Here is a 113,103-nt window from a genome sequence, read left to right as displayed (position 1 = left end):
GATCTCGCGGATGGCCGTGCGCGGGTGCACGCCGAGCTGCCGTGTCATCCAGTCGCCCTCTCCGCTGCGGCCCGGGAGGGTGTACACCAACTCCGCTCCGAGGACGCCGACGAGGAAGGTCTCGGCCTCGTCGAGATCGGGCACGGTGACGCCGATGTGGTCGCTGCCGCGCAGTCCGGGAAGTCCCATGCCGTTCTCCTCCATTGGATCCAGTCGGACGTCTCTAGCGCCCATACTGCCGCACTTCTTCGGTCTCGCGCCTTGTATTGGAGACAATCGCATCGTACAGTGACGGTGAACATTCTGTATAGACAGACGCAACGACGCGTGAGGAGCGACATGGCCAAGCGGAAGAGGCTGACCACCGGTGTCGAGTGGGTGCAGCTCGAGACGACGCCCGCCGACTGGAAGGCGGCCGACCCGGCCCTGCTGGGCACGATGCTCGGTCAGCTCCACCTCATCCGGGCGTTCGAGGAGGCGGTCCTCGACCTCGCCGGCGCCGGCCTCGTGCACGGCCCCGCGCACTCCAGCATCGGCCAGGAGGGCGGAGCAGTCGGCTCGATCGTCGGCATGCGGTCGACGGATGCCGTGAACGGCTCGCACCGCGGACACCACCAGTTCCTCGCCAAGACCCTGACCCACGTGTCGAACGGAGTGCTCGATCCGAGCGCCCTCGTCACCCCCGACGTGCAGACCCTGCTGGACCGCACGCTGTCCGAGATCCTCGGCTTGGCGTCGGGCTTCTCGGGCGGTCGCGGCGGCTCGATGCACCTGCAGTGGCTCGAGGCGGGGGCCCTCGGCACGAACGCCATCGTGGGCGGAGGTGCGCCGCTCGCCACCGGTCACGCGTGGGCGCAGAAGCACGCCGGCACCACCGACGTCTCGGTCAACTACTTCGGCGACGGCTCGAGCCAGATCGGGTCGGTGCTCGAGTCGATGAACCTCGCCTCGACCTGGAAGCTCCCGGTCGCCTTCTTCATCGAGAACAACCTCTACGCCGTCTCGACGCGCGCCGACGAGGCCAGCGCCGACACCCGCTTCTCGGTGCGCGGGCAGGGCTTCTCGATCCCCGCCTGGCGCGTCGACGGAATGGATCCCCTCGCCGTGCACCTGGCCATGGGCGAGGCGTTCGAGCGCATGCGCTCCGGTGAGGGTCCCGCGGTCGTCGAGGCCGAGGTGTACCGCTTCTTCCACCAGAACGGCCCGTACCCGGGGAGCGCCTTCGGCTACCGCACCAAAGACGAGGAGGGGCAGTGGCGCGCGCGCGATCCGCTGGAGCGGGTCGCGAGCGAGATGCGACGCCTCGGGCAGCTCGACGAGGCCGAGGCGGCCGCCGTCCGCGAGCAGGCGGTCACCGCCGTCGCGCAGTCGGTCGCCGCGATCGTCGAGGCCGACCCCGATCGCCCCGGTCGCCGCCGCATCCGCCCCGAACTCTGGCCCGATCCCGCCGTGGTCGACACGGGCATCCGCGGCGACGCCTCCGAACTGGCCGACCTCACGGCGACCGAGCCGAGCGAGTGGTCGGGGCCGTGGCGCGAGGCCAAGTTCGTCGAGGCCGTCGCCCAGACGATGGACCGGCGGATGCAGACCGACCCGCGCATCATCGTGCTCGGCGAAGACGTGCACCGCCTCGGCGGCGGCACCAACGGGGCGACGAAGGGACTCGCCGAGAAGTACGGCCCCGATCGCGTGATCGGAACGCCCATCAGCGAGAACGGGTTCTTCGGCGCCGCCGGCGGCATCGCGATGGACGGCCGCTTCCGGCCGGTCGTGGAGTTCATGTACCCCGACTTCATGTGGGTGGCAGCCGATCAGGTGTTCAACCAGGTCGGCAAGGCGCGCCACATGTTCGGTGACAACAACACCATGCCTCTCGTTCTGCGCACCAAGGTCGCGATGGGGTCGGGCTACGGCTCGCAGCACCTCATGGACCCCGCGGGCATCTTCGCCACGCAGGCCGGGTGGCGCATCGTCGCGGCCTCGACCGCCGCGGACTACGTGGGACTCATGAACGCCGCGCTCGCCCTCGAAGATCCGGTGCTCGTCATCGAGCACGTCGACCTGTACGGCACGCCCGACCGCGTGCCCGACACCGACCTCGACTACATCATTCCGCCCGGAAGCGCGGCCGTCCGCCGCGAGGGAGAAGACGTGACGGTGCTGACCTACCTGTCGATGGTGGGACACACCCTCGAGGCGGTCGAGCAGACGGGCGTGGATGCCGAGGTGATCGACCTGCGCTGGCTCGACCGCGCGTCGCTGGACTGGGAGACGATCGGCGAGAGCATCCGCAAGACCAATGCCGTCCTCATCGTCGAGCAGGGCTCGCGCGGTCCGTCGTACGGCGGGTGGCTCTCGGACGAGATCCAACGGCGCTTCTTCGACTGGTTGGACCAGCCCGTCGAACGCGTGACCGGAGGCGAGGCGAGTCCCAGCATCTCGCGGGTGCTCGAGAGGGCGGCCATCGCCCGCACCGAAGAGGTCGCCGCGGGTCTGGAACGCGTGCGCGCGGCAGGGGGGATGAACTGATGGCCATCGTCGTCCGCATGCCCGAGATCGCCACGGGGGCCGCCGAGGCCGCCATCCAGAGCTGGCTCGTCGAGGTCGGGAACCCCGTCCGCGCGGGTCAGGCGCTCGTCGAGATCGAGACCGAGAAGGCCGTCGTCGACTACGAGGCCGAGCGCTCCGGCGTGCTCGCCGGCATCCTGCTCGCGGCGGGGGAGGCCGCGGCCGTCGGCGTGCCGATCGCCGTGCTCGCCGAGGAGGGCGAGAGCGTCGATGTCGCGCTCGCCGCCGTCGGCGGCTCCTCCGCGACGGATGCTGTTCCCGCCGACGACCAGAGCGAGGAGACGGATGCCGCCGCCGCGGCCCCCCGCGTGCCCGCCGTGCCCGCCCGCGGTGCCGACGAGGTCATCGCCGCCGCGCCCGAGGAAGCGGCATCCGCCCCCTCCGCTCCCGCGACGCCCCCGACCGCTCCCGCCCCCCACGCGGCTCCGATCGCAGCCCCCGCGGGGGAGGAGCAGCGACTCTTCGCCTCGCCTCTCGTGCGGCGTCTCGCCGGCGAACGGGGCATCGACCTGCGCGACGTGCCCGGCTCCGGCCCGCGCGGCCGCATCGTGCGCCGTGACCTCGACGCGTACGTCCCTCCCGCCGCCGCGGGGGTCGACGAAGCGGCCCCGAGCGCGTCCGTTCCCGTCGCCGCGCCCGCCGGAAACCCCGCGGAGAGCGCAGACCCCGCCGGCGCCGCCTACGAGGACGTGCCCCACACCGGCATGCGCCGCGCGATCGCCCGACGTCTCACGGAGTCGAAAGCGACGGTCCCGCATTTCTACCTGCAGGCCGACTGCCGGGTGGACGAGTTGCTCGCCCTCCGCGCCCGCATCAACGACGGACGCAGCTCGCGCATCTCGGTGAACGATCTCGTGGTGAAGGCCGTCGCGGGAGCCCTCCGCGACGTGCCGGAGGCGAACGCGATCTGGACCGACGACGCCACGCGCCGCTTCACCTCGGCCGACATCGCCGTCGCGGTGTCGGTGCCGGGCGGGCTGTCGACGCCGGTGGTCCGGGGCGCCGATCGCCTCTCGGTGTCGGAACTCGCCGCCACCGTGCGCGACCTCGCCGAGCGGGCGCGCGCCGGCACGCTCAAGCAGCGCGAGATCGAGGGCGGGTCGTTCTCGGTGTCGAACCTCGGGATGTACGGCACCACCGCGTTCTCGGCGATCATCAACCCGCCGCACGCGGGGATCCTGGCCGTCGGCGCGGCGACGAAGCGTCCCGTCGTCGACGACGACGGCGAGCTGGCGGTGGCGACGGTCATGTCGGTCACCCTGTCGGCGGACCACCGCGTTCTCGACGGGGAGCTCGCCGCCCGCTGGCTCGCGGCGTTCGTCGCCCGCATCGAGAACCCGCTGCAGATCCTGCTCTGAGGCCCCGCGCCGAGGATTCTCCTCCGAAAGCGCGCCGAACACCCCGGGTCGCGTTGCCCGCACGGTGAGATCACGGCACGCTGGGTCGAGGACGAGGTCTCGTCCCTTGGACTCACGAAAGGAACGCCCATGCCCCGCATCGCCGTCATCGGAGGCACCGGCTACGCCGGCAGCAACATCGTGACCGAGGCCGTGCGCCGTGGTCACACGGTCGTCTCGGTCGCGCGCACGGTTCCCGCTGAGCGCGTCGAGGGCGCCACCTACATCGAGGGCACCGTGCTCGACGTCCCCGGCCTGGTGGCGGAGCTCGAGGGCGTCGACGTGGTCGTCTCGGCCGTCGCCCCGCGCGGCGACATGGAGGGCAAACTGCGTCCCGCGGTCGCCGAGCTCGTCGCGGCCCTGCCGGAGAACGTGCGCATCGGGGTCGTCGGAGGGGCGGGCGGATCGCTCGTCGCCGAGGGCGGGCCGCGCCTGATCGACACCGACGGCTTCGCTGAGGAGTACAAGCCCGAGGCGCGCGAGGCCATCGGCATCCTCGAAGACCTCGAGGCCGACGACACCGGACGCGACTGGTTCTACGTGCACCCCGCGGGCGGCTTCGGCGCCTGGGCCCCGGGCGAGCGCACCGGCTCGTACCGTGACGGCGGCGCCGTGCTCGTCACCGACGACGAGGGCAACTCCTTCATCGGCGGCGCGGACTTCGCCGTCGCCGTCGTCGACGAGATCGAGAACCCGAAGCACTCGCGCGAGCGTTTCACCGTCGGGTACTGACCCGCGGAACATCGAGGCCGCGGCATCCGGATCAGCTTCCGGATGCCGCGGCCTCGGTCGTTCTGCGGTGCGTGGTCCGTCAGACCAGGTCTCGCCAATCGACCAGGTCGGTGTCGGTGGTCGGCACCTCGCCCGTCGACGGGGCGTCGGCGTCCGACACCGTCGGGATCGACAGCGTGTCGGTGGGAGGCCCCATCACGGTGGCCTCGTCGCGGCGGTGACGCAGCACGTCGTCGATGTACGAGCTGACCACCTCGGCCAGCGGCACCGACCGGCCCCGCGCCTGCGACATGTACCAGCGGTGCTCGAGTACCTGGTGGAACACCTCGGCGGGCTCCAGCTTGGCGCGCAGGTCCCAGGGGATGGCCATGACGATCGGCTCGAACACGCGGGTGAGCCACTCGTGCGCGACCATCTCCTCGTCGGCGCCGAGACGCGAGACGCGGGCGCGGAACTCGTCGAGGTCGTTCAGCAGACGACGAGCCTGGTTCTCTTCGACGTCGAGTCCGGTGAGCCGCAGCAGACGACGCTGGTGGTGACCGGCATCCACCACCTTCGGCTGGATCGACACCCGGGTGCCATCGCTCGCGGTGCGGATCGACATCTCGCCGATGTCGAAGCCGAGGGCGTTCAGACGGTGCACGCGCTCGGTGATGCGCCACGACTCGTCGACGCCGAAGGACTCCTTGTCGGTGAGCGCGCCCCACAGCGAGTGGTACGACGACACGAGGCCGTCGGCGACCGCGACCGCGTCGACCCCGCCCTCGAGGCGTCCGCCGGCTTCGAGGTCCATGATCTCGCCCGCGATGTTGATGCGCGCGATGTCGAGGTCGTGGGCGCGCTGGCCGGGGGTCAGTCGGTTGCCGTGCAGCTCGCCCGTCTCGGCGTCGACGAGGTAGGCCGCGAACTCGCCCGCGTCACGGCGGAAGAGCGTGTTCGACAGCGAGACGTCGCCCCAGTAGAAGCCGACGTTGTGCAGACGCACGAGCAGCACCGCGAGGGCGTCGACGAGACGCGTGGCGGTGTGGGGGCGCAGCACCTGGGTGAACAGGGCGCGGTAGGGGAGCGAGAAGCGCAGGTGCGCCGTCACGAGCGCCGCGGGAAGCGGGCGACCCGAGGCGTCGGTGCGCCCGGCGATGACGGCGACGCGGTCGACGCACGGGGCGGCGAGGCGATCGAGGTTGCCGAGCATGTCGTACTCGCGACGGGCCATCTCCTCGGTCGTCTCCTTGATCGCGACGACCCGCCCCGAGAGGTTGGCGAAGCGCACGAGGTGACGCGAGATGCCCTTCGGCAGGGCGACGATGTGGCTGCTGGGCCAGTCGGCGAGACCGGTCGACCAGGGGAGTTGCAGAAGCCCCGGGTCGACGGTGCTGGCGGTGATGCTGAGCGATTCGGACACGGATGCCTCCGGGAAATGAGGCGGCGCGCCCCCGCCCGAGAAGATCGGGATCGGGGACGCGCCGCGTCGGTGCGTGGGTCAGGCCGAAGCGATGGCCCGGTCGGTCAGGCGCTCGCCCGACTCGAGGTCGAACACGTGGATGTGTCCGGGGACCGGGGCCAGCACGACCGTCTCGCCCGCGTTGGGGTGACGGCGACCGTCGACGCGCGCGACCAGGTCGGTGCGCTTGCCGTTGATCTCGGTGTGGCCGTAGAGGTAGCCGTCGGCGCCCAGCTCCTCGACGAGGTCGACGACGACCGTGAGGCCGCGGCCGTCGGCCGGGGCGACCTGGATGTCTTCGGGGCGCACGCCGATGGTGACCTCGGAGCCGTTGGCCTTGCCGATGGTGTCGGCCTCGATGGGAACGACCAGGTTGCCGAACTGCACGCCGCCCTCGGCCAGGTCGGCCGTGAACAGGTTCATCGCGGGCGAGCCGATGAAGCCGGCCACGAAGACGTTCTTGGGGGTCTCGTACAGGTCGCGCGGGGTGCCGACCTGCTGGAGCAGGCCGTCCTTGAGCACGGCGATGCGGTCGCCCATGGTGAGCGCCTCGGTCTGGTCGTGGGTGACGTAGACCGTGGTGACGCCGAGGCGACGCTGCAGCGACGCGATTTGGGTGCGCGTCTGCACGCGGAGCTTGGCGTCGAGGTTCGACAGCGGCTCGTCCATGAGGAAGACCTGGGGCTGACGGACGATGGCGCGGCCCATGGCGACGCGCTGACGCTGACCACCCGAGAGGGCCTTGGGCTTGCGGGTCAGGTACTGCTCGAGGTCGAGCAGCTTGGCGGCCTCGAGCACGCGGGCGGCGCGCTCTTCCTTGCCGACGCCGGCGATCTTGAGCGCGAAGCCCATGTTCTCGGCCACGGTCATGTGCGGGTACAGCGCGTAGTTCTGGAAGACCATCGCGATGTCGCGGTCCTTGGGCGGGACGTCGGTGACGTCGCGGTCGCCGATGAGGATGCGGCCGGAGTTGACCTCTTCGAGGCCGGCGAGCATGCGCAGCGACGTGGACTTGCCGCAGCCGGAGGGGCCGACGAGGACGAGGAACTCGCCGTCTGCGACGTCGAGGTTGAGCTTGTCGACCGCGGGGCGGGTTCCGCCCGGGTACAGACGGGTTGCGTTGTCGAAGGTGACGGACGCCATGTTTTCTTCTCCTTCACCGGCAGGTACGTGCCGGACGATCCGTAGTGAATGGAATGAACGGGGGCGACCCCGTGCGCCCGACGTTGGACGCAGGGTCAGTATCGCACGTGTCTGGTCATTTCTCAGCCAGCCTGGCTACCATCGATGGGCGGTCGCCCCACCCGCGCGGCCCCCCTGATTTCGTGCGGCGTCGTCCGCGCCCGGAAGGTTTCATGTCCCACGACCAGTCCCCGAACGTGCCCGCCGAACGCGATCGTCGCGAGGCGGTGCGCGAGAAGGCGCAGCAGGTCAAGGCGAAGCAGACGCGGTGGCGCATCGCCCGTCGCTCGCTGATCGGCATCGGCGCCGTCGCGGTCATCGCCGTCGGCGCGGTCGGAGTCTCGCTGGCCCTCAACTCGCGCGAGGCGCGGTCGCAGGCCCTCCCCGATGCGGCGAACGAAGACGGCTTCGTCGTCACGAGCGCCTCGGCGGTCGAAGACCCCCTCGCCGACCAGACCGTCGACGGCAGCGCCGCGAGCATGTCGGCGCAGGCCGCGCCCACCGCCGAGCCCTCCGCGGCGGCGACCCCCGAGCCCACCGGCACCGCCGCCCCCGTCGACATCCGCGTGTACGTCGACTACATGTCGACCGAGGCGCGCGAGTTCCAGACGGCCAACGCCGGGCAGCTGTCGAAGTGGGTCACCGACAAGGCCGCGACGCTGACGTACTACCCGGTCGCGATGCTCACCTCGAAGTCGAACGGCACCAAGTACAGCCTGCGCGCCGCCGGCGCCGCCGCGTGCGTGGCCACGCACTCGTCGGACCGCTTCTTCGCCTTCAACCACGAGCTGCTCACCAATCAGCCCGCGGTCGACTCCGACGGCTACAGCGACCAGCAGCTGGCCGACATGGCGCAGGGCGCGGGCGTGAGCGACATCGCCACGGTGCGCGAGTGCATCGAAGACGAGACCTACACCGCGTGGGCCAAGGCGGCGACCGACCGTGCCATCAAGGGTCTGCCGGGCACCGACGGACAGGCACTCACCGCCACGCCCACGGTTCTGGTGAACGGCACCGAGTACGTCGGCAACATGGACGACCCCAAGGAGTTCGCGCAGTTCGTGCTCACGGTCGACAGCAACGCGTACTACTCGACGGCGACGCCGACTCCGTCGGCGACTCCCTCGGCGACGCCGTCTGCGACCCCGGCGGGCTGAACGATCCGCTCCGAAGACGGTTTCATGTGGGATTCTGGTCACATGAACGATGAGCTCGAGGACTCCCCGCCGCGGCGGTCCCGTGATCAGCTGAATGCGTGGGTGGCGGAGTTCCGCGAGCAGGGTCATTTGTTCGCGGGTCAGCTCAAGGTCGTCGAGCAAGAAGACGCCGACAGCCAGGACACCGGCCTCGTGGTGATGAACCTGATGAACGCCAAGGCGTCGATCTACATGCAGCCGACGGGCTACGACGAGCCCCTCTGGGAGGCGACGCTCACCTCGCGTCCCGACGATCTGACGCTGACCCCGCACGAGATGGCGAGCCTCGCCGCCGAACTCGTGGTCGCGGGCAACCTGTGCTCGTTCCTGCAGTGGAAGTCGCTCGAGTGGGACCGCGAGAGTGGGACGCACCGCTCCTGACCCGTCAGGGACGGCGCGTCCGCCGTTCTAGACTCGTCGATCGAGATGCTCTGCGTCTCACGCCGGCTTGGCGCAATTGGTAGCGCACCGTACTTGTAATACGGGGGTTGCAGGTTCAAGTCCTGTAGCCGGCACCTCTCTCCAGACGTCCGTCCCGGATGCCGCGGGCTCAGGCGCGTCCGCGCCCGCCTACGACGCGTGCCGAGCCGTCCACTCCCGGAACGGCGCCGTCGCGTCGTCGACCGCGACCTGCTCGCTCTCGAGTGCGCGCTCCGACACGGGCTTCGCATACTCGTCGTAGAAGGTGGCGAGCGTCATCAGACGGTTGCCGTCCTCGTAGTGCTCGCCCTCTTCTTCGCGGGTGACGGCGAAGAAGAGCCGGTCCGGCTGCGCGTAGTAGACGGCCCCCAGGCACATGGGGCAGGGGTAGGCCGTGACGTACATGTCGTGGCCCGAGAGGTCGCTGATCCCCTTCTCGGCGGCGGCGCGGATGGCGCGGATCTCGGCGTGCGCCGTCGGGTCGCCCTCCTGGGCGACGTGGTTGACGGCTTCGACGACGATCTCGCCGTCCTTGACGATGAGGCACGCGAACGGCTTGCCGCCGGCGTCGACGTTCTCCTTCGCGCGCGAGATGGTCAGTGCCGAGAGTTGCTGGTGGTTCATGGCTCGACGCTAGGCGAGCGCCTCCGGTGCGGACCGGGGTGTGCCGTCGGGCCGGTTCGTGCTACCGCGTCACGAGAACGTCCGTGCGAGCGCGACGAGGAAGAGGAACCCCGACGACACCGTCACGAGGCCGGCCAGAAGGGCGCCCGCGATGCCCGCCCAGCGCAGCGGACCCGGCCGCGTACCCGCCTCCCAGGCGAACATCAACGCCGCGACGCCGACCACCAGCATCACCAGGGCGCCGAGCAGGCCGGCGGGGGCCCACACGGCGGTCGAGAGCGCGACGACACCGGCCACGAACGCGAGCACGTGCCGCGGGTGGTTGCCCGGAGGGGGTTCGTCGGATCCCACGTGAATCCGTCAGCGCAGGCGCACGCGCAGCCATCGCACGCCGTGCGGGGCGAGCGTGAGACCCGCACCGAGCCACACGGGGTGCACCGCGACCAGATCGAGCGCCTCGGGCGCGAGCCCCGACAGCGTGACGGCGTCGATCTCGGCGGGGGAGTCGGCGACGTTCGCCAGCACGAGCACCGCGAAGCCGACGTCGCCCGGGCGCAGGAAGGCGACGACGGATGCCACGTGCGTGTCGAACGCGACGAGCTCGTTGCCCGCGAATTCCGGCGTCGACCGGCGCACCTCGGTCAACCGCGTGAGGCGCGCGTACACGCGACCGGCGACGGTGTCGGCATCCGTTCGCTCCGCGTACCTCTCGGCGGGGCGGTGCGGTCGGTGCACCCAGCGGCTGTCGCCGGCCTCTTCCGCGCGCTCGGCGTAGGAGTAGTCGTTGAGCTGTGCGACCTCGTCGCCGAGGTAGAGCAGCGGGATTCCGCCCGTCGACAGGGCGAGCGCGTGCGCGAGGATCACGCGGTCCTCGCCTCCCGCGTCGCCGGCCTCGATGCCCGCGAGCGAGGCCGTGGTGCCGGTCACCCGGGCGTCGCCGGTGCGCGGGTTCTCCTGGAACGGCACGCCGCGGGCGAAGGAGCCCTCGGCCCGGCCCACGTAGAAGTCGTTGAGGAAGCGGCGATGCGGGTACCCGTCGATGCCGAGCTCGGCGGCATCCTCGTCGGCGAAGGTCCAGCCGATGTCGTCGTGACTGCGCACGTAGTTCACCCACGCGGTGCCCGCCGGCAGGGCGTGGCGGCGTTCGAGCCCCTGCTGCAGCAGACGGCCGTCACGGGTGGCGAGCGCCTCCCAGGTCAGCGCCATCTGCAGCGGGTTGTACGAGATCTGGCATTCGTCGGGCGAGATGTACGACACCACCTCGTCGGGGTGCACGATCGCCTCGGATTTGAACAACATGCCCGGGGCGGCCATGCGCAGCACCGCGTTGAACGCCTGCAGCAGCAGGTGCGCCTCGGGGAGAGACTCGCAGGGGGTGCCGAGCTGCTTCCAGATGAAGGCCACGGCATCCATGCGCAGGATCTCCACGCCCTGGTTGGCGAGGAAGAGCATCTCGCCCGCCATCGCCTCGAAGACGGCGGGGTTGGCGTAGTTGAGATCCCACTGGAAGTGGTAGAACGTCGCCCAGATCCAGCGGCCGTCGTCGAGCTGTACGAACGAGCCGGGGTGGTCGTCGGGGAAGATCTCGCGGGTCGTCCGCTCGTAGGCGTCGGGCATCTCGCGGTCGGGGAAGATCAGGTAGAAGTCCTCGTACCCCGCCTCGCCCGCGATGGCCTTCTGCGCCCACTCGTGCTCGTTGCTGGTGTGGTTGAAGATGAAGTCGACGACGAGCGAGATGCCCGCGCGGCGCAGGTCGGCCGCCAGTTCGGCGAGCTCCTCCATGGTGCCGAGCTTCGGGTTCACGCGGCGGTAGCTCGACACGGCGTAGCCGCCGTCGCTATTGCCCTCGGGGCTGTCGAACAGCGGCATGAGGTGCAGGTACGTGAGGCCGAGTTCACGGAAGTACGGAATGGAATCCCGGATGCCGCTGAGCCCGCCCGCGTAGCGGTCGACGTAGCAGACTCCTCCGAGCATGCGCTCGCTCTCGAACCAGTCGGGGTCGCTCGCGCGTTCGCGATCGAGCGCCTTGAGCGCGCGGGGCCGCGAGACCCACGAGCGTCGCGCCAGATCGACGATTGACGCGAGGCGCTCGAGCCCGTCGGGGCGGTCGCCGTACAGGCGCACGAAGAGTTCGTGCAGGCGCGGGAGGTGCAGTTCGGCGCCCGCGAGGAACTCGCGTTCGGCCTGCGCGTCGGTGAGGGAGGAGAGGATCCGCGCGACGTCGTGGGATCCGGAGTGCAGCTGTGTCACGAGCAAAGCCTGACGCATGATCGGCCCTGCGGGCGACACCGCCGCGGATCGATGGGCGCCGAGGCGGCTCTGCGGGGCCCGCCCCGGCCCGTACGATCGACGATGGCTCCCGAGCGGGAGCGCGGAGGGAGAGCGGTGTCGGAGCGCGGATCGGTCGGCATCGCCGTCGCCGGAGCGGTGCTCATCGGCGCCCTCACGGCCCTGCAGGCGCGCATCAACGGTTCGCTCGGCGCCGAGGTCGGCGACGGCATCGTCGCGGCGGCGATCTCGTTCAGCTCGGGCCTGGTCATCCTCATCGCCCTGTCGCTGATCGTGCCGGAAGGGCGCCGCGGTTTCGGGCGACTGGTCGCCGGCATCCGGTCGCGTTCCGTGCCGCCGTGGATGCTGCTCGGCGGGCTCGCGGGGGCGTTCACCGTCGCCAGCCAGGGCCTCACGGTCGCCACCATCGGCGTCGCCCTGTTCACGGTCGGCTTCGTCGCCGGTCAGACCACGGGCGGTCTCGTGCTCGATCGCGTCGGCTTCGGCCCGGCCGGTGTCGTGCCGGTGACCGTGCGCCGCGTGGTCGGCGCCGTCCTCGCGATCGCCGGCGTCGTGGTGTGCCTGTCGGGAGACGCCCTCGGCGGCGTGCCGCTGTGGATGCTGATCGTCCCCGCGGTCGCCGGTGCCGGCGTCGCCTGGCAGCAGGGGACGAACGGCCGCCTGCGCGTGCGCGTGGAGAGCCCGCTGACGGCGACCCTGGTGAACTTCATCGGCGGAACGGTCGTGCTGGTGATCGCCGCCCTCGTCCACGTCGGCGTCGTCGGGGCGCCGCGCGCGATCCCCACCGCGCCGTGGCTCTACGTGGGAGGGGCGGTCGGGGTCGTCTACATCTTCTTGTCGGCGGTGGTCGTGCGCCGCACCGGCGTGCTGCTGCTCGGACTCGGATCCGTCGTCGGCCTGCTGTCGACCTCGGTGCTGCTCGACGCCCTCTGGCCCGCGCCCGCCGCCCCCTCGACCCCGGTCGCCCTGCTCGCGGCGGTCGTCGCGATCGCGGGTGTCGTGGTGGCGGCCGTGCCGTGGCGGCGGCGGCGTCGCACCTGATCGGTCCCGGCGCACACGACGACGCCGCCGGCCGGAGCCGACGGCGTCGTGGGGATCACCTCAGAGGCGGGTCTCGTCGAGCGTTCGACGCTTCTTGCCTCCGGGCATGCGCGAGAGGTGCTTCGCGGCATCCACCGTCTTGCGGCGCACGGGGCGCGAGCGCTGCGGCTTGCCCCCGACGTAGAGCCACCCCAGCAGCACCTCGCCCTTGGCGAGACCATGCGCTTTGGCGAGCACCTTGCTGCGGGTGTTGTCGTCGGTGCGCCAGAACACGCCGAAGCCCGCCTCGTCGAGCACGAGGCTCAGCATGTGGGCGACTCCGGATGCCACGGCCTCCTGCTCCCACGCGGGGATCTTCTTGGAGCTGAGATCGGCGACGACCGCGATGATCAACGGGGCGCGGCGGGGCTTCGACGAGAGCCCCTTCTTGCCGTCGGCCTGGTTGAGCGCGCGCGCGAGCACGTCGCGGTCGGTTCCCCGGATCTCGATGAGGCGCCAGGGCCGCAGGGTCTTGTGGTCGGCGACGCGACCTGCCGCGGCGACGAACGCCTCGAGCTCGGGTCCGGTCGGGGCGAGGTCGGTGACTTTCGACCACGACCGGCGGTCGCGCATGGCTTCGAGCGCGCTCATGCTCCGTCAGCGGGGGTGTCGGCGGGGGTGAAGTTCAGCGAGAGCGAGTTCATGCAGTAGCGGTCGCCGGTGGGCGTGCCGAACCCGTCGGGGAAGACGTGGCCCAGGTGCGAGCCGCAGTTCGCGCAGCGGACCTCGGTGCGCTGCATGCCATGGCTGTTGTCGTCGATGAGCTCGACGGCCTCGGGGCGCACCGACTCGTAGAAGCTCGGCCATCCGCAGTGCGAGTCGAACTTGGTGCCGCTCTGGAACAGCTCGTTGCCGCACGCGGCACAGGTGTAGAAACCAGCGCGGCTCTCGTCGAGCAGCTCACCGGTCCAGGCGCGCTCGGTGCCCGCCTGGCGCAGCACGGCGTACTGCTCGGGGCTGAGCTCGGCGCGCCACTGGTCGTCGGACTTGTCGACGGCGTAGGTCATGGGGTTCTCTCCTTCGTCTCCTCCATTCTCCCCTGGGCGCGGGCGATCGGGTCGAGCTGGGATGATCGGGGAGTGGATCCGGATGCCGTGACGACGACCGTCGCCCGCTACGGGCGCTTCGCGCGAGACGAGGCCCCCGGCCGCTCGGCGGTCTACGAGGCGTGGGCGCAGCGGGTCGTCGACGACCCCGCGGTCGCGTCCGGACTGGCGCGGATCCCCGAGACGCGCCGGCAACCGCCGCTCGTCTTCGCGGTACTCCGTCTTCTCGGAGCGCCCCTCGACGACGTCGACGCGTGGGCGCGGTGGGTCGTCGCGAATGCCGACGAGGTGGCGGCCGAATGCGCGCGCCGCAGCGTGCAGACGAACGAGCCGCTACGGTGCGCTGCTCTGCTCCCCGCGCTCTCGCTCATCGACGGCCCCATCGCGTTGCTGGAGGTGGGGGCGAGCGCGGGTCTGTGCCTCTACCCCGACCGCTACGCGTACCGCTACCGCCGGGGTTCCGAGACGATCGCGCTGGATCCGACCGATGGTGCGGGCGCCGTCACGCTCGAGAGCGAGCTGACGGGCTCGCCCGAGCTCCGGATGCCGCAGATCGTGTGGCGCGCGGGCATCGACCTGAACCCCCTCGACGCGCGCGACGACGGCGACCGCGCCTGGCTGACCGGCCTCGTGTGGCCGGGGGAGGAGGGGCGTCGAGAGCGCATCGTGGGAGCGCTGGACGTCGCCGCGGCCGACCCGCCCCTGCTCGTCGCCGGCGACGGGGCCGCGGCGCTGCCCGCGCTCGCCGCTCGGGCTCCGCGCGATGCCACGCTCGTCGTAACGACGCCCGGGGTGCTCGCCCACGTTCCGCGAGCCCATCGCGGGGAGGTGATCGCCGCGGCCCGCGCGGCCGGGCGGTGGATCACCCTCGACGCCCCCGGGCTTCACGATGCGTGGTCGCAGCCCCCGCGTGTCACCCGCGGCGGCTTCGCCCTCGCCCTCGACGGCGACGTCGTCGCGGAGGTCGATCCGCTCGGGGCGTGGGTGGCGTGGCATCCGGGATCGCAGGGCGCCCCGCAGTAACGTCGAGGTGTGCCTCTGACCGACCGTGATCTCGCGTTCCTCGCCTTCGAGGGTGAGTGGAGACGCCACGCGGGTGCGAAGGAGGAGGCGATCCGCGCGGAGTTCGACCTGACGCCCGCGCGGTACTACCAACTGCTCGGTCGTCTCATCGACACCCCCGAGGCTCTCGCCCACGACCCGATGCTGGTGCGTCGTCTGCGCCGCCGTCGCGATGAGGCCGCGGACCGCCACCGGGCACGCCTCGGGCGTACCGCGTCTCGCTGAGAAGACCCGAAAACTCCGACCGGTAGCATCGTCGAATGGCCAGATCGACCTTCCCGCGGGATCGCTTCGACGACCTGCCGGACGCCTCCGGCCGCGTCGGGGCGCACCGCGCCGAGAGTCCGCGTTCGCGCGGCTGGATCGTGTTCCTGTGGGCGGCCATCGCCACCCTCGTGCTGATCATCGCGGGCGTCTTCGCCACGCTCGTCCTGTCGGGACGCCTGTCGTTCGGCGACGCCGACGCCCCCGCCCCCGTCATCTCCGCCGAGCCCACCACGCCGTCGGTGATCGACACCTCGTACACGGTCGTCGTGCTCAACGGCACCCCGCAAGACGGTCTGGCCGCGTCGCTGCGCGAGCAGATCGTCGCCGCCGGATGGTCGGGCGACGACGTCGAGACGGGCAACTCCGACACCACCGACTTCGCCACCACCACCGTGTACTACAAGGGCGAGGCCGACGCCGCCGCGGCGGAGGGGCTCGCCCAGACCATCGGCGGGGCGCAGACCGCCCAGAGCGACTTCCTGCAGCCGGCCGACGACCCCGGCACCCCCGACGACGAGAGCGCGGCCAAGCGTCTCATCGTCGTGATCGGCCTCGACCGGGCCGGCGGAGCCACGCCCGCACCCACGGGCTGATCGCTGCGAGCGAGCCCCCGCGAGCCGCGTGTTTCCGCGGCGTAACAACTTGGGGGCACGCGCGTCAACAATGCCCGCGAACCCCCTCGCGGCGACATCCGGCGTGCTTACGATGACCTCGTCGTACAGCAACAGGAGATTCGCATGACCCAGGGCACTGTCAAATGGTTCAACGCCGAGAAGGGCTTCGGCTTCATCACCGTCGCTGACGGGCAGGACGTCTTCGTCCATTACTCGAGCATCGAGATGTCGGGCTTCCGCGTCCTCGAGGAGGGACAGGCCGTCGAATTCACCGTCGGCAACGGGCAGAAGGGCCCGCAGGCGGAGTCCGTGCGCCTGGCCTGACCGCTGCATCGAACGCCGTGGCATCCGCACTCCGGATGCCACGGCGTTCGTCGTTCCACGGGGGTCCGGTGGCTTGCACTCCCCAGGGGCGAGTGCCAGAATGGATTAGCACTCGCATTCGTCGAGTGCCAAATCTGGAAGTCACCCGTCCGGGAGGGACGACACACTTATGGCAAAGATCATCGCTTTCGACGAAGAGGCCCGACGCGGTCTCGAGCGCGGCCTCAACACGCTGGCCGACGCCGTCAAGGTGACCCTGGGCCCCCGCGGTCGCAACGTCGTGCTCGAGAAGAAGTGGGGCGCCCCCACGATCACGAACGACGGCGTCTCGATCGCCAAGGAGATCGAGCTCGACGACCCGTACGAGAAGATCGGCGCCGAGCTGGTCAAGGAGGTCGCCAAGAAGACCGACGACGTCGCGGGTGACGGCACCACCACCGCCACCGTTCTCGCCCAGGCGCTCGTGCGCGAGGGCCTGCGCAACGTCGCGGCCGGCGCCGACCCCATCTCGCTCAAGAAGGGCATCGAGAAGGCCGTCAAGGCCGTCACCGACGAGCTGCTCGCCTCCGCCAAGGAGGTCGAGTCCAAGGAGCAGATCGCCGCCACCGCGTCGATCTCCGCCGCCGACCCCGCGATCGGCGAGCTCATCGCCGAGGCCATCGACAAGGTGGGCAAGGAAGGCGTCGTCACCGTCGAGGAGTCGAACACCTTCGGCACCGAGCTCGAGCTCACCGAGGGCATGCGCTTCGACAAGGGGTACATCAACCCCTACTTCGTCACCGACCCCGAGCGTCAGGAAGCGGTCTTCGAAGACCCGTACATCCTGATCGCGAACCAGAAGATCTCCAACATCAAGGACCTTCTGCCGATCGTCGACAAGGTGATCCAGGAGGGCAAGGAGCTCCTCATCATCGCCGAGGACGTCGAGGGCGAAGCTCTCGCGACGCTCGTGCTCAACAAGATCCGCGGCATCTTCAAGTCGGTCGCCGTCAAGGCTCCCGGCTTCGGCGACCGTCGCAAGGCGCAGCTGCAGGACATCGCGATCCTCACCGGCGGCCAGGTCATCACCGAAGAGGTGGGCCTCAAGCTCGAGAACGCGACCGTCGACCTGCTCGGCCGTGCCCGCAAGGTCATCATCACCAAGGACGAGACCACGATCGTCGAGGGTGCCGGTGAGTCGGAGCTGATCGAGGGTCGCGTGACCCAGATCCGCCGCGAGATCGAGAACACCGACAGCGACTACGACCGCGAGAAGCTCCAGGAGCGCCTCGCGAAGCTCGCCGGTGGCGTCGCCGTCATCAAGGCCGGAGCCGCGACCGAGGTCGAGCTCAAGGAGCGCAAGCACCGCATCGAAGACGCCGTGCGCAACGCCAAGGCCGCTGTGGAAGAGGGTGTCGTCGCCGGTGGTGGCGTCGCGCTCATCCAGGCTGGCAAGAACGCCCTCGGCAACCTCAACCTCGTCGGTGACGAGGCCACGGGTGCCAACATCGTTCGCGTCGCCATCGAGGCTCCGCTCAAGCAGATCGCGCTCAACGCCGGTCTCGAGCCCGGTGTCGTGGCGAACAAGGTCGCCGAGCTCCCCGTGGGCCACGGCCTCAATGCCGCGACCGGCGAGTACGGTGACCTGTTCGCACAGGGCATCATCGACCCGGCCAAGGTGACCCGCTCGGCTCTGCAGAACGCCGCGTCGATCGCAGGTCTGTTCCTCACGACCGAGGTCGTCGTCGCCGACAAGCCCGAGAAGGCCGCCGCTCCCGCGGGCGACCCGACCGGTGGCATGGACTTCTGATCCACGCTGACGCCTGAGAACGCCCCCTCCTTCGGGAGGGGGCGTTCTTCGTTGTCGGGCCGGATCCGCCGGGAGTCGACCGGGCATGGAGGCCACCGACCTCGTGCCGTGGGCCGACGGAGAAGTCCGCTCCCTGGCTGCGGTTCACCCGGAGCTCGGCTCGCCAGGTATCGGGGCGCTGCGCGATCTGCTCAGCCGGACCTGGCGCTGAGAGCGCGTCGGGAGTCAGGCGTCGGGATCGGGCCGGTAGTCCTCGGGGAGACGCTCGAGGGGCTGCGTCTCGATCAGCGCGTGCTCCTCGACGTCGCGTCGGTCGGCGAGGGGGAGCGAGACGCGGAAGGTCGCACCCCCGCCGGGGGTGTCGACGACCTCGACCGTGCCGTGCAGCAGGTCGACGATCGACGCGACGATCGACAGGCCGAGCCCCGAGCCTCCGGTCTCGCGCGTGCGCGAGGTGTCGGCGCGCCAGAAGCGCTGGAAGATCTGCTCGCGGATCTGCTCGGGAACGCCCTCGCCGTGATCGATGATCTCGATCCACCCCATGTCGCTCTCGGCATCCACCCCCACACGCAGGCCGATGGGGGAGTCGTCGGCGGTGAACCGGCGGGCATTGCCGAGGAGGTTCGCGACCACCTGGCGCACCTTGTTCTCGTCGCCCAGCACGATGGGGGCCAGACGCGGGGTCGCGCGCAGCAGACCCGCACCGGGCGCGGCCGCGGGGGTCTCTCCCGTGTTCGTCGCCGGGTCGGACGCGTCCTTGGACCGGCGGCGGAGGCGCGAGAGCGTCGCGCCCGCGATCGCCATCGCCGAGGTCGGGGGCGCCGCGCGGCGACGGCTGGCCGCGGTCGAGGGGCGACCGCCGGCATCGAGCAGCGGATCGAGGGTGATGGTCGGCAGCACCAACTCGCCTCGAGAGGTCGTGTCGTCGACCGTCACCTCGCGCTGCGGAGAGGTGACGCGCAGGTCGAGGGCGGCGTCGCGCGCGATGGGGCGCAGGTCGAGCTCGGTGATGGAGACGTCGCGACGCTCGTCGAGGCGGGCGAGGGCCAGCAGGTCTTCCACGAGGGCGCCCATGCGGATCGCCTCCTTCTCGATGCGCTCCATCGACTGGGCCACGTCTTTGTCGGAGCGGATCGCCCCCATGCGGTACAGCTCGGCGTAGCCGCGCATGGTGACCAGCGGCGTGCGCAGTTCGTGACTGGCGTCGCCGATGAACCGGCGCATCTGGCGGACCGTCGCGTCGCGCTGGCCGATGGCGCCGTCGATGCGGGCGAGCATCGCGTTGATCGCGGTCTTGAGTCGACCCACCTCGGTGTCGGGCACGATGTCGGTGAGGCGCTGGCTGAAGTCACCGGCGGCGATGTCCATCGCGGTCGTCTCGACCTGGCGCAGGTTGCGGAACGCGAGGGTGACCAGCAGACGCGTCAGCAACGCGGTCGCGATGAGGATGAGCAGGGCGACGAACGCGTAGATGCCCAGGTAGGCCGCCACGATCCGATCGGTCGGCGCGAGGGGTTGGATGACCATCTGCGTGTAGACGCCGGGATTGCCCTGCGGCTGCAGCACCCCGACGCGCGCGAGGAAGTGCTGCCCCGAGGTGGGGTCTTCGAGCTCGATCCGTTTGTCGATCTGCAGGTAGGTCTGCTCGAGCGTGAAGGTCTGCGGGATGTCGGGCAGCGACGTCGATGCGGTCCCGTTGTAGAAGGCCTCGCGCTGGCCGTCGGGGCCGTAGACGACGACCATCGAACCGATCTGCGGGGCGTTGTCGACCTGCGAGAACACCGTCTGCCCGTCGACCGACGCCGTGGTGAAGATGCTGTTGGCGATGCTTCCCGCCGCCTGTTGCGCGAGCTGCTCGTCGAGGTTGTTCACCAGGGTCGTGCGCAGGAACACCATCGTGCCGATGCCCGCGGTGAACAGGCCGATGGCGAGGAGCGCGACGGTGACGCCGGTGACCTTGGTGCGCAGACTCAGGCCGCGCCACCAGCGCGTGAGGGAATCGTCGGAGTGCGACAGGGGGCGATGCCTTCCGCTCAGGCGGTCTTGCCCGACTTCAGCATGTAGCCGAAGCCGCGCTTGGTCTGGATGAGCGGCTCCGAGGAATGCGGATCGATCTTGCGACGCAGATACGAGATGTAGCTCTCGACGATGCCCGCGTCGCCGTTGAAGTCGTACTCCCACACGTGGTCGAGGATCTGGGCCTTCGACAGCACGCGGTTGGGGTTCAGCATGAGGTAGCGCAGCAGCTTGAACTCGGTGGGGCTCAGGTCGATCGAGACGTCGCCGACGCTGACGTCGTGCGTGTCCTGGTCCATCGTCAGCTCACCCGTGCGGATGATCGACTCCTCGTCGGCCTGCATCGTGCGGCGCAGGATCGCCTGGATGCGGGCGACGATCTCGTCGAGGCTGAACGGCTTGGTGACGTAGTCGTCGCCTCCCGCGTTCAGGCCCATGATCTTGTCTTCCGTTTCGTCCTTGGCGGTGAGGAAGAGGATCGGCGCGGTGTAGCCGGCGCCCCGGAGCCGCTTGGTGACGCTGAAGCCGTTCATGTCGGGCAGCATCACGTCGAGCACGATGAGGTCGGGTTCTTCTTCGAGCACGGCCGAGATCGTCTGCGCGCCGTTGGCCACGGCTCGCACCTGGAAACCGGCGAAGCGCAGGCTCGTGATGAGCAGGTCGCGGATGTTCGGTTCGTCGTCGACGACGAGGATGCGAGGAGCTGTCATGCCCTCATTATCGTGATCCCACCCAGCAAAGTGCTGGATATGGCTCGGAAAGCCGCACCCTGGTATGTCTCAGGCGGCTGCGGCGTCGATTCCGTCGGCGTCGAGGATCGTGTACGCGTATCCCTGCTCGGCGAGGAAGCGCTGGCGGTTCTGCGCGAAATCCTGGTCGACCGTGTCGCGGGCGATGAGCGTGTAGAAGCTCGCGGTGTGGTTCGACTGCTTGGGGCGCAGCAGTCGACCGAGGCGCTGCGCCTCTTCTTGACGCGAGCCGAACGACCCCGACACCTGGATGGCGACGGAGGCCTCGGGCAGGTCGACCGAGAAGTTCGCGACCTTCGAGACCACCAGCAGCGGGATGCTGCCGTCGCGGAAGCCCTGGAACAGCTCCTCGCGCTCGGGGATCGGGGTCGCGCCGGTGATCTGCGGAGCACCGAGGGCCTGCGCCAGCTCGTCGATCTGATCGAGGTACTGACCGATCACGAGCACACGCTCACCCGGATGCCGCTGCACGAGCCGACGCGCGACCTCGATCTTCGCGGGTGCCGTGGCGGCGAGGCGATAGCGGTCCTCGTCGGCGGCGGCGGCGTATTCGAGCCGTTCGTCGGCGGGGAGGTCGATGCGCACCTCGTAGCAGGCGGCGGGGGAGATGAAGCCCTGGGCCTCGATCTCCTTCCACGGCGCGTCGAACCGCTTGGGGCCGATGAGGCTGAACACGTCGCCTTCGCGACCGTCTTCGCGCACGAGCGTCGCGGTGAGGCCGAGCCGTCGGCGCGCCTGCAGGTCGGCGGTGAGCTTGAACACCGGTGCGGGCAGCAGGTGCACCTCGTCGTACAGGACGAGGCCCCAGTCGAGCGCATCGAGCAGCGCGAGGTGGGCGTACTTTCCGCCGCGCTTGGCGGTGAGGATCTGGTAGGTCGCGATGGTGACCGGCTTGATCTCCTTGACCTGGCCGGAGTACTCGCCGATCTCCTCGGGCGTCAGACTGGTGCGCCGCAGCAACTCGTCGCGCCACTGGCGCGCGCTGACGGTGTTGGTCACCAGGATCAGCGTGGTCGTGCGCGTGTCGGCCATGGCCCCGGCGCCCACGAGCGTCTTGCCCGCGCCGCAGGGGAGCACGACGACGCCGGACCCGCCCTCGGAGAACGACTCGACCGCCTGGCGTTGGTAGGGGCGCAGGCTCCAGCCGTCTTCGGCGAGATCGATCGGGTGGGGCGTGCCAGGGGTGTAGCCCGCGAGGTCTTCGGCGGGCCAGCCGATCTTGAGCAGTTCCTGCTTGATGTGACCGCGCGCCCAGGCGTCGACGAGGAAGGTGTCGGGGCTGGGGTGCCCGATCAGCAGAGGAGCGATGCGCTTGTTGCGCGAGACCTCGCTGAGCACCGCGGCATCCGTCGACCGGAGCACGAGCGCACCCTCGTCGTTGCGTTCGATCACGAGGCGGCCGTACCTGTTGACGGTCTCGCGGATGTCGGTGCTGACCGAGGCGGGCACCGGGAAGCGCGACCAGGTGTCGAGGGTCGCGAGCATCGCGTCGGCGTCGTGGCCGGCGGCGCGGGCGTTCCACAGCCCCAGGCGCGTGATGCGGTAGGTGTGGATGTGCTCGGGCGCGCGTTCGAGTTCGGCGAACACCGCCAGCTCGTGCCGCGCCGTTTCCGCCTGAGGGTGAGCCACCTCGAGGAGCACGGTGCGGTCGCTTTGCACGATGAGGGGACCGTCAGCCATAACGTTCGATCCTACCGGGGTCGGGCGACACCGGGCCGACCGCGCACGCCGCGCGGCGTCACGCGACGGGAGCGACGCCGTCGATGTGCGACAGCGGCAGGGTGCGTTCGACGTCGGCGCCGCGGTCGCGTCCGCGGAGGCGTCCGCCGCCCAGGCCCGTCGCCTCGAGGCGGAACACGCGCGCGGTGCCGTCGGGCAGGCGCACGGTCACGTCGATCACCGCGCGAGCGCGCACGGCCTGATCCAGCTCGCGTTCGAGCCACGCGGCATCCGAGTCCTCGGCCCCGGCGCGCAGACGGGCGATCAGCGGAGCGTAGGTCTCATCGGCATCCGCGCCGGGAGTCTGCTCGGTGGCGAGCTTCGCGCGCTCGAGGGCCCGCGGTCGGCCCTGCTCGTCGACTGCGACGGCGGGGTAGTGCGCGTCGGTCAGGGCCCAGAACACCACGTCGGCCGACACGTGCGACTCGAGGGCGTCGTCGGTGCGGGTGAGTGCGATCGAGCGGAGCGACTGGTCGATCTCCATCGAGCGCAGCAGCGTCTCGTCGTCGGTGACGACCCGCGTGAGCGACGAGGCCGCCTCGCTCATCACGCGCACGCGGCCGTGCTCCGCCGCGGTGCGCTCGATGACGTACGCGAGCGGCTGGGGGAGGCCCGTCAACGAGATGCCCGAGAGGAACTCGCGCAACGAGTCAGCGGTCTCGCCCGCGGTGATCGCGGCACCGATCGTCGCGGCGCTGAAGCGGTAGCTCGAGGCCTGGGCGCGCGACTCGCGCGTGGCCATCGACCGCAGGCGCACGTCGAGGTGGGGAGCGAGGGGGCCCGGGGCGATGGCGGTGAGGTCGTTCTGCAGGTACACGCGGTCGACCTCGGGCGGGAGCAGTTCGCGCAGCGCGGAGGTGTCGACGTCGCCGCCCTCGGCGAGGGGCTGAGCCCACGGGGTGATGCGGCCCGCGGCATCCGTGAGTCCCCACCGGGTCAGGCGTTCGGTCCACAGCGCCGCGCGCTCGGGTGCCTCGGGGTCGAAGGGGGTCGCGCCGGCCCAGAGGTGCAGGGGGATCCACCCGCCGTTCTCGGAGCGGTAGGCACGGGGGAGGGCGTCGCGCAGAGCGACGGCGGTCTGCTGCCACCGCTCGAGCGTCGGCAGCTTGAGCCACTCGCGACCGGCGGGCGAGACGAGCCAGGCACGGTCGTTCGCTCCGAGCAGCCCGACCGAGGCGGCGAGTCCGACCAGCAGATCGGCGTCGGCGGGGGTCTCCACGGCTCCCGCATCAACCAGGCGGCGGCGTTCGGTCGCGCCCAGCGAACCCGATCCGATGCGCCCGAGCGGGGACCCGAGGGTCTGCAGGAGCACGTCGGCGACCGAGGCGGCGTTGGTGAAGGCGGCCTCGGAGGCAGCGGCGACGGATGCCGCGGACTCGGCCGCGCCCGGTTCGCGCGCGGCGGTGCGCGGCCCGGCGAGACCGTCGGGACGGGCCTCGCGCACGGCATCGGCGACCGTGGGGAAGGGGGTGCCCGCGTCGTCGACGAGGGCCCGGGATGCGAGGTCGGCACGCACGCGGCCGGTCGCGGCCTCGCCGTCGACGGCGGCCACGAGCGCCTCGGCCTCGTCGCGGGAGAGGGCGGGAAGGCCGCGGGCGACCGAGGCCGGCTCGAGTAGGGCTTCCGCAGCGTCGAACATGTCGCGCCAGGTGCTCGAGGGCGAGATCTGCCGCTCGTCGAAGAGACGGCCGAGCTCGGTGTCGGTGAGCGCGCTCAACGAGACCGCCAGTGCGCGTTGTGCGGAGGTCTCGGCCACGTCATCGGGCCCTGTTGGCCCGGCCCTTTCGGACGAAATTCATGATGAGCAGAGCGATGATGAGCGCGAAGCCGACGGGAAGGGCGAACAGCGGGAGGACGACGATCAGGGGCCATGCGCCCTGGGTGAAGTCGCTGACTCCGAGCGGCTGCGCGAGGATCACGATGAAGAAGCACACGATGGACACGACGACCAGGCCGAGTGACATGAAAGTCAGGATGCGGTCGATGCGGCGGACGGGGATGTCGTCGCCCGGCGTGCTGCCACCGGAGGTGCGGGTGCTCATCGGGCTCAGCCTACTGCCTGGCGGCGGTGCCGTAGGCTGGAAGACCGGGATCCGATCGGCTCCCGTGTTCCGCCGCGCGATCCGCGCACTCATCCAGCGAGGTGTCCATGCCCACCGGCAAGGTCAGGTTCTACGACGACGAGAAGGGCTTCGGCTTCATCAGCACCGATGACGGCCAGGACGTGTTCCTGCACGCCACGGCTCTGCCCGCCGGAACCCCGGGCCCGAAGGCCGGGACCCGCCTCGAGTTCGGCGTGGCCGACGGCAAGCGCGGTCTGCAGGCGCTCTCGGTGCGCGTGCTCGACGCCCCCGTCAGCCTGTCGAAGCGCTCGCGCAAGCCCGCCGACGACATGGCGATCATCGTCGAAGACCTCGTGAAGCTGCTCGACGGCATCGGCGGCGATCTGCGTCGCGGTCGCTACCCCAACGGCCCGCACGCCCAGAAGATCGCCGCGGTCCTGCGCAAGGTCGCCGATGACTTCGAAGCCTGAGTCGGCCGCGGACGAGCGCCTGACCGGCGCCCACGATCTCGCGCTGTCCGCGTTGCGCGAGATCACCCCCGCCGACACCATCGGCCCCGCCGCCGACTACGCGCTCGAAGACGACGGTGTCGTCTCGCTGCGCTTCCACACGCGCCTCTCGGGGTACCCCGGATGGTTCTGGACCGTCAGCGTGGCGGTCGTCGAGGATTCCGAGCCGACCGCGCTCGAAGTCGAACTGCTGCCCGGCGACGGAGCGCTGCTCGCTCCCGACTGGGTGCCGTGGGCCACGCGACTCGCCGAGTACCAGGCGGCGCAGGTCGCGGCCGCCGCGACCGACGACGACCACGGTGACGACGACGATCACGACGGCGACGATCCCGACGAGGACGAAGAAGACGACGACGAGGACGACGAGGAGCCGAAGGCGCGCTTCCACGCCGGCGACCTCGACGGCGTCGACATCGACGAGCTCGACGCTCCGGCCGCTGAGGCGGACGACGAGGGCGATGACGACGATGACGATGACGATGACACCCTCGATGTCGACGACGCGGACGACGACGACCGCGACGAGGGCGACCGCAGCTACTGACCTCTGAACGACGAAGGCCGTCCCGCGCGATGCGGGACGGCCTTCGTCGTTCGTCGTTCGTGGCGTCAGGCGCCGGGCAGATTCTCGATCGTGTAGTCGATGGCCCCGATCAGGCGGCGCACGTCGTCGGGCTCGATCGAGACGAACGTCGCCACGCGCAGCTGGTTGCGGCCCAGCTTGCGGTACGGCTCGGTGTCGACGATGCCGTTCGCGCGCAGGCTCTTCGCGATCGCGCTCGCATCGATGCTGTCGTCGAAGTCGATCGTGACGACGACGGGCGAGCGGTCGGCGGCGTCGGCGACGAAGGGGGTCGCCACCGCACTGGCATCCGCCCACTCGTACAACGCGGAGGACGACTCCGCCGTGCGCGCGGCCGCCCACTCAAGGCCGCCGTTGTCGAGGATCCAGCCGAGCTGCTCGTCGAGCAGCAGCAGGGTCGCCAGGGCGGGGGTGTTGAGCGTCTGCTGCAGGCGGGAGTTGTCGACCGCGTTCTTCAGGCTGAGGAACTCGGGGATGTAGCGGTCGGATGCCGCGATCTTCTCGATGCGCTCGATCGCCGCGGGCGAGACGGCGGCGTACCAGATGCCTCCGTCGGAGCCGAGGTTCTTCTGCGGGGCGAAGTAGTAGACGTCGGCCTGGGTGACGTCGAAGTCGATGCCGCCCGCGGCGCTGGTCGCATCGATGACGGTGAGCGCACCGGCATCCGCGTTCACGCGCTGGACGGGGGCCGAGACGCCCGTCGAGGTCTCGTTGTGGGGCCAGGCGTAGACGTCGACGCCCTCGACGGCCTCGGCGACCGTGCGGGTGCCCGGCTCGGCGCGGCGCACGTCGGGCGCCTGCAGCCACGGCGCCGCGGCGGCCGAAGCGAACTTGCCGCCGAACTCGCCGAACACGAGGTTCTGGCTGCGGTTCTCGATCAGGCCGAACGCCGCGGCGTCCCAGAACGCCGTCGACCCGCCGTTGCCGAGGATGATCTCGTAGCCCTCGGGCAGGCGGAACAGCTGTGCAAGACGCGCGCGCGTGCTGGCGACGAGGTTCTTCACGGGCGCCTGACGGTGCGAGGTTCCGAGGATCGACGCCCCGCGGGTGACGAGCGCCTCGAGCTGCGCACCGCGCACCTTCGAGGGGCCGCACCCGAAGCGGCCGTCGGCGGGCAGGAGATCGGTGGGGAGTTCCACGTGCGGCATGGCACTGATTCTAGGGCGAGCCTCCGGGCCCGCCCGCGCTCATGTCGGAGGGGGTCGGTAGGCTGGGAGGACTTGCCGCGCGACATCGAGGACACCTGAATGACCGATCTGATCGACACCACCGAGATGTACCTGCGCACGATCCTCGAGCTCGAGGAGGAGAAGATCGTGCCCCTGCGGGCGCGCATCTCCGAGCGCCTGGGGCACTCCGGGCCGACGGTCTCGCAGACGGTCGGGCGCATGGAGCGCGACGGTCTGGTCGTCGTGTCGGAGGACCGCCGGCTCGAGCTCACCGACGCCGGCCGCCAGAAGGCCGTCGACGTCATGCGCAAGCACCGTCTCGCCGAGCGTCTGCTCAGCGACGTGATCGGCCTCGACTGGGCCTACGTGCACGACGAGGCCTGCCGCTGGGAGCACGTCATGAGCGAGCAGGTCGAGCGTCGCCTCGTCGAGCTGCTCGGGCACCCCACCGAGTCGCCGTACGGCAACCCCATCCCCGGACTCGACCAGCTCGGTGACGCCAGCAGCGTCACCTTCGACGACGGCGTGGTCGGCCTGGTCCGCAAACTCACCGACGCGGGCGGACCCATCTCGGGCACGGTCCGCCGGCTCGCCGAACCCGCGCAGGTCGACCCCGAGCTGCTGCAGCAGTTGAAGGCCGCGGGCGTGCTGCCCGGAGCCCACGGCGACTACCGCTTCAACGAGGGCTACGTGCTCGTGCAGATGGACGGCGTCGACGAAGGCCTCGAGCTGCCCGTCGAGGTGGCCTCGCACATCTTCCTCGTCGCCGAGGCGTGATCGGGGGCGCCCTTACCCGAGCATCCGCCGTGCACGCCTTCGGAAGCGTGACATGTTCGTTATCTTCGGGTAGCCTTCGAAGGTCCACAGGCGAGAAGCCCGCCGTCGGACCCCTCGCGGTTTTGCCTCATCGGCTCGTCGTCTGCAGAGGGTGAAGCCCGCACATCGTGCCCCATATTCGAGTGCTGACGAGCCAGCGTGACCGCCCCCGGGTGATCGCGCAGAGGCGCCGGAGGAACTTTGGCTGAAAACACCGATCCCGCTGCGGACCTACCCGAGGTCCCCGCGACCGGACCCACACGCAAGAGCACCCGTGCCGCTGCCGTCGTGCCGTCAGCGAAGCGTCCCGTGGTCACCTCGATCACCGCGGCCGCACCCGCCGCCCGCACCGCACCCGCGCGCAGCGCGTCGTCGCAGCGCCGGTTCGGCAAGCCCGTGCGCAGTGCCGTGATCCTGTCGATGGTCGCCGGCCTCGTCGCGACGGTCGCGATCCCCGCGTACGCCGCGACCATGCCGGCCGCCGAGACCGTGACGCTCCAGCAGATGTCGGCTCCCGACAACCAGTCGCTGGTCGTCGCGTCCGACTCCACCGCCGCGACGCTCGACCGCAGCAGCTACTCGGCAACCACCGCCGAAGAGATCCAGAAGAAGAAGGATCAAGAGGCCGCCGCGGCCGCCGCCGCCGAGCGCGCCCGTCAGCTGGCCGCCAACGCGTCGAAGGCGTCGAGCAGCAGCTCGTCGAGCTCCGTGTCGGTCGACCTCAACATGACCGCACCGGGCTCCGGCGAGGTGCGCTGGCCCCTCACCAGCTACAAGCTGGGCCGTGGCCTGTGGGACTCCGGCTACCACCAGGGCGTCGATCTGCTCGCGCCGCAGGGGCAGCCGATCTTCGCCGCCGCCGCCGGCGTCGTCAAGGTCTCGCAGGAGAGCTACGGCGGCTACGGCGTCGCGATCGTCATCGAGCACGTCATCAACGGCCAGAAGGTCTCGACCACCTACGGGCACATGACCTACGGCACCCGTCAGGTGCAGGCGGGTCAGACGGTCGCCGCAGGCCAGGTCATCGGCCTCGTCGGCTCGACCGGCAGCTCGACCGCCAACCACCTGCACTTCGAGGTGCACATCAACGGCTCGGTCGTCGACCCCTACGCCTGGTTGCAGCAGAACGCGGGCTGAGCCCCTCCATCACGCGAGACGGCGTGTCGGAGACGATGTTCTCCGACACGCCGTCTTCTGTTTCCCCGAGTGGCCGACCCCGGGCGTGTCGTGGTGGGTTAGCCTGTCAGCGACGTCGGAAGAACCGAAGGGAAGACCGATGAACACCAGCCCGCGCATCCGCACCATGGATGCGCTCGGGCTGCTCGTTCTTCGGCATCGTGTGTTCGGATGCCGCGGCCTCGCCGCGACTTCGAAGGCGCTGTCTGCCTAGACAGCGCCTTTTTTCATACCCCTGAGTGCCCTCCTCGTCACGAGTCGAACATCCGAGAAGCCGTCTCGGCCATTCGAGAGGAAACGGAATGCGCACACTGGTGCTGAACGCGGGCTACGAGCCCCTCGCGGTCGTGTCGTTCAAGCGAGCCCTCGTGCTCGTGATGAACGAGAAGGCCACCGTCGTCGAACGCATCGAGGAGGACCCCGTCTGGGCGGCCGCCGGCGAGTACGACCGCCCGGCCGTGATCATCCTCACCCGCTACGTGCGGGTTCCGGGAGCCCGTCGCGTCCCCGTCACACGCCGCGGCGTGCTGCGGCGCGACGCGCACCGGTGCGGATACTGCGGCAAGGCGGCATCGACCATCGACCACGTCATGCCCCGCTCGCGCGGCGGCAAGGACACGTGGGAGAACCTCGTGGCGTGCTGCCTGGCCTGCAACAACATCAAGGGCGACCGCACCCCGCAAGAGATGCGGTGGGAGCTCCGGCTCGTTCCGGCGCCCCCGCACGGCTCTTCGTGGACCGTTCGCGGCGTCGACAAGAGCGACCCGCGGTGGGAGCCGTACCTGGCGTTGGCGGCCTGACCACGGCATCCGGGATCATCCCCTCCCCGAACGCTCAGGCGTGCAGGGGAGCGAGGTCTTGCAGACCGGTCACGCGCAGGAGATCGAGGCGGTCGGCATCCGGAGTGCCCGGGGCCACCGTGTAGACCACGACGCGCAGGTCGCTGCCCGGCACGCTGAGCACGTCGCAGTCGACCTCGATCTCGCCGACCGCCGTGCGCACGCGTTTGCGGCTGCTGCGGTGCTCGGCGATGTGGGCGGAATCCCACCGGCGCTCGAACTCCGGGGAGTCGCGGCGCAGGCGCGCGACGAGGTCGACGAGCGATCGGTCGGCGGGATATCGACCGAGCGCCGAGCGCAGATCGGCCACGAGGTCGCGGGCGAACTCCTCGTCGTGCACGGCATCCCACGCGATCCCCTCGTGGCCCTGGGTGAAGTGACGCCAGACGACGTTGCGCTCGAGCCCGGTGCGCCGGAGGGGATCGCCGTCGAACGCGGCCCAGAGGGCGTTCCACAGCAGGAGGTCGTGCGCGGCGGTGAAGACCGCGAGGGGCACGTCGGTGAGGCGGTCGACCAGCCGCTGGACGCCCGGGGTGATGTGCCGGGGCACGAGGCCGCGCGGGGGAGGGGCGCTGCCGGCGACCCGGAACAGGTGGTCGCGTTCGGCTGCTGTGAGCCGCAGCGCCGTCGCGAGGGCGCCGAGCATCTGCCCCGACGGATGGGTCGCCCGCCCCTGCTCGAGCCGCACGACGTAGTCCACGCTCACCCCGGCGAGGGCCGCGAGCTCCTCGCGGCGCAGGCCCTGCGTGCGGCGCCCGGGTCCGGCGGGGAGGCCGACCTCCTCGGGCCGGACGCGCTCGCGCCACGACCGCAGCACGCTGGCGAACTCGCTCATCCCTCCATCATGGTCCCGTGCGCGCCGGGGATCCTGGTACCGGTGGACCCCCCGTCGTCCCGTACCTGGGGCGGCCGCGACGGTGGGCGCAGGATGAGGTCATGACGACGACACTCATCACCGGAGCAAACCGCAGCCTGGGCCTGGAGACCGCCCGGCGCCTCATCGACGCCGGCCACACGGTCTACGCCGGCATGCGCGACCTCGCCACGGGCGACGACGTCCGGGCGCTCGGCGCTCACGCCGTGCAGCTCGACGTGACCGACCAGGCGAGCGTGGATGCCGCGTTCGCCACCCTTCCCGCCCTCGACGTGCTCGTGAACAACGCGGGCGTGCTCGGCACCTCCCACGGCGTCGACGACCTCGACGTCGCGGCGATGACCGAGGTGTTCGACACGAACGTGATGGCCGTGGTGCGCCTGACCCAGGCGGCCCTGCCGTTGCTGCGCCGCTCGGCGAACCCGGTCATCGTCAACGTGGCGTCCGGAGTCGGGTTCACCCGGTGGCTGACGACGCCGGGGCACGACGAGTTCGGCGTCCCGTCGATTCCCTACGCGGCGTCGAAGGCCGCCGTGATCGCCCTGACGGTGCAGTACGCCAAGAACCTGCCCGAGATGCGGGTGAACGCCTCCGACCCGGGCTATACGGCGACGGCGTTCAACGGATTCGGCGGTCACCAGACGATCACCGAAGGGACGGATGCCACCGTCGCCCTGGCCCTGATCGATCGCGACGGTCCGAGCGGGGAGTTCCACGACCGCACCGGGCGGATCGCGTACTGAGGGCACGCGGGGTGCCGGGCGGGTGCGACCCCCGCTCGGGGCCGATGTCGGAGGTCGATCGTATCTTCGAGCCACAGGGATTGAGGCGATAGAACAGATGTTCTAACCTGTGGGAGTGAGGGCGATCATGCGAGACCAGGTACAGGCCGTACCCGACATCCATGCGCTGCGCGATCGCCTCGAGCGCATGCAGGGGCGGCGCATGGACGCCCCGGTACTGCCGACCCATCCCGCGTTCACCTCGCTGCTGCCCGGCGGAGGGCTCCGGTCGGGGTCGGCGTACTCCCTCGCCCGCTCGGCGTCGCTGCTCTTGGCGCTCATGGCGCGCCCCTCGCAGGACGGCGCCTGGTGCGGGGTCATCGGCATGCCCGAGCTCGGCGCCGAGGCGGCGGAGAAGTACGGGCTCGACCTCGATCGGCTCGTGTTCATCCCCGACCCCGGGCCGCGCTGGCTCGCGGTGACGGCGACGATCACCGAGGTGCTGCCGGTCGTCGCCGTCCGGCCCCCGGCCGGCTCCTCCGCCGCACGCGGGGGCGCTGAGACCACGCGCCTGGCCGCGCGTCTGCGCGATCGCGGGTCGGTGCTGCTCGTGCAGGGGGAGTGGCCCCAGGCCGAGGCGGTCATCGACGTCGCCGACCCCCGGTGGTCGGGTCTCGGGCAGGGCCACGGATACCTGGCGGGTCGTGAGCTGACGGTGTCGGTGAGCAGCCGCCGTTCGCCGAACGCGCGGCGGGCCCGCATGCTGCTCCCCGCCGCCGACGGATCGATCGAACTGCTGGGCGCCCCCGCCGAGCGGCTCGTCTCGCGCGAACGCGACGCCTTCCGTGCGCGGGCGGTCGGCTGATGCAGGCGCCCACGCGCAGCCTGGTGCTGTGGTTCCCCGACTGGCCCATCACGGCGTTCGCGCACGAGGCCACCACCCCGCCGAAACCGGATGCCGCGGTGGCGGTGTTCGCCAACAACCTCGTCGTCGCCTGCTCGTGGGCCGCCCGCGCACAGGGCGTGCGCCGCGGGCAGAAGCGTCGCGACGCCCAGGCGCTGTGCCCGACGTTGCAGGTGGTGGCGGCCGATCCCGTCCGCGATGCGCGGGCGTTCGCCCCCGTCGTCGCGCGGATCGAAGAGCGGGCGCCCGGCGTGCAGATCGTGCGGCCCGGTCTGTGCGCGCTGCGGTCCCGAGGGCCGGCGCGGTACTATGGCGGCGAGGCCGAGGCGGCGCGCATGTTCATCCGCCTGCTCGACGACGAGGGGTTCTCCGGGGTGCGGGCGAGCGTGGCCGACGGCGTGTTCACGGCCGAGCACGCGGCCCGGTCCGCCGCCGCGGACGACCCGGTGCGCATCGTCGCGCCCGGAGATGCGGGGGTGTTCCTCGCGCCCCTGTCGATCGCCACGCTCGACGACGACGAATTCGGCAGCCTCCTCTCGCGTCTGGGCGTGCACACGCTGGGCGCTCTCGCGGCCCTGCCCGTCGAGCGGGTGCGTGAGCGCTTCGGTGAACGCGGCGTGCGGTTGCACGCCCTGGCCGCGGGGCTCGACTCCCAACCGGTGCAGCCGCGCACGCCCCCGCCCGAGCTGCACCGCGAGGTGGCGTTCGAACCCCCGCTCGAGCTCGCCGACCAGATCGCGTTCGGCATGCGCGTCGCGGCCGAAGAGTTCATCGCGCAGTTGGGAGCGCACGATCTGGTCTGCACCGAACTGCGGGTCGTGCTCACGGGCGAGCGAGGCGAGCGCAGCGAACGCGTATGGCTGCACCCCGGGTCGTTCGACGCCGCCGGTGTCGTCGATCGCGTGCGCTGGCAGTTGGCCGAAGACGCCCAGGGCATCTTCGGCAGCGGGGTGGCCGGGGTGCACATCGAGCCCGAAGCCGTCGACGCCGCCGCCCATCACGCCAAGGGGCTGTTCGGCGCCGGCCCCGACGAGCGCGTGCACCACGCCCTCTCGCGTGTACAGGCCATGCTCGGCCACCGCGGGGTGGTGACCCCCGTCATCGGCGGCGGGCGCTGGCTCGCCGAGCGTCAGGTGCTCGTGCCGTGGGGCGACAGGGCGATCACCGCGAAAGACCGCGCCCGGCCGTGGCCCGGCAGCCTCCCCGACCCCCTGCCGGCCGTCGTCTACCCCGAACCCCGACCGGTCGGCGTCACCGACATCGCCGGCGCCTCCGTCACGGTGGGCGAGCGCGACGTGCTCAGCGCTCCGCCGGCGGTGCTCGAGACCGCCGGGCAACGCCGCCGCATCAGCGAGTGGGCAGGTCCGTGGCCCATCAGCGAACGCGGGTGGGACCCCCTGCGCGCGCGGCGCGCCCACCGCTTCCAGGTGGTCGACGCCGATGGCGGCGCGTGGCTGCTGGTCGTCGAAGAGGGCGAGTGGCGAGCGGAGGGGCGTTATGACTGAGGGTCGATCCGTCCCGGCCGTCACGCCTGTCGCGCCCGGGTGCACGCGCGGGGCAGGGGTGCGCTGATGGGCTGGAACAACCCCCCGGTGAAGTGGTCGGAGCTCGAGCGCATGCTCAGCGACGCCCGACGCCCGACCGGCACGCCGACCAACGGCGACGGCGGAGACAGCCCGGCCTGGTCGCACAAGCGCGGCGCCTACGTGCCGCCGTCGATCGAGCGCCCCGCCGACGCCGTTCCGTACGCCGAGTTGCACGCGCACTCGTCGTACTCGTTCCTCGACGGCGCCTCCTCGCCCGAAGAACTCGTCGAAGAGGCCGAGCGCCTCGGCCTGCACGCGCTCGCCCTCACTGATCACGACGGCTTCTACGGGATCGTCCGCTTCGCCGAGGCGGCCGAGGCCCGAGCGGTCAAGACGGTGTTCGGGGCGGAACTCTCCCTCGGGCTCACCGGCCCGCAGAACGGCGAGGCCGACCCCGAAGGATCCCACCTGCTCGTGCTCGCCCGTCGAGAAGAGGGGTATCACCGCCTGGCCGCCGCGATCACCCACGCGCAACTCACCGGTGCCGAGAAGGGGCGTCCCGTCTACGACCTCGAAGACCTCGCCGCGCGCGCCGGCGGGCCGGAGGATTCGCAGTGGGCGGTGCTCACCGGATGCCGCAAGGGCGCGGTGCGCCTGGCGCTGGCATCCGAGGGCCCCACCGGTGCCGCCCGCGAGCTCGACACCCTGGTGCGGTTGTTCGGCCCCGGGTCGGTCTACGTCGAGCTCATGGACCAGGGCGACCCGCTCGATTCGCGTCGCAACGACGTGCTGGCCGCGCTCGCCGCAGAGAGAGGGCTCCCGACGCTCGCGACGAACAATGTGCACTACGCGGCCCCGCAGAAGCAGCTGCTCGCCGCAGCGGTGGCCGCGGTACGGGCGAATCGGGGCCTCGATGAACTCGACGGGTGGCTTCCCTCGCACGCGGGCGCGCATCTGCGCTCGGGGGTCGAGATGGCGGCGCGCTTCGCCCGGTATCCGGGGGCGGTGGCGCGGACGGTGACGCTCGCCGACGAGATCGCCTTCCCGCTGCGTCGGGCCAAGCCCGCACTGCCGAAGCAGAAGGTGCCCGAGGGGCACACGCCCATGTCGTGGCTGCGTCATCTGGTGTGGGAGGCCGTGCCCCGCAAGTACCCGAACCTGTCCGACGACGATCGACGGCGCATCGAGCGCGAGCTCGAGGTCATCGAGATGAAGGACTTCCCGGGCTACTTCCTCATCGTCTACGGCATCGTGGCCGAAGCGCGACGGCGCGGCATCCTGTGCCAGGGCCGCGGCTCGGCGGCCAACAGCGCCGTCTGCTACCTGCTCGACATCACCGCCGTCGACTCGATCTTCTACAAGCTGCCGTTCGAACGGTTCCTGTCGAGCCTGCGCGACGAGGAGCCCGACATCGACGTCGACTTCGACTCCGACCGTCGCGAAGAGATCATCCAGTGGGTCTACGGCGAGTACGGACGCGAGCGGGCGGCACAGGTCGCGAACGTCATCCAGTACCGCCCCAAGAACGCGGTGCGCGACATGGCGCGCGCGCTCGGGCACTCCCCGGGCCAGCAAGACGCCTGGTCGAAGCAGGTCGAGCGCTGGGGCGCGACGCTCGAGTCGGGAGCCGACCACGACATCCCCGACCAGGTCATCGAGTTCGCCTCCGAACTGCTCAAGGCCCCCCGACATCTCGGCATCCATTCCGGGGGCATGGTGCTGACCGATCGTCCGGTGGGCGAGGTCGTGCCCATCGAGCACGCCCGCATGGAGAACCGCACGGTGATCCAGTGGGACAAAGACGACGCCGCGTGGATGGGGCTGGTGAAGTTCGACCTGCTGGGGTTGGGCATGCTCGCGGCGCTGCAGTACTGCTTCGACCTGATCCGCGACGCCACGGGCGAGTCCTGGGAGCTGTCGACACTGCCGAAGGAAGAGAAGGCGGTGTACGACATGCTCTGCCGGGCGGACTCGATCGGGGTGTTCCAGGTGGAGTCCCGCGCCCAGATGGGGTTGCTGCCGCGCCTGCAGCCGCGAAAGTTCTACGACCTGGTCGTGCAGATCGCGCTCATCCGCCCCGGGCCCATCCAGGGTGGGGCCGTGCACCCGTTCGTGCGGCGCAAGCTCGGACAAGAACCCATCACCTACGTGCACCCCAAGCTCGAACCGGTGCTCGCGCGCACGATGGGCGTGCCGGTGTTCCAGGAGCAGCTCATGCAGATGGCCGTCGCCATCGGCAACTGCTCGGCCGAAGACGCCGACCTGCTGCGGCGGGCGATGGGGTCCAAGCGCGGGCTCGAGCGCATCGACTCCCTGCGCGAGACGCTCTACGCCGGCATGGCCGAGAACGGCCTGGTCGGGCAGGTCGCCGACGAGCTGTACGCCAAGATCCAGGCGTTCGCGAACTTCGGTTTCGCGGAGTCGCACTCGCTGTCGTTCGCTCTGCTCGTGTACGCCAGTTCGTGGATCAAGCTGCACTATCCAGCGGCCTTCCTCGCGGGACTCCTGCGCGCCCAGCCCATGGGCTTCTACTCGCCGGCGACGCTCACCGCCGACGCACGTCGACACGGCGTGGTCGTGCGCCGCCCCGACCTGCTGCGTTCGGGGGTCGAGGCGACGCTCGAGGCCGTCGACGGGGTGGAGGCGAGCGCGGGGGCGAACGCTCGCACGGGGGTGCGGTTCGAGGCGGAACCGGATGCCGCGACGAGAGCGGCGTCGGAGGGGATCAGCGGTACCGCCGCCCGCAGCCGGCCCGCACCGACCGGGCTCGACGCGTGCGCGCACGCGGAGCAGCCACCCACCGGGGAGTTCGATCCGTCGGAACCCGATGAGACGCTCGCGCACCGGCGGGACGGCGGATTCACCGTGCGCCTCGGACTCGCGGGGGTCACCGGCATCGGCGCCAAGGTGGCCCAGCGCATCGTCGCCGAGCGCGAGCGAAACGGCGCGTACCGCGACCTGCGCGACCTCGTGCGGCGCACGGGGCTGGTCACCGCCCAACTCGAGGCCCTCGCCACGGCGGGCGCTTTCGAGAGCCTCGGGCACACGCGTCGCGAGGCGATCTGGCTGTCGGGTTCGGCGGCGCTGGACCGCCCCGAGTTCTTGCCCGACTCCCTCGTGGCCGTGCAGCCTCCGCTGTTCACCGACCCGTCGAGCTACGAGATCCTCGCGTCCGACCTCTGGGCGACAGGGCTCTCCGCCGACGACCATCCGATGACGCATTTCCGTTCGGCCCTCGATGCGCGCGGAGTGCTCACCTCCCGCGAACTGCGCACCTTCGAGACCGATCGTCGCATCGAGGTGGCCGGGCTCGTCACTCATCGTCAGCGGCCGGCCACGGCATCCGGGATCACCTTCCTCAACCTCGAAGACGAGCACGGGCTCATGAACATCATCTGCTCGGTCGGGGTGTGGAACAGGTACCGCCGCGTGGCGCGCGAGTCGCCCGCCCTGATCGTGCGGGGAATGCTCGAGCGCTCGGTCGAGGGGGTGACGAACGTGGTGGCCGACGGATTCACCGATCTGCGCGTCGGTGTCGCCCACGCCTCGCGCGACTTCCGGTGACGTCGGAGGGCGTCACTAGACTCGGGCCCACCGTGGTTCGTTCCGACCAGACAGGGGAAACGACATGACCGACACTTCCACTCCGCCCGACGGCTGGTACCCCGACCCCGCCGGCGGCGGCGGGCTGCGCCGCTGGAACGGCACCTCCTGGACCGACGAGGTGCGCTCCGCCGACGGCGCGTCGAGCGCCTCGACGGAGGGGGCGGATGCCGCCGCGCACGACGACCGCGCGGATGCGGCCGTCGCCGGCGATGTTGCCGGGCACGATGCTGTCGGGCGCGATGCAGCCGGTTACGACGCCGCCGGTCACGATGCAGCCGGCGATGTCGCCGGGCACGATGCTGTCGGTCACGATGCAGCCGGCTATGTCGCCGAGCACGACGCAGCCGGGCATGACGCCGCCGGTCACGACGCAGCCGGCGATGTCGCCGAGCGCGGTCCTGTCGAACACGATGCTGTCGGCGACGACGCCCTCGGTCACGACGACGCGGGCGGCCACGATGCCGCTGGACACGACGCGGTCGGCGCTGCTGCCGGTCTCGACGCCGCCGCATACGGCGCTGGCGGTCACGACGACCACTCCGTGGCGGCGGACTCCCACGACTCGGATGCCGACAGGGTGAACCCGGATCCGCTCGGCTCGGTCGACCGTCAGGCGTCCGTCGAGGCGCCGGGCGAGACGGGTGCGCACGAGTCGGCTCAGACGCACGGCTCGAGCGGTTCTGCTGCGGCGGCCGCCGCCGCAGGCGCGGTGGGCGGAGTTGCCGCAGCGGGAGTCGCTTCGGCCCACGGCTCCTCCACGGACTCCGGCGCAGCGTCCGGCTCGGGCGCCGCACCCGGATACGGCGCGGCTGCCGGCTCGGGGGCGACTCCGGGGTACGGCGCGACGCCGACCTCCGCCCCCGCCTACGGCTCGACCCCCGCATACCGCTCCGCACCCGGATACCCGAACGCCCCTGCCTACCCCGCCTCGACGCCCGCCGGGTACGACGCCGCCCCGCGCCGCGACATCAAGACCAACACCGTCTGGATCTGGCTGATCGTCGCGCTCCCCTTGGTGAGCGTCCTCAGCCTGTTCCTCTTCGACTGGGGGTCGTACATCCGCGACTCGGTCTACGCCGACCTGGCCTCCGGAGGCATGGGTGGTCCGTCGATGGCGGGCTCGCTCGTGACGATCGTGGCGAGTGTCGTGAGCCTCGTCCTCGCCGCCTTGACCGTGCTGTTCGCCTTCCTCGACTGGCGTCAGCTGCGCGCGCGGGGCGTGGACCGTCCGTTCCACTGGGCCTGGAGCTTCACGGTCCTCGCCATCGGCACCGGGCTCGTCTACATCATCGGTCGAGGCGTCGTGCTGCGTCGTCGCACCGGATCGGGGCTCGCGCCCGTGTGGGCGGCCATCGCGGTCACCGTCGTCACGCTCATCATCGGCAGCGTGTGGCTCGTCATGATCCTGGGCCAGGTGTTCGCGGTCATTCAGGAGCTGCAATACATGTACGGCTACTGACCCGCCACGCACCCGGGGCCGGACTCGTCGAAAGGCGGGCCCGGCCTCGCTTGCGTCTGAACCCGGTCTCGGTGCCGTGCGGCCCCACGCGCGCCACTTCGCCGCACGGCGGACCGGCCCCGGTCGCGTACCGGGCGGGCTCAGCCCGACAGCCCCGTCTGCCCCGCCCGCGCTGCCAGCACCGCATCGAGCAGAGCGTGCGCCGTGTCGTCCTTCGACCCGGCCACCTCGGCGGCCACGGTTCCGTCACGGTCGACGATCACCAGGGCGTTCTGCGTCGATTCGAAACCCTGCGTCCACCCGACCGCGTTCGCGGCCAACAGGTCGACGCCCTTGCGTGCGGCCTTCGCCCGGGCACGATCGAGCAGTTCGCCATCACTGCCGACGGTCTCCGCGGCGAACGCGACGATCGTCTGCCCCGCGCGGCGGTTCGCGACCAGCCCTGCCACGACGTCGCGGTTCTCGCGCAGCTCGAGGGTCAGAGCGCCGGGGGAGTCCTGCTTGCGCAACTTGGTGTCCGACACCGACGCGACGGAGTAGTCCGCGACCGCGGCCGCCATGACGATGACGTCGGCGTCGGGGGCAGCGGCATCCATCGCCCGTCCGAGCTCGTCGGCCGTACCGACACCGACGACCTCGATGCCCGGTCCGGGCCGCACGACGCCATCGAGATGAGCGGCGACGAGGGTCACGCGCGCCCCGCGCTCGGCGGCGGCGTGGGCGATCGCCACGCCCTGGCGACCACTCGACCGATTGCCGAGGAAACGCACGGGATCGATGGGCTCGCGAGTGCCGCCCGCGCTCACGACGACCGCCAGACCCTCGAGGTCGCCCGACCGCGCGACGAGGGCGAGGGCGGCCGAGGCGATCTCTTCGGGCTCCGACATGCGACCCGGACCCGAGTCGCCTCCCGTGAGCACGCCGTCGGCGGGCCCCACGACGTGGACGCCCCGCGCACGCAGCACCTCCATGTTGTGCACGGTCGCCGGATGCCGCCACATCTCGGTGTGCATCGCCGGCGCCACCACGACGGGAGCGGTCGTCGCCAGCAGCGTCGTGCCGAGAAGGTCGGATGCCAATCCCGCCGCCATCGACGCCAGGGTGTTCGCGGTCGCGGGGGCGACGATGACGAGGTCGGCCGATTGGCCGAGCGACACGTGCCGCACCTTCGCGACGTCGTCGTGCACCGAGGTGGTCACGGGATTGCGGCTCAGCGCCTCCCACGTCGGCAGCCCGACGAAGCGCAGCGCATCGGAGGTGGGGACCACGTGCACATCGTGCCCGGCCTTCACCAACAGCCGCACGAGGCTCACGGTCTTGTAGGCGGCGATTCCCCCGGTGACTCCGACGACGACGAACATCGCCCCAGTCTCCCAGGTCGTGCACGCGGCCGGTGGCGCGTCACCAGAACAGGAGATGTCACGGAAACAGGCTGATAGAGCCGATCGTCCTGTTCCGGTGACTCCTCCTGTTCTCGTGACGTTGCGGGTGGCGTGAGCGGCGACGCACGAGGGGCGGCGCTCACGTCTGAGGCTCAAGCGCGAACGGCCCCGCCCCTCCGCCCGCGAGTAGCGTTGACGGAATGTGCACGGTCGTGATCGACGTCCCCGACCGCGCGGGTGAGCCCGTGCGTCTCCTCGCCGTCCGCGACGAGGACCGCGACCGTCCGTGGCGCGGCCTCGGCGCCTGGTGGCCCGAGCGTCCCGGCGTGCTCGGCGTGCGCGACGACCGCGCCGGCGGCGCCTGGCTGGCCGTCGACCCCGACGCCGGGCGACTCGCGGTGCTCCTGAACCGCGAAGACCTCTCGGCCCGCCGCGACGACGAGGTGATGAGCCGGGGGAGCATCCCCCTCGATGCGGTCGGCGCCGGCATCCCGGACGCTCCTCGCACGCGCGGCTTCAACCTCGTCGAGGTCGACGCTGACGGTGCGCACCTCGTCGAGTGGGACGGCCTTATCGCGCGACGAACGACCCTCGCCCCCGGGACCCACATGATCGCCCACCACGCGGTCGACGACCCTGGCACCCCGCGCATCGCGCGCTGGCTCGAGGCGTTCCGCGATGCGGGCCTCGCCGAGGGATCGGAATGGTGGATGCCGTGGCTCGACGTCGTCGAGGCCTCCACCGTCGATCCGTCGGCATCGGTGCTGCGCCGCGACGAGCACGACGGGCACGTGCTCGAGTCGCTGTTGGTGTGCGCGGCGACGATCGGTCCGGCCGGCGTCGAGCTGAGCCAGGCGACCCCCGCCGAGCCGGGGACCTGGGACGACGGTCTCATCGAGGGCCTGCGGCACGGCATCCGCCCGCTCTCTTCCGACGACGCGGGCGCCGGATCGCGTGCGACGGCCTCGCCCCGCACCGCGCAGTAGGCTGGAAAAGCCCCGCCTCCGTAGCTCAGGGGATAGAGCGCCGCACTCCTAACGCGGGCGTCGCAGGTTCGAATCCTGTCGGGGGCACCGTTTTTCCTCGCCGCGCGCGGGTGCTCGTCGCCGGCGTCGTCTGCGCGGTCGCGCCGCGGGAGGAGATCCGATCGGCGGAGGATCTCGCGGGACGGGTAGGTCCTCCTGTGCCCGGTCATCCTCCGCCGCCCGAACTGCCCCCACGGGCCGCCGCGCGGGCGCCGGGGACGTGCCGCGGTCGGATGAGCGCGCGTGTCGATCACGACGGCCGCCCCCGCGTCATCTCTCGGACCCGCCCGTTGCCTCCTCCCGCTCCGTCGTGGCATGATTACTGAACGATCGGTCGGAAAACCTCGCAGGTGAGGTGGACGGGCCCCGCCAGAGTCGGCGGGGGAGAGGAAGACGATGGCGGACGCGTTTCTCATCGGCGGTGCGCGCACCCCGGTCGGGCGGTACGGCGGGGCTCTGGCCTCCGTTCGTCCCGACGATCTCGCGGCCCTCGTCGTCGCCGAGGCGGTGGTCCGCGCGGGCGTTCCCGGCGAGGCGATCGACGAAGTGATCCTCGGTGCCGCCAACCAGGCCGGGGAGGACAACCGCAACGTCGCCCGCATGGCCGTGCTGCTCGCGGGGCTGCCCGACAGCATTCCCGGTCTCACCGTCAACCGCCTCTGCGCCTCGGGCATGAGCGCGATCGCGCTCGCCGCGCAGGCCGTGCGCGCGGGGGACGCCGACCTCGTCGTGGCCGGCGGCGTCGAGTCGATGACCCGCGCGCCCTGGGTGCAGGCGAAGCCCGAGAAGGCGTGGGCGAAGCCCGGGGCGTCCTTCGACACATCGATCGGCTGGCGTTTCACCAACCCGCGTCTCGTCGCGCGCGAGAAGGCCACGTTCTCGATGCCCGAGACGGCCGAAGAGGTCGCTCGCCTCGAGGGGATCTCGCGGGCGGATGCCGACGCCTTCGCCCTGCGCAGCCACGAGCGCGCGATCGCCGCCCAGGATGCCGGTCGTTTCGCCGACGAGATCGTCGCCGTCGACACCGGTCGAGGCATCGTCGACACCGATGAAGGGCCGCGCCGCGACACCTCGATCGAGGCGCTCGCGCGGCTCAAGCCGGTCGTGAAAGACGGCGAGGTCGTCACCGCGGGCAACTCCAGCTCGCTCAACGACGGGGCCTCGGCCCTCGTGGTCGCAAGCGCCGCCGCCGTCGAGCGGTACGGACTCCGGCCGCGCGCGCGGATCGTTGCGCACGCCGCCGCGGCTCTCGCTCCCGAGGTCATGGGGCTCGGCCCCGTGCCGGCGACCGAGAAGGCTCTCGCGAAGGCCGGGCTGTCGGCATCCGACCTCGACGCCGTCGAACTCAATGAGGCGTTCGCCTCGCAGTCACTCGCGTGCGTGCGGCGCCTCGGACTCGACCCCGAGATCGTCAACGCCGACGGCGGGGCGATCGCGCTCGGGCATCCGCTGGGCTCGAGCGGCTCGCGGCTCATCGTGACGCTGCTCGGGCGCCTCGAACGCGAGAGCGCGCGGTACGGCCTCGCGACGATGTGCGTCGGCGTCGGCCAGGGCACCGCGATGATCGTGGAGCGGATCGATGGCTGAGCCGCGCACGTCGGCCCAGGTCCCTGAGCCCACCCAGGTCCCTGAGCCTGTCGAAGGGACCGGTACCCGCGAAGCCCGGGGGCCGGGGGCTTCGACAGGCTCAGCCACCGGCGCGCCGGGTTCAGCCACCTCCGTCACGCCGGCCCCTGAGCCCACCCAGGTCCCTGAGCCCACCCAGGTCCCTGAGCCTGTCGAAGGGACCGGTACCCGCGAAGCCCGGGGGCCGGGGGCTTCGACAGGCTCAGCCACCGGCGCACGCGGCTCAGCCACCGGCGCGCCGGGGTCAGCGCGCCTCCGCATCGAGACCGCCGACGACCGCGTCGTCGCGACCCTCGACCGCCCCGAGGTGCGCAACGCGATCGACCAGGCCATGGTCGACGAGCTGCACGCCCTGTGCGCCGAGCTCGAGGCGAACCCGCGCACCCTGATCGTCACCGGCGCGGACGGGATCTTCGCCGCGGGTGCCGACATCGCCCAGCTGCGCGAGCGCACGGGAGACGACGCGCGACGCGGCATCAATGCGACCGTGTTCGATCGCATCCGGCACCTCCCGATGCCCGTGATCGCCGCGGTCGACGGCTTCGCTCTCGGCGGGGGAGCCGAACTCGCGTACGCGGCCGACATCCGCCTCGGCACCCCTCGCGTGCGCTTCGGCAACCCCGAGCCGGGCCTCGGCATCATCGCCGCCGCCGGTGCGTCGTGGCGTCTGCCCGAGATCGTCGGCCACGCCCGCGCGAGCGAGCTGCTGCTCACCGCGCGCGTCATCGACGCCGACGAGGCCCTCTCCTGGGGGCTGCTGTCGAGCGTCCACGAGCCCGACGAGCTGCTGCCCGCCGCGCACGCAGTCGCCGACCGCATCGCGGCGAACGCCGTACGCGCGACGATCCTCACCAAGCGCGCGCTGCTCGCGCCCCGCGCCGACCACCCCGCGATCGACGGCGAGCTGCAGGCCGAGCTCTTCGACAGCGCCGACAAGCGCGCCCGCATGACCGCGTTCCTCGAGAGGAAGAAGAAGTGACCCTTCCCGAGACCACGTCTCGCACCCGTGCCGCCGCCGCGCCCGCCGGAGCCACGGCATCCGTCCCCGCCGTCGTCGGCGTGCTCGGCGGAGGCCGCATGGGTGCCGGCATCGCGCACGCGTTCCTGCTCGCCGGAGCCCGCGTGCACGTCGTCGAGCGCGACGAGGCCGCCGCCGCCCAGGCCCGTGAGCGCGTCGAGACCGCCCTGACCCGCTCGGCCGAGCGCGGAACGCAGATCCCGGATGCCGACACCCTCACCACCGGCCTCGATACCGCCGCGTTCGCCGAGGCGGGCCTCGTGATCGAGGCCGTGCCCGAGGATCGCGCCCTCAAACTTGACGCCCTCGCGCGGATCGAGGGGGCTGTGCAGGACGACGCGGTCGTGGCATCCAACACCTCCTCCATCTCGATCGACGCGCTCGCCGCTTCGCTCGCCCGGCCCGACCGGTTCCTCGGGCTGCACTTCTTCAACCCCGTACCCGCCTCGGCCCTCGTCGAGGTGGTGACCGGCGAGCGCACCGCCGCCGCGGTGGTCACGCGGGCGACGCAGTGGGTCGAGGCGATCGGCAAGACCGCCGTCGTCGTGCGCGATGCGCCGGGCTTCGCGTCGAGCCGTCTGGGGGTCGCGCTCGGGCTCGAGGCGATCCGCATGCTCGAGGAGGGCGTCGCCACCGCCCACGACATCGACACGGCGATGGAGCTGGGCTACCGGCATCCGATGGGGCCCCTGCGCACCACCGACATCGTCGGGCTCGACGTGCGTCTGGGCATCGCCGAAGAACTCGAGCGCGCGTTCGGCGCACGCTTCACCCCGCCCGCTTTGCTGCGCGACCTCGTCGCCCGGGGGCACCTGGGCCGCAAAACCGGTCGTGGATTCTACGAATGGAGCGCCTGATGACCTTCCTCCCCAGCTACGTGAACGGCGCCTGGTGGGCCCCCGACGGCGACCCCGACGCGGCGATCGTGCGCGACGCCTCGACGGGCGATGAGATCGTGCGCGTCAGCACGCACGGGCTCGATCTCGCGGGAGCCGTCGCCTTCGCACGCGAGACGGGGCAGAAGAGCCTCGGCGCGCTGACCTTCCACCAGCGCGCGATGGTGCTGAAGGACCTCGCGATCGCGCTGAACGAGCGCCGCGAAGAGCTGTACACGCTCTCGGAGCGCTCCGGCTCGACCCGCCGAGACTCGCTCAGCGACATCGACGGCGGCATCGGCGTGCTGTTCACCTTCTCGTCGAAGGCGCGGCGCGAGCTGCCCGCCGGGAAGGTCGTGCTCGACGGACCGATCGAGTCCCTGTCGAAGGACGGCTCTTTCCTCGGCCGGCACGTCTACACGCGCCTGCCGGGCGTCGCGGTGCAGATCAACGCCTTCAACTTCCCGATGTGGGGTGCTCTCGAGAAGTTCGCGCCGGCGTTCCTCGCCGGGCTCCCCACGATCGTCAAGCCCGCGACCCCGACGGCGTACGTCGCCGAGGCGTGGGTGCGCATGGTCGTCGAGACCGGTCTGCTGCCCGAGGGCTCGCTGCAGCTGGTGAGCGGGAGCGTCCCGGGCCTGTTCGACCTGCTCGATCTCGGCGACACGGTCGGATTCACCGGCAGCGCCTCGACCGCCGAGCGCCTGCGCGCCCAGGCGAAGCCCGGCGTGCGGTTCACGAGCGAGACCGACTCGATCAACGCCTCGATCCTCGGCCCCGACGCCACCCCCGGCACCCCCGAGTTCGACGCGTACGTCAAGCAACTGCTCGTCGAGCTCACGACCAAGGCGGGTCAGAAGTGCACTGCGATCCGCCGCGCGATCGTGCCGACGGGCATGACGGATGCCGTGGCCCAGGCCCTGCGCGACAAGATCGCCGAGCGCGTGGTCATCGGCGACCCGCGCGCCGAGGGCGTGACGATGGGACCGGTCGTGTCCCTCGAGCAGCGCGACGAGGTGCTGCGCCAGGTTCGCGCCCTGACCGATGCCGGTGGGCGCTTCGTGGTGGGAGCCACGGAGGCGCCCGAGGGAGCTCCCGCCGACGGCGCGTTCCTGCAGCCGATGCTGCTCGCCTTCGCGGATGCCGCGACCCCGGCCGTCAACGACATCGAGGCGTTCGGCCCGGTTGCGAGCATCGTCGAGTACGCCGACGTCGCCGAAGCCGCGACCATCGTGGGCCGCGGTGGGGGCTCGCTCGTCACGAGCGTCGCCACCCACGACCCCGACGTCGCGACCGAGCTGCTCACCCGCATGGGCGCGATGAACGGCCGCGTGCTCTTCCTCGACCGCGACGACGCCCGCACCTCGACCGGACACGGCGCCCCCGTGCCGCACCTCGTGCACGGCGGACCCGGTCGTGCCGGCGGCGGCGAGGAGCTCGGCGGCATCCGCTCGGTGCTCCACTCCATGCAGCGCACCGCGATCCAGGGCTCTCCCCGCATGCTCACCGCGTTGACCGGGGTATGGCATCCGGGAGCCGAGACCGACTCCGCCGGGACGCATCCGTTTCGCAAGCCCCTCTCGGACCTTCGAATCGGGGATGCCGTCGAATCGGCCGAACGCGAAGTCACCCTCGACGACATCGAGGTGTTCGCGAACTTCACCGGCGACACGTTCTACGCCCACATGGACGAGGAGTCGGCCGCGGCGAACCCCTTCTTCCCGGGGCGCGTCGCGCACGGCTACCTGCTCGTGTCGTGGGCGGCAGGGCTCTTCGTCGACCCGGCACCCGGCCCGGTGCTCGCCAACTCGGGGCTCGAGAACCTGCGTTTCGTCACCCCGGTCTCACCCGGGGATCGCATCCGCGTCGCCCTGACGGCGAAGCAGATCACCCCGCGCGAGACCGACGAGTACGGCGAGGTGCGGTGGGATGCCGTGATCCGCAACCAGAACGACGAGATCGTCGCGCAGTACGACGTGCTCACGCTCGTGGCCAAGACGTGGGCTCCCGTGGCGGTGCCGGCATGACCCTGCGGCCGATGATGCGCAACGACAACGCCTCCCGCATGCTCGGCATGGTCGTCGAGCACGACGCGCCAGGGGAGTCCCGCGTGTCGATGACCGTGCGCGACGACATGCTCAACGGTTTCGCCATCACCCACGGCGGGCTCGTCTTCACCCTCGCCGACACCGCGTTCGCGATCGCGTGCAACGAAGACGAGCGGGTCACGGTCGCCGGTGGCGCTGACATTACGTTCTTGAAGTCGACCACCGCGGGGCAGACGCTCACCGCGACCGCCGCCCGCCGCGCGCGCAGCGGGCGCACGGGCCTGTACGACATCCGCGTGACCGATGAGACGGGCGACCTCGTCGCCGAGGTGCGCGGCCGCAGCATCACGACGGATCGCCGGCCGCCGGCGCCGATGGCTGAGCCTGTCGACGCCGCGGGCGTTCAGCGTGGCCCGGTCCCTTCGACAGGCTCAGGGACCTCGGTTTCGCGCGGGAGCGAGGCGGCGCCGATGGCTGAGCCTGTCGAAGCCGCGGGCGTTCAGCGTGGCCCGGTCCCTTCGACAGGCTCAGGGACCTCGGTTTCGCGCGGGAGCGAGGCGGCGCCGGTGGCTGAGCCTGTCGAAGCCCCCGGCCCCCGCGCACTGCACGACCCCGCCCCCGAGCGCGACGAGGCGCTCACGACCACGGAGGTGTCCCGATGACCCTGACCGCCGCATCGCGCCCCGACTTCCTGGCATCCGTCGATCCGACCGCGATCCCGCTCGAGAGCCTGCGCGCTCTGCAGCTCGAGCGGCTGCAGTGGACCGTGCGCCACGCCTACGAGAACGTCGCGCTCTATCGACGGAAGTTCGACGAGGCCGGGGTCGGCCCCGACGACATCCGCAGCCTCGACGACATCCGCCTGCTGCCCTTCACGACCAAGGCCGATCTGCGCGAGACCTACCCCTTCGGCATGTTCGCGGTGCCGATGGCCGACGTCCGCCGCATCCACGCCTCGTCGGGCACGACCGGGCGCCCCACCGTCGTCGGCTACACCGCGGGTGACCTCGACCGGTGGGCCGATCTCGTCGCGCGTTCGCTGAGCGCCGCCGGCATCCGTGCCGGGGATCGCGTGCACAACGCCTACGGCTACGGCCTGTTCACCGGCGGCCTCGGAGCCCACGCGGGCATCGAGCGCCTCGGCGCGACCGTGATCCCGATGTCGGGCGGGCAGACCGCGCGACAGGCGCAGCTCATCCAGGACTTCGAGCCGGATGCCATCCTGTGCACGCCCAGCTACCTCCTGACGATCGCCGACGCCCTCGAGGCGTCCGGCGTCGACCCGCGCTCGACCTCGCTGAAGGTCGCGGTGCTCGGCGCGGAGCCGTGGACGAACGAGATGCGCCACGAGATCGAGCGTCGCCTCGACCTCGTCGCGGTCGACATCTACGGCCTGAGCGAGGTGATGGGCCCGGGCGTGGCATCCGAGAGCGCCCTCACCAAGGACGGTCCGCACATCTGGGAAGACCACTTCCTCCCCGAGACGATCGACGGCGAGAGCGGAGAGCCCGTCGGCGACGGCGAGCTGGGCGAGCTGGTGTTCACCTCGCTCACGAAAGAGGCGTTCCCGGTCATCCGCTACCGCACCCGCGACCTCACCCGGCTGCAGCCCGGCTCGGCGTTCCCGGCGATGCGGCGCATCGAGAAGATCACCGGCCGCAACGACGACATGATCATCCTGCGCGGTGTGAACCTCTTCCCGACGCAGATCGAGGAGATCGTGCTGGGCATCGAGAAGCTCACTCCGCACTTCGTGCTCGAGCTGCGTCGAGAAGGACGAATGGATGCCATGACCGTGCGCATCGAGCGGCATCCGGCCCTCGACCGCGAGGTGTGCGAGGCCGCCGGCGTCGTGCTGCAGCAGCGCATCAAGGTGCTGATCGGCACGACCGTCGGCGTGCGCGTCGAGGAACCGGGCGTGCTGCCCCGCAGCGAGGGCAAGTACAAGCGGGTGTACGACCTGCGCTGAGGGCCGGGGCGCGCCGGCCGGGCGGGTCGGGCGGGATGCGCCGCGCCTCTCGCGCACAACGCAGGAAATCGGGGAGGCCCCGCCCGAGTCGCCCGCCGGATTGAGGGGATCGGGTTCGCCGCGCCGCCGGTTCTCCTGCGTTGCGGCCCGGCCCGCGGTGTGGCCCGGCCCGCGGTGTGGCCCGGCCCGCGGTGTGGCCCGGCCCGCGGTGTGGCCCGGCCCGCGATGCGGCCTCGCCCGCGGTGTGGCCCGGCCCGCGGTGTGGCCCGGCCCGCGGTGTGGCCCGGCCCGCGATGCGGCCTCCCCGACGCGGCTCGACGAAGGGGCCTCGCGCCCGCGCGTCGAGGACGCACCGCTTCGTCGAGGACGCACCCGTCGGGCTTCAATCGGGTGCGTCCTCGACGACCGCGTGCGGTTTCGCCGATGCGGCGGGGGCCGCGTGGCGCCTCAGGCCCCCGCGCGCGCGAGGGGCGTGTCGTCGAGACCGGCGATCAGGTCGCGGAGGCTGTCGAAGACGCTCTCGGCCCCGGCATCCGTCAGCTCTTCCCGCGAGAAGCCGCCGGTTCGTACCGCGATCGTGGGGACGGATGCCTTCGAGGCGGCGATCGCATCCCAGGGGGAGTCGCCGATCATGACGCCGTGGGCGCCCGAGACGCGCGCGAGCGCGGTCTGCACCAGATCCGGCGCGGGCTTGCTGGCCTCCACGTCGTCGGACGTCGTCCACGCGTCCGCGAGCTCGCGCGCGTCGAGCAGATCGAGGAAGTGCTCGACGTGGTCCTTCTTGCCCGAGCTCGCCAGCACGACGCGGAAGCCCCGCTCTTTGACGGCCAGCAGCAGGTCGTGCGCGCCGTCGAACGGGCGGACCTCGTCGATCATGGGGGAGATCTCCTGGCTCCAGGCATCGCGCAGGGCATCGCCGTGCTCGCGCTCGACGGCGTCGCCCACGAGTGCGGGGACGAGCTGGTCGCCGCCCTTGCCGATCGAGCGGTGAATCCGCCAGACCGGCAGGACGAGGTCGAAGCGCCGGAACGCGCGGTACCACGCGAGTGCGTGCTGGTAGTTGGTGTCGACGAGGGTGCCGTCGACGTCGAAGATCGCAGTGTCGGCCATGACCCCACTCCATCCGGTCGGAGATCGAGGGTCACGGCCGTTGCGGCTTATGCGCACCCCGGCTACACTTTTACTGAACGATCGGTCTGTAAAAGGAGTCGACGATGACGATGACCGCCCCCACGACGGAGGCCCTCGACGGCGAGGCGATGTTCGACGCCCTGATCGAGGCCGACGGACGCATCGAGCCGCGCGACTGGATGCCCGACGGCTACCGGCGCACGCTCATCCGCCAGATCTCGCAGCACGCGCACTCCGAGATCATCGGCATGCAGCCCGAGGGGGCGTGGATCACCCGGGCCCCGAGCCTCAAGCGCAAGTCGATCCTGCTCGCGAAGGTGCAGGACGAGGCCGGGCACGGTCTGTACCTGTACTCCGCCGCGCAGACGCTCGGCATCACGCGCGACGAGATGACGCAGCAGCTGGTCGACGGCACGGCGCGGTACTCGTCGATCTTCAACTACCCGACCCCGACGTGGGCCGACATGGGCGCGATCGGCTGGCTCGTCGACGGCGCCGCGATCTGCAACCAGGTGCCTCTGTGCCGTGCGTCCTACGGACCCTACGGCCGCGCGATGGTGCGCATCTGCAAGGAGGAGTCGTTCCACCAGCGCCAGGGGTTCGAGATCCTGCTGACGCTCATGCAGGGCACCGACGAGCAGCGGAAGATGGCTCAGGATGCCGTGGACCGGTGGTACTGGCCGAGCCTGATGATGTTCGGACCCCCCGATGACGACTCGCCCAACTCGGCGCAGTCGATGGCGTGGAACATCAAGCGCTTCAGCAACGACGACCTGCGCCAGCGCTTCGTCTCGATGCTCGTGCCGCAGGCCGCGGTGCTGGGCGTGACCCTGCCCGACCCCGAGCTGCGCTTCAACGACGAGACGGGCCAGTACGACATGGGCGAGATCGACTGGACCGAGTTCCAGGAGGTTCTCGCGGGTCGGGGACCGCTCAACCGCCAGCGCCTGCAGAACCGTCGCGCCGCGCACGAAGAGGGTGCGTGGGTGCGAGAGGCCGCGGCGGCGTATGCCGCCAAGAAGAGCGCCGCCCGCACCGAGACGGCGGCCGCCTGATGGCCACCCCCGGCGGCAGCCCCGCCGAGACCTGGCCCCTGTGGGAGGTCTTCGTGCGCGCGAACCGCGGTCTGAGCCATGTGCACGTCGGCTCCCTCCACGCGCCCGACGCCGAGCTCGCGGTGCGCAACGCCCGCGACCTCTACACCCGTCGCGGCGAGGGCGTCTCGGTGTGGGTCGTGCCCTCGGATGCCGTGACCACGAGCGACCCGGGAGCCAAGGGCGCGTTCTTCGAGTCGCCCGCGGGCAAGAACTACCGGCACGCGGTGTACTACACCGCGTCAGAGGGGGTGCCGCACCTGTGAGCACCTCGACCGATCACGGCGCAGCGCCGGCGGCGGAGGCGATCGCGGGAGACCGGTCCCTTCGACAGGCTCAGGGACCTGATGCGGCGACGGTGGCTGAGCCCGACGCGGGGGACCGGTCCCTTCGACAGGCTCAGGGACCTGCGGTGAGCGACGCCCACGACCCGCACGGCGACGTCTCGCTCGACGTGCGCGAGCTCTCGGCCGAGTTGGCCGGGGGAGAAGACCGCGCGACCGACCCCGACGTCGCCGCCTACGCCCTGCGCCTCGGCGACGACGCCCTGATCCTGTCGCAGAACCTCTGCGGCTGGATCGCCCGTGCCCCCGAGCTCGAGGAAGACGTCGCCCTCGGCAACATCGCCCTCGACCTGCTCGGTCACGCCCGCTCGCTGCTGCGTTACGCGGGGTCGTACGACGGCCGCAGCGAAGACGACCTCGCCTACTGGCGCGACGAGCCCGAGTTCCGCAGCGTCTGGCTGTTCGAGCTCCCGAACGGCGACTTCGCGCACACGATCGCCCGTCAGCTCCTGGCATCCGCGTATCTGCTCGAGCTGTACCGCGACCTCGCGGCATCCGCCGATCCGGTGATCTCCGCCGTCGCGGCGAAGGCCGAGAAAGAGGTGGACTACCACCGCGACCACGCGGTGCAGTGGACGCTGCGTCTCGCCGGCGGCACCGACGAGTCGCGTCAGCGCTTCCTCGTCGCCCTCGACGACGTGTGGCCCTATCTCGACGAGCTGTTCCGCGACGAGCCGCTGCACGACCGTCTCGAGGCGATCGCGGTGCGCCCGTCGTCGCTGCGCGGTCGCGTCGACGACGTGCTCGCCGTCGTCCTGGCCGAAGAGGACGTGCCCGTCCCCTCGATTCCTGGCTCCTCCGCGGGGGGTCGTCGCGGCGCCCACCACCCCTCGTTCGGGCCGTTGCTCGCCGAGATGCAGGTGCTGGCCCGCCGGCATCCGGGGGCGACGTGGTGACCGCGGCCCTCGAGCACGCGCGGGAGGTCGTCGCGGCCGTCGTCGACCCCGAGGTGCCGGTGCTCACGATCGACGACCTCGGCGTGCTCCGCGACGTGCGCCTCGACGGCGACACGGTGACCGTCACGATCACCCCGACCTACTCGGGCTGCCCCGCGGTCGACGCGATCCGCGATGACATCGTGCTCGCGCTCACCGCGGCCGGCTTCGACAACGCGGTGGTGAAGACGACGCTCACCCCCGCGTGGACGACCGACTGGATGAGCGACGACGGCAAGCGCAAGCTCACCGAGTACGGCATCGCCCCGCCGACCGGCCGCGCGCCCGCGGGACCCATCCGCGTGACGCTCAGCGTCGCGTGCCCCCGCTGCGGTTCGTTGAACACCCGCGAGGTCTCGCGCTTCGGCTCCACCTCGTGCAAGTCGCACTGGGAGTGCCGCGCGTGCCTCGAGCCCTTCGATCACTTCAAGGCCCTCTGATGACGATGACGGATGCCGTGAACCCGGCAGCCACTCCCGGAACCCCGCGCGCCCGCGCCCGCTTCCACACCCTGCGTGTCGCCGACGTGCGCCCGCTCACCCCGACCGCGATCGAGGTGACCTTCGCGGTGCCCGACGACCTCGCTGACGCGTTCGACTACGCGCCCGGGCAGTACGTCGCGCTCCGTGCCCGTGTCGACGGCGAGGAGCTGCGCCGCTCGTACTCGATCTGCCGACCGCCGGCGCGCGGCTCGATCAGCGTGGGCATCAAGCGCGACCCCGACGGGCGCTTCTCGACGTGGGCGCACGAGGGCCTGCGCCCCGGCGACGAGGTCGACGTGATGAGCCCCCAGGGCACCTTCGTTTCGAAGGCCTCGACCGCGACGGGCCACGTCGTCGCGATCGCCGCAGGCTCGGGCATCACGCCGATCATGGCGCTCGCCGCCGACGTGCTCGAGCGGTCCGCCGACAGTCGCATGACCATCGTCTACGCCAACCGGTCGTCGACCGACGTGATGTTCGTCGACGAACTCGCCGACCTCAAGGACCGCTACCCGTCGCGCCTCACGCTGCACCACGTGCTGTCTCGCGAGCAGCGCGCGGCGCCGGTGTTCTCGGGGCGCATCGACGACGAGCGGCTGCGGCTGATCCTCTCGCGCCTCATCGATCCGGCATCCGTCGAGGAGTGGTTCCTGTGCGGGCCGTTCGCCCTCGTCGAGCTGTGCCGACAGGTGCTCGCCGAGGTCGGCGTGCCGCGCGAGCGCGTGCGCTTCGAGCTGTTCACCGCGGGCGAGGGCGATGCCCCCGCGCAGACCGGGGGAGCACGCCTGGTGCGCGTGCGCCAGGACGAACCGGTCCGCCGCATCGACTTCACGCTCGACGGGCAGTCGGCTTCGGTCGACAGCCCGGTCGCCGCGAACGAGACGATCCTCGCCGCAGCACTGCGCGTCCGACCCGACGTGCCGTTCGCGTGCGCGGGAGGCGTGTGCGGAACCTGTCGCGCCCGCGTGATCGAGGGCGCCGTGTCGATGACCGAGAACTACGCCCTCGAGCCCGATGAGATCGAACGCGGGTACGTGCTCACCTGTCAGTCGCACCCGAGCACCGACGCCGTCCGCGTCGACTACGACGGGTGAGCGCGATGATCGACTACCGCTTCGACGAGGGCGTCGCCGAGATCGTGCTGAACGCGCCTGCTCGGCGCAACGCCCTCGGACTCGACGACCTGCACGAGCTCGCCGCCGCGTACGACCGCGCCGAGGCCGACGGCGCCCGCGCCGTGCTGCTGCGCGGAGAGGGACCGTCGTTCTGCGCCGGCCGCGACATTTCGGGCGTCGATCCCGCGACCGACGACGTCGCCGGTTACCTCGACGACACGCTCACCCCGCTGCTGCGACGCATGGCGATGTTCCCCGCACCGACCTTCGCCGTCGCGCACGGCGCGTGCCTCGGCGTGGGAGTCGGCCTGCTGATCGCCACCGACGTCGTCTACGTCGCCGACACCGCCAAGCTCGGCTCGCCCTTCGCCGCCCTCGGGGCGACCCTCGACTCGGGCGGTCATGCGCTGTTCGCCGAGCGCCTCGGCATCCATGCGACCCTCGACCTCATCTACACCGGGCGCCTGATGTCGGGCGACGAGGCGGTGCGCGCGGGGCTGTTCTCCCGGGTCTTCCCGGCCGACGAGGTGACGGATGCCACGGCGCTGGCCGCCCGTACGGCGGCGGCGGGTCCGACGGCGGCGTTCCGCGCGAGCAAGCGCATCGTGGCGGCGGTGCGCGACGAGCGCCTCGGGCTGTGGGAGGCGATGGCCCTGGAGAACCGCGCGCAGGCCGCCCTGGCCGCCACGGCGGACTACCGCGAGGGGTTCGCCGCGTTCCAGGCGAAGCGTCGACCGGAGTTCACCGGCCGCTGAGCACGCGATCCGACCCCCGCGTGCGCGAATCGTCCGCGGGCCGCGGCGGCATCGCTGATTGAATCGGACCATGCCGCGCATCGACGATGATGACGAACTCTCCGCCCTCCGCCGACGGGCCTACGCCCCCGGGGCGGACATCTCCGCCGACCCGGCGGCGCTGCGCCGACTCATCGAACTCGAAAGCCGCGACGTCGCCGACGACCCCGCTCCGCCCGTGCCGGAGGCCGCCGACGAGCCGAGCGGGCCGAGCGATGCGGGGGAGCCGCCCGTGGCATCCGACCCGCCGCGTCGGAGGTTCCGGATGCCGCGCCTGCGGCATTCCACGACGATCCTGCTGACCGCGGCCGCCCTGGTCGTCGTGTGCGCGGCGACGGCGCTCGTGCTGGTGCAGCGCGTGCAAACCGACCCGCTGCAGGTCGGGGCGACGCAGATCGCGCGTCTCGCCGCCGATCCGGACTTCGACGTTCCGGCATCGTTGACACGGGGCGTCACGAGCGCGGTGACGGCATACGAAGAGTTCGAGGGCTTTCGCGTCATCACCTATGCCCCGTTCGAGGCCGACGAGAACGCAGCCCGATGCATGACGGTGTGGCAGCCCGAGCTGCTCGAGGTCTCCAACGGTGGATTCTCCTACGACGGGCGCCTGTTCCTGGATTCGTGCGGAGCGGGGATCTTCCCGGCCGAGGGAGTGCTGCAGCTCACCGAGGACTCCGCCGAGATCCGGGCGACCGATCTGCCTCCCGGCACCGCCCTGCAGTTCGTCTACGACGCCCCGAACGACGAGGTCGTGGTCTTCCGGGGCTGAGGTAACGGCATCCGCCCCGTTTCTCGTGCGATCGCCGCGCCCTGCGCCGCTCGCGGCCCGCACGCATCGCGAGACTTCATCTCGCCGACAACTCCGTTGCAGCCTGACGCGGGGATGTCAGCGAGTTGCAGTCTCGGGCACTCTGGGGACACTCGCGGCCCCGGGACGGATCCGCCGAACGTAAGAGCACCTCGACGGGATACCCCCGCACACGACGATGCCCCGGCGCGCGGCCGGGGCATCGATCGGAAGCGTCAGCGCGTCAGGCGGCGTTGGTCACCGCGAACTGCACCGAGCCCTGCTCGGGGTCGACCTGCGCGTCGAGCACGCGGTCGTCGAGCACCGCTGCGGCGTCGCTGTCGAGGAAGACGCGCGCTCCGCCGTTCTCGACGACGGCGTCGCCGGTGGCGGGGGCGTCGACGACGCTCAGCTTGAACTGCGACTCGGGGGAACCGGCGCCCTCGATCCGGATGCCGCTGTGCGGGGCGTCGGGGATCTGGGCGGTGATGGTCTTGACGGCGGTCGTGGCCTCTTCGGTGAGCGTCAGCATGGGCGACTCTCTTTCTCTGATCGACGACAGGAGTCAGCCACGATGCCGAGAATCCGCGCGGCTCTCAACCTCAAACGGTCATTGCCAGGGCTTTCTCACCGGCCGTCCAGGCGTCAGGGGAGCAGTCCCGCGCGGCGTGCGCGGGTGACCGCGGCGTGCCGCGTCGAGGCGTCGAGCTTGGCCATCGCCGAGGCGAGGTACGACTTCACGGTGGTCTCGCGCAGCTGCAAGGTGGTCGCGATCTCGCCGTTAGTCGACCCGACCGCCGCGCACGCGAGCACGTCGATCTCGCGGCGCGAGAGGTGCACGTCGGGGTCGGGTGTGGTCACGGGGGTGTCGCCGGTGAGGGCGGCGAGCCGGCCCTCGACGTCTTCGAGGCGGCGGCGCACGCTGTCGTCGCCGACAGTGGCGGCGATGCTGCGCAGTTGGGCGTAGCTCTCGCGGATCTCTTCCCGCGCTCCGGCGCTGAGCCCGCCCTCGGGGGTGGGCGCCGACTGCAGGCGGCGCTCGACCTCGGCGCGCACGCGCAGTTCGGTGCCGAGCTCTCCGGCGACGTCGAACGCGGGGCGCGCTTCGACCTCGCCGACCGGCGCCTGGGCCCACGAGCCGCAGTAGAGCACGCCGCGCGCGGTGCCGCCCACGAGCACGGGCACGGCGAAGAGGGTCGCGATGCCCTCGCCGAGGATGGCGCGGTCGTAGTCGTGGGTGATCGAGCGCGAGGTGCGGTAGTCGAGCGTCATGCGGGGGCGTCGCTCGACGAGCGCTCGTCCGCCGAGACCCCGCGAGGCGTGCACGACGAGCCCCTCGATGCTGCGCGTGCGGGCGCCGACGATGCTCGACACGTGCACGGCGCCGTCGTGCTCGAGGCCGCCGAAGGCGACGGGGAAATGCGTGCGTCGGGCGAGTTCGACGACCGCGTGCGACACGAGCGTCGCATCGTCTCGAAGTGCGGAGGGTGCAGCCACGCACTACCTACTTCCGGGGGTGACGGCTTCATCGCCGCGTTTCGTAGCGTCGACTGTATCACCGGGAAAGCTGACGCCGACCCGGACTTTTCCCCGATCGGCGCAGCGTTGCGCCGGACGCATGAGGCAAGGAGGCCACATGACGGATCGTCGGATCGACGACGCGCACACCAGCGGCGTCGACTACATCGCGGTCGAGGAGTCCGCCCCGTTCCGGGAGCTGAAGCGGCGGCAACGCAGCTTCGTCTTCCCGCTCGCGGTGGCGTTCCTCGTCTGGTACTTCGTCTACGTTCTGCTGTCGTCGTTCGCGCCGGAGTTCATGGCGCAGCCGGTCAGCGGCGCCATCACCGTCGGGCTGCTCTTCGGGCTCGGCCAGTTCGTGACCACGTTCGCCATCACCATGGGCTACGTCGCGTACGCCAACCGCCGCCTCGACCCGGGTGCCGAGCAGCTGCGCTCCGAGCTCGAGCGCGCTGAGGAGGGTCGCTCGTGAACGACGTGCTCGCCTCCATCGATGCGGCCGTGCAGACGGTCGAGAACAACCCGGTGCTGAACATCTCGATCTTCGGTGCGTTCGTCGCCGTGACGCTGTTCATCGTGATCCGGGCCAGCCGCAACAGCAAGACGGCGGCCGACTACTACGCGGCGGGCCGGTCGTTCACGGGACCGCAGAACGGCTTCGCGATCGCGGGCGACTACCTCTCGGCGGCGTCGTTCCTCGGCATCGTCGGGGCGATCGCGATCAACGGCTACGACGGCTTCCTCTACTCGATCGGCTTCCTGGTGGCGTGGCTGGTGGCTCTGCTGCTCGTGGCCGAGCTCATGCGCAACACCGGCAAGTTCACGATGGCCGACGTGCTGTCGTTCCGGCTCAAGGAGCGCCCGGTGCGGATGGCCGCGGCCATCACGACCCTCGCGGTGTGCTTCTTCTATCTGCTCGCGCAGATGGCGGGCGCCGGCGGACTGGTGTCGTTGCTGCTCGGCATCACCGAGCGGGTGGGGCAGTCGATCGTCGTGGCCGTCGTCGGCATCCTGATGATCGTGTACGTGCTCATCGGCGGCATGAAGGGCACCACGTGGGTGCAGATCGTCAAGGCGTTCCTGCTCATCGGCGGCGCGGTCGTCATGACGGTGTGGGTGCTCGCGATCAACGGCTTCAGCCTCAACACCCTGCTCGAGAGCGCCGTCGCCGCCTCGCCCAAGGGTGACGCCGTATTGGCTCCGGGTCTGCAGTACGGCAAGAACCCGTGGGACTTCATCTCGCTCGCGCTCGCCCTCGTACTCGGCACCGCGGGTCTTCCGCACGTGCTGATGCGCTTCTACACGGTGCCCACCGCGAAGGAGGCCCGTCGCTCGGTGGTGTGGGCGATCTGGCTGATCGGCCTCTTCTACATCCTCACCCTCGTGCTCGGTTACGGCGCGGGTGCCCTCGTGGGCTCGGAGGCCATCCTCGCGGCGCCCGGCGGCGTCAACGCCGCAGCCCCCCTCCTCGCCTTCGCGCTCGGCGGTCCGCTGCTGCTCGGCTTCATCTCGGCGGTCGCGTTCGCGACGATCCTGGCGGTGGTCGCGGGTCTCACGATCACCGCGGCCGCGTCGTTCGCCCACGACATCTACGCGAACGTCGTCAAGAAGGGCGACGTCCCGCCCGACGGAGAGGTCAAGGTGGCGCGGCGCACGGTGATCGTGATCGGCGTGCTCGCGATCCTGGGCGGTATCGGCGTGCAGGGGCAGAACGTGGCCTTCCTGGTCGCCCTCGCCTTCGCCGTCGCGGCTTCGGCGAACCTGCCGACGATCCTCTTCTCGCTGTTCTGGCGTCGGTTCACCACGCGTGGTGCGGTGTGGAGCATGTACGGCGGGCTGGGCTCGGCTCTGCTGCTGATCTTCCTCTCGCCGGTGTTCTGGGGGACCCCCACGAGCGTGTTCGTCAACACGGGAGTGGCGATCTGGCCGTTGAACAACCCGGGCATCGTCTCGATCCCGCTCGGGTTCTTCCTCGGCTGGCTCGGGTCGGTGACCTCGCGCGTCGCGGAGGATCGGCGCAAGGCCGCCGAGATGGACGTGCGCTCCCTCACCGGCTTCGGAGCGGAGAAGGCCTCGAACCACTAGCGGCTCGCTGCGGTCGCCCGGCGCCCGGTCCTCGCTTCGGAGGGGCCGGGCGTCGGCGCGCGCAGAGGCGGGGGTCGTCGGCATCCGTCCCTCTCCTCCCACGGCGCGTCCTCGGGAGAATCGGAGAGGCCCAGGCGCTCACACGGAGGCGCGGTCCGCCTCAGAGACGGGGAGGGACCCGCCCAGCAGCGCCTCGGCCTCCAGCGTCAGCAGGAACCGCTTCACCTCGGGGTGACCGCCGTACTCGCCGATCGATCCATCGGAGCGCACGACGCGGTGCACCGGCACGACGATCGAGAACGGGCTCGACGCGCACGCGGTGCCCACGGCGCGGGCGGCGCGATCGACGCCGGCCATCCGCGCGACCTCACCGTACGACGCCACCTCGCCATAGGGGATCTCGCACGTCGCCTCGAGCGCCGCCCGGGTGAACCCGCGCACGAGGCGGAAGTCGAGCGGCACGTCGAACTCCCGGCGCGCGCCGTCGAAGTACTCATCGAGCTGCGCCACGAGCGACGCCCCCACTGCGGAATCCGGCTCGGCCATGACCCCCAGTCGATGGGCGATGCTCTCGCGGGCGAGGTCGAGACCGTCGTGCGCGACGTCGAGGCGCACGAGGGCGTCGTCGACGAACGTGAGCAGGACCGGCCCCACCGGGCTGTCGTAATCGGTGCTGGTGACTCTGTTCATGCGCTCATCCTCACGACCGCGTCGATCTCGTGCTGCGGCGGATGCCGGGAATGGGGACGATCCGCTCGACTCGCCGCCTGTGGAGGAAGCGCCGATCGCGCGGCGTGTCGTCTATTCCCGCGAAACTCGCCCCCGCTGCGCGGGATCCCGCATCGACCGGCTTAGTCTGGCAGGTGTGTGGCGAGCTGAGGACGGGACCGTGATCGGTACCGACGGAGACGAATCGACGTCCGTCGATCCGGGTGAGCTGCGACTGTCGGAACCCGGCATCGTCGTTCGTCACGTCGCCGACCCCGAACGCGACCGCATCAGGGCCGAGGCCGCGGTGCTCGGCGGGCGCTCGACGCTGCTGCGGTTCGACGACGCGCGCGACGCCGGCATCGACATCACCAAGGCGCACCCGGGCTCGCTCCCGCAGTTCATCACGGGTCGCGCCACCATGCTCAGCAACCTCTTCCGCGACGAGGTCGCCCTGCGCACGGCGCGGATGGCCGCAGAACGCATCACCGCCAAGAACGTCGAACTGCGCACCGCGCGCGGCCTCGAGCCCGTGCACCTGGCCGTGGGCCTGTCGGCGTGGAAGATCGGGGGAGTGGAGTGGTCGGCCCCCGTGCTGCTGCGTCCGCTCGCCATCCGCCGCCACCACGGCGACTTCGAGCTCAAGCTGCACGGCGCGTTCGTGATGAACCCCGAGCTCGCGCGTGCGTTCCGCACCCACCTCGGCATCCAGATCGACAGCGCGGCCCTCGCCGGTCTCGCCTACGACCAGGGCGTATTCAAGCCGCAGCCGGTGATCGACCACATCCGTCGCCTGACGACGCACGTGCCGACCTTCGTCGTGCATCCCCGCCTGATCATCTCGTCGTTCGCCGACGTCGGTTCGGGCATGGCGCGCGACACGCACGACCTCGACGACACGCTGTTGAACGCCCTCGCCGGTCACGCCGACGACCGCGCGCGCATCACCGTGCGCCGCGCCGAGCCGGCCGTCGTCGGGCCCGACGAGCGCGCGCCCGCCGCCGACACCCTCCTCCTCGACGCCGACGCCGAGCAGGAGCGCGTCCTCGCGCGCATCTCCGCCGGCCACTCCCTCGCGGTCCACACGCTCCCCGGCACGGGCGGCACGCAGACGGTCATCAACGCGATCGGCCAGCTCGTGCACGACAACAAGCGCGTGCTCGTCGTCAGTGCGCGTCGGTCGACGCTCGACGGCATCCGGCACCGCCTCGCCGGCGTCGGTCTCACCGGACTCGCCGTCTCGCCGCACCACGTTCGCCGCGATCTCATCCGCGCGATCGGCCGCAACGAGAAGGCCGAGCAGCCCAAGGTCGCCGAGATCGACGACGCGCTGGTGCGCCTGCGCACCGTGCTGCGCGACTACCGCTCGGCGGTGACCGAGCCGCACCTGGCCCTGGGCGTCTCGGCGCTCGACGTGCTGCGCGAGCTCACCAAGCTGGCATCCGTCTCTCCGCCTCCCTCGACCGCGGCGCGCTTCGACGTGGCCACGCTCGAGCGTCTGTCGGGTCGCCGCGACGCGGCCGCGCGGGCTCTGGCGATGGCCGCACGACTGGGCGAGTTCCGCTTCGGCCCCGACGACTCTCCCTGGTACGGCGTCAGCTTCACCCGCACCGAAGACGCGCGGGTCGCGCACGACCTGGCCGGCAAGCTCCACTCCTCCGACGTGCCGCGTCTCATCGAGCGCGGATACGAGCTCATCGCGCAGACGCGCATGCGCCCGTTCCAGACCGTGTCGGAGCTGGGTTCGTACCTCAAACTGCTGCAGGGCATCCGCGAGTCGCTCGACCGCTTCAGCCCCAGCGTGTTCGAGCGCCCCATCGGCGAACTGATCGACGCGCACTCGCCGCGCCGCGACGGCTCCGCGATGAGCGGTCCGAACCGTCGTCGCCTCAAGCGCCTGTCGAAGGAGTACGTGCGCCCGGGCGTGCACGTGCCCGACATGTACGAGGCGCTCATGCGCATCCAGCAGCAGCGCACCGAGTGGCACCGCCTCGTCGAGGCCGGCGTCGCCCCCGAGGTGCCCCTCGGCCTCGCCGACGTGCACGTGGCGTGGCAGCGCACCGACGCCCTGCTCGGAGAGCTCGATCAGATCCTCGGTCGACAGGGCTCGGAGCGTCTGGCGACCCTTCCCGTGCAGCGCCTGGTGCGCACGCTCGCGGGCCTCGCCGCCGAATCGGAGTTCTTCGACAACCTCGTCGAGCGCGCGCAGCTGCGTTCCGAACTCGCCCGCCTCGGCCTCGAGCAGCTCCTCGTCGAGCTGTCGGTGCGCCACGTCCCCGAAGAGCGGGTCGGCGCCGAGCTCGAGTTCGCGTGGTGGCAGTCGGCTCTCGAGCACCTGCTGCGCAGCGATCGCGCCCTGCTCGGCGCGAACACCAGCGTCGTCGACCGTCTCGAGCGCGACTTCCGTCTCGTCGACGAGGCGCACGCAGCGGCGGCGGGTCCGCTTCTCGCGGCGCAGCTCGCGACCCAGTGGCGCATCGGCATCGTCGATCATGCCGACGAGGCCACGGCCCTCAAGCACGCGCTGAAAGACGGCCTGCACACCGCGCAGGAGATCTCGGATGCCGCGCCCACCCTGCTGCGCACGCTCGCGCCGGTGTGGTTGGCGTCGCCCTACGAGGTGCCCGACGTGCCGTGGGATCTGGCCTTCGATGTCGTGATCATCGCGGATGCCGCGGCCCTGTGCCTCGCCGAGGCCACTCCGGCCCTGCGTCGGGCGCGTCAGGTGGTGCTCTTCGGCGACCCGGTCGTGCAGAAGCCGACCCCGTTCCGCGTGAGCGCGGCGATCGCTCCCACTCTCGACGACGAAGACGGCGTCGAAGGCGACGAGGTGCCGTTCGACGACCGGTCGGTGTTCGAGCGCGTGGCCGAGCTGCTGCCGGTCGAGACCCTCACCCGCAGCTACCGAGCCGGGGGAGAAGACCTCTCGCAGCTCGTCAACGACGCCTTCTACGGCGGCGAGATCGTGTCGCTGCCGTGGGCGGGTTCGTACCTCGGACGAGGCAGCCTGAGCGTCGACTACGTCGAGGGCGGAGTCGGCGCGCCCGACCCGGTCAGCGGTGCGGTCGAGAGCCCCGACGCCGAGGTCGCCCGCGTGGTGACCCTCGTGATCGAGCACGCCGTCAACCGCGCCTCCGAGTCGCTCATGGTCGTCACCGCCAGCCGCAAGCACGCCGAGCGCGTGCGCGCCTCGGTCGTCGCGGCGCTGGCCGGGCGGTCCGACATCGCCGAGTTCGTCTCGCGCGACGCGGCGGAGCCCTTCGCGGTGCTCACGCTCGAAGAGTCGGTGGCCGAGAGCCGCGACCGCGTCGTCTTCTCGCTCGGTTTCGGCCTGACCCGTCACGGGCGCGTGCTGAGCGACTTCGGCGACCTGTCGACGCCCGACGGCGAGCGGCTGCTCACGGTCGGTATGACCCGTGCTCGTCGCTCGATGGTGATCGTGTCGTCGATCCGGCCCTCCGCCTTCGACGACGGACGCCTCGAGCACGGAGCCGCGACGCTCATGGGCATCCTCGGCAACGTCGCCGCGCGCGGACGCGAGAGCCGCCTCGAAGACCTCGCCGACCCCCTCACCCGCGCGCTCGCGCGCGAGCTGCGGCAGCTCGGCGTCGAGGTCGACGTGGACTACCGCGGACTGCTGCCGCTGGTCGCGCGCTACCAGGGCAAGGCCGTCGTCGCCGAGAGCGACCCCGAGACGATCGGCGAGTCTCTGCGCGAGACGCTGCGTCTGCGCCCGCAGATTCTGCGGCGACTCGGGTGGCACTACGTGCGCGTGCACGCCTTCGACCTCTACAGCGACCCTGCGGGCGTCGCCGCACGCATCGCCGGGCTGCTCGGTGTCGCGCCCGTCGACGGTGCGGGTCCCGACACGAGCACCGAACAGCTCGACCTGCCCGGCTGAGCCGGCGATGACCGAGAATCCGGACGAGACCGGCTTCGGCGCTGCGGCGGTGAGTCCGGTCCCTTCGACAGGCTCAGGGACCTCGGCTGCTGAGGCTGTCGGAACTTACGACGGGCGCGTGAGTCCGGTCCCTTCGACAGGCTCAGGGACCTCGGCTGCGCCGTCGTCCCCGGCTGAGCCCGTCGACGCCTCCGATGCAGCGATGAGTCCGGTCCCTTCGACAGGCTCAGGGACCTCGGTGGCGCAGGGCGCGGACGACGTCCGACAGCCCGTGGTCCGCGTGCGCGGCGCGCGCCGCGCACGCCTGATGCCCGCACCCGGCACGTCGGCCGAGCCGGCACCCGCCGACGACCCCGCCAGAGGTGCTGGCTCGCGCCCCGCGGCATCCGGGCCGAACGACGCGCGCATGCTGCGCGAGGTGCCCCCGCACTACTGAACGACGAAGCCCACGGCATCCGCCCGTCTCTCGAGAGGGGCACGGATGCCGTGGGCTCCGTCGGGCCGTCAGGCCTTGTCGTTCTGGCGCTCCAGCAGATCGCGGATCTGCACGAGCAGCTCCTGCTCGGTGGGCAGCTTCGGCTCGTCGGTGGCGGGCTCGTTCACCCCGGCGCGAGCGGCGGCGATGGCCTTCCACCGGTTCATCGGGTAGACGAACACGAGGTAGACCACGATCGCCACGGCGAAGAAGCTGATAATCGCCGAGAGCAGGGTGGGAAGGGGGAAGACCACTTCCTGCCCGTAGATGCCCGTGATCGACGGTCCGATCTCGCCGTTCTCCGCAGGCTTGTAGAACACCTCGATCAGCGGGGTGATGACCGCAGCGACGATGGCGTTGACGACCGCCGTGAACGCCGCGCCGATGACCACCGCGACGGCGAGGTCGATGACATTGCCTCGGAGGATGAACTCCTTGAATCCTTTGATCATGCGCAGGCTCCCCTTCTGGCCGCGCCGACCGGGGCTAGGAGGCCGAGGACGGGGCGGACGTCTTCGTTTCCGACTTCGATGATGTCGAAGAACCGCCCGAGCCGCTACCGGACCCGCTCGGGGTGGAGGAGCGGGAGTCGGTGCGGTAGAACCCGGAACCGTTGAAGGTCACCCCGATCGAGCCGTACTGCTTGCGCACCTCGCCGCCGCACTCGGGGCACTCGGTGAGAGCGGCATCCGAGAAGGACTGCACGGTGTCGAAGCGGTGTCCGCACTGCTTGCAGGCGTAGGAGTAGGTGGGCATCGGGTTCCTTCGGGTATTCAGGGGGTGCGTGCGGTGATCTTGACCGTGCGGGTGGGGGTGACCACGCCCGAGACGGGTTGGTCGTGCACGTCGCGGGGCACGTCGTCGATGAGCTCGGAGTCGAAGATGACCGCGTACACCGGCGGGCACTTCTCCATCGAGCCGAGGGTCTTGTCGAAGTAGCCGCGGCCCCAGCCGAGGCGCATGCCGCCCTGGTCGACGGCGGCGGCGGGGATCACCAGCAGGTCGACGTCGTTGACGGCGATGGGCCCGAGCACGTCGCCCACAGGTTCCGGCAGGCCGAACAGTCCCTCGGTGATCTCGGTCTCGGGCGTCGCGACGCTCCAGTCGAGAAGGCCGTCTTCGCGCGTGATCGGAAGAAGCACCCGGATGCCGCGTGCCACCGCCCCGCTGACGAAGGCGTGCGTGCCGGGCTCGGTGGGCGTCGACAGGAAGCACGAGATGCTGCGCGCACCGAGGCGATCGACGAGGGCGTCGAGCTGCTCTTTGACGCCGGCCTCGGCCACCTCGCGCGCGTGCGCCGAAACGGTCTGGCGGCGTTCGCGCAGATCGGCGCGCAGTGCGCGCTTGGCCTGCTCGATGCGATCCGGCATGCCGGTAAGTCTACGTGCGCGCATGTAACGGCGGTGTCGCCGGCTGCCTATAAGGTATGCCCATGCCTCATAAGCCCTTCAAGGCCGTGATCCCGGCCGCCGGACTCGGTACGCGCTTCCTTCCCGCCACCAAGGCGATGCCGAAGGAGATGCTCCCGGTCGTCGACAAGCCGGCCATCCAGTACGTGGTCGAAGAGGCCACTTCGGCCGGTATCGACGATGTGCTCATCATCATCGGTCGCAACAAGAACAACATCGCCAACCACTTCGACTCGATGCCCGAGCTCGAGGCCAAGCTGCGCGAGAAGGGCGACAGCGACAAGCTCGCCAAGGTCGAGCACTCGTCCGACCTCGCCGACATCCACATGGTGCGTCAGGGCGAGCCCAAGGGCCTCGGCCACGCGGTGCTGCGCGCCCGCAGCCACGTCGGCGACCACCCCTTCGCCGTCCTCCTGGGCGACGACCTCATCGACGAGCGCGACGCTCTGCTCACCAAGATGATGGAGGAGTACGACAAGCGCGGCGGTGCCACGGTCATCGCCCTCATGGAAGTCGACCCCGAGCACATCCACCTCTACGGTGTCGCCGCCGTCGAGGCCACCGACGAAGACGACGTCGTCAAGGTCACGCAGCTCGTCGAGAAGCCCAAGGCCGAAGACGCCCCCTCGAACCTCGCGATCATCGGTCGTTACGTGCTCGGCCCCGACGTGTTCGACATCCTCGAGCGCACCGAGCCCGGCAAGGGCGGCGAGATCCAGCTGACCGACGCGCTCGAAGAGCTCGCCACCGGTGGCGGCGACGGCGGCGGCGTCTACGGCGTCGTGTTCCGCGGCCGTCGCTACGACACCGGCGACCGGGTCGACTACATCAAGGCGATCGTCCAGCTCGCGGCCGACCGCGACGACCTGGGCCCGGCGCTGCGTCCTTGGTTCAAGGAGTTCGCCAAGGGTCTCTGACCCCGCGGGGTGCAATGGATCTTTCGATTCCGAGGCGGCACGGCCAGGTGTCGATCCGTCTCATCCGCAATCGCGACGCGCGCGTCCTCCAGCAGCAGCTGATCGACAATCGTCCGTGGTTGCGTCCGTGGGAGGCGACGAGTCCCGACGGCCCCGTGTCGTTCGACATGCGCCTCGGCATCCGTCGCCTCCTGCAGCAGTACCGCGACGGCGTCGGCGTCCCCCTCGTGATGGCGTGGGACGACGACGTCGCCGGACAGCTGAACGTGTGGGGCGTCTCGCGCGGTTCCCTGGGCTCGGCGACGATCGGCTACTGGGTGGCCGAGGAGTTCGCCGGCCGCAACATCACCACGGTGAGCGTGGCGATGGCGACCGACCTGTGCTTCACCGAGCTCAACCTGCACCGCGTCGAGATCTGCATCCGGCCCGAGAACCACGCGAGCCTGCGTGTGGTCGAGAAGCTCGGCTTCCGGTACGAGGGCCTGCGTCGTCGCTACATCCACATCGACGGCGACTGGCGCGATCACTACGCGTTCGCCCTGGTGCGCGAAGAGGTGCCGCACGGTGTGCTCGACCGCTGGCAGCGGGGCCAGGTGCCCCCGGATGCCGCTCGCGTTCCGCCCGCCGACCGCATTTAAGCGCGCTCCCCGGGGTGCTTGCGCCCCATGTGCAGAAGTCTGGGCACGACACGCGGGGGGATGCCGAGGTGTGATCTCTCGGTGGCCTACCTTTATGCCATGGGTGGGCAGGTTCTCAGCGGTGGCGTGATCGTCTTCGTCGCCGTCGCGCTCTGGCTGGTGTACCTCCTTCCGTCGTGGCAGAGCCGACACCGGTTCACCTCGGTCGAACGCAACGCCGTCCGCCTCAATCAGGCGCTGCGCGTGCTCGCCGAGACGGCCGAGACGCCGCGCGAGGTGCACCTCGAGCTCACCACCCGCACCGCCCACCAGCAGCAGAAGCTCGCGCGGCAGGTGCAGGCGCAGAAAGCCCAGATCGAGCTCGCGGCCGCCAAAGCGCGCCTCGAGGTCGCTCGTCTCGAAACCGCGCGCGATCGTGACGTCGTGAAGGAGCAGCGCGCCGCCGCTCTCGACGTCGCCCGCGCCGAGCGCGCCGCCGCGGTCGAGGTGGCCCGCGCCGAGCGCGCCGCAGCCCTCGAGAAGACCCGCGCCGAGCGCGCCGCCGCCCTCGAGCGCGCCCACGCGGAGCGCGCCGCGGCGGTCGCCCGTCCCGAGGCTCGCCGGGCGCGTGCCCGCCGTCGCTTCCGCCTGGCCACGACGGCGACCGCGCTGGTCGGTGTCGTCGCCGCCCTCGTCGGTGCGATCCAGGTCGTCGCGGGAGCAGCCCCCGTCGTGCTGATCATCGGGGTCACCGTCGTGCTGGCCTCGCTCGTCGTGCTTCGCCGACTGTCCGTGATCGCGGCCCGCACCCAGGTGCGTCCCGCGGTCGAGGCGACGGCTCGCGCTGCGGCCGAGGTGCAGGACGTCGCTCTCCTGCCCGAGCCGCGCCCGACCTGGACGCCGCGCGAACTGCCGCGTCCGCTGGTCGCATCGGCCGGCTCACGCGCAGCCGCCGTCGTCGACGAGCAGGTCGCCCGCGAGGCGCTGCGCGCAGCCGCTCGCGAAGAGGCGGCCCGCCACATCGCGGCCACTCAGGCCCCCACGCCCATCGAGACCGCTCGCCCGGTCGAGACGCCTGCCGCCGCTCCCGTGCCGTCGAAGTACGCGGCCATGGGCTACGTCGACGACGGCGAGATCGACGACCACGTGCGTCGTCTGCTCGAGCGTCGCGCGTCGGGCCAGTAAGCCCCGCCGACGACGCCACCGACCGCGGGGCGTCGCCGCCGACGGCATCGCCGACGCAGCGGCATCCGTCGCCCTCATCCGTCGATGCACGGCGCGCCCGGGGTGCGCCCCGCGTCGGGTGACGGGGAGGTGTCGTGATAGTGTTTACGAGGTTTCCGGGCCTGTGGCGCAGTTGGTAGCGCGCCTCGTTCGCATCGAGGAGGTCAGGGGTTCGAATCCCCTCAGGTCCACCGAAAACACAGCGCCGCATCTCTCACGGGGTGCGGCGCTGTTCTGCGTGTGCCTCACTCGGAATGCCTCGCCCCGCCGACGATGGGTGACAGCTCCAGGGCTGCCTCGTGGAACACCTGCACCATCGGGTTCAGGGTGTCGGACAGGCTGCACAGCACCACGGTGGCGGGCTCGATGTCGTCGATCGGCACGTAGGCGAGCTCCTCGCGCTGGTAGCGCCGCGAGGCCGATTCGCCGGCGATGTTCACCCCGGCGCCGACCGCGACGAGCTCCGGTAGCCCCTCGATGCTGTCGGCTGTCGGCCCGCGCTGCGGGCGCGAGCCGTCGGGGCGCGGGTCGACGAGCCACCAGTCCATCACCTCGGGCGCACCCCCGCTGGCGGCGACGAAGGTTTCGTGCGTCGTCTCGAGGATCGAGATCGACTCCCGCCCGGCCAGGTGGTGTCCGTGCGGTACGACGAGCACCCGCTGTTCGCGCCAGAGCGGCTCGGTGCGCACGCGAGGGGCGAGCCGCAGGGGCGAGCCGCGAAGATCACTGTGAGGGCCGACCATCAGGCCGCCCTCCACGTCGGTGATCACGCTCTGTCCGCGACGGCGACGGCGCTGGTTTCCTGAGGATGCCAGTGGCGGGGCGATAGATCATCTCCGTCGCCACGCGCAGTGTGGGCTCCTCCGGATGCGCGCGTCGCAGCGCTCGAGAGATCTGTTGCGGACTCCACCGCTCTCCCAACCGCGCGACGACGTACGAAGGCAGCATCGAGTCGGTGGTCGGCTTCAGTGGTCGCGTCAGACGGCGGCGGCTCGCGGTTGTCGCGCGTGCATGAAACGGTCGATACTGCCCAGACGAACGCAGATTCCATCGCAGTTCACGACTGACCGTAGATGGCGCCCTCCCGAGTATCTTCGCGATCGCCCTGGGACCCATGCCGCGCGATGCAAGATCGGCGATCAGAACCCTCTCCTCTTCCGAAAGGAACCGAGGCGAGATGACGCGGACAGAGAGCGGCTCAAGCGGGGCACGATCTTGACGGTGCCATCCTTGCGTCTGACCGTCGTGCCGTTCTTCCAGATGTTCGCTGCAGACCGGCTGACGCCCACCTCCCGCGCCGCCGCGGACAAGGGCCACCGCTCGGCAAGCAACTCCATGAACCACTTCCGAGCCAATGACTTCGGCCTACGACCCGGCCCCTTCCGAACACGACAAGACGACATACGAGAACCCCTTTCGGATGGTCCTCATTGCGATCGTCACTGGAAACAACCGCGCCGCTACTGTCCAGCTTCAGAGCGCCGTCGACACCGATGATGTTGCTTCTTTCACACGAGGCCCCGTCGCAGACACCTGTCATACTCAGTATCACTGGGGGATTTATGAAAGCTACAAAAGTTCACATCAGAAACTTTCGGTTACTCGAGGATACAGAGATTGCGCTTGACGACGCGACCACGATGATCGTGGGACGCAACAACAGTGGCAAGACGTCGGTCGTCGAGATCTTCCGAAAGCTCACGCGAGCAGACCGCACTCCGTTCGGTTTCGACGACTTGTCTTTGAGTGCGCATGATCGCTTCGATGCCGCCCTGGCTGCGTATGACGAGATGGTCGCAGCGCAGGCAACAGGCGACTCAGATGCCGTCGAGGAGGCGCGCGATCGAGTGCAAGACCTGCCTACGATCGAGTTGACGCTCACGGTTGAGTACGCAGCCGACGATGTGATCTCGGCGCTCGCTCCATTCATCATGGATCTCGATCCGGATCGGTCTGATGCGACGTTCGTGTTTCAGCTGCGGGTTAGGGACCCTGAGGCGACGTTTAAGGAGTACCGCGAGCAGGATGCCCGGAAGCCGATGGATCTCCACCGATTTTTGCGCAAACGCTTTTCAAGCCTGACCACGACATCGATTGAAGCAATCGATGCTCAGGATCCGAGTAACCGCCGTGTCGTTTCGGATGTGGAGTTGTCTCGCCTGATCTCGGTGAGGTTCATTTACGCGCAGAACCAGATTGACGACCTTTCTTCGGACGCCACCCGGAATCTTTCGAAGGGCTTCGAGAGCTTCTTCCGTTCGAATCAGACAGACAACTCTGTTGCGGAGGCCATCGACGATCTGCTCGAGAGCGCTGGCGCGGATCTGGACAAGCAGTACCAGGAACTGTTCAAGGCGATCTATGTAGATCTTCAGCTTTTCGGCGTCGGCAGTATGCCGGGCCTTCCCGTGTTATCAGTTGTGTCTCAACTCGAAAGCGTCCGAGTGCTCACCGATAATGCGCGGCTGTACTACAGTGACGCCGGTCAGACGAAGCAATTGCCGGAGGCGCATAACGGGCTCGGCTACTCCAAGCTGATCTTCACAATTCTCCAGTTCATCTCATTCTACGAGGAACTCAAGCGCAGCACTCCTGAACCATCCATTCAGCTCATTTTTGTTGAAGAGCCCGAGGCGCATCTTCACCCGCAGATGCAGAATGTCTTCGTTCGGAGTATCGGTGGCTTCATCGGTTCCAAGGCGGACTGGAATGTCCAAGTCGTCATCACTACTCACTCGTCGCATGTTGTGGCCGAGAGCGGGTTCGAGTGCATCAGATACTTCGACAACTCTGAGAAGCCCATGCAGGTGCGTGATCTTTCGACCTTCCAACTGAGAGAACAGAAGAAGGATGGCGGGCCCGAGACGCTCCGCTTCCTCCGCCAGCACATGGTGCTGAACCGCTGCGACATGTTCTTTGCTGATCAGCTCGTGCTGATCGAGGGAGCCGTTGAGCGTCTCCTTCTGCCCACGATGATCCAGAACGTTGCTCCAGACCTCGCCCACAAGTACCTTTCAGTGATTGAGGTGGGCGGTGCGTACGCTCATCTGTTCCGCAGCATCATCGAGTTTCTGAATGTTCAGACGCTCATCATCACCGATATCGACAGCGTGGACCCTGCGGACAAGCGAAAGGCGGCGCCGGTAGCTTCCGGAACGGTGACCAGTAATCCAACGCTCAAAGCGTGGCTGCCGGCGAAGGATTCCATCGATGAGCTCTTGGTCGTCGATGCTGCTGGCAAGACATCTAACCGGGTGCGCGTTGCGTATCAGGTTCCTGATGACCCTCAGGCTGGCGCCGGCAGAAGTTTCGAAGAGGCATTCATTCTTGCGAATCCGGAGCTACTCGCCGGAGCCCGCCTCGCCGGCACCGAGCGCGCGTTCCAGAACCCGGACGGCACACGGAAGTCGACCAGCGAACTTGTCGCGGACTCCTGGACTGTGGCGACCAACATCGGGAAGAAGACGGACTTTGCTTTTGACATCGCCCTGCTACAGGGGTGGAACACGCCTCTGTACATCAAGGAGGGGCTGGAATGGCTGAGCCAGAAGCCTTAGCACAGATCGCCGACGCGCTTGCCAACAAGGAATCGTTCGTCCTGGAAGCAGGCGCAGGTTCCGGAAAGACGCGTACCCTCATTGACACCGTGCAGTTGGTGTTGGCGCAAGAGCGCGAGTCGATGGTCAAGACCGGACGGCAAGTAGTCTGCATCACCTATACGAACGTTGCCAAGGATGAGATCACGCACCGTCTCAATGCGGATCCACTTGCGCTCGTGGGTACGATCCATGAGTTTCTCTGGCAGGTAGTCTCCCCATTCCAGCGTGAGCTTCGACTCGAGATCCTTGCCATTAACGCAACGGCGAAGAAGTCGATCGAGGGGCTCGATGCGTTGCTTTCGACGCAATCGGTGACCTACGGGCAGTTTGGTCGTCACTTTGACCGAGGTGAGCTCTCGCACGATGACGTTCTTACGGTTTCCGGTGAGCTCTTCACGAAGTACCCGAAGATCGTTCGTATCGCCGCGAATCGGTTTCCATTCATATTTGTCGACGAGTACCAAGACACTAGCGAGAGCGTGGTTGCTCTCCTCCTGAATCACTTCGTGAAGAGTGATCAGAAGCCGGTCGTCGGCTTCTTCGGCGACACGATGCAGCAGATCTACGACTCAAAGATCAGCGATGTCGCCGGAACGCACGGTCTCCGTCTCGTCACCAAGCTCGAGAACTACCGATGCTCCATTGCAGTCATCGACGTCTTGAACCGGCTTCGAACCGACATTCAGCAGGTTCCTGCTGGTCAGAATCTGCCCGGGCTAGTGCACCTTCTGACGGCGAGTGCGGGATCCCCAGATGTTTACGAAGCGGCAATGACCCACCTCGCTCCCTCAGGCTGGACGAGGGAGAACACGAAGACGCTGATGCTGACTCACAAGGGAATCGCGCGTGAGGTCGGGTTCACGAGTCTGGTTGATGCGTACGGCAAGCGAAGCTTCGGAACCGAGCAGCTCATGCAGCGTGACGACGAGTTTGGCGAGTTCTTCACCTACATCGGTGCCCTCGTTGGCAGCTACGACAGCAGGCGATTCGGCGTGTTTCTTAACTTGCTCGGACAGTCGGGGTTCGAGTTCAAGGCGGCGTCTCAGAAGGCGGAGATCGCCACTGAAATCAATGGCCTGAAGGAACTCCTCTCAACGAAGAACGTCGGCGAGGTGGTTGACTTTGTCGCCGCGAGTCCTCTGATCCCGTTACCCAAGAAGATTCGTCAACTTCGGGAGCGGATGTCGTCAGTTACCGAAGAGGGTGATTCCGTCTTTGAGAAGAAGAAGGTCTTCTACGACGCTGTGCGTGGCGTCGCGTGGTCGCAGATCCGGAATTTCCTGGACTACGCCGATGAGTTCACTCCGTTCTCAACCAAGCACGGCGTGAAGGGCGCAGAGTTCGAGAACGTGCTGGTGATCGTCGATGACTCGCTATGGAACATGTACAAGTTCGGGCAAGTGTTCACTGACGACCGTTCGAACTCTGGTCGCTTCGAACGGTCACAGAAACTGCTGTACGTGTGCTTCTCGCGCGCGATGGACGGACTCGCAGTGCTCTGGCTCGGGGGCTCGAGTTCGGGGGAGCTTGCGGGCCTGAAGACCCTGCTCAACGTCAGTACGAGTACGGCCATCAGCACGTAACCCATCTGCGTCGTTCGCAGGAGGTGCCCGTCGCCGCGTCGCGACCTCCACTCCACAACCACCTCATCTCGCCAGGCCAACGTCGCCATATCGGGTTGGCGGGATGGGGAGCTCACGCTTAAGGAGCCCGGCGAGTGGCTCGATGACCCGCCTCGGGACGTTCCACCGCTACGCGGTGACGGAAGAGAACGCGCTCCTACTCGACGGCGATGCGCTCCAGTACGTGCTCTAGTTCATCCCCGAGTCTCACCATTCCCCGGCGACGACAATCGCCGCCGTCGAGCGCGCGTACACGGAACGCATGGAGCCAGTTCCTCGTAGATCCTGTGAGCGTGGTGGTAAAGATGAAGCGTGGTGCCAAGGCGGGACTCATTCACGATGCGGTGCCGAGGGCAGCACGAGTCGCTCACGACGCGCTGCACCTTGATCTAGCCGGCGTGCCCGCCGAATCGCCCGTCGCAGAGCCTTGCTACGTTTAGCGCACCGGGTGAGGGGGAGACATCGTGGCAGACGAGATCGAATTGGCGGGCGACGACGACGGTGTGGTCGTGATGGGCGACCGGGGTGCGATCGAGAGATTCCTCAAGAAGGCAGGTCTCTCATCGCAGGCGAGTCCCTTCGACCTAGTCAGACTGATCAAGCTCTTGAAGTGTGCAGCAGATACGGCGCACGCGGCGGCCGAGATCGCCGAACGATCCGCGCTTTACCTCAAGCTCACCCCGGAATCCGCGCAGCGTCTCAACGAGGCCGGCGGCCTCATGAAGACCAAGACGAAGGGCGTCAGCCACGCAATGCTGGGCGAGACCGGCAAGACATCGCTCAAGTGGTTGCAGGTGCAAGACGGCCCTGCCTCGCTTCTGACCAACCCCGCGGTGCTGTCAGGGCTCGGCGGACTCATGAACCAGTTCGCGCAGCAAGCGGAGGCCAAGGAACTCAAAGCGCTACTGCTGAGGATCGACGACAAGCTCGACGACGTGCGACGAGATCAGCGCAACGCCGTGCTCGCACGCATGAAGGGAGCCGCAGCTCAGATCGAGGAGGCCATGCTGCTCCGTGCGCACGACGGAGATCCCATGACGCTGTGGGCCAAAGTCAGCGGAGCGTCAGCCGCGATTCTCGACGTGCAGGAAGAGGCGCTCCTTGCCCTCGGCTCGCTCGCCGCGAAGGTTGAGGGCAAGCGTGGCACTGGAGAACTCAAGAAGCTCACGCGGGAGATCGAACGGGAGGTCCCGGTCCAGCTCGCGGTTCTTGCTCGCTGCTTCGAGCTCCACGACGAGTTTCGTGTGATCGAACTCGACCACGTCCTTGCCACTGCCCCGGAGAACCTGGAGGGGCACCGAGAGGGCCTTCGTGCGGCGCGAACCAAACGACGCACAGACATCCTCAACGAGACAGTTGCCCTCATGGGTCAGATGGACGCCGCGGGCGGAGTGGCGAATGAGAACATCATTCTGCACATCCGCGCTGCACGATCGGTGGTCGGATCGTTGAACGCCACCTCCGACCTCCTCAATGAGTTTCACGCGCCATTGGGTATCGAGTTGACGCGCGCGGCCCTCACCACAACGCCTTGGAGAGACGCGCTCCGCGACCCACAGCAGCGCCGCACGGCCGGTAAAGAAGTTGGGCAAAAGGCTGCGGTGAGCGCCGCTGCCGTCGGAGTACTCGCGCTCACGGTCGGTGGGGCAGTCGCCAAGGGTGGGAAACCAAGTGCGTAGTGCCAGGCTGAAGTCACGAGGACACTTGCGAGCCCACGGATGACGAAGCCCAGCGAATCGATTCCGCTCTACTTCACCCAGTACTTCGATGTTGAGCCCCAGACGCTCGCCGACTACGGGGCATTCGACATTTCGGTGGTCTCCGATTTGCCCCTGTTCATCGACCCCTTCCTCCTTTTCAACAGCAAGAACGCGAGCTACCAGGAACTTCACGAATCGATCGTCACCTACCTCACATTCCTTCGTGACAAGGCAGACGGTCAGCTTGATACGGCCCTGATCGACAGTTGGTACCGGTTCAAAGAGGTGAAGCAGAACTGGCTGGGTTTCACTCTGCTCGGCAACGCCGGGAGTGGACTCGGAAAGGCCTTCGCGACAGCGCTCCACGACTCGCTCGGCTCGATCCTTCGGAGCTTTGGAGCGGAGCAGATCACGCAAGGGAGCCACCTGGAGAAGCTCGCGCTCATCACCGACGGGGTCGGTCGAGACAACATCAGCGACTTCACGACCAACCTGATCAAGGGCTTCCTTCTTGAGTACACGCAGGAGTTTGCCCACCTGCATCTGAGCGCGGAGCAGCGCGGGATGTTCGCAGTTACTCGGGCCGCTTTCAACTATCAGACCGAGACGTGGGAAACGAGAGAGTACGAGCTCCCGATCCTGCATGGTGACTACGTTCTGCTCACCCCCGCGGATCTGCTGACGCGCGATGACACCTGGATCAGCCGTCCCGACATGATCCGTGGGTTTCACCACATCGCGGAGGCAATAGACGACTCACAACTGCGTGCTCAGGTCAACAAATACCTTCATTCACGGCTCAGTAAGAAGCCCACGGAGAGGGAGTACGCGGCGGCGGCGCAGGCAACGGTTCATGAGTTCCCCGAGGTCATCGACTATTACATCCGCCAGCAGGAGGAGCGCGGCGACCAAGCCGTCGGGTTGAGTGCCAAGCGCCGAGAGGAGACCGAACTCCTGCTTGTCGACATGGTGCAGAAGGCCGTCGCTGCGATCACGACGAACACCACGTTGTATGCGGCACCTCTGACGAGCTACGACGAGGCGCTTGAGCGGGCGCAGGGCTTCAAACGATATGTCGAGCACTCCGATGGCTACAGACTCTTGAACCGGGCAGGTCTGAAGAAGCCGTTCTCTAGAGAGTCCGACGTGCAGCTCTTCTTCGGCCTCATCTTCTTCGGGAGCGAGTTCGACGTGAACCGTGAGGTGAACAATGGTCGCGGTCCCGTCGACTTCAAAGTAAGTAAGGGATCGATCGACAAATCCCTGATCGAGGTCAAGCTCGCGAGCAATACAGCGCTGAAGCGCAACCTGGAGCGCCAAGTCGAGATCTACGAGCGAGCGAACGACACGCGGACATCAGTCAAGGTCATCGTCTACTACACCGCCGAGGAGGAGCGAACGGTCTATAAGATCCTCAACGAACTCAAGCTCGCCGCGGAGCCCTCGATCGTACTCATCGACGCTCGAGCAGATAACAAGCCATCCGGCTCGAAGGCGTAGATCGGCCTCACAGTGCGCCGGTGCGTGGCCGAATTGGCACTCCAACGCTCCGAAGCGCCGTCAGTACGGTCTGAGCGTTGAACCCAAGCTGCCGCCCGATCCTCGCGGCGGAGCGGCCGTCTCGGTAGAGTTCCGCGGCGGTCGCAATGTCTGCCTCGCTCATCCGACGGATGGTTTTGATGCCACGAGCGGCTAAGTGCATCGCCCACCGTCTGGCGGGCGATGCCGAACTCCCGCGCGACGTCGGCGACGCTTCCGAGCTCTTGGTAAAGGTGACCATGGCATCCACCTCGGCAGGGCGGAGTTGGCGCGCCGTCTTCGCTCGCGCAGGCATGGGCGCAGGCCGCCAAGATCTCGTGAACTTCCGCACCAGATCAGGTATCGCGTGGGCGTCGCAATGTTTGGAGTAGGCGTGCAGTAGGTCCACCGAAAACACAGCGCCGCATCCCTCACGGGGTGCGGCGCTGTTGTGCGCGTGCCTCATTCGGAATTCGCTGTTCCGCTGAGGAGGGGGTCAGTTCCGAGGCCGTCTCGCGGAACACCTGCACCATCGGGTTGCGCGTGTCGGTGAGGCTGCACAGCACCACGGTGGCGGGCTCGATGTCGTCGATCGGCACGTAAGCGAGCTCTTCGCGCTGATAGCGCCGCGTGGCCGACTCCCCGGCGATGTTCACGCCGGCACCGGCCGCGACGAGCTCCAGCAGCCCTTCGATGCTGTCGGCGGTGGGGCCGCGCAGCGGACGGGAGCCGTCGGGCCGCGGGTCGACGAGCCACCAGTCCATCACCTCGGGCGCACCCCCGCTGGCGGCGACGAAGGTTTCGTGCGTCGTCTCGAGGATCGAGATCGACTCCCGCCCGGCCAGGTGGTGTCCGTGCGGTACGACGAGCACCCGCTGTTCGCGCCAGAGCGGCTCGGTGCGCACGCGAGGGGCGAGCCGCAGGGGCCACGGGGCGAAGACCACATCGACGAGCCCTGCGTCGAGGTCGCCCGCCACATCGAAGAACCCCAGCCTCCGCATCTCGATGCGCGCGTTCGGCACCTTTTGCAGGGTCGTGCTGATGGCCGCGGTGGTGAGGTCACCCGCGCCTGCGGCGACGACGCCGACGCGGAGGTGCGGGGCCGCGAGGTCGCGCTGCACCGACCTGCCCCACGTGACGATCAGATCATGGTCATCGCGCAGTCGCCGAGCGAGGGGCAGAAGATCGCGTCCGTAGCCGGTCAGCTCCACCTTGCGCGGGGTCCGTTCGAAAAGCTTGACGCCGAGTTTCTGCTCGAGCTTGCTGATCTGCTGGCTGAGCGATGGGGGAGTGATGCTCAGACGCTCGGCGGCCCGCCCGAAGTGCAGTTCGTCCGCCAGGACGCAGAAGGAGCGGATCGCATGGATGGGCACGTCCATATCGCGATCCTAACTTCGGGTGACCGCCGCACCCGGGGGCGAGCGCCGGGGTCAGTCCGCCTCGGTCGCCGCGCGGGCTCGACGGGACGCGATCGTCTTGCGCACGACGGCGATGACGACCGGCAGGACCGAGACCAGCACGATGACGATCATCAGCACGTCGATGTTGTCGACGATGAACGGGATGCCGCCCAGGAGCAGACCGATGAGGGTCATGGCCACCACCCAGAGCGTCGCACCCAGGGTGTTCCACAGCACGAACCGGCGGTAGGGCATGTGGGCTGTGCCGGCTGCCACCGGAACGTACGTCCGCACGATCGGCACGAACCGGCCCAGCACGAGGGAACCGCCGCCGTAACGGGCGAAGAAGTTCTCGGCGTCGTGCAGCCGTTCGGGGCGCAGTACACGGGCACCCTCGCGGAACAGGCGGCGTCCGAAGCGTCGACCGAGCCAGTATCCGACCTGGTCGCCCAGGATCGCGGCGGGGATGCCGACCAGCAGCACCTGCCAGGGCTGGATGCCGAGGGGACCGGCCAGCACCGCGGCGGTGACGAGCAGGGAGTCGCCAGGGAGGAACGGGAACAGCACGCCCGATTCGATGAAGATGAGCAGCGCGATGCCGCCGAGCACCCACGGTCCGAAAGCGTGGAGGATCGACGCCGCGTCGGGCAGGATCCCGGTCGACATGGCGACGGAGTGGATGTTCACGGCAGGTTCGCTCCCCGAGTCGCTCCGGCGCGCGCGGATTCGCAGGCGCCGGGGGTGACGCTAACGCACGCACTCTAAGGAGTCGCCAAGAATCCGGGGGCGAGAGGCCGAAGCGCACGTGAACGGCCGGCGGGGCGGCATCTGTCACGCGCTCACGCTCGTGCAGAGCGCCATGGTCGGTCAGTTGCTCTCGGCCCAGCCGCCGGGGGCCGCGATGTTGAACATCCACGCCACGCCCCACGGGTCGGTCACCTCGCCGTAGAGGTCGCCCCACACCTGCTTCTCGAGCGGCTGCACGACCTCGGCGCCCCGCTCGACGAAGCGGTCGTAGAAGCCGCGCACGCGGTCGAGCTCGTCGCTCATGAACGCGGCGTGCACGCGGTTCGCGCCCCAGCCGCCGGCGGGCTGGCCGAAGGCGTCGGCTCCCATCACGGTGAAGCCGTCGGCGCGCAGTTCGGAGTGCATCACTCCATCGGCGGGGGCGTCGGCCATGCCGAAGTCGCCGAACGTGCTGATCTTGAGCTCACCGCCGAAGACAGATTCGTAGAAGGTCATCGCTTCGCGGGCGGCGCCGGCGAACGAGAGGTAGACGGAGAGCGAGGTGGACATGCGGCATCCTTCCGGCGGCGGGCGGTGGCCCTCACCCTAGACCCGGCTCGGAAGCGCACGGAAGGGCGGATGCCGCATGCCTCAGGCCCCCTTGAAGGTCCGCAGTTGCGCGAGAAGGCGCGGGGCGCTGGTGTCGAAGAGCCTTCCGCCGACGAGCACGCCGATCGCGAAGACGATCACGCCCCAGACGAGGCCGATCGCGAGGGCGAGCCACCCGGCAGTGCCGGATCCGGTGAACATCGCGATGGCCGCGGGGACGACCATCGGCAGCGAGAGCACCGCGACCAGCGCCCAGCACAGGAAGAACGCGAGGAACATCGTGAACGTCGATCCGGGAACGCGCTTGAACGGCGAATCCCCGGGCGCGGGGGTGGGAACGACGAGCAGGGCCGAGCTCACCGCGCTGACGCCGTATCCGACGAGCGACATCCCCAGAGCAGCGCCGAGCACACCCGGGAGCATCTCCCAGCGGTTCGACAGGCCCACCGTGGCGATGACCACGACGATCACGAGCGGGATGCCGACCGAGGCGGCACCCAGCATTCGCCCGAGGCGGTCGGCGCGGCCGCGGACACCGGTCTGGAGCACGGTCGCGAAGGCGGTGCCGTCGTACGAGATGTCGGTGTACGCCAGGACCCCGGCGAAGAACCCGACCAGCAGGCCCGAGGCGGCGAAGAACGGTCCGTCGAGATCGCCCCGCGAATAGACGAGCACGAGCACGGGAGCGAAGGGGATCAGCAGCAACTGCCGCAGATAGCGGAAGTCGCGCGTCCACGACGTGAGCGACCGCGCCCAGGTGGCACCCACCGGAGTCGAGGCCATGATGCCGAACAGCCCGAGCGATCCCGACCGGCGCGCGGTCGTCGACCGCGTCGGGGGAGCGATGACGGATGCCGACAGGCTCCGCGACCACAGCAGCCACAGCACCGCGAGGGTGGCGACGGCGATGACGAACTTGGCGAGCCCCGTCAGCCAGGCGCCCGCGGCCAGCTCGCCGGGCACGGCCCACGCGGCGCCGAGGGGCGTCCAGGAGATCCCGGTGACGAGCACCTGCAGGTTCACTCCGCCGGTGCTGGCGGCATCGAGGGCGTTCAGGAGACCGATGACGAGAGGGCTGGCGAAGATGATCAGCACGAAGCCGATCAGTCCGATGAGCTCGCGCGTGCGTCGCCCTCCGCCGAGTCCGCCGGCCAGTGCGGCGACGGCGCGCGAGGCGACGACGCAGGTCAACAGCCCCAGCGGCACGCACACGAGCGCCGCGATCACGGCGACGGGCTGGCGGGCCCACACGAAGAACGTCGCGAGCACGCCGAGGGTCGTCGCAATCCCCGGCACACCCGTCAGCCCGCCCGCGGTGATCGCGATCATCATCTGACGCGTGGTCATCGGGAAGGGCGCGAGTTTCGCCGGGTCGAGGGTGGTGTCGATCCCCGCCGCGAAGATCGGGCCGATCACCCACCCCAGCAGCAGCGCGGCTCCCGCGGCCGTGACGGTCGCGCGGGCGATGTCGAAGTCGAGGGTGCCGACGAAGAAGAGGCCGATCGCGACCAGGGCGAGCATCCACAGCGCACCGATCACGCCGAAGGTGAAGCCCACGAGCTGCATGGGGCTCCGCGTCAGGGTGTTGCCGAGGACGCGGAACCGGATCTTCAGGACTGTCGCAACCACTGCGGCCCCTCCGCGTGGTGCCGGCCGCCGACGAGCTCGACGAAGCGGTCCTGGAGGGTCTGGCCCGCGCGTACCTGGTCGACGGTTCCGGATGCCAGGAGGCGGCCCTGCGCGATGACGGCGACGTGGTCGCACATGCGCTGCACGAGGTCCATGGAGTGGCTCGAGACGATGACCGTGCCACCCGACGCGGTGTAACCGCGCAGGATGTCCTCGATGTTCGCCGCCGACACCGGGTCGACCGATTCGAACGGCTCGTCGAGCACGAGCAGACGCGGCGCGTGCACGAGGGCGCACGCGAGGGCGACCTTCTTGGTCATACCGGCCGAGTAGTCGACCACGGGCGTGCCCGCCGCCTCCTGCAGGTCCATGATGCGCAGCAGGTCGGCGGTGCGCGCGGCGACGTCTTCGCGCGCGAGACCGAACATCATGCCGGTGTAGGTGACCAACTGCTCGCCCGTGAGGCGATCGAACAGCCGCACGCCGTCGGCGAGGTTGCCGATGAGTCTCTTCGCCTCGACCGGCTGCGTCCACACGTCGACGCCGTGGATGCGGACGGCCCCCGCGTCGGGGCGCAGCAGGCCCGTCGCCATCGACAGCGTGGTCGTCTTGCCGGCGCCGTTGGGGCCGACCAGCCCGTAGAACGAGCCGGAGGGCACCTCGAGGTCGAGCCCGGCGACGGCGGTCTTCTGACCGAACCGCTTCACGAGGCCGGTGATCTGCATCGCGGGCAGCGAGTCGTCGGAGGTCGGGGGAGCGACCGCATCGGGCAGGGCGGACGGCGGGGGGACGTCGCGAGGAATGTCGGTCACGCCTCGAACCTAGCGGCGCGCGGGCGCCGCCACCCAGCGTTCGTGCCCGACTCGTCCGCTCGCTGCGTTCTCAGTACCGGATCGCATCGATCACCTTCACGCGGACCGCGACCAGCGCGGGCAGCAGACCCGCGATCGCTCCGACGACGGTCGCGGCGATCAGACCGATCACGGCGGCGTCGATCGGGAACGGCGGGAAGTCGCTGACCATGCCCTGCCCGATGACGTCGCGCAGCCACGGGGACTGCACCACGATGATCGACACGGCCACGCCCGCGGCACCGGCGACGACGGTGGCGACCACGCTCTCCATCATCACGGCGAAGAACACCCGGCCCGCTGTCGCGCCGAAACTGCGGCGGATTCCGATCTCGCGCACGCGCTGCTTCACGGTGACGAGGGCGATGTTGACCAGGCCGAGGGCTCCGAGCAGCAGGACGAGCACTGCGATGCCGATGACGACCATCTTGGTCACCAGGAGCGGATCGCCCTCCCACGTGCCCCAGTCCTGGCGGTTGACGCTGACCTCGACCCCGTCGCCCAGGGCAGCGGCGAGATCGCGTTCGATGAGCGGGGTGAGCTGATCGGCGAGCTCGGGCGGCACCCACATCTCGTACTGCGTCTGCCCGCCGCCGCCGTAGGGGTCGAACGCGACAGGCGCGGATCCGCGCTCGCCGGCGGTGGCGTCATGCATCGCCTGCAGGTGGTCGGCGAGCATGAACATCGAGGGCTCGGACTCCCAGTTCGGCGACGGGGTGACGCCCACCACCACGGCGGTCACGCCTCCGGCGGAGATTCCGGATGCCGCTCCCGGCACGCCCTGCCCGCCGAGGGCGACCACCGGGTGCGACTCGAGCGGTGGGTCGCCCATGCGGTGCCAGAACACCTCGTTCACGATCAATCGCGGCGCGAGCTGCGCGGCGTCGTCGGCCGTGAACCACTCGCCCTCCGCCATCTGCACGCGGTGCATCTCGCCGTAGGGCTGATCGACGGCCTGGGTTCCGACCTGGATCGCTCCGTCGGCGAACGGCACGAGCTGCGAGGTGCTGAGCATGCGCGTCGCGTACGTCACCTGGTACCGCTCGACGATGCTGCGCCACGCGGCGTCGGTGGCTGCGGCATCCGGAGTCGCTCCATCGGTGCGGTACGCCGAGACGTTCAGCGTCGCCGGACGCCCCGACATGCGCTCGTTCTGCTCCTGCGTGGACTGCTGCACGATCGCCCCCAGGGCGACGACGGTGGTGAGCGAGCACACGGCGACGGCGACTCCCACCAGCGAGAGGAGCACGCGCATGCGGTGCACGCGGACCTCCTGCCACGCCTCGAGCATCGCGCCGACGAGGGAGGTGAGCGCGCGCATCAGGCGTCTCCTCGCTCGAGGGCGGCATCCTCGGTCGGGTCCGCGCCGAACCCCCGCGCGGCGAGGACAGCCGGGTCATCGTCGGCGGGGGCCATCTCACGCCGGTCGCGACGGGTCAGCGGTTCGAGCGAGGGATCGTCGACCGCGGTGAGCACTCCGCGGTCGAGCCGGAAGTGCCGGCGGGCGCGGCGCGCGATGGTCGGGTCGTGGGTGATGGTGACCTGGGCGGCACCGGTGCGGGTCGCCACCTCGTCGATCAGCTCCATGACGCTCTGACCGGTGTCGAGGTCGAGCGCGCCGGTGGGTTCGTCGGCGAGGATCAGCCGGGGTCCGCGCACGAGCGAGCGGGCGATGGCCACGCGTTGCTGCTCGCCACCGGACAGGCGGTCGGGCAGGCTCGACAGCCGGTGCTCGAGCCCGACGAGCTCGAGCATCTCGGCGGCGATCTTCTTGCGCCGCCAGAAGGTGCGCCCCGACGAGTACAACAACGGCATGGTGACGTTCTCAAGGGCCGTGCGCCCGGGCAGCAGGTTGAACTGCTGGAAGACGAAGCCGATCCCGGCCCCGCGCAACCTGTCGCGAGCGGCCGAGCTGTAACTGCGCACGGGCCGGTCGTCGAAGGTGATCTCGCCGCTGGTGGGCAGATCGAGCAGCCCCAGCATGTTGAGCAGGGTCGACTTGCCCGAGCCCGAGCGGCCGACGATCGACACGTGGTCGCCCGGCTCGATGGTGAGGTCGATGCCGTTGAGGATGGTCAGCGCGGGCTGATCCTGCGGGATCACCGTGCGGGTGACCTCGCGCAGCTCGAGCAGGCTCACGACGCGGGCGCCTGTTGGCAGAACATCGAGCCGTCGGGGTACACGGTGCACCCGTCGTCGGGTACGGCCATCGCGCCCGGCGCGAACTCGAGGAGCTCCTCGCCCTCGGTGAGGCCGTCGGTGACCTGCACCTGCGTGCCGTCGGTGAGCCCGAGTGCGACCGCGCGCTCTTCGGTGGCGCCGTCGGCGGTGGTGACCCACACGGTGCCGCTCTGCGCGGCTCCGCGCACCGCGGTGGTGGGCACGAGGAGCACGTTCTCGGCGCGACCGCCAGCGATCGTCATCTCGGCCGCGAGCCCGGCGAACACCGTCACGTCGCCCGGCACGCTGCAGGTGGCGGTCGTGCCGGAGCCACCGCCGCTACTGCCCGCTCCGCCCGTGCTCGAGGCCTCGCCCGCCCCGCCGGAGGGGCTCTCGCCGGTGCTTCCGGCGAGGGGAGTCGTGATGCGCAGCCCGGTGCAGGTGAATGCGGCGGGGCCACCGGTGATGGTCACCGTCGCGTCGGTCGGACGGTTCAGCAGGCGGTACTGCTGCGCGGGCTCGAGCGAGCCCGAGACCGAGAAGGTCGGCGGCGCGACCGTGCCGGCGCTCGCGCCGATCGCGACCTCCTGCCCGGCGATGACCGACAGCGAGCTCAGCGTGCCGGCGGCGGGCGCGGTGACGTCGGCGTAGCGGAAGATCGCGGGCTTGGCCTTGCCCTCGGCGTCGACGCTGTCGGCGGGGTCGCGCTCGATGGGCACCTTGACGTCGAAGACGACGTCGCCCGCGGCCACGGCGGCGCCCTGCGCGACGAAGATGCGGTTGACCGTGCCGGTGGCGGTCACCTTCATCGGCACGGCGGCGTCGGCGGCGACGGTGGCCTTGATCACCACGTCGTTCGTGATCGTGCCGAGGGTGGCGACCGCTCGCGGTTCGACGATGCTCCCCGTCGGCATGGCCGGCGAGTCGTCGACCGGCCGGTCGGGGAAGAACGCCAACTTGATGAGTGCGGCCGCCACGATGGCGACCAGAAGCATGCGCAGAATCGGAAAGACCCACGTGCGTGCGATCCCCATGAAACCCCCCCGGAATGGAATCGTCGTCGAACGTTCCTCACCCTAGGGGGCGGCCGATATCGCCGATGTATCGCGCACGAGGGCGCCGGCCGCCCTGTCAGTGCGGATCGGCGGCGTTCAACCGGCGCACCGTCTCGGCGTAACGCCCCTCGGCCTCGGCGTGTCGGAGGAAGCCGACCCGGCTCACCTGCACCTCGGTCGCGTCGGGCTGGTCGCGCAGGATGTCGAACACTTCGTCCGCGAATTCATCCAAATCCATGGCGAACGAGCTCTCGCGCTGGCCCGGTAGCAGGTCGGTGGCGACCGACGGCGGCTCGAGCTCGATCACCGACACGCTCGTGCCCTCGAGCTGCAGACGGAGCGACTCGCTGAACAGATGCACGGCCGCCTTCGTCGCGTTGTAGGTGGGGGTGGCGCGCAGGGGCACGAACGCCAGACCCGACGACACGGTCATGATCGTGGCATCCGTCTGCGCCTGCAGGTGGGGGAGCAGGTGCGCGATCAGACGCAGGGGGCCGAGCACGTTGGTCACGACGGTCTCCTCGGCCGTCGCAAGCACGGCGGGGCCCTGCGTCCAGTCCTCGACCCGCATGACGCCCGCCATCGTGACGAGCACGTTCAGGTTCGGGTGGCGCTCGAGCACGTCGTCGACGGCCCCGCGGATCGAGTCCTCGTCGGCCGTGTCGATGCGGACGGTGTCGATGCCGGGGTGCGTCGCGGCGATCTCGGTGAGCAGTTCCGCTCGGCGACCGCCGACGATGACGGTGTTGCCCGCGGAGTGCAGGCGCTCGGCGAGGGCGAGACCGATACCGCTCGTGGCGCCGGGGATGAAGACGGTGTTTCCGGTGATGTGCATGCTCCCAGTGTTCGGCGTCGGCCCCGGGGCATCCAGGCCTCGTGGATCGGGGGAGCGGCGATCCCTGGATGCCGCGGCGCCTACCGACCAGGATGGAGGAATGGATCGCACGGCGATGGGGGAGTTCCTACGGGCGCGGCGCGAGGCCCTGCGCCCGGAGGACCTTGGCCTGCGACCCGGCGCCCGACGACGCACGGCGGGCCTGCGCCGCGAGGAGGTCGCTCAGGCGGCCGCGATGTCGACCGACTACTACACGCGCCTTGAGCAGGCGCGCGGACCGCAGCCGAGCCCGCAGATGTTGTCGGCGCTCGCTCGGGCCCTGCGCCTGAGCGTCGACGAGCGCGACTACCTCTACCGCTTGGCCGGCCACGCCGTGCCCGACCGTCTCGGCCGCGCCGACCATGTCGCCCCCTCGCTGCAACGGGTGTTCGCGCGCCTGTCGGACACCCCCGCCCTGGTCATCTCGCATCTGGGCGAGACGCTGCTGCAGAACGAGCTCGCGGCCGCCCTCCTGGGCGATCACGTCGGGGCGCGCGGATGGGAGCGATTCGAGGCGTGGCGGTGGTTCGTGAGACCCGAGACCGAGCGCGCCAAGTACCCCGCCGACGATCGCGACCGTCAAAGCCGAGCGATCGTCGCCGGCCTGCGCGCCGCCGTGGGCGTACTCGGACCCGCGTCGACCGCGGGCGAGCTCGCCGCCGAGCTCGAGGGGCGCAGCGCGGAGTTCGCCGAACTCTGGCAGCGGCAGGAGGTCGCCCAGCGCTTCGCCGATCACAAGGTGCTGATCCACCCCGAACTCGGCGAGATCGAGGTCGACTGCCAGGTGCTCTTCACCGAGGATCGCGCGCAGGCCCTGCTCGTGCTCACCCCCGAACCGCGCAGCGAGGCCGAGGAGAAGATTCGCGTGCTGGGTGTGCTCGGCACGCAACGCTTCACCACGACCTGAACGACGGATGCCACGACCCCGGGCCGCGCGAGCGGTGGGGTCGTGGCATCCGGGATCTGCTCGGATCACTCCGCGGGAGGAGACACCACCCGCGGGGACGTCGGGTCGAGGCGCGCCCCCGTGCCGACACGGGCGTGGCGACGCGAGTACGCGAAGTAGATCGCGAAGCCGATGGCCAGCCAGATGAGGAAGCGCAGCCACGTCTCGACCGACAGGTTGAGCATGAGGTAGGTGCAGATCAGCGCCGAGAGGATCGGCAGAACCGGGTTGAACGGCACGCGGAAGCCGCGCTTGAGGTCGGGGCGCTTGCGGCGCAGCACGATCACGCCGATCGACACGAGCACGAACGCCGACAGGGTGCCGATGTTCACCATCTCTTCGAGGACGCCGATCGGGGTCACCCCCGCGACGATCGCCACGATCACGGTGACGATGATCGAGATCACCCACGGGGTGCGGAAGCGCGGGTGCACCTTGGCGAGAGAGCCCGGGAGCAGGCGGTCGCGCGACATCGCGAAGATGATGCGCGTCGCGCCGATCAGCAGGGTGAGCACGACGGTGGTCAGACCCGCGACCGCGCCGGCGGCGATGACCGTGGCCATCCACGTCTGTCCGTGGAAGGCGAAGGCGTTGGCGAGGGCCGCGGCGGGGTTGAGCTCGGAGTAGGGCACCATGCCGGTCACGACGATGGCGACCGCGCAGTACAAGATCGTGCAGATGATGAGCGAGGCGATGATGCCGATCGGCAGGTCGCGCTGCGGGCGCTTGGTCTCTTCGGCGGTGGTGGCCACGACGTCGAAGCCGATGTAGGCGAAGAACACCAGGGCGGCACCGGCGAGGATGCCGCCGACGCCGAACGTCGCGGGCTCCAGTCCCGAGAGGAACTGCAGCAGCGGCTGGGTGAGACCCGAGGCCGACTCGGTCGGCACGGAGTCGGGGATGAACGGGTTGTAGTTCGCGGGGTTGATGAACAGGATGCCGGCGATGATGACGAACAGCACGATGAACAGCTTCACGGCGACGAGCACGAGGTTCACGCGCAGCGACTCCTTGATGCCGACGGTCATCAAACCGCCGAGCACGAGCACCAGCAGAATCGCGGGCACGTCGACCACGCCGCCGTACGAGATGGCCTCGGGCAGGGTGATGCCGAGCTGCTGCAGGAAGGTGCCGAGATACGCGCTCCATCCCTGGGCGACCACGCTCGCGCCGAGGAACATCTCGAGGATGAGGTCCCAGCCGATGATCCACGCGAACAGCTCGCCGAGCGACGCGTACGAGAAGGTGTAGGCCGAGCCCGATACGGGCACGGTCGAGGCGAACTCGGCGTAGCACATCGCCGCGAGGCCGCACGCGATCGCGGCGATGATGAAGCTGATGACCACGGCAGGGCCCGCGACGTCGTGGGCGGCGCGACCGGTGAGGGTGAAGATGCCGGCGCCGATGACGACGCCCACACCGAACACCGTCAGGTCGAGTGCGCTGAGGGACTTCTTGAGCCGGAATTCGGGCTCATCGGTGTCGGCGATGGACTGCTCCACCGACTTGGTACGGAAAAGGCTCACGGAACGCTTCCTCTGTCTCTGGTGATGTCCCAGGAGCGAACACCACCCGTGGAGGATAGTCCCTCGCGCGCACCCCCATCCATCGCTTGCGAAGCCGCCCGACGGCACTCGAATAGCAGATGGAATTGTCATGCGGGTAATTCATCGATTACAGGTGTAAGGTTTTTCGTATTATGGCTATGAAGCACATCACGCACCTCGTCGACGATCTCGACGGTTCCGTCCTCGAAGACGGGCAGGGAAAGCAGATCACCTTCTCCGTCGAGGGTCGGGCTTATGAAATCGACCTCTCCGACCGCAACGCCGACAAGTTCTATTCGGCGATCGCCCCCTTCGTCGACGCCGCCCGATCGGTTTCGCGCGGCACCACGACCGCCCGTCGCACGCGCACCACGCGTCGTTCGAGCGACGTCGATCTCGGCGCCGTGCGCGAATGGGCACGCGCCAACGGGCACACCGTGAGCGACCGCGGTCGCGTTCCGGGCACTGTGCTCGACGCGTACGCGGAAGCGAATTCCTGATCGCGTTCCCCCTGCGGTGACCTGCGTTCCGCGCGGGCACCGACCTTGAGCACCACCACGGCAGCGTTCGCCGTGGTGGTGCTCGACCGTGTGGCGACGGGGGTTCCCCGGCGAGAGCACCTCGACACTTTCCGCGGATGCGGTGAAAGCTGACGAAGGTGCGGGTGAATTTGCAATCCGTCGCGGGGAATGGCTTACACGTGGGCCTTATCGTCGCGTCATGGCGAAAAAGCACATCACGCAGATGATCGACGATCTCGACGGGCGCATCATCGAAGACGGAACGACCCTCACGTTCTCGCTCGAAGGCCGGGCATATGAAATCGATCTTTCACATGCCAATGCCGCGAGACTCCACGACGCATTTCACCCGTTCATCTCGGCCGCGCGTGTCGCCGGATCCACGGCCACGACAGTGCGACGTACTCCGCGCGGCCGGGCGATCCCCACTCGCGACCTCACCGACGTCCGCACGTGGGCGCACGAGAACGGCTACGCCATCAACGAGCGCGGTCGCATCTCTTCCGCCGTCCTCGAGGCCTACGACGCCGCGCATTAACCGCGTCGCCTCGCCTCGCCCGCGTCGAAGAGACCGGATGCCCCGCTGAGCGGCATCCGGTCTCTTCTGCGTCGGGGCAGTGCTGATGGGTCAGACCAGGGCGGTGCGCCCGGCGCCGGCGGCGAGGCGCTCGGCGGCGAGACCCTCGGCCGCGGCCAGCGGGGTGACCCCGCGCACGGCGGCCTCGTCGAAGACGCGGCGGATGGTGTCGCCGATGCCCGCCACTCGACCCATGATCTGCTCGAGCGTGCCCTGCTCCTTCGCGACGCCGTCGAGGTAGATCACGCCGCCCGCGTTGACCACGAAGTCGGGCGCGTACAGGATGCCGCGGGCGGCCAACCGGTCGGCTCCGGCGCGGTCAGCGAGGGGGTTGTTGGCGGGCCCGCACACGCTGCGCGCATCGAGGGCGTCGATGACGTCGTCGGTCAGCACGCCCCCGATGCCCGCGGGTACGAAGACGTCGGCGGGCACGAGGTGCGCCTCGCTCGGCTCGACCCACGCGGCGCCGAGCTCCGCGGCGGCGGAGCGCTTGGCGGGGTTGACGTCGGTGACGGTCAGCACGGCGCCCTCGGCGGCGAGGCGCTCGGCGAGACGGCCGCCGACCTGGCCGAGACCGGCGATCGTGATCCGGCGACCGGCGACGTCGCCGGTGCCCACGGCCCGCTCGAGCGTCGCCACGAGGGAGGTGTAGACGCCGAGACTGGTGGGGCCGGCCGGTTCGCCGGAGCCGCCGACGGAGTCGGGCAGACCCACGACGTGCGCGGTGCGCTCGCTGACGACGAGCATGTCTTCGGTGGTCGAGCCCACGTCTTCGGCGGTGCGGTACAGCCCGCCGAGGCTCTCGACCGCATCGCCGAGGTCGAGGAACGCGGCGCGGCGGCGGTCGGCGTCGAGAACGGTGCCCGGGGGCAGACCGACCACCGACTTGCCTCCGCCGGCGTCGAGGCCGGCGGCGGCGTTCTTGAGCGTCATCGCGGCCGACAGGCGCAGCGCGTCGCCGAGGGCGTCGGTCCACGAGGGGTAGGTCCACAGGCGGGCGCCGCCGAGGGCGGAACCGAGAACCGAGGAGTGCAGCGCGACGGCGATGAAGAGGCCGCTGCGCCGCCCCGTGATCACCTCCACGCGCTCGTGGGTGAAATCGGGCAGGGGCAGGGCGTGGGTCATCGCGTTCCTTGTCGTCGGCCGCCTTGTGGGCGGCACTTCCCGGATGCCGCGGCGTTGCGGCATCCGGAATCCATTCTGACGCGTCGCCGGGCGTCACGCGAGCGCACGTTCGCGGGTCGCCCGTGCGCGTTCGCGCCCGGCCGGTGGCGGGGCTCGCTCTAGGCTGTCGGGCATGACCGACGCCCTCCCCACCCGTAGTCGCCTGGTCGCTGCCGCCCTCGAGGAGGCGGGCATCGCCGGCCGCATCGTCGTGCTGCCGGATGCCGCGTCGACGGCTGCGCTTGCCGCGGCCGCCCTCGGTGTCGAGGTCGGCGCGATCGCCAACAGCCTCGTGTTCTGGAGCGACGACGAGCCTCTGCTCGTCATGACCAGCGGTGCGCATCGGGTCGACACGACGGCTCTCGCCGAGCGGCTCGGACGCGGCGGCATCCGTCGGGCGACCCCCGAGCAGGTGCTCACCGCGACCGGCCAGCCCATCGGGGGAGTGGCCCCGACCGGACACCCCGCGCCCCTGACCACGGTGGTCGACGAAGACCTCGCGGCCTTCCCCGAGATCTGGGCCGCGGGCGGCACGCCGCACACGGTGTTTCCGCTGACGTTCGACGAGCTGGTGCGGCTGACCGGCGGCACGGTGACGCGGGTCGCCTGAGCGGGTGCGATCGTCAGGTGGCTGAGCTTGTCGAAGTCACCGGGGGTTCGCGGGGCGTGGGGTGGTGCGATGTGAGGTGGCTGAGCTTGTCGAAGTCACCGGGGGTTCGCGGGGCGTGGGGTGGTGCGATGTGAGGTGGCTGAGCTTGTCGAAGTCACCGGGGGTCCGCGGGTCTCCGGTCCCTTCGACGGGCTCAGGGACCTGGGTTCTGTGGGTTGCGGGCCCTTCGACAGGCTCAGGGACCTCGGTTCTGCGGATTTCCGGGCCCTTCGACGGGCCCAGGAAGGGGAAGGGCCGGGCGGCGGCGGGTCGGGGCGGCGCCGCCCGGCGGGCTCACACCCCGGGGGCGGGTGTGAGGGCTGTGAGGCAGACCACCGCAGCGGCGGCCGACCACGCCTGCGGACGGCAGGCGGCGGGGTAGGGCGTCGGCACCGACGAGTGGGTACGCGGGTCGCCCGCGTGCAGCTCGGGCACGCGGTACGCGAAGCCCTCGGCGGCATCGAGCAGGCCGTCGACCACCGCGCGCGCCTGGTCGTGCAGGCCCGCACGCAGCATGCCGTGCGCGGCGATCGCGGTGTCGTGCACCCAGACGCTGCCCCCGTGATACGACAGCGGCCAGTATCCGGCGGCGCCGGTCGACATGGTGCGGATGCCGTATCCACTCGACATGCTCTCGCTCAGCAGCAGCTGGGCGACGTGCGCCTCTTCGGCGGGGGAGAGGATGCCGGTGCCGAGCAGGTGCCCGATGTTGCTGGTCAGCGTGTCGACCGGGCGCTTGTCGCGGTCGAGGGCGACGGCGGGGTAGCGGCCCTCGGGCGTCTCGACCCAGTAGGTCGCGGCGAAACGCTCCTTGAGGTTGGCGGCCCAGGCGCGCCAGAACGCGACGTCATCGGCATCCGCCCCCTCACCGAACTGCTCAAGCAGGTCGGCTCCGGCGAGGGCGGCCTCGTACGCGTACGCCTGCACCTCGCACAGGGCGATCGGACCCTCGGCGAGGCGGCCGTCGCGCCACTGGATGGAGTCGCCCGAGTCCTTCCACCCCTGGTTCGACAGGCCCGTGCCCATGCGGTCGATGTAGTCGAGGAAGCCGTCTCCGTCGCTGTCGCCGCTGTCGCGGATCCAGCCGAGGGCGCCGCGGAGCGTGGGGAGCAGCGCGCGCACCTCGGCCTCGGGCATGCCGCCGCGCCAGGCGTCGGCGAGCAGGCAGATCCACAGCGGGGTCGAGTCGACGCTGCCGTAGTACTTCGGCGGCAGCACGATGCCCTCACCGGGGATCTCGAGCGCCGAGGCCCGCAGCTCGTGCAGGATCTTGCCCGGTTCCTGCGCGGTCTGCGCGTCGTCGTCGGCGCCCTGCAGGCGGGCGAGGACACGCAGAGTGGATGCCGCGATCTCGCGGTCGAGCGGGAGCGCGAGCCGCGCGGCCCAGAGTGAGTCGCGGCCGAAGAGCGTGAAGAACCACGGCGCTCCCGCGGCGAAGAACTCGTCGTCGGGGTGATCGGGGAGCACGAGCCGCAGGGCGTCGAGGTCGTCGAGCGCCGTGCGCAGCCATCGCGACAGGCGCGGGTCGGGGGCGGTCGCGGCGAGGGCAGCGGCATCCCACCGGGCGGGAGCCGTGGCCGAGCCCACGACGAGGGTGTCGTCGCGGAGCGTCAGCGTCCACCCGATCTCGGCGGAGCCGAAGGGAGCGATCTCGACGTCCCACTCGGCCTCGACCTCGTGACCGGTCGACGCCACGCGGGCGCTCGGCGCGACCAGTTCGAGGCCCTGGGCACCGGCATCCACTCGGGCTTCGTCTCCCTCGATCGCGGTGTCGGCGTCGCGTGCGGCTGCGTGACCCGACTTCACCTCGTGCAGCTGGGCGAACTCAGGCGCGAGGGTCAGCCGCAGCGTGGTGCGGAGGGGGTGGTCGACGCGCGAGTGCACGGTCCACGACTCGCTCACCACGCCGTCGGCGACGCGGCGGTCGCGCAGCAGCCGCACCTTCGGGTCGGGCGTGGTGTCGTCGAGCCCGCGCAGCAGTCCGCCGAAGACCACGCGCGAGGCGCCGTCGGGGGCGGTCGAGATCCACTCGATCGGTGAGCCGTCGCAGCTCGCGGTGAGCGAGCGCACGTGCCGCACGTCGCCGTGGTAGACACCGTGCACCGCGGCCGCGCCCATGTCTCCCGTGCCGTCGGACCACACCTGGGTGGGGGCCCGCAGCACGATGAGCGCATCGCTGAGCAGCGGTTGCAGGGGAGGGGTGTCGACCGTCGTCCCGGCAGGCGAGGTGGTGGGGGCGGTGGTCATTCTTTGACGGCTCCTTCGCTGGCGTTCATGATGCGGCGCTGGAAGATGAAGAACACCACGGCGACCGGGATCGTCATGATGGCCGCGGCCGCGAGTTTGAGGGGGAATTGGCTGCCCTGGCTGAGCTGACCGCTCGCCAGCGCCGCCACGCCCTTGGTCAGGGTGGTGAGTTCGGGCGACTGGGTGGAGATGACGAAGTGGCTCAGCTCGTTCCACGATCCCTGGAACGACAGGATCACGATCGTGATGAGCGCGGGCCGGGCCATCGGCAGCACGACCGACCAGAAGATGCGGAACGTGCCGGCTCCGTCGATGCGGGCCTGCTCCTCGACCGAGGGTGGGATCGACTCGAAGAAGTTCTTCATGATGAACACGCCCGCGGCATCGACCAGCAACGGCAGGATCATGCCCGCGTACGAGTCGTACATGCCGAGCTGGTTGATCACGAGGAACTTCGGGATCAGCAGCACCACCGAGGGCACGGCCATCACGGCGATCAGGGCGGCGAACACCACCCCGCGCCCGCGGAACTGCAGGCGCGCGAGGGCGTACCCGGCGAGGGAGTTGAAGAACACCCGGCCGGCGGTGACGAACAGGGTCACCACGACCGAGTTGCCGAACCACACGGGGAAGTCGGAGTTCAGGAACAACCGCTCGTAGGCCGCCCACGTGAACGGTTGGGGCGCGAGCGAGATCGGGTCGGCCGCCGCCGCGGCATCCGTCTTGAACGACGTCGCCACCTGCACGAGGAACGGATAGATGTAGATGACCGCGAGAACGATCAGCAGGACGTAGAGACCGATCTGCCAGCGCAGGGCCTTGCCCGACATGCGGTGCTTCGCGGGCCGACCGGGCCCGTCGATGCGCTGCTCGGCGAGAACGGTGGTCTGGGGCGAGGCCGTGGCCGTCATCGCTTCGCTCCCTTCTGTGCGGGCACCTCGTATTGACGCAGGCGTCGGCGCGAGACCGGGCGGTCGCGCAGCACGAAGCGCTGCAGGATCGTGAGCGCCACGATGATGACGAAGAGCACGAAGGCGATCGCCGCACCCTGACCCCACTGCTGCGACAGGAACGCCGAGGAGTAGCTGAGGTAGGCGGGGGTCAGCGTGGTCTTTCCGGGGCCGCCCTGCGTGCCGGTGTAGATCTGGTCGAACACCTGCCACGTGCCGATGAGGCCGAGGGTCAGCACCGTGAACAGCACGGGCTTGAGCTGCGGCAGGGTGACGCGCCAGAAGCGCTGCCAGCCGGTCGCGCCGTCCATCATCGCGGCCTCCTGCACGTCGGCGCCGATGTTCTGCAGGCCGGCGATGAACAGCAGCATGAAGGTGCCCGAGGTGGTGAACACGGCCATGAGGATGAAGGCCGACATCGCGACCGAGGGGCCGGCGAGCCAGTCCCACCACGAGACGCCGAGCATCGTGTTGCCGGTGAGGAAAGCCGGGCCGCTGGTGATGCCCACGGCTCCGAGCAGGTTGTGCACGACGCCGGACGGATCGCTGAACCAGTTCGGTCCGTTGATGCCGAACCACGACAGCGCCTGGTTGACGGCACCGGATGCCGAGAAGAGGAAGAGCCACAGCACGGTGATGGCCACCGAGCTCGTGACCGAGGGGAAGTAGAAGGCGGTGCGGAACAGACCGCGTCCGCGCAGGATAGCGCGGTTGACGAGAACGGCGAGGAAGAGCGACAGGGCGGTCTGCAGCGGTACGACCAGCAGCACGTACCAGGCGTTGTTGCGCAGCGCCGTGCCGAAGTCGCGTTCGGCGAGACCGCCGCCGGTGGTGACGGCGGCGTAATTGTCGAGACCGACGAAGCCGACGTTGGACGAGAAGGGGCTGCCGCGCCCGGTCCAGTCGGAGAAGCTCACCCACAGCGCCATGAGCACGGGGACGAGCAGGAACACGCCCAGGATGATCAGCACGGGGGCGGTGAAGAGCCAGCCGGCGGCGGCCTCGCCGCGCCGGATCCCCGGGGAGGAGGATCCGGCGCGACGCGGCGCTGAGGTGAGAGCACTCATGGCTACTTGGTGATGGCCTCGAGGTTGGACTGCGCCGTCTGCAGCAGCGCCTGCGGGTCACCCGTCTTCAGCGACTCCAGCTGGGCGTTGAAGTCGGTGATGACGTCGGCGGCACCGGCCATGTTCGGCGGGAACTGCGCGTACTCGGCTCCGGAGAGGAACGCCGTGAGGTCGGGGTTCGCGGTGCTCCACGCGTCGGCGGCCGACTGGATGGAGGGCATCGGGCCGAAGGCCTTCGAGAACGCCAGCTGCTGGTCGGTGCTCGTCAGGTACTCGACGAGAGAGCGGGCCTGCTCCTGGTTGCCGCTGTCGGCGGCCATGCCCCAGCAGTTGGTGAACTGCAGCGTGCCCTTGCCGCCGGGGCCCGCGGGCAGCTCGGCGACCTGGTACTTCACGTCGGGGTAGTCGGCCGACATGGCGCCGGTGATCCAGTTGCCCTCGATGACCATCGCGGCCTTCTGGGTGCCGAACGCCTCGCCGCCCCAGCCCGCGCCCACATCCGACGCGAAGGCGAAGGTGCCGTCGTTCAGGTGCGTCTTGACGTAGTTGAGCGCCTCGACGTTGGCGGAGCTGTCGGCCGTGGCCGTGCCGTCGGAGACGAGTCCGCCTCCGGCCTCGGCCATGAAGGCACCGACGCGCTGGTACTCGGCGCCGAACGCGAGACCGACGCGGCCGTCGGTGGTGAGCTTCTGGGCGACGGATGCCAACTGGTCCCAGGTCGTGGGGACATCGGCATCCGTCAGCCCTGCCGCCGACCACAGGTCGGTGTTGATGATCAGGGCCAGGGTCGAGAAGTCCTTGGGCGCGCAGTAGAACTTGCCGTCGACGGTGAAGTTGTCGACGAGCGAGGGGTAGAAGTCGTCCTTGTTCGCCAGGTCGTCGCCGTACGCCGCGATCGAGCCGTTCGCCGCGTAGCCGGCGAGGGCCTCGGGGGCGAGGTAGAACAGGTCCGGCGGCGAGCCGGCCGCGAAACCCTGCGAGAGCTGCTGGGGGAGGTCGTTGGCGGTCTGCACCTCGGCCTGCACGCCCGACTGCTCGCTCCAGGCGGCGACGGCGTCGGTGACGGCGGTGGTCTCGGCGTCGCCCGAGGAGCCGATGAGGATGCTGAGCTTTCCCGAGCCCGAGGCCTGGGATTCGCCGGGGGTGTCGTTGAATCCGGAGCCGCACGCGGTGAGCGTGAGGGCTCCGGTGGCGAGAAGTGCGCCGGCGGCGAGCCAGTTCCGGGCGGTGTGCCGTGTCATGTGTCTCTCTCCTTCGATGAGGCATGCGACCCCTCCGGGTGCTCGGAGGGCCGTCGGTTTGATCGTTCAAATGACGGTTGGACAACGGTAAGGAACGGCGGTGTTTCCTGTCAAGCGGTTGCCCGCCCGCATAGGCTGTCGGTCTGGCCGTCCGGCCTGCACCCGCCGTCGTCGCGGATCGCGGAGGTGCCGGAGGATCGGAAAACCGGATGCCGCGGGGCACCGGCCACGGCACGGGGGAGACGAGACATGGCGAAGGCGCCCACCGTCGACGACGTCGCACGCGTCGCCGGGGTCTCGCGGCAGACCGTGTCGAACGTCGTGAACACCCCCGACATCGTGCGCGAGGCCACCCGCCTGCGCGTCGAAGCCGCGATCGCCGAGCTCGGCTACCGCCCCCACGCCGCCGCGCGCCGCCTGCGCACGCGTCGGAGCTCCACCATCGGCATCCATCTCGATCCGTACGCCGGGGGAATCTCGGGCGTCGTGCTCGACCGCTTCGTGCACGCCCTCACCGAACGCGCGGGCGAGCGCGACATGCGCGTGCTGCTGTACGCCGCGCGCACGCCCGAAGAGGAGATCGCCCGCCTCGGCGATCTGCTCGAGGGGGGAGAAGTGGATGCCGTCGTCATCACCGGAACCTTCCACGGCGACCCGCGCACGGGGTGGCTGCTCGACCGCGCCCTGCCGTTCGTGTCGTTCGGACGGCCGTGGGGCGAGGACGACGTCGAAGCCCCCGCGCACCTCTGGGTCGACGTCGACGGAGCGGCGGGGACGCGCGCGGCGACCGCGCACCTGCTGGCCCAGGACGGCCAGCGCATCGCCTTCCTCGGGTGGCCGACTGGGTCGGGAACCGGCGACGAACGCGAACGCGGGTGGCGCGAGAGCGCGGCCTCGGGACCGCGTTGGGTCGTCGAAGAGAACGTCTCGGCGGCTCGCGACGTGGTGGCCGCCGGTCTCGCCGCCGACCCGGGCGTGACGGGCATCGTCTGCGCGAGCGACTCCCTCGCGATCGGCGCGCACCTCGCCGTCACCCTCGCCGGCCGGAGCGACATCACGGTCATCGGCTTCGACAACACCCCCGCGGTGGAGGCGCTCGGCCTGTCGAGCGTCGAGCAGTTGCCCGAGAAGGTGGCATCCGGAGCCCTCGACCTGCTCATGGGCGAGAACGGCACGGTCGTCGCCCCCCGCGCACCGACGGCCGGAGCGGCGCACGTGCTGGTGGAGCCGCGGCTCGTCGTTCGCTGAGGCGCGGGGGTGGGCGCGGGCGGCGCCCGGGGAGTGTGGGGCGGGATCCGTCGATTGGGGCGAGAATTTCACGCCCCGAACGACGAAACTCGCCCCGAACGCGCGTCAGGCCGGCCGGCCGATGCGGCGGGCGAGCTCGGCGGCGGTTCCGGATGCCGCTGACGCCAGGGCCTCGGCATCGTGCGGGGGTCCGTCGGCCGGCCACGTGATCGCCACGGCCGCGGCGGGCCACCCGGCGTGATCCAGCACCGCGGCGGCGACGGAGCGGAATCCGGGAGTGACCTCGCCGTTCTCGCTCGCGTGGCCGTCGGCCCGCACGAGGCGGAGCACCTCACGCAACTCGCGCGGGGTCGCGGGGCCCGCACCGTGGCGCTGGGTGAGGGCCGTGGCATCCGGGAATAACGCCCGCACCTGTTCGCGGGGGAGCGCCGCGAGCATGGCCCGCCCCGTCGCCGTGAGGTGTGCAGGCAGGCGCACGCCGACATCGGTCACGAGCGCGGGGCGGCGCGGAGCGCGCTCTTCGACGATGTACAGCACATCTCGGCCGGCCAGCACGGCGAGGTGCGCCGATTCGCCGACCCGGTCGGAGAGGCCCGCCAGCAGCGGACGGCCGAGGCGGGCGAGGGGCTGCTGCCGGGCGTATCCGCCGCCGAGCTCGAACGCCGCGGTGCCGAGGCCCCAGCGACGGTCGCCGGGCAGGTGCACGACGTAGCCGTGCTGCTCGAGGGTCGCGAGCAGGTGATAGACGCTCGAACGCGGGATGCGGAGGGTCGTCGCAATCGACTGCGCGGCCATCGGGCCGGGCTGACGCGCGAGCAGCGAGAGGATCCGCAGCGTCTGATCGGCGGCGGGAACCTGCGGACGGGGAATGTCTGGCATGACAGACACAGGATGCCAGAACCCCGTCGTCGCGCGACAGTGCGCGCGATGGAATCGGCGTATGAACGCGAGCGTCACCGTCGGATCCCAGCCCCTCACCCCTCAGGATGTGGTCGCCGTCGCGCGCCACGACGCGCAGGTGACGGTGGACGACGACGCCCTGCAGCGCGTGGCCGACACCCGCGCCCTCATCGAGGCGCTCGCCGACGACCCGCAGCCGCACTACGGCATCTCGACCGGCTTCGGGGCGCTGGCGACGACCTTCATTGCCGAGGACCGGCGCGCTCAGCTGCAGGCGAGCCTCATCCGCTCGCACGCCGCCGGCACCGGGTCCGAGGTCGAGCGCGAGGTCGTGCGCGCCCTCATGCTGCTGCGGCTGCAGACCCTGTCCACCGGTCGCACCGGGGTGCGCCCCGTCGTGGTCGAGACCTACGCCGCCCTGCTGAACGCCGGGATCACCCCGGTCGTGCGCGAATACGGCTCGCTCGGCTGCTCGGGCGACCTCGCGCCGCTGTCGCACGTGGCCCTCGCGGTGATGGGCGAGGGCGAGGTACGCGACGCCGCCGGCGATCGGCGATCCGCCGCCGACGCGCTCGCCGCCGCCGGGATCGCCCCGGTCGCCCTGCGCGAGAAGGAGGGCCTCGCCCTCATCAACGGCACCGACGGCATGCTCGGCATGCTGCTGCTGGCCCTGCACGACCTCGAGATGCTACTCACCACGGCCGACGTCTCGGCGGCGATCTCGATCGAATCGCAGTTGGGGACGGATGCCGTCTTCGCGGCCGACCTCATGGCGCTTCGCCCGCAGCTGGGGCAGGCGGCATCCGCGGCGAACCTCCGCGCGTTCCTCGCCGGCTCGCCCATCGTCGCGAGCCACCGCGGCCCCGAGTGCACCCGCGTGCAGGATGCCTACTCCCTGCGTTGCGCTCCCCAGGTGCACGGCGCCGCGCGTGACACGATGACCCACGCGGCGCGGGTCGCCGAGCGCGAGCTGGCATCCGCCGTCGACAACCCCGTCGTCACCGTCGACGGGCGCATCGAGTCGAACGGCAACTTCCACGGCGCCCCCGTCGCGTACGTGCTCGACTTCCTCGCGATCGCGGTCGCCGACGTGGCCTCGATGTCGGAGCGCCGCACCGACCGTGCGCTCGACGTCGCCCGCAGCAACGGGCTGCCGCCGTTCCTGGCCGACGAGGTGGGGGTCGACTCGGGCCTGATGATCGCGCAGTACGCCGCCGCCGGAATCGTGTCGGAGCTCAAGCGCCTCGCCGCCCCCGCCTCGGTCGACTCGATCCCCTCGAGCGCCATGCAGGAGGATCACGTGTCGATGGGCTGGGCGGGTGCCCGCAAGCTCCGTCGCTCGATCGACGGGCTCGCCCGCGTGCTGGCGATCGAAGTGCTGACCGGATGCCGCGCCCTCGACCTGCGCGCTCCCCTCGAGCCCGCGGCGGCCACCGGCGCCGTGCGCGACCTCGTCCGCACGCGTGTCGAAGGCCCCGGCCCCGACCGCTTCGTCTCGCCCGAGATCGAGGCCGTGACCGAGCTCGTCGCCTCGGGCGCGGTGGCGCGGGTCGCGCTCGCTCGGACGGATTCCGCCCACACGCTCTCCACTCCCGTACACACCGCCTGACCTCGCGCCCCGATCGAAGGAGATCCGCCATGACCGACACCACCACGACCGGCGCGGCACCGGTCGACACGACGCCCGAAGCCGCCGCCCCGGCACCGGAGGTCGCAACGGCTGCGGGTCGTGGTACGGCTGCCGCGGCCGCATCGACCGCCGGGGGCCCGGCATCCGCTCCCCGCTCTCCGATCCGCGCGGCGCGCGGCTCCGAGCGCACCGCGAAGAGCTGGGGAGCCGAAGCCGCGAAGCGCATGCTCATGAACAACCTCGACCCCGAGGTCGCCGAGCGCCCCGACGACCTCGTCGTCTACGGCGGCACGGGCAGGGCCGCGCGATCGTGGGCGGCGTACGACGCGATCGTGCGGACCCTCGACGAGCTGGAGCCCGACGAGACGTTGCTCGTGCAGTCGGGCAAGCCGGTCGGCGTGTTCCGCACGCACGAGTGGGCGCCGCGCGTGCTCATCGCCAACTCGAACCTCGTGGGCGACTGGGCGACGTGGCCCGAGTTCCGCAAGCTCGAAGAGCTCGGGCTCACCATGTACGGCCAGATGACGGCCGGGTCGTGGATCTACATCGGCACGCAAGGCATTCTGCAGGGCACGTTCGAGACGTTCGCGGCCGTCGCGCGCTCGCTCGGCGGGGCTTCGACAGGCTCAGCCACCGGGGCGGCAGCCACCGAGCCGTCAGCCACCGGGCCGGCGGCTCCCGCGGGCGACCTGAGAGGAACCCTCACCCTCACCGCCGGGTGCGGCGGCATGGGCGGGGCGCAGCCGCTCGCCGTCACGATGAACGGGGGAGCGGTGCTCATCGTCGACGTCGACCGCACGCGTCTCGACCGCCGCGTCGCCCACGGGTACCTCGACGAGGTCGCCCCCGATCTCGACGCGGCCATCGAACGGGTGAGCGCCGCACGCGAGGCGGGCGAGGCGCTGTCGGTCGGCGTCGAGGGAAACGCGGCCGAGATGTTCCCGGAGCTGCTGGCCCGCGGCATCCGGATCGACATCGTCACCGACCAGACGAGCGCGCACGACCCCCTGTCGTACCTGCCGATCGGCGTGTCGGTCGACCAGTGGCAGGCCGAAGCCGCCCGCGACCCCGAGGATTTCACCCGCCGCGCGCGCGAGAGCATGGCGGCCCACGTGAAGGCGATGGTGGGGTTCCAGGATGCCGGGGCGGCGGTGTTCGACTACGGCAACTCGATCCGTCGCGAGGCCGAACTCGGCGGGTACGACCGCGCGTTCGCGTTCCCCGGCTTCGTGCCGGCGTACATCCGCCCGCTCTTCGCCGAGGGCAAGGGACCGTTCCGCTGGGTCGCTCTCTCGGGAGACCCGGAAGACATCGCCAAGACCGACCGCGCCGTGGCCGAGCTCTTCCCCGAAGACGCAGCTCTCCACCGCTGGCTCGACAAGGCGGGAAAGCAGGTGCACTTCGAGGGGCTGCCCGCGCGCATCTGCTGGCTCGGCTACCAGGAGCGCCACCTCGCGGGCCTGAAGTTCAACGAGATGGTGGCCTCCGGCGAGCTGTCGGGACCCATCGTGATCGGTCGCGACCACCTCGACGCGGGATCGGTCGCCTCTCCCTACCGCGAGACCGAGGCCATGGCCGACGGCTCGGACGCCATCGCCGACTGGCCCCTGCTCAACGCGCTGCTGAACACCGCCAGCGGCGCGTCGTGGGTGTCGATCCATCACGGCGGAGGGGTGGGGATCGGCCGCAGCATCCACGCGGGACAGGTGTGCGTTGCCGACGGCACCGAGCTCGCCGCCGAGAAGCTCGCGCGCGTGCTCGTCAACGACCCCGGCACCGGAGTCATGCGCCACGTGGATGCCGGCTACGACCGCGCCCGCGAGGTGGCGGCCGAGCGCGGCCTGACGGTGCCGATGTGGTGAGCGGTTCCGGGCGGGCCGGACGCGCGTTCCTACTGACGAACATCGGGGAGCTGACGACGAACGTCGCGGCCCCGGGCGATGCCTGCGGAACCCTGCGCGACGCCGCCGTGATCGTGCGGGACGGACGCGTCGAGTGGGTGGGGTCGGCGGATGCCGCTCCGACCGACGTTCCGGTGGTGAATGCCGAGGGTCGCGCCGTCATCCCCGGCTTCGTCGACAGCCACACCCATCTGGTCTTCGGCAGCGACCGGGCTGCGGAGTTCGCGGCCCGGATGGCCGGTGAGTCGTATGCCGCGGGGGGAATCCGCACCACTGTCGCCGCGACCCGAGCGGCCTCCGACGATGAACTGCGGGCTCGTCTCGCAGCCCTGGTCGGGGAGTGCCGAGCCCAGGGGACGACCACCCTCGAGATCAAGACCGGCTACGGGCTCGACGTCGAGACCGAGACGCGTCTCGCGCGGCTCGCGAGCGAGGTCACCGCCGAGGTCACCTTCCTCGGCGCGCACGTCGTGCCCGCGGAGTTCGCCGGGCGGGGCGACGACTACGTCGAGCTCGTGGTCGGCGACATGCTCGACGCGGTGGCTCCGCACGCGCGGTGGATCGACGTGTTCTGCGAGGAGGGCGCGTTCACGCCGACCCAGAGCCGCCGGGTGCTCGAGGCGGGCCGTGCCGCGGGTCTCGGCATCCGGGTGCACGGGAACCAGCTCGGCTTCGGCGGGGGAGCGGCCCTCGCCGTCGAGCTCGGCGCCGCGGCGGTGGACCACTGCACGTACCTCAGTGACGACGACGTCGCCGCGCTCGCCGGCTCGGACACCGTGGCGACGCTGCTGCCGGGGGTGGAGTTCTCGACGCGGCAGCCGTACCCCGACGCACGACGGCTGATCGACGCGGGCGTGACCGTCGCTCTCGCGAGCGACTGCAACCCCGGATCGAGCTTCACCAGTTCGATGCCGCTCATGATCGCCCTGGCCGTGCGCGAGATGGGCATGACGGTCGCCGAGGCCGTGTGGGCGGCGACCGCGGGAGGTGCCCGCGCGCTGCGCCTCGCCGACGTGGGGGTGATCCGGCCCGGCGCGCGCGCCGACCTCGTGCTGCTGGAGGCCCCGACCCGCGTGCACCTCGCCTACCGGCCGGGCGTGCCCCTCGTGCGGACGGTGTGGAAGGACGGGGCCGAGGTCTGAGGCATCGCGCGGGTCGGGGGCACGGCCGGGCCGGTCGTCGGGCTGGGCTGGACCGTCGTGCGGATGCCGCGGGGGACACACCGGGTGTCGGGTCGCGCGGGACGGCGTGTCGGGGCTGAGGTCCGCAGGACGGCGGGTCGGCGGGGGTCGGCGGGTCACGGCGGGGCGGGGGTACGGCCGGTCGGCGGGGTCCCGCCCGAGTGTGCCGTCGTGCGGATGCCGTGGGGGACACACCGGGTGTCGGGTCGGGCGGGACGGCGTGTCGGGGGTGAGGTCCGCGGGACGGCGGGCTCGGCGGGTCACGGCGGGGCGGGGGCACGGCCGGTCGGCGGGGTCCCGCCCGAGTGTGCCGTCGTGCGGATGCCGCGGGGGACACGCCGGGTGTCGGGTCGCGCGGGACGGCGTGTCGGGGGTGAGGTCCGCAGGACGGCGGGCTCGGCGGGGCACGGCGGGTCACGGCGGGGCGGGGGTACGGCCGGTCGGCGGGGTCCCGCCCGAGTGTGCCGTCGTGCGGATGCCGCGGGCGACACGCCGGGTGTCGGGTCGGGCGGGACGGCGTGTCGGGGCTGAGGTCCGCAGGACGGCGACGCGGCGAAGAGGTGAGGCAACCCGGGGCCGGACGGGCCGGGTAGGCCTCAGGGCGTCAGCAGCTCGAACTCGTCGGGAGGGGTCGCGTCGACGTCGTCCCACGTGCCGTCGTGCCAGGTGAAGATCGCCACGGCGCACGTGACCATGCGCTCGTCGCGGTCGGCGAGACGCGAGACGAGGGCGCTCATGCCGGGGTCGTGCGCGACGACCATCAGCTCGTCGACCCCCACGGCGCGCGCGGACGCCAGGATCTGCGCGGGATCGGCCAGGTACAGCTCGGCGAGCTCGGTGACTTCGGCGTCGAAGGCCTTCGCGAAGAACTGCGCCGTCTCTTTCGCGCGCACGGCCGTGCTCGACAGCACCGTCTCCGGTCGCACGCCCTTGCGCACGACCATCCGCGCCATCGCCGGTGCGTCGCGGCGACCGCGATCGTTGAGCGGACGCTCGTGATCGTCGAGACCTTCGTCGGCCCAGTCCGATTTCGCGTGCCGCGCGAGGATGAGTTGGATCATCGTCTTTCCGCCATTCCTGCCAGGATCTCCAGAACGCACAGCGCAGCCAGACGCACCGTGCGGGCGTCGGCGGTGTCTGCCGTGGCATCCACCTCGACGATGTCGGCGCTGATCACGCCGGAGTCGCGGGAGAGGCCGCGCACGAGAGCGCGCAACTCCCACGCGGCGAGGCCTCCGGGAACGCTCGCCGGGCACCCCGGTGCGACCGAGCGGTCGCAGACGTCGACGTCGACATCGAGATGGATGCCGCCGGCATCGGCCGACGCGGAGCCCGCTCCGGCGATGCGCAGGGCGTCGGCGATCACCGTGTCGATGCCGCGACTGCGGAGCTCGTCGAGGGTGATGACGGTGATGCCCGCCTCGTGGGCGCGCTGCGCGTAGGCCGCGGAGTTCGCGAAGTCGGCGATGCCGATCTGCACGATGCGCGAGGGGTCGAGCCCGTCGGCGATGAGCCGGCGTACGGGGGATCCGTTCGATTCGCCGTCGCGCAGGTCGAAGTGGGCGTCGAGGGTGATGAGCCCGCGGGCGCGGCGTCCTTGCGCGACCGCGTAGGTCGCGGAGTTGTCGCCGCCGAGGGCGATCACCATGCGCGCGGCGCTGAGCTCGGCGACGGCGTCGCGCACGCGCTGTTCGCCCTCGCGACCGTCGGGTTCGGTGACGTCGCCGGCATCGACGATGCGCAGCACGTCGTCGAGCGAGACCGGGGGCGGACCCATCAGCGTGGGCGAGAAGCGGCGGAGAGCGGCGCGAACCGCCGCGGGGGTTTCGCCGGCGCCCGTGGGCGAGAGCGACGTGCGCCAGGCGGGGACACCGAGCAGAGCGGCATCCGGAATCTCGTTGGGCGAGGGCGCGGGCCAGTCTCCGGCGCGGGGCCAGAGCGGGTCGACGGACAGGGCGGTCATACGGCGACGTAGACCCATGCCTCGGCACCGCTCGATAGCGTGACCCGCGTGCGCCGCGAGACGGTCGCCATGTACTCGTCGGCCGCGTCGAGTTCGTCTGCCGTGAGCTGCAGCACGCTGCCGAACACGCGATCGCGCGGGTCGTCGGTACGCCTGAGAGCCCGGTGACGATCAGCCAGAGCGGAGGCGGTGTCGACACCGCCCGGATCGTGGACGCCGGTGGCGTCGATCCATTCGAGACGGAAACCGGTCAGTGCGTCGTCGTCGCCGTCGACGCGGCGACCGAACGTGTCGAGTTGTACGTCGGACGACTGCAGCGTGCCGTACGTGAAGAGCGACTCGGCGTCGGTTCCGTCACTCACGCGCCCCAGGCTACTCACCCGGCTGCGCCGCAGGGCGGTGCGACGCGACGGATTTCGGCGCGCCGCCGTGAGAGCGCTCACGAACCCCAGATCACGTGGGCGACGGTGAAGATCACGAGCCCCGCGAGCGCGCCGACGATCGTTCCGTTGAGGCGGATGTACTGCAGGTCGCGTCCGACCATCAGCTCGATCTTCTCGGTGGTCTCTTCGGCGTCCCACCGCTCGACGGTGTCGGTGATGATCGAGGCGATGTCGTGGCGATAGCGGCCCACCACGAACACGGCCGCGTCGGTGACCCAGCCGTCGACGCGCTTCTGCAGGACCTCGTCGCGCTGCAGGCGCTCGCCGACCTCGGCGAGTGCAGCCGTGGCGCGGCGCCGCAGGGCGCTGTCGGGGTCGCCGAGCGAGCGGAGCAGCCCGGCCTTCGCGGTGTTCCACGCATCGGCGGCGAGCTGACGCACGCGCGGGCTGTCGAACACCGCGGCCTTCGCTTCTTCGAGGCGCACCATCGTCGACGGGTCGTGCTGCAGGTTGTCGGCGAGACGCCCGAGGTAGCCGTCGATCGCTCCACGCGCCTGATGGCGGGGGTCGGCGCGCACGGCGTCGACGAACTGCACCGCTTCGCGATAGACCGTGTCGTCGACGAGGCGCGCCGCCATGCTCGGCACCCACGCCGGCAGGCGTCGGGACACGAGGCCCTGGAAGGTGTCGCGGTTGTTGCCCAGCCACACGGCGATGTTGTCGAGGGCGAGGTCGACCGCCCCGTGGTGCGCTCCCGACGACACGACCCGTTCGAGCCACCCTCCGATCGAGGGGCCCCAGTCGGGCGAAAGGAGGTGCTCGCGGGCGAGGTCTTCGATGAGGCCCTGCACGTCGTCGTCGCTCAGCGCAGTGAGCACGCTCGACGCGAGGGTCGCCCCCTCGGCGGCGACGCGTTCGGCGTGGGCGGGCTCGGCCAGCCAGGCACCGGCGCGAGCCGAGAGCGGTGTCGACTCGAGCTTGGTGCGGACGACGTCGCCCTCGAGGAAGTTCGTCTCGACGAACTCGCCCAGTTGGCGACCGATCTCGTCTTTGCGGCGCGGGATGATCGCCGTGTGGGGGATCGGCAGACCCAGGGGGTGCCGGAACAAGGCGGTGACGGCGAACCAGTCGGCCAGGGCGCCGACCATTCCGCCCTCGGCGGCCGCGCGCACGTACTGCAACCACTCCACCTCGCGCTGGAGCGAGAACGACACGGCGAAGACGATGGCCATCGCCACCAGCGCACCGAGGGCGACCCCCTTCATGACGCGCAGGGCGCGACGGCGCTCCTGATCGGCCGGGCTCAGAGCGCGCGTGGGCGTGCGCGCCATCAGGAGGTCACCGGTCCGAGCCACGCCGTGGCGGTCGTCGCGTGCGCCGACTCGGCGTCGGACGGGTGGAACATGCCGGCCAGCACGTCGCGGTACAGGCGGCTCAGCTCGTGACGCGAGAAGTACGCCGCGCCCCCGCCGACGAGGACGGCGTCGTCGACCACCTCTTTCGCCATCGCCACGGCGCGGTACTTCACGCCCGAGAGCAGCGAGAACCACCGCGGCCCGTGGTCGGCGAGGGAGTCGACGTCGTTCGCGAGGGCGGCGAGCTGGGGAGGCATCGCGTCGTAGGCGAGGGCCATATCGGCGATGCGCCAGCGGATGTCGGGGTCGTTGGCGTAGATCGTGCCGGTCTTCTTCGAGGTGCGCGAGGTGGCGGCCTCGACCGCGAGGTCGAGTGCGCGCCGCGCGATGCCGGTGTACACCGACGCGAGCAGGATCTCGAAGACGGCGAAGATGCCGAACACGAGCGGATCGGGCGTGGGACCCGGGTCGATCCGGCGCACGACGCGGTCGGCGGGGGCGTGCGCCCCGCGGAGCTCCGTAGTGCGGCTCTGCGTGCCGCGCATGCCGAGGGTGTCCCAGTCGTCGCGCGTGACGACCTCGTCGGTGCGGTCGAGGAAGGCGAACACCGTCTTCGGGCCGTCGGGCGACTCGGTGTCGAGACCGTGCACGCCGAGGTGGTTCCACACCGGCGACAGCGAGGTGAAGATCTTCGTCCCCGTGAACGTGTAGCCGCCCTCGCCGTCGGGAAGCGCCACGGTGTCGCTCCCGGCCAGCACGAGGTCGTTGCCGGCCTCGCTGATGCCGAAGGCGAACACGTCGCCCGCGACGGCCCCCTCTTCGACGAAGGCCAGATCGTCGATGCCCCGATCGCGCAGCACCTTCGCGACGCCCGTCCACACGAGGTGCATGTTGATCGCGAGCGCCGTCGCCGGGGCCGCCCCCGCGAGCCGCTGCTGCAGCACCGAGGCCTCGGCGAGGCTCAGACCCGCGCCGCCGTGCTCGGTCGACACTAGGATGCTGAGGTAGCCGGCCGCGCGCAACTCGTCGAGGTCGTCGTGCGGGAAGGTGTTCTCGTGGTCGTGCACCACGGCTCGCTCGCGGATGCGGACCAGCAGGTCATCGGGCAGGAACCGAGCCGGATCGAACGAGGTCATGGCATCCATTGTGCTCGGGACCACCGACATCGGGGCGGGGGTGGCGTCCGGCACCCGAACCGCTTCGGGCGATGTCCGCCCGATCGCCCCGACGGCCCCCAGAATGGATGCCATGATCTCGACCGAGATGGCCCTGGCCCTCCGCGAAGCCGGACTCGTGTGGCATCCGCGCTCGGGGGATCGCTTCCAGCTCGACGAGCCGGAGTTCGACGCCGACGTCTTCACCGTGAGCGAGATGACCGTCGAGCCGCGCGATTATCCGACGGGGCGCATCCTCGCGTTCAACGGCACCACCGAGTGGGCGCTCGACTCGGTCGCGACCGAGGACGCCCTGTGGCTGCCGTCGGAGTCGCAGCTGCGCGAACTGCTGCGCTCCACCTTCCGCTCGCTCCGCCGCCTCTCCGACACCTACGAGGTCGAGATCGCGGTCGGCGGATCCACGATCGTGTTCGATCACCCCGAACCCGCCGACGCCTACGCGCTCGCCGTGCTCGAGTTGCTGCGTCGTACGCACTGAGCCGCCGCCGCCGGACATGTTCCGGATGCCAGGCACTCCGGCATCCGCTCAGGTGATGGTGGGAACCGGCTCGGTGTCGGGGATGGGGCTGGCGTCGCGGTGGCGCAGGTCGGGGAACCCGCGCACGAAGATCACCGACACGATGAACCCGGCCACGGCGAAGCCCGCCGCCGCCACGTACGCGCCGGTCGGGCCGACGCCGTCGACGAGGAAGCCGGCCACGGCGGACCCGGCGGCCGCGCCGATCAGCTGCCCGGTGCCGATCCATCCGTAGGCCTCGGCGGTCTCGCTGAAGCGCACGCTCGCGGAGGTCATGGCGAACATCACGGCGAGCGCGGGGGCGATGCCGGCGCCCGCGACGAGGAGGGTCGCACCGATCCACCACGCGTTCAGCGAGAAGACGGTGAGCGAGAGCCCGACCGCCACGATCGCGAAGCGACGGGCCATCGCCCAGCGGCCGATCGGGATGTGCCCGAACGAGAGGCCGCCCGCGAGGCTGCCCACGGCGAAGACGGCGAGGATGAGCCCCGCCTCGAGACCGCCGTGGTCGAACGTGGCCACGACACCGGCCTCGACGGCCGAGCACGCGCCGATGAGGAGGAAGCCGGTGGCCGTGGCGAGGATGACGGGCGGCTTGGCGAGAACGCGACCCAGGCCCCGGCGGCTGCGCGGGATGCGCACGCGCCCGACCTCGGGGCTGAGGATGAACCACGCACCGCCGCCGATGAGGATGACCACGACGAGCAGCAGCCCGGGCACGGTGCCGATCTGCGTCGCGACGAGGGTGATGAGCACGGGCGCGAGCACCCAGATGATCTCTTGCAGCGAGGCGTCGAGCGAGTACAGCGGCGTCAGCTGCTTGGAGGGGACCATCTTCGGGTAGATGGTGCGCACGGCCGACTGCACCGGCGGGGTCGACAGGCCCGCGATCAGACCGAGCGTCATGTAGAGGGGGAGCGGCATCTCGATCAGCGCGAGGGTCGCGATCGCCGCCGCGCACACGAGGAGCGTGACCGAGAGCACCCGGCGCATGCCCCAGCGACCCATCCACCGGCTGGTGACGGGACCGGCGACGGCCTGCCCGAGGCTCGTGGCGGCCAGCACGAGACCGGCGGCGCCGTACGAGCCCGTGACGTGCTCAATGTGCAGCAGGACGGCCAGGCTCGTCATGCCGTTGGGGAAGCGCGCGGTCAGCTGCGCGGCGATGATGCGCCCCACGCCAGGGGATCTGAGGAGTTCGCGGTAGCCGGCCACCGCACAACGCTACCGCCGACCTCCGACACCCGCCGAGCGGTGCCGATCGACGGATGCCGCGACACGCCGCGACACGCCGGAGTCGAGATTCCACCGCCTGTGCGATGTCGGAACCCCCGTCTAGCGTCCGATCTGTGGACAGACGACGGACGACGACGCGAGAACCGCGGAATCGCGCCTGTTAACAGAGCGAGGAGAGGGGGTCGATCTGTGGATGAAATCGTGGACAACCTGTGTTGTACATGGGGAGAGACGGTGGAAAATCACATCGATGTAACTACTACCCCTTGTGGTGCCTTCCGATGTCCGTCCCCATATGTAGTATTGAGGTCCCGGCGAGCCCTGCCCGTCCGGACGAAGATTTTCCAGGGGAGAGAGAGAACGACATGGCGATCACGGTCTACACCAAGCCGTCCTGCGTCCAGTGCACCGCGACGTACCGCGCACTCGATTCGAAGGGCATCGAGTACAACGTGCTCGACCTGTCCGAAGACCCGTCGGCCCTCGAGCAGGTCAAGTCGCTCGGGTACCTTCAGGCCCCCGTCGTCATCACCGACGAGGACCACTGGTCGGGCTTCCGTCCCGACAAGATCGACGAGCTCGCTTCGCGACTCGCCTGATCCCGCGGCACGCTCTGAGACCTTCGTCATGAGCGCTGTCATGTCGGCGACCGAGGCTCCGCTGCTGGTCTACTTCTCGAGCGTGTCGGGCAACACCGCGCGTTTCATCGAGAAGCTCGGCAAGCGGGCCGCGCGCATCCCGCTCCGGCCGACCGATCCGCCCCTTCACGTCGACGAGCCCTTCGTGCTGGTCACCCCCACTTACGGTGGGGGTGCCGGCCGGGGCGTCGAGAAGGGCGCGGTCCCCAAGCAGGTCATCCGGTTCCTCAACGAGGAGCGGAACCGACGCAACATCCGCGGGGTCATCTCCGCGGGCAACACGAACTTCGGCGACGCCTTCTGCCTCGCCGGAGACATCATCGCGCGCAAATGCGCGGTGCCGCACCTATACCGGCTGGAAGTTTTCGGCACCCCCGACGATGTCGAGCGGGTCACCGAGGGATTGGAACGATGGTGGAAGTTGAGCTGACCGACGTGGACGTGAAGACCGAGGCGCGATTCGAGGGAATGGATTACCACGCCCTCAACGCGATGCTGAACCTGTACGACGCCGACGGCAACATCCAGTTCGACGCCGACAAGCGGGCGGCGCGGGAGTACTTCCTGCAGCACGTCAACCAGAACACCGTGTTCTTCCACTCGCTCAAGGAGCGCCTCGACTACCTCGTCGAGAAGGAGTACTACGAGCCCACCGTGCTCGCGAAGTACTCGATGGACTTCATCCAGGAGCTCAACGACCGCGCCTACGGTGCGAAGTTCCGTTTCGAGACCTTCCTCGGTGCGTTCAAGTACTACACGAGCTACACGCTCAAGACCTTCGACGGAAAGCGCTACCTCGAGCGCTTCGAAGACCGTGTCGTCATGACGGCCCTCGCCCTCGCCGACGGCGACCAGCGTCTCGCCGTGCAGCTCGTCGACGAGATCATCTCGGGTCGCTTCCAGCCCGCGACCCCCACGTTCCTCAACGCCGGCAAGGCGCAGCGCGGCGAGCTCGTGTCGTGCTTCCTCCTGCGCATCGAAGACAACATGGAGTCGATCGCCCGCGGCATCAACTCCGCCCTGCAGCTGTCGAAGCGAGGCGGCGGCGTGGCCTTGCTGCTGTCGAACATCCGCGAGGCGGGTGCGCCGATCAAGCAGATCGAGAACCAGTCGTCGGGCATCATCCCCGTGATGAAGCTGCTCGAAGACAGCTTCAGCTACGCCAACCAGCTCGGCGCGCGTCAGGGCGCCGGTGCGGTGTACCTCAACGCGCACCACCCCGACATCCTGCGTTTCCTCGACACGAAGCGCGAGAACGCCGACGAGAAGATCCGCATCAAGACGCTGTCGCTGGGCGTCGTGATCCCCGACATCACGTTCGAGCTCGCCAAGAACGGCGAGGACATGTACCTCTTCTCGCCGTACGACGTCGAGAAGGTCTACAAGAAGCCCTTCGGCGACATCTCGGTCACCGAGAAGTACCGCGAGATGGTCGACGACCCGCGCATCAAGAAGACGAAGATCAACGCGCGCGAGTTCTTCCAGACCCTCGCCGAGATCCAGTTCGAGTCGGGCTACCCGTACATCATGTTCGAAGACACGGTGAACAAGGCCAACCCGATCGCCGGTCGCATCAACATGTCGAACCTGTGCTCGGAGATCCTGCAGGTCAACACCCCGACGACGTACAACGAAGACCTCTCGTACGACACCATCGGCAAGGACATCTCCTGCAACCTCGGCTCGATGAACATCGCGCTGGCGATGGACGGTGGCGACCTCGGCCTCACGGTCGAGACCGCGATCCGCGCCCTCACCGCGGTGAGCGTGCAGAGCCACATCGCCTCGGTGCGTTCGATCGAAGACGGTAACGACCGCTCGCACGCCATCGGCCTCGGCCAGATGAACCTGCACGGCTACCTCGCTCGTGAGCACGTGTACTACGGCTCCGAAGAAGGCATCGACTTCACGAACATCTACTTCTACACGGTGCTCTTCCACGCGCTGCGGGCGTCGAACCGCCTCGCGATCGAGCGCGGCGCGGCCTTCGACGGCTTCGAGAACTCGACGTACGCGTCGGGCGAGTTCTTCGACAAGTACACCGACCAGGTGTGGGAGCCCGAGACGGCCAAGGCCAAGGAGCT

Annotated in this window: 105 protein-coding genes and 3 tRNA genes (2 of these 108 cut by a window edge); 61 read left to right on the top strand and 47 right to left on the bottom strand. The window is 70.1% G+C overall.

Annotation, left to right across the window (positions count from 1 at the left end; all coding sequences use genetic code 11):
* On the bottom strand, positions 1–189 hold the beginning of the coding sequence (locus RWH43_RS15635; protein WP_144833875.1) for a VOC family protein. The gene continues 336 nt to the left of window position 1, outside the view; only the first 189 of its 525 coding nucleotides appear in the window; it begins with the start codon at positions 187–189; its stop codon lies beyond the left edge, outside the window.
* A gap of 150 nt (positions 190–339) precedes the next feature.
* Between RWH43_RS15635 and RWH43_RS15630 the strand changes: the two genes are divergently transcribed.
* The 3 genes from RWH43_RS15630 to RWH43_RS15620 all read left to right on the top strand — a co-directional run bounded on the left by RWH43_RS15630 (position 340) and on the right by RWH43_RS15620 (position 4,697).
* Positions 340–2,529: an alpha-ketoacid dehydrogenase subunit alpha/beta gene (locus RWH43_RS15630; RefSeq protein WP_316001898.1), complete on the top strand. Its 2,190-nt coding sequence runs from the start codon at positions 340–342 to the stop codon at positions 2,527–2,529.
* Complete coding sequence (locus tag RWH43_RS15625; RefSeq protein ID WP_316001897.1) at positions 2,529–3,926, top strand: 2-oxo acid dehydrogenase subunit E2; 1,398 nt, start codon at positions 2,529–2,531, stop codon at positions 3,924–3,926. The genes RWH43_RS15630 and RWH43_RS15625 overlap by 1 nt, the downstream gene beginning before the upstream one ends.
* A gap of 129 nt (positions 3,927–4,055) precedes the next feature.
* Entirely contained in the window at positions 4,056–4,697 is a 642-nt protein-coding gene (locus tag RWH43_RS15620) for an NAD(P)-dependent oxidoreductase (RefSeq protein ID WP_154097487.1), read from the top strand.
* 79 nt (positions 4,698–4,776) lie between these two features.
* Here the strand turns inward: RWH43_RS15620 and RWH43_RS15615 are convergent, their stop codons facing one another.
* Together RWH43_RS15615 and RWH43_RS15610 are read right to left on the bottom strand one after the other, a co-directional pair.
* Complete coding sequence (locus RWH43_RS15615; RefSeq protein ID WP_144833883.1) at positions 4,777–6,099, bottom strand: DUF4032 domain-containing protein; 1,323 nt, start codon at positions 6,097–6,099, stop codon at positions 4,777–4,779.
* Positions 6,100–6,177: 78 nt separating this feature from the next.
* Complete coding sequence (locus RWH43_RS15610; protein ID WP_144833896.1) at positions 6,178–7,281, bottom strand: ABC transporter ATP-binding protein; 1,104 nt, start codon at positions 7,279–7,281, stop codon at positions 6,178–6,180.
* A gap of 212 nt (positions 7,282–7,493) precedes the next feature.
* Between RWH43_RS15610 and RWH43_RS15605 the strand changes: the two genes are divergently transcribed.
* The 3 genes from RWH43_RS15605 to RWH43_RS15595 all read left to right on the top strand — a co-directional run bounded on the left by RWH43_RS15605 (position 7,494) and on the right by RWH43_RS15595 (position 9,031).
* Positions 7,494–8,477 carry a DsbA family protein gene (locus RWH43_RS15605; protein ID WP_144833898.1) on the top strand — a complete coding sequence of 328 codons (984 nt, stop codon included), beginning with the start codon at positions 7,494–7,496 and terminating at the stop codon, positions 8,475–8,477.
* A gap of 42 nt (positions 8,478–8,519) precedes the next feature.
* Positions 8,520–8,897: a hypothetical protein gene (locus RWH43_RS15600; RefSeq protein ID WP_144833900.1), complete on the top strand. Its 378-nt coding sequence runs from the start codon at positions 8,520–8,522 to the stop codon at positions 8,895–8,897.
* A 61-nt stretch (positions 8,898–8,958) separates the two neighbouring features.
* Positions 8,959–9,031 (top strand) — tRNA-Thr (locus RWH43_RS15595).
* Between the two features lie 55 nt (positions 9,032–9,086).
* Here the strand turns inward: RWH43_RS15595 and RWH43_RS15590 are convergent.
* From RWH43_RS15590 to RWH43_RS15580, 3 genes are all read right to left on the bottom strand, one after another.
* A complete protein-coding gene (locus tag RWH43_RS15590; RefSeq protein ID WP_144833902.1) occupies positions 9,087–9,560 on the bottom strand; it encodes a nucleoside deaminase in 474 nt (157 codons plus the stop codon).
* A gap of 69 nt (positions 9,561–9,629) precedes the next feature.
* Positions 9,630–9,911 carry a hypothetical protein gene (locus tag RWH43_RS15585; RefSeq protein ID WP_154097490.1) on the bottom strand — a complete coding sequence of 94 codons (282 nt, stop codon included), beginning with the start codon at positions 9,909–9,911 and terminating at the stop codon, positions 9,630–9,632.
* Between the two features lie 9 nt (positions 9,912–9,920).
* On the bottom strand, positions 9,921–11,828 hold the full coding sequence (locus RWH43_RS15580; protein WP_437127396.1) for an amylosucrase: 1,908 nt from the start codon (positions 11,826–11,828) through the stop codon (positions 9,921–9,923).
* Between the two features lie 84 nt (positions 11,829–11,912).
* On the opposite strand from RWH43_RS15580, the gene RWH43_RS15575 reads away from it, so the two are divergent.
* On the top strand, positions 11,913–12,890 hold the full coding sequence (locus RWH43_RS15575) for a DMT family transporter (RefSeq protein WP_316001895.1): 978 nt from the start codon (positions 11,913–11,915) through the stop codon (positions 12,888–12,890).
* A gap of 60 nt (positions 12,891–12,950) precedes the next feature.
* On the opposite strand, the gene RWH43_RS15570 is transcribed toward RWH43_RS15575, so the two are convergent.
* Positions 12,951–13,520 carry a nitroreductase family protein gene (locus RWH43_RS15570; protein WP_316001894.1) on the bottom strand — a complete coding sequence of 190 codons (570 nt, stop codon included), beginning with the start codon at positions 13,518–13,520 and terminating at the stop codon, positions 12,951–12,953.
* Positions 13,517–13,936, bottom strand: coding sequence for a peptide-methionine (R)-S-oxide reductase MsrB (msrB, locus tag RWH43_RS15565; RefSeq protein ID WP_316001893.1), 420 nt, complete (start codon positions 13,934–13,936; stop codon positions 13,517–13,519). The genes RWH43_RS15570 and msrB overlap by 4 nt, the downstream gene beginning before the upstream one ends.
* A gap of 72 nt (positions 13,937–14,008) precedes the next feature.
* On the opposite strand from msrB, the gene RWH43_RS15560 reads away from it, so the two are divergent.
* The 5 genes from RWH43_RS15560 to groL all read left to right on the top strand — a co-directional run bounded on the left by RWH43_RS15560 (position 14,009) and on the right by groL (position 18,031).
* The gene (locus RWH43_RS15560) at positions 14,009–14,998 is read left to right on the top strand and encodes a DUF2332 family protein (RefSeq protein WP_316001892.1); all 990 of its coding nucleotides are present in this window, start codon (positions 14,009–14,011) and stop codon (positions 14,996–14,998) included.
* 9 nt (positions 14,999–15,007) lie between these two features.
* A complete protein-coding gene (locus tag RWH43_RS15555) occupies positions 15,008–15,262 on the top strand; it encodes a DUF3263 domain-containing protein (protein ID WP_144833914.1) in 255 nt (84 codons plus the stop codon).
* A 35-nt stretch (positions 15,263–15,297) separates the two neighbouring features.
* The gene (locus RWH43_RS15550) at positions 15,298–15,897 is read left to right on the top strand and encodes a LytR C-terminal domain-containing protein (RefSeq protein ID WP_316001891.1); all 600 of its coding nucleotides are present in this window, start codon (positions 15,298–15,300) and stop codon (positions 15,895–15,897) included.
* Between the two features lie 144 nt (positions 15,898–16,041).
* A complete protein-coding gene (locus RWH43_RS15545; protein WP_144833918.1) occupies positions 16,042–16,242 on the top strand; it encodes a cold-shock protein in 201 nt (66 codons plus the stop codon).
* Between the two features lie 169 nt (positions 16,243–16,411).
* Complete coding sequence (gene groL / locus RWH43_RS15540; protein ID WP_144833920.1) at positions 16,412–18,031, top strand: chaperonin GroEL; 1,620 nt, start codon at positions 16,412–16,414, stop codon at positions 18,029–18,031.
* A 225-nt stretch (positions 18,032–18,256) separates the two neighbouring features.
* On the opposite strand, the gene RWH43_RS15535 is transcribed toward groL, so the two are convergent.
* The 5 genes from RWH43_RS15535 to RWH43_RS15515 all read right to left on the bottom strand — a co-directional run bounded on the left by RWH43_RS15535 (position 18,257) and on the right by RWH43_RS15515 (position 24,557).
* Entirely contained in the window at positions 18,257–19,927 is a 1,671-nt protein-coding gene (locus tag RWH43_RS15535) for a sensor histidine kinase (protein WP_316001890.1), read from the bottom strand.
* Between the two features lie 137 nt (positions 19,928–20,064).
* A complete protein-coding gene (locus tag RWH43_RS15530) occupies positions 20,065–20,757 on the bottom strand; it encodes a response regulator transcription factor (protein ID WP_055838218.1) in 693 nt (230 codons plus the stop codon).
* A gap of 69 nt (positions 20,758–20,826) precedes the next feature.
* Positions 20,827–22,476 (bottom strand): DNA repair helicase XPB, encoded by a 1,650-nt coding sequence (locus RWH43_RS15525; RefSeq protein WP_144833922.1) that lies wholly within the window; start codon positions 22,474–22,476, stop codon positions 20,827–20,829.
* 58 nt (positions 22,477–22,534) lie between these two features.
* On the bottom strand, positions 22,535–24,271 hold the full coding sequence (locus tag RWH43_RS15520) for a helicase-associated domain-containing protein (protein WP_316001889.1): 1,737 nt from the start codon (positions 24,269–24,271) through the stop codon (positions 22,535–22,537).
* Position 24,272: 1 nt separating this feature from the next.
* The gene (locus RWH43_RS15515) at positions 24,273–24,557 is read right to left on the bottom strand and encodes a multidrug ABC transporter ATPase (RefSeq protein WP_144833926.1); all 285 of its coding nucleotides are present in this window, start codon (positions 24,555–24,557) and stop codon (positions 24,273–24,275) included.
* A gap of 107 nt (positions 24,558–24,664) precedes the next feature.
* On the opposite strand from RWH43_RS15515, the gene RWH43_RS15510 reads away from it, so the two are divergent.
* Both RWH43_RS15510 and RWH43_RS15505 read left to right on the top strand, forming a co-directional pair.
* Positions 24,665–25,048 (top strand): cold-shock protein, encoded by a 384-nt coding sequence (locus RWH43_RS15510; RefSeq protein ID WP_144833929.1) that lies wholly within the window; start codon positions 24,665–24,667, stop codon positions 25,046–25,048.
* A complete protein-coding gene (locus RWH43_RS15505) occupies positions 25,032–25,631 on the top strand; it encodes a DUF3027 domain-containing protein (protein ID WP_316001888.1) in 600 nt (199 codons plus the stop codon). Before RWH43_RS15510 ends, RWH43_RS15505 begins: the two co-directional genes overlap by 17 nt.
* Before the next feature lie 65 nt (positions 25,632–25,696).
* On the opposite strand, the gene serC is transcribed toward RWH43_RS15505, so the two are convergent.
* Complete coding sequence (gene serC, locus RWH43_RS15500) at positions 25,697–26,818, bottom strand: phosphoserine transaminase (RefSeq protein WP_230705366.1); 1,122 nt, start codon at positions 26,816–26,818, stop codon at positions 25,697–25,699.
* A gap of 99 nt (positions 26,819–26,917) precedes the next feature.
* Between serC and RWH43_RS15495 the strand changes: the two genes are divergently transcribed.
* The 3 genes from RWH43_RS15495 (at position 26,918) to RWH43_RS15485 (ending at position 29,631) form a co-directional block, all read left to right on the top strand.
* Positions 26,918–27,616 (top strand): iron-dependent transcriptional repressor DtxR, encoded by a 699-nt coding sequence (locus tag RWH43_RS15495; protein WP_230705367.1) that lies wholly within the window; start codon positions 26,918–26,920, stop codon positions 27,614–27,616.
* Between the two features lie 348 nt (positions 27,617–27,964).
* Positions 27,965–28,792 carry a M23 family metallopeptidase gene (locus RWH43_RS15490; protein ID WP_230705368.1) on the top strand — a complete coding sequence of 276 codons (828 nt, stop codon included), beginning with the start codon at positions 27,965–27,967 and terminating at the stop codon, positions 28,790–28,792.
* A gap of 341 nt (positions 28,793–29,133) precedes the next feature.
* Positions 29,134–29,631, top strand: a complete 498-nt coding sequence (locus RWH43_RS15485; protein WP_144833937.1) for an HNH endonuclease — start codon at positions 29,134–29,136, stop codon at positions 29,629–29,631.
* Between the two features lie 34 nt (positions 29,632–29,665).
* On the opposite strand, the gene RWH43_RS15480 is transcribed toward RWH43_RS15485, so the two are convergent.
* Positions 29,666–30,505: a helix-turn-helix domain-containing protein gene (locus tag RWH43_RS15480; RefSeq protein ID WP_144833939.1), complete on the bottom strand. Its 840-nt coding sequence runs from the start codon at positions 30,503–30,505 to the stop codon at positions 29,666–29,668.
* 101 nt (positions 30,506–30,606) lie between these two features.
* On the opposite strand from RWH43_RS15480, the gene RWH43_RS15475 reads away from it, so the two are divergent.
* The 5 genes from RWH43_RS15475 (at position 30,607) to RWH43_RS15455 (ending at position 38,761) form a co-directional block, all read left to right on the top strand.
* Positions 30,607–31,287 carry an SDR family NAD(P)-dependent oxidoreductase gene (locus RWH43_RS15475; RefSeq protein WP_144833941.1) on the top strand — a complete coding sequence of 227 codons (681 nt, stop codon included), beginning with the start codon at positions 30,607–30,609 and terminating at the stop codon, positions 31,285–31,287.
* Positions 31,288–31,402: 115 nt separating this feature from the next.
* Positions 31,403–32,131 (top strand): DnaE2-dependent mutagenesis accessory factor ImuA', encoded by a 729-nt coding sequence (gene imuA', locus RWH43_RS15470; protein WP_437127395.1) that lies wholly within the window; start codon positions 31,403–31,405, stop codon positions 32,129–32,131.
* Entirely contained in the window at positions 32,131–33,675 is a 1,545-nt protein-coding gene (locus tag RWH43_RS15465; protein ID WP_144833945.1) for a DNA polymerase Y family protein, read from the top strand. Before imuA' ends, RWH43_RS15465 begins: the two co-directional genes overlap by 1 nt.
* 66 nt (positions 33,676–33,741) lie before the next feature.
* Positions 33,742–37,260: an error-prone DNA polymerase gene (locus tag RWH43_RS15460; protein ID WP_316001887.1), complete on the top strand. Its 3,519-nt coding sequence runs from the start codon at positions 33,742–33,744 to the stop codon at positions 37,258–37,260.
* Positions 37,261–37,324: 64 nt separating this feature from the next.
* Positions 37,325–38,761 carry a DUF2510 domain-containing protein gene (locus RWH43_RS15455; protein WP_316001886.1) on the top strand — a complete coding sequence of 479 codons (1,437 nt, stop codon included), beginning with the start codon at positions 37,325–37,327 and terminating at the stop codon, positions 38,759–38,761.
* A gap of 140 nt (positions 38,762–38,901) precedes the next feature.
* Here the strand turns inward: RWH43_RS15455 and coaBC are convergent, their stop codons facing one another.
* Positions 38,902–40,122, bottom strand: coding sequence for a bifunctional phosphopantothenoylcysteine decarboxylase/phosphopantothenate--cysteine ligase CoaBC (gene coaBC / locus RWH43_RS15450; RefSeq protein WP_316001885.1), 1,221 nt, complete (start codon positions 40,120–40,122; stop codon positions 38,902–38,904).
* A 221-nt stretch (positions 40,123–40,343) separates the two neighbouring features.
* Here coaBC and RWH43_RS15445 point away from each other — a divergent pair, with 221 nt between their 5' ends.
* The 8 genes from RWH43_RS15445 (at position 40,344) to RWH43_RS15410 (ending at position 48,704) form a co-directional block, all read left to right on the top strand.
* Positions 40,344–41,129: an NRDE family protein gene (locus tag RWH43_RS15445; RefSeq protein ID WP_154097502.1), complete on the top strand. Its 786-nt coding sequence runs from the start codon at positions 40,344–40,346 to the stop codon at positions 41,127–41,129.
* Positions 41,130–41,143: 14 nt separating this feature from the next.
* Positions 41,144–41,216 (top strand) — tRNA-Arg (locus RWH43_RS15440).
* A 348-nt stretch (positions 41,217–41,564) separates the two neighbouring features.
* Positions 41,565–42,755 (top strand): thiolase family protein, encoded by a 1,191-nt coding sequence (locus RWH43_RS15435; RefSeq protein WP_154097503.1) that lies wholly within the window; start codon positions 41,565–41,567, stop codon positions 42,753–42,755.
* Positions 42,756–43,053: 298 nt separating this feature from the next.
* The gene (locus RWH43_RS15430) at positions 43,054–43,773 is read left to right on the top strand and encodes an enoyl-CoA hydratase/isomerase family protein (protein WP_316001919.1); all 720 of its coding nucleotides are present in this window, start codon (positions 43,054–43,056) and stop codon (positions 43,771–43,773) included.
* The gene (locus RWH43_RS15425; protein ID WP_316001884.1) at positions 43,770–44,669 is read left to right on the top strand and encodes a 3-hydroxyacyl-CoA dehydrogenase family protein; all 900 of its coding nucleotides are present in this window, start codon (positions 43,770–43,772) and stop codon (positions 44,667–44,669) included. Before RWH43_RS15430 ends, RWH43_RS15425 begins: the two co-directional genes overlap by 4 nt.
* Complete coding sequence (paaZ, locus tag RWH43_RS15420; protein ID WP_316001883.1) at positions 44,669–46,714, top strand: phenylacetic acid degradation bifunctional protein PaaZ; 2,046 nt, start codon at positions 44,669–44,671, stop codon at positions 46,712–46,714. The genes RWH43_RS15425 and paaZ overlap by 1 nt, the downstream gene beginning before the upstream one ends.
* On the top strand, positions 46,711–47,397 hold the full coding sequence (gene paaI, locus RWH43_RS15415) for a hydroxyphenylacetyl-CoA thioesterase PaaI (RefSeq protein WP_316001882.1): 687 nt from the start codon (positions 46,711–46,713) through the stop codon (positions 47,395–47,397). The genes paaZ and paaI overlap by 4 nt, the downstream gene beginning before the upstream one ends.
* Positions 47,394–48,704, top strand: coding sequence for an AMP-binding protein (locus tag RWH43_RS15410; protein WP_230705376.1), 1,311 nt, complete (start codon positions 47,394–47,396; stop codon positions 48,702–48,704). Before paaI ends, RWH43_RS15410 begins: the two co-directional genes overlap by 4 nt.
* 447 nt (positions 48,705–49,151) lie before the next feature.
* Here RWH43_RS15410 and RWH43_RS15405 read toward each other — a convergent pair whose 3' ends face one another.
* Positions 49,152–49,814 (bottom strand): HAD family hydrolase, encoded by a 663-nt coding sequence (locus RWH43_RS15405; RefSeq protein WP_316001881.1) that lies wholly within the window; start codon positions 49,812–49,814, stop codon positions 49,152–49,154.
* 104 nt (positions 49,815–49,918) lie between these two features.
* On the opposite strand from RWH43_RS15405, the gene paaA reads away from it, so the two are divergent.
* From paaA to RWH43_RS15370, 7 genes are all read left to right on the top strand, one after another.
* The gene (paaA, locus tag RWH43_RS15400) at positions 49,919–50,890 is read left to right on the top strand and encodes a 1,2-phenylacetyl-CoA epoxidase subunit PaaA (protein ID WP_230705378.1); all 972 of its coding nucleotides are present in this window, start codon (positions 49,919–49,921) and stop codon (positions 50,888–50,890) included.
* Positions 50,890–51,195 (top strand): 1,2-phenylacetyl-CoA epoxidase subunit PaaB, encoded by a 306-nt coding sequence (gene paaB / locus RWH43_RS15395; protein ID WP_055838158.1) that lies wholly within the window; start codon positions 50,890–50,892, stop codon positions 51,193–51,195. Before paaA ends, paaB begins: the two co-directional genes overlap by 1 nt.
* A 146-nt stretch (positions 51,196–51,341) precedes the next feature.
* Entirely contained in the window at positions 51,342–52,169 is an 828-nt protein-coding gene (gene paaC, locus RWH43_RS15390) for a 1,2-phenylacetyl-CoA epoxidase subunit PaaC (RefSeq protein ID WP_316001880.1), read from the top strand.
* Positions 52,166–52,648: a 1,2-phenylacetyl-CoA epoxidase subunit PaaD gene (gene paaD / locus RWH43_RS15385; RefSeq protein ID WP_316001879.1), complete on the top strand. Its 483-nt coding sequence runs from the start codon at positions 52,166–52,168 to the stop codon at positions 52,646–52,648. The genes paaC and paaD overlap by 4 nt, the downstream gene beginning before the upstream one ends.
* A complete protein-coding gene (paaE, locus tag RWH43_RS15380) occupies positions 52,648–53,784 on the top strand; it encodes a 1,2-phenylacetyl-CoA epoxidase subunit PaaE (RefSeq protein ID WP_316001878.1) in 1,137 nt (378 codons plus the stop codon). The genes paaD and paaE overlap by 1 nt, the downstream gene beginning before the upstream one ends.
* A gap of 5 nt (positions 53,785–53,789) precedes the next feature.
* Positions 53,790–54,560, top strand: coding sequence for an enoyl-CoA hydratase/isomerase family protein (locus RWH43_RS15375; RefSeq protein ID WP_316001918.1), 771 nt, complete (start codon positions 53,790–53,792; stop codon positions 54,558–54,560).
* 70 nt (positions 54,561–54,630) lie between these two features.
* Positions 54,631–55,368 carry a hypothetical protein gene (locus RWH43_RS15370; protein ID WP_316001877.1) on the top strand — a complete coding sequence of 246 codons (738 nt, stop codon included), beginning with the start codon at positions 54,631–54,633 and terminating at the stop codon, positions 55,366–55,368.
* A gap of 262 nt (positions 55,369–55,630) precedes the next feature.
* Here the strand turns inward: RWH43_RS15370 and RWH43_RS15365 are convergent, their stop codons facing one another.
* Together RWH43_RS15365 and RWH43_RS15360 are read right to left on the bottom strand one after the other, a co-directional pair.
* Positions 55,631–55,918, bottom strand: coding sequence for a Fe-S cluster assembly protein HesB (locus RWH43_RS15365; protein WP_144833972.1), 288 nt, complete (start codon positions 55,916–55,918; stop codon positions 55,631–55,633).
* A gap of 113 nt (positions 55,919–56,031) precedes the next feature.
* On the bottom strand, positions 56,032–56,883 hold the full coding sequence (locus tag RWH43_RS15360; protein ID WP_144833973.1) for a helix-turn-helix transcriptional regulator: 852 nt from the start codon (positions 56,881–56,883) through the stop codon (positions 56,032–56,034).
* Positions 56,884–57,022: 139 nt separating this feature from the next.
* On the opposite strand from RWH43_RS15360, the gene RWH43_RS15355 reads away from it, so the two are divergent.
* Together RWH43_RS15355 and RWH43_RS15350 are read left to right on the top strand one after the other, a co-directional pair.
* Positions 57,023–57,376, top strand: coding sequence for a DUF485 domain-containing protein (locus tag RWH43_RS15355; protein WP_144833975.1), 354 nt, complete (start codon positions 57,023–57,025; stop codon positions 57,374–57,376).
* Positions 57,373–58,989, top strand: a complete 1,617-nt coding sequence (locus RWH43_RS15350; RefSeq protein WP_186325541.1) for a monocarboxylic acid transporter — start codon at positions 57,373–57,375, stop codon at positions 58,987–58,989. The genes RWH43_RS15355 and RWH43_RS15350 overlap by 4 nt, the downstream gene beginning before the upstream one ends.
* 138 nt (positions 58,990–59,127) lie before the next feature.
* Here RWH43_RS15350 and RWH43_RS15345 read toward each other — a convergent pair whose 3' ends face one another.
* On the bottom strand, positions 59,128–59,679 hold the full coding sequence (locus RWH43_RS15345; protein ID WP_144833977.1) for a methylated-DNA--[protein]-cysteine S-methyltransferase: 552 nt from the start codon (positions 59,677–59,679) through the stop codon (positions 59,128–59,130).
* A 199-nt stretch (positions 59,680–59,878) separates the two neighbouring features.
* Here RWH43_RS15345 and RWH43_RS15340 point away from each other — a divergent pair, with 199 nt between their 5' ends.
* Together RWH43_RS15340 and RWH43_RS15335 are read left to right on the top strand one after the other, a co-directional pair.
* Positions 59,879–63,598 (top strand): AAA family ATPase, encoded by a 3,720-nt coding sequence (locus tag RWH43_RS15340; RefSeq protein WP_316001876.1) that lies wholly within the window; start codon positions 59,879–59,881, stop codon positions 63,596–63,598.
* 202 nt (positions 63,599–63,800) lie between these two features.
* Positions 63,801–64,034, top strand: coding sequence for a hypothetical protein (locus RWH43_RS15335; protein ID WP_144833979.1), 234 nt, complete (start codon positions 63,801–63,803; stop codon positions 64,032–64,034).
* A gap of 68 nt (positions 64,035–64,102) precedes the next feature.
* Here RWH43_RS15335 and mscL read toward each other — a convergent pair whose 3' ends face one another.
* Genes mscL through RWH43_RS15320 form a run of 3 tightly spaced genes read right to left on the bottom strand, consistent with a single transcriptional unit; the run spans position 64,103 to position 65,443 of the window.
* On the bottom strand, positions 64,103–64,525 hold the full coding sequence (gene mscL / locus RWH43_RS15330) for a large conductance mechanosensitive channel protein MscL (RefSeq protein ID WP_316001875.1): 423 nt from the start codon (positions 64,523–64,525) through the stop codon (positions 64,103–64,105).
* 34 nt (positions 64,526–64,559) lie between these two features.
* Positions 64,560–64,829: an FmdB family zinc ribbon protein gene (locus RWH43_RS15325; protein WP_144833983.1), complete on the bottom strand. Its 270-nt coding sequence runs from the start codon at positions 64,827–64,829 to the stop codon at positions 64,560–64,562.
* A 17-nt stretch (positions 64,830–64,846) separates the two neighbouring features.
* Positions 64,847–65,443, bottom strand: a complete 597-nt coding sequence (locus RWH43_RS15320; RefSeq protein ID WP_144833985.1) for a 5-formyltetrahydrofolate cyclo-ligase — start codon at positions 65,441–65,443, stop codon at positions 64,847–64,849.
* Positions 65,444–65,505: 62 nt separating this feature from the next.
* Here RWH43_RS15320 and galU point away from each other — a divergent pair, with 62 nt between their 5' ends.
* From galU to RWH43_RS15300, 4 genes are all read left to right on the top strand, one after another.
* Entirely contained in the window at positions 65,506–66,399 is an 894-nt protein-coding gene (gene galU, locus RWH43_RS15315) for a UTP--glucose-1-phosphate uridylyltransferase GalU (RefSeq protein WP_144833987.1), read from the top strand.
* A gap of 14 nt (positions 66,400–66,413) precedes the next feature.
* A complete protein-coding gene (locus RWH43_RS15310) occupies positions 66,414–67,037 on the top strand; it encodes a GNAT family N-acetyltransferase (RefSeq protein ID WP_144833988.1) in 624 nt (207 codons plus the stop codon).
* A 99-nt stretch (positions 67,038–67,136) separates the two neighbouring features.
* Positions 67,137–68,201, top strand: a complete 1,065-nt coding sequence (locus RWH43_RS15305) for a large exoprotein (RefSeq protein WP_144833990.1) — start codon at positions 67,137–67,139, stop codon at positions 68,199–68,201.
* Positions 68,202–68,358: 157 nt separating this feature from the next.
* A tRNA-Ala gene (locus RWH43_RS15300) sits at positions 68,359–68,431 on the top strand.
* 54 nt (positions 68,432–68,485) lie between these two features.
* On the opposite strand, the gene RWH43_RS15295 is transcribed toward RWH43_RS15300, so the two are convergent.
* Positions 68,486–69,010: a LysR family transcriptional regulator substrate-binding protein gene (locus RWH43_RS15295; protein WP_316001874.1), complete on the bottom strand. Its 525-nt coding sequence runs from the start codon at positions 69,008–69,010 to the stop codon at positions 68,486–68,488.
* Positions 68,964–69,356 carry a helix-turn-helix domain-containing protein gene (locus RWH43_RS17660; RefSeq protein ID WP_437127397.1) on the bottom strand — a complete coding sequence of 131 codons (393 nt, stop codon included), beginning with the start codon at positions 69,354–69,356 and terminating at the stop codon, positions 68,964–68,966. The genes RWH43_RS15295 and RWH43_RS17660 overlap by 47 nt, the downstream gene beginning before the upstream one ends.
* 377 nt (positions 69,357–69,733) lie before the next feature.
* Between RWH43_RS17660 and RWH43_RS15290 the strand changes: the two genes are divergently transcribed.
* From RWH43_RS15290 to RWH43_RS15275, 4 genes are all read left to right on the top strand, one after another.
* A complete protein-coding gene (locus RWH43_RS15290) occupies positions 69,734–71,797 on the top strand; it encodes an ATP-dependent nuclease (RefSeq protein ID WP_316001917.1) in 2,064 nt (687 codons plus the stop codon).
* Positions 71,776–73,422 carry a UvrD-helicase domain-containing protein gene (locus RWH43_RS15285; RefSeq protein WP_316001873.1) on the top strand — a complete coding sequence of 549 codons (1,647 nt, stop codon included), beginning with the start codon at positions 71,776–71,778 and terminating at the stop codon, positions 73,420–73,422. The genes RWH43_RS15290 and RWH43_RS15285 overlap by 22 nt, the downstream gene beginning before the upstream one ends.
* A 503-nt stretch (positions 73,423–73,925) precedes the next feature.
* Positions 73,926–75,140, top strand: coding sequence for a hypothetical protein (locus RWH43_RS15280; RefSeq protein ID WP_316001872.1), 1,215 nt, complete (start codon positions 73,926–73,928; stop codon positions 75,138–75,140).
* Between the two features lie 39 nt (positions 75,141–75,179).
* A complete protein-coding gene (locus RWH43_RS15275) occupies positions 75,180–76,661 on the top strand; it encodes a DUF8370 family protein (RefSeq protein WP_316001871.1) in 1,482 nt (493 codons plus the stop codon).
* Between the two features lie 449 nt (positions 76,662–77,110).
* Here the strand turns inward: RWH43_RS15275 and RWH43_RS15270 are convergent, their stop codons facing one another.
* The 9 genes from RWH43_RS15270 to RWH43_RS15230 form a co-directional block, all read right to left on the bottom strand.
* Positions 77,111–78,058 carry a LysR family transcriptional regulator gene (locus RWH43_RS15270; RefSeq protein ID WP_316001870.1) on the bottom strand — a complete coding sequence of 316 codons (948 nt, stop codon included), beginning with the start codon at positions 78,056–78,058 and terminating at the stop codon, positions 77,111–77,113.
* 51 nt (positions 78,059–78,109) lie between these two features.
* Positions 78,110–78,745: a DedA family protein gene (locus RWH43_RS15265; RefSeq protein ID WP_316001916.1), complete on the bottom strand. Its 636-nt coding sequence runs from the start codon at positions 78,743–78,745 to the stop codon at positions 78,110–78,112.
* A gap of 201 nt (positions 78,746–78,946) precedes the next feature.
* Positions 78,947–79,375, bottom strand: coding sequence for a VOC family protein (locus tag RWH43_RS15260; protein WP_316001869.1), 429 nt, complete (start codon positions 79,373–79,375; stop codon positions 78,947–78,949).
* Positions 79,376–79,456: 81 nt separating this feature from the next.
* On the bottom strand, positions 79,457–81,043 hold the full coding sequence (locus RWH43_RS15255) for a hypothetical protein (protein WP_316001868.1): 1,587 nt from the start codon (positions 81,041–81,043) through the stop codon (positions 79,457–79,459).
* On the bottom strand, positions 81,025–81,768 hold the full coding sequence (locus RWH43_RS15250) for an ABC transporter ATP-binding protein (RefSeq protein WP_144834321.1): 744 nt from the start codon (positions 81,766–81,768) through the stop codon (positions 81,025–81,027). The genes RWH43_RS15255 and RWH43_RS15250 overlap by 19 nt, the downstream gene beginning before the upstream one ends.
* A gap of 157 nt (positions 81,769–81,925) precedes the next feature.
* Complete coding sequence (locus RWH43_RS15245) at positions 81,926–83,215, bottom strand: ABC transporter permease (protein WP_316001867.1); 1,290 nt, start codon at positions 83,213–83,215, stop codon at positions 81,926–81,928.
* Entirely contained in the window at positions 83,215–84,033 is an 819-nt protein-coding gene (locus tag RWH43_RS15240) for an ABC transporter ATP-binding protein (protein WP_144833998.1), read from the bottom strand. The genes RWH43_RS15245 and RWH43_RS15240 overlap by 1 nt, the downstream gene beginning before the upstream one ends.
* Positions 84,030–85,049: a permuted SH3 domain-containing protein gene (locus tag RWH43_RS15235; protein WP_144834000.1), complete on the bottom strand. Its 1,020-nt coding sequence runs from the start codon at positions 85,047–85,049 to the stop codon at positions 84,030–84,032. Before RWH43_RS15235 ends, RWH43_RS15240 begins: the two co-directional genes overlap by 4 nt.
* 136 nt (positions 85,050–85,185) lie before the next feature.
* Complete coding sequence (locus tag RWH43_RS15230) at positions 85,186–85,944, bottom strand: SDR family oxidoreductase (RefSeq protein ID WP_230705384.1); 759 nt, start codon at positions 85,942–85,944, stop codon at positions 85,186–85,188.
* A 100-nt stretch (positions 85,945–86,044) separates the two neighbouring features.
* Here RWH43_RS15230 and RWH43_RS15225 point away from each other — a divergent pair, with 100 nt between their 5' ends.
* Complete coding sequence (locus RWH43_RS15225) at positions 86,045–86,890, top strand: helix-turn-helix transcriptional regulator (RefSeq protein ID WP_144834004.1); 846 nt, start codon at positions 86,045–86,047, stop codon at positions 86,888–86,890.
* A 65-nt stretch (positions 86,891–86,955) separates the two neighbouring features.
* Here the strand turns inward: RWH43_RS15225 and RWH43_RS15220 are convergent, their stop codons facing one another.
* Positions 86,956–88,455, bottom strand: a complete 1,500-nt coding sequence (locus RWH43_RS15220; RefSeq protein WP_144834006.1) for an amino acid permease — start codon at positions 88,453–88,455, stop codon at positions 86,956–86,958.
* A gap of 179 nt (positions 88,456–88,634) precedes the next feature.
* Between RWH43_RS15220 and RWH43_RS15215 the strand changes: the two genes are divergently transcribed.
* Together RWH43_RS15215 and RWH43_RS15210 are read left to right on the top strand one after the other, a co-directional pair.
* Positions 88,635–88,976 carry a histone-like nucleoid-structuring protein Lsr2 gene (locus tag RWH43_RS15215; RefSeq protein WP_308071721.1) on the top strand — a complete coding sequence of 114 codons (342 nt, stop codon included), beginning with the start codon at positions 88,635–88,637 and terminating at the stop codon, positions 88,974–88,976.
* A gap of 220 nt (positions 88,977–89,196) precedes the next feature.
* The gene (locus tag RWH43_RS15210; RefSeq protein WP_144834010.1) at positions 89,197–89,535 is read left to right on the top strand and encodes a histone-like nucleoid-structuring protein Lsr2; all 339 of its coding nucleotides are present in this window, start codon (positions 89,197–89,199) and stop codon (positions 89,533–89,535) included.
* Positions 89,536–89,625: 90 nt separating this feature from the next.
* Here RWH43_RS15210 and RWH43_RS15205 read toward each other — a convergent pair whose 3' ends face one another.
* The gene (locus RWH43_RS15205; RefSeq protein WP_144834012.1) at positions 89,626–90,699 is read right to left on the bottom strand and encodes a Glu/Leu/Phe/Val dehydrogenase family protein; all 1,074 of its coding nucleotides are present in this window, start codon (positions 90,697–90,699) and stop codon (positions 89,626–89,628) included.
* 172 nt (positions 90,700–90,871) lie between these two features.
* Here RWH43_RS15205 and RWH43_RS15200 point away from each other — a divergent pair, with 172 nt between their 5' ends.
* Complete coding sequence (locus RWH43_RS15200) at positions 90,872–91,348, top strand: YbaK/EbsC family protein (RefSeq protein ID WP_144834014.1); 477 nt, start codon at positions 90,872–90,874, stop codon at positions 91,346–91,348.
* A 333-nt stretch (positions 91,349–91,681) separates the two neighbouring features.
* Here RWH43_RS15200 and RWH43_RS15195 read toward each other — a convergent pair whose 3' ends face one another.
* From RWH43_RS15195 to RWH43_RS15180, 4 genes are all read right to left on the bottom strand, one after another.
* Positions 91,682–93,634, bottom strand: a complete 1,953-nt coding sequence (locus tag RWH43_RS15195; RefSeq protein WP_316001866.1) for a glycogen debranching N-terminal domain-containing protein — start codon at positions 93,632–93,634, stop codon at positions 91,682–91,684.
* Positions 93,631–94,464: a carbohydrate ABC transporter permease gene (locus RWH43_RS15190; RefSeq protein WP_396652424.1), complete on the bottom strand. Its 834-nt coding sequence runs from the start codon at positions 94,462–94,464 to the stop codon at positions 93,631–93,633. Before RWH43_RS15190 ends, RWH43_RS15195 begins: the two co-directional genes overlap by 4 nt.
* Before the next feature lie 77 nt (positions 94,465–94,541).
* Positions 94,542–95,651, bottom strand: a complete 1,110-nt coding sequence (locus RWH43_RS15185) for a carbohydrate ABC transporter permease (RefSeq protein WP_154097524.1) — start codon at positions 95,649–95,651, stop codon at positions 94,542–94,544.
* Between the two features lie 2 nt (positions 95,652–95,653).
* On the bottom strand, positions 95,654–96,892 hold the full coding sequence (locus RWH43_RS15180) for a sugar ABC transporter substrate-binding protein (protein ID WP_316001865.1): 1,239 nt from the start codon (positions 96,890–96,892) through the stop codon (positions 95,654–95,656).
* 249 nt (positions 96,893–97,141) lie between these two features.
* On the opposite strand from RWH43_RS15180, the gene RWH43_RS15175 reads away from it, so the two are divergent.
* Positions 97,142–98,140: a LacI family DNA-binding transcriptional regulator gene (locus RWH43_RS15175; protein ID WP_154097526.1), complete on the top strand. Its 999-nt coding sequence runs from the start codon at positions 97,142–97,144 to the stop codon at positions 98,138–98,140.
* Between the two features lie 105 nt (positions 98,141–98,245).
* On the opposite strand, the gene RWH43_RS15170 is transcribed toward RWH43_RS15175, so the two are convergent.
* Positions 98,246–99,019, bottom strand: coding sequence for an IclR family transcriptional regulator (locus RWH43_RS15170; RefSeq protein WP_154097527.1), 774 nt, complete (start codon positions 99,017–99,019; stop codon positions 98,246–98,248).
* A gap of 61 nt (positions 99,020–99,080) precedes the next feature.
* Between RWH43_RS15170 and hutH the strand changes: the two genes are divergently transcribed.
* The 3 genes from hutH to hutI are packed head-to-tail and all read left to right on the top strand — an operon-like array spanning position 99,081 to position 103,713.
* Positions 99,081–100,649 carry a histidine ammonia-lyase gene (hutH, locus tag RWH43_RS15165; RefSeq protein ID WP_316001864.1) on the top strand — a complete coding sequence of 523 codons (1,569 nt, stop codon included), beginning with the start codon at positions 99,081–99,083 and terminating at the stop codon, positions 100,647–100,649.
* A 29-nt stretch (positions 100,650–100,678) separates the two neighbouring features.
* A complete protein-coding gene (gene hutU, locus RWH43_RS15160; protein WP_316001863.1) occupies positions 100,679–102,532 on the top strand; it encodes a urocanate hydratase in 1,854 nt (617 codons plus the stop codon).
* Positions 102,526–103,713, top strand: coding sequence for an imidazolonepropionase (gene hutI / locus RWH43_RS15155; protein ID WP_316001862.1), 1,188 nt, complete (start codon positions 102,526–102,528; stop codon positions 103,711–103,713). Before hutU ends, hutI begins: the two co-directional genes overlap by 7 nt.
* 635 nt (positions 103,714–104,348) lie before the next feature.
* On the opposite strand, the gene RWH43_RS15150 is transcribed toward hutI, so the two are convergent.
* From RWH43_RS15150 to RWH43_RS15130, 5 genes are all read right to left on the bottom strand, one after another.
* A complete protein-coding gene (locus RWH43_RS15150; RefSeq protein ID WP_187358478.1) occupies positions 104,349–104,813 on the bottom strand; it encodes a SixA phosphatase family protein in 465 nt (154 codons plus the stop codon).
* On the bottom strand, positions 104,810–105,715 hold the full coding sequence (locus RWH43_RS15145) for an arginase family protein (protein WP_154097530.1): 906 nt from the start codon (positions 105,713–105,715) through the stop codon (positions 104,810–104,812). The genes RWH43_RS15150 and RWH43_RS15145 overlap by 4 nt, the downstream gene beginning before the upstream one ends.
* Positions 105,712–106,077, bottom strand: a complete 366-nt coding sequence (locus RWH43_RS15140; RefSeq protein WP_154097531.1) for a gamma-glutamylcyclotransferase family protein — start codon at positions 106,075–106,077, stop codon at positions 105,712–105,714. The genes RWH43_RS15145 and RWH43_RS15140 overlap by 4 nt, the downstream gene beginning before the upstream one ends.
* Positions 106,078–106,154: 77 nt before the next feature.
* Positions 106,155–107,429, bottom strand: a complete 1,275-nt coding sequence (locus tag RWH43_RS15135; RefSeq protein ID WP_144834037.1) for a DUF445 domain-containing protein — start codon at positions 107,427–107,429, stop codon at positions 106,155–106,157.
* A complete protein-coding gene (locus tag RWH43_RS15130; protein WP_316001861.1) occupies positions 107,429–108,589 on the bottom strand; it encodes an acyl-CoA dehydrogenase family protein in 1,161 nt (386 codons plus the stop codon). The genes RWH43_RS15135 and RWH43_RS15130 overlap by 1 nt, the downstream gene beginning before the upstream one ends.
* A gap of 112 nt (positions 108,590–108,701) precedes the next feature.
* Between RWH43_RS15130 and RWH43_RS15125 the strand changes: the two genes are divergently transcribed.
* Positions 108,702–109,106, top strand: coding sequence for a pilus assembly protein CpaE (locus RWH43_RS15125; RefSeq protein ID WP_144834324.1), 405 nt, complete (start codon positions 108,702–108,704; stop codon positions 109,104–109,106).
* A 48-nt stretch (positions 109,107–109,154) separates the two neighbouring features.
* On the opposite strand, the gene RWH43_RS15120 is transcribed toward RWH43_RS15125, so the two are convergent.
* Positions 109,155–110,360: an MFS transporter gene (locus RWH43_RS15120; RefSeq protein ID WP_316001860.1), complete on the bottom strand. Its 1,206-nt coding sequence runs from the start codon at positions 110,358–110,360 to the stop codon at positions 109,155–109,157.
* 386 nt (positions 110,361–110,746) lie between these two features.
* Here RWH43_RS15120 and nrdH point away from each other — a divergent pair, with 386 nt between their 5' ends.
* The 3 genes in view from nrdH to nrdE are tightly spaced (at most 28 nt apart) and all read left to right on the top strand, a layout consistent with a single transcriptional unit that may run on beyond the window.
* Positions 110,747–110,980 (top strand): glutaredoxin-like protein NrdH, encoded by a 234-nt coding sequence (gene nrdH / locus RWH43_RS15115; protein WP_055838040.1) that lies wholly within the window; start codon positions 110,747–110,749, stop codon positions 110,978–110,980.
* 28 nt (positions 110,981–111,008) lie between these two features.
* Positions 111,009–111,449, top strand: a complete 441-nt coding sequence (gene nrdI / locus RWH43_RS15110) for a class Ib ribonucleoside-diphosphate reductase assembly flavoprotein NrdI (protein ID WP_316001859.1) — start codon at positions 111,009–111,011, stop codon at positions 111,447–111,449.
* On the top strand, positions 111,431–113,103 hold the 5' portion of the coding sequence (gene nrdE, locus RWH43_RS15105) for a class 1b ribonucleoside-diphosphate reductase subunit alpha (RefSeq protein WP_144834043.1). The gene runs 484 nt beyond the window's last position; only the first 1,673 of its 2,157 coding nucleotides appear in the window; it begins with the start codon at positions 111,431–111,433; its stop codon lies off the right edge, out of view. The genes nrdI and nrdE overlap by 19 nt, the downstream gene beginning before the upstream one ends.

The organism is Microbacterium algihabitans (assembly GCF_032464975.1).
In the GTDB taxonomy this organism is placed as follows: Bacteria; Actinomycetota; Actinomycetes; order Actinomycetales; family Microbacteriaceae; genus Microbacterium; species Microbacterium algihabitans.
The sequence above is the reverse complement of the archived record's forward strand: the minus strand, read 5'-3'. Positions and strand labels throughout refer to the sequence as shown.

Bases quoted from the DNA above. Each gene is read 5' to 3' on its own strand.
- RWH43_RS15630 (WP_316001898.1), top strand. From the start codon at position 340: ATGGCCAAGCGGAAGAGGCTGACCACCGGTGTCGAGTGGGTGCAGCTC.
- RWH43_RS15625 (WP_316001897.1), top strand. From the start codon at position 2,529: ATGGCCATCGTCGTCCGCATGCCCGAGATCGCCACGGGGGCCGCCGAG.
- RWH43_RS15620 (WP_154097487.1), top strand. From the start codon at position 4,056: ATGCCCCGCATCGCCGTCATCGGAGGCACCGGCTACGCCGGCAGCAAC.
- RWH43_RS15610 (WP_144833896.1), bottom strand. From the start codon at position 7,281: ATGGCGTCCGTCACCTTCGACAACGCAACCCGTCTGTACCCGGGCGGA.
- RWH43_RS15605 (WP_144833898.1), top strand. From the start codon at position 7,494: ATGTCCCACGACCAGTCCCCGAACGTGCCCGCCGAACGCGATCGTCGC.
- RWH43_RS15600 (WP_144833900.1), top strand. From the start codon at position 8,520: ATGAACGATGAGCTCGAGGACTCCCCGCCGCGGCGGTCCCGTGATCAG.
- RWH43_RS15590 (WP_144833902.1), bottom strand. From the start codon at position 9,560: ATGAACCACCAGCAACTCTCGGCACTGACCATCTCGCGCGCGAAGGAG.
- RWH43_RS15580 (WP_437127396.1), bottom strand. From the start codon at position 11,828: ATGCGTCAGGCTTTGCTCGTGACACAGCTGCACTCCGGATCCCACGAC.
- RWH43_RS15575 (WP_316001895.1), top strand. From the start codon at position 11,913: ATGGCTCCCGAGCGGGAGCGCGGAGGGAGAGCGGTGTCGGAGCGCGGA.
- RWH43_RS15570 (WP_316001894.1), bottom strand. From the start codon at position 13,520: ATGAGCGCGCTCGAAGCCATGCGCGACCGCCGGTCGTGGTCGAAAGTC.
- msrB (WP_316001893.1), bottom strand. From the start codon at position 13,936: ATGACCTACGCCGTCGACAAGTCCGACGACCAGTGGCGCGCCGAGCTC.
- RWH43_RS15550 (WP_316001891.1), top strand. From the start codon at position 15,298: ATGGCCAGATCGACCTTCCCGCGGGATCGCTTCGACGACCTGCCGGAC.
- RWH43_RS15545 (WP_144833918.1), top strand. From the start codon at position 16,042: ATGACCCAGGGCACTGTCAAATGGTTCAACGCCGAGAAGGGCTTCGGC.
- groL (WP_144833920.1), top strand. From the start codon at position 16,412: ATGGCAAAGATCATCGCTTTCGACGAAGAGGCCCGACGCGGTCTCGAG.
- RWH43_RS15535 (WP_316001890.1), bottom strand. From the start codon at position 19,927: ATGGTGTTCCTGCGCACGACCCTGGTGAACAACCTCGACGAGCAGCTC.
- RWH43_RS15530 (WP_055838218.1), bottom strand. From the start codon at position 20,757: ATGACAGCTCCTCGCATCCTCGTCGTCGACGACGAACCGAACATCCGC.
- RWH43_RS15525 (WP_144833922.1), bottom strand. From the start codon at position 22,476: ATGGCTGACGGTCCCCTCATCGTGCAAAGCGACCGCACCGTGCTCCTC.
- RWH43_RS15515 (WP_144833926.1), bottom strand. From the start codon at position 24,557: ATGAGCACCCGCACCTCCGGTGGCAGCACGCCGGGCGACGACATCCCC.
- RWH43_RS15510 (WP_144833929.1), top strand. From the start codon at position 24,665: ATGCCCACCGGCAAGGTCAGGTTCTACGACGACGAGAAGGGCTTCGGC.
- RWH43_RS15505 (WP_316001888.1), top strand. From the start codon at position 25,032: ATGACTTCGAAGCCTGAGTCGGCCGCGGACGAGCGCCTGACCGGCGCC.
- serC (WP_230705366.1), bottom strand. From the start codon at position 26,818: ATGCCGCACGTGGAACTCCCCACCGATCTCCTGCCCGCCGACGGCCGC.
- RWH43_RS15495 (WP_230705367.1), top strand. From the start codon at position 26,918: ATGACCGATCTGATCGACACCACCGAGATGTACCTGCGCACGATCCTC.
- RWH43_RS15485 (WP_144833937.1), top strand. From the start codon at position 29,134: ATGCGCACACTGGTGCTGAACGCGGGCTACGAGCCCCTCGCGGTCGTG.
- RWH43_RS15480 (WP_144833939.1), bottom strand. From the start codon at position 30,505: ATGAGCGAGTTCGCCAGCGTGCTGCGGTCGTGGCGCGAGCGCGTCCGG.
- RWH43_RS15475 (WP_144833941.1), top strand. From the start codon at position 30,607: ATGACGACGACACTCATCACCGGAGCAAACCGCAGCCTGGGCCTGGAG.
- RWH43_RS15465 (WP_144833945.1), top strand. From the start codon at position 32,131: ATGCAGGCGCCCACGCGCAGCCTGGTGCTGTGGTTCCCCGACTGGCCC.
- RWH43_RS15460 (WP_316001887.1), top strand. From the start codon at position 33,742: ATGGGCTGGAACAACCCCCCGGTGAAGTGGTCGGAGCTCGAGCGCATG.
- RWH43_RS15455 (WP_316001886.1), top strand. From the start codon at position 37,325: ATGACCGACACTTCCACTCCGCCCGACGGCTGGTACCCCGACCCCGCC.
- coaBC (WP_316001885.1), bottom strand. From the start codon at position 40,122: ATGTTCGTCGTCGTCGGAGTCACCGGGGGAATCGCCGCCTACAAGACC.
- RWH43_RS15445 (WP_154097502.1), top strand. From the start codon at position 40,344: ATGTGCACGGTCGTGATCGACGTCCCCGACCGCGCGGGTGAGCCCGTG.
- RWH43_RS15435 (WP_154097503.1), top strand. From the start codon at position 41,565: ATGGCGGACGCGTTTCTCATCGGCGGTGCGCGCACCCCGGTCGGGCGG.
- paaZ (WP_316001883.1), top strand. From the start codon at position 44,669: ATGACCTTCCTCCCCAGCTACGTGAACGGCGCCTGGTGGGCCCCCGAC.
- paaI (WP_316001882.1), top strand. From the start codon at position 46,711: ATGACCCTGCGGCCGATGATGCGCAACGACAACGCCTCCCGCATGCTC.
- RWH43_RS15410 (WP_230705376.1), top strand. From the start codon at position 47,394: ATGACCCTGACCGCCGCATCGCGCCCCGACTTCCTGGCATCCGTCGAT.
- RWH43_RS15405 (WP_316001881.1), bottom strand. From the start codon at position 49,814: ATGGCCGACACTGCGATCTTCGACGTCGACGGCACCCTCGTCGACACC.
- paaA (WP_230705378.1), top strand. From the start codon at position 49,919: ATGACGATGACCGCCCCCACGACGGAGGCCCTCGACGGCGAGGCGATG.
- paaB (WP_055838158.1), top strand. From the start codon at position 50,890: ATGGCCACCCCCGGCGGCAGCCCCGCCGAGACCTGGCCCCTGTGGGAG.
- paaE (WP_316001878.1), top strand. From the start codon at position 52,648: ATGACGATGACGGATGCCGTGAACCCGGCAGCCACTCCCGGAACCCCG.
- RWH43_RS15375 (WP_316001918.1), top strand. From the start codon at position 53,790: ATGATCGACTACCGCTTCGACGAGGGCGTCGCCGAGATCGTGCTGAAC.
- RWH43_RS15370 (WP_316001877.1), top strand. From the start codon at position 54,631: ATGCCGCGCATCGACGATGATGACGAACTCTCCGCCCTCCGCCGACGG.
- RWH43_RS15365 (WP_144833972.1), bottom strand. From the start codon at position 55,918: ATGCTGACGCTCACCGAAGAGGCCACGACCGCCGTCAAGACCATCACC.
- RWH43_RS15355 (WP_144833975.1), top strand. From the start codon at position 57,023: ATGACGGATCGTCGGATCGACGACGCGCACACCAGCGGCGTCGACTAC.
- RWH43_RS15345 (WP_144833977.1), bottom strand. From the start codon at position 59,679: ATGAACAGAGTCACCAGCACCGATTACGACAGCCCGGTGGGGCCGGTC.
- RWH43_RS15335 (WP_144833979.1), top strand. From the start codon at position 63,801: ATGAGTCCGGTCCCTTCGACAGGCTCAGGGACCTCGGTGGCGCAGGGC.
- mscL (WP_316001875.1), bottom strand. From the start codon at position 64,525: ATGATCAAAGGATTCAAGGAGTTCATCCTCCGAGGCAATGTCATCGAC.
- RWH43_RS15325 (WP_144833983.1), bottom strand. From the start codon at position 64,829: ATGCCCACCTACTCCTACGCCTGCAAGCAGTGCGGACACCGCTTCGAC.
- RWH43_RS15320 (WP_144833985.1), bottom strand. From the start codon at position 65,443: ATGCCGGATCGCATCGAGCAGGCCAAGCGCGCACTGCGCGCCGATCTG.
- galU (WP_144833987.1), top strand. From the start codon at position 65,506: ATGCCTCATAAGCCCTTCAAGGCCGTGATCCCGGCCGCCGGACTCGGT.
- RWH43_RS15310 (WP_144833988.1), top strand. From the start codon at position 66,414: ATGGATCTTTCGATTCCGAGGCGGCACGGCCAGGTGTCGATCCGTCTC.
- RWH43_RS15305 (WP_144833990.1), top strand. From the start codon at position 67,137: ATGGGTGGGCAGGTTCTCAGCGGTGGCGTGATCGTCTTCGTCGCCGTC.
- RWH43_RS17660 (WP_437127397.1), bottom strand. From the start codon at position 69,356: ATGGGTCCCAGGGCGATCGCGAAGATACTCGGGAGGGCGCCATCTACG.
- RWH43_RS15290 (WP_316001917.1), top strand. From the start codon at position 69,734: ATGATGTTGCTTCTTTCACACGAGGCCCCGTCGCAGACACCTGTCATA.
- RWH43_RS15285 (WP_316001873.1), top strand. From the start codon at position 71,776: ATGGCTGAGCCAGAAGCCTTAGCACAGATCGCCGACGCGCTTGCCAAC.
- RWH43_RS15275 (WP_316001871.1), top strand. From the start codon at position 75,180: ATGACGAAGCCCAGCGAATCGATTCCGCTCTACTTCACCCAGTACTTC.
- RWH43_RS15270 (WP_316001870.1), bottom strand. From the start codon at position 78,058: ATGGACGTGCCCATCCATGCGATCCGCTCCTTCTGCGTCCTGGCGGAC.
- RWH43_RS15265 (WP_316001916.1), bottom strand. From the start codon at position 78,745: ATGTCGACCGGGATCCTGCCCGACGCGGCGTCGATCCTCCACGCTTTC.
- RWH43_RS15260 (WP_316001869.1), bottom strand. From the start codon at position 79,375: ATGTCCACCTCGCTCTCCGTCTACCTCTCGTTCGCCGGCGCCGCCCGC.
- RWH43_RS15250 (WP_144834321.1), bottom strand. From the start codon at position 81,768: ATGCAGATCACCGGCCTCGTGAAGCGGTTCGGTCAGAAGACCGCCGTC.
- RWH43_RS15245 (WP_316001867.1), bottom strand. From the start codon at position 83,215: ATGCGCGCGCTCACCTCCCTCGTCGGCGCGATGCTCGAGGCGTGGCAG.
- RWH43_RS15235 (WP_144834000.1), bottom strand. From the start codon at position 85,049: ATGCTTCTGGTCGCCATCGTGGCGGCCGCACTCATCAAGTTGGCGTTC.
- RWH43_RS15230 (WP_230705384.1), bottom strand. From the start codon at position 85,944: ATGCACATCACCGGAAACACCGTCTTCATCCCCGGCGCCACGAGCGGT.
- RWH43_RS15225 (WP_144834004.1), top strand. From the start codon at position 86,045: ATGGATCGCACGGCGATGGGGGAGTTCCTACGGGCGCGGCGCGAGGCC.
- RWH43_RS15215 (WP_308071721.1), top strand. From the start codon at position 88,635: ATGAAGCACATCACGCACCTCGTCGACGATCTCGACGGTTCCGTCCTC.
- RWH43_RS15210 (WP_144834010.1), top strand. From the start codon at position 89,197: ATGGCGAAAAAGCACATCACGCAGATGATCGACGATCTCGACGGGCGC.
- RWH43_RS15205 (WP_144834012.1), bottom strand. From the start codon at position 90,699: ATGACCCACGCCCTGCCCCTGCCCGATTTCACCCACGAGCGCGTGGAG.
- RWH43_RS15200 (WP_144834014.1), top strand. From the start codon at position 90,872: ATGACCGACGCCCTCCCCACCCGTAGTCGCCTGGTCGCTGCCGCCCTC.
- RWH43_RS15195 (WP_316001866.1), bottom strand. From the start codon at position 93,634: ATGACCACCGCCCCCACCACCTCGCCTGCCGGGACGACGGTCGACACC.
- RWH43_RS15190 (WP_396652424.1), bottom strand. From the start codon at position 94,464: ATGTCGGGCAAGGCCCTGCGCTGGCAGATCGGTCTCTACGTCCTGCTG.
- RWH43_RS15185 (WP_154097524.1), bottom strand. From the start codon at position 95,651: ATGAGTGCTCTCACCTCAGCGCCGCGTCGCGCCGGATCCTCCTCCCCG.
- RWH43_RS15180 (WP_316001865.1), bottom strand. From the start codon at position 96,892: ATGACACGGCACACCGCCCGGAACTGGCTCGCCGCCGGCGCACTTCTC.
- RWH43_RS15175 (WP_154097526.1), top strand. From the start codon at position 97,142: ATGGCGAAGGCGCCCACCGTCGACGACGTCGCACGCGTCGCCGGGGTC.
- RWH43_RS15170 (WP_154097527.1), bottom strand. From the start codon at position 99,019: ATGCCAGACATTCCCCGTCCGCAGGTTCCCGCCGCCGATCAGACGCTG.
- hutH (WP_316001864.1), top strand. From the start codon at position 99,081: ATGAACGCGAGCGTCACCGTCGGATCCCAGCCCCTCACCCCTCAGGAT.
- hutU (WP_316001863.1), top strand. From the start codon at position 100,679: ATGACCGACACCACCACGACCGGCGCGGCACCGGTCGACACGACGCCC.
- RWH43_RS15150 (WP_187358478.1), bottom strand. From the start codon at position 104,813: ATGATCCAACTCATCCTCGCGCGGCACGCGAAATCGGACTGGGCCGAC.
- RWH43_RS15145 (WP_154097530.1), bottom strand. From the start codon at position 105,715: ATGACCGCCCTGTCCGTCGACCCGCTCTGGCCCCGCGCCGGAGACTGG.
- RWH43_RS15135 (WP_144834037.1), bottom strand. From the start codon at position 107,429: ATGGCGCGCACGCCCACGCGCGCTCTGAGCCCGGCCGATCAGGAGCGC.
- RWH43_RS15130 (WP_316001861.1), bottom strand. From the start codon at position 108,589: ATGACCTCGTTCGATCCGGCTCGGTTCCTGCCCGATGACCTGCTGGTC.
- RWH43_RS15125 (WP_144834324.1), top strand. From the start codon at position 108,702: ATGATCTCGACCGAGATGGCCCTGGCCCTCCGCGAAGCCGGACTCGTG.
- nrdH (WP_055838040.1), top strand. From the start codon at position 110,747: ATGGCGATCACGGTCTACACCAAGCCGTCCTGCGTCCAGTGCACCGCG.
- nrdI (WP_316001859.1), top strand. From the start codon at position 111,009: ATGAGCGCTGTCATGTCGGCGACCGAGGCTCCGCTGCTGGTCTACTTC.